Origin of the sequence: Algoriphagus ornithinivorans (genome assembly GCF_900115305.1) — a bacterium.
Classification (GTDB): Bacteria; Bacteroidota; Bacteroidia; order Cytophagales; family Cyclobacteriaceae; genus Algoriphagus; species Algoriphagus ornithinivorans.
Genome location: NZ_FOVW01000005.1, coordinates 1 through 115,343, shown reverse-complemented (window position 1 = coordinate 115,343; position 115,343 = coordinate 1). Strand labels below are relative to the sequence as shown.

At 40.1% G+C, this 115,343-nt stretch carries 111 protein-coding genes (1 of these 111 running past the window's edge); 58 read left to right on the top strand and 53 right to left on the bottom strand.

The window, feature by feature from the left end:
- The 9 genes from BM073_RS08735 to BM073_RS08695 all read left to right on the top strand — a co-directional run.
- A protein-coding gene (locus BM073_RS08735; protein ID WP_091653323.1) for an SLBB domain-containing protein crosses the window boundary here: on the top strand, positions 1-560 show its 3' end. 2,023 nt of this gene lie to the left of the window's left edge; 560 of the gene's 2,583 nt are visible here — the last part of the coding sequence; the start codon falls outside the window, past its left edge; the stop codon is at positions 558-560.
- Between the two features lie 2 nt (positions 561-562).
- Positions 563-1,630, top strand: a complete 1,068-nt coding sequence (locus BM073_RS08730; protein ID WP_091653321.1) for a GumC domain-containing protein — start codon at positions 563-565, stop codon at positions 1,628-1,630.
- A gap of 12 nt (positions 1,631-1,642) precedes the next feature.
- Positions 1,643-2,932, top strand: coding sequence for an oligosaccharide flippase family protein (locus BM073_RS08725; RefSeq protein WP_091653320.1), 1,290 nt, complete (start codon positions 1,643-1,645; stop codon positions 2,930-2,932).
- Positions 2,916-3,887 carry a glycosyltransferase family 2 protein gene (locus BM073_RS08720; RefSeq protein WP_091653318.1) on the top strand — a complete coding sequence of 324 codons (972 nt, stop codon included), beginning with the start codon at positions 2,916-2,918 and terminating at the stop codon, positions 3,885-3,887. The genes BM073_RS08725 and BM073_RS08720 overlap by 17 nt, the downstream gene beginning before the upstream one ends.
- On the top strand, positions 3,878-5,257 hold the full coding sequence (locus BM073_RS08715; RefSeq protein ID WP_091653316.1) for an O-antigen ligase family protein: 1,380 nt from the start codon (positions 3,878-3,880) through the stop codon (positions 5,255-5,257). The genes BM073_RS08720 and BM073_RS08715 overlap by 10 nt, the downstream gene beginning before the upstream one ends.
- Before the next feature lie 21 nt (positions 5,258-5,278).
- Positions 5,279-6,409: a glycosyltransferase family 4 protein gene (locus BM073_RS08710; RefSeq protein ID WP_091653314.1), complete on the top strand. Its 1,131-nt coding sequence runs from the start codon at positions 5,279-5,281 to the stop codon at positions 6,407-6,409.
- A gap of 157 nt (positions 6,410-6,566) precedes the next feature.
- Complete coding sequence (locus tag BM073_RS08705) at positions 6,567-7,709, top strand: glycosyltransferase (protein ID WP_245756392.1); 1,143 nt, start codon at positions 6,567-6,569, stop codon at positions 7,707-7,709.
- On the top strand, positions 7,691-8,815 hold the full coding sequence (locus BM073_RS08700; protein WP_175557879.1) for a DUF1972 domain-containing protein: 1,125 nt from the start codon (positions 7,691-7,693) through the stop codon (positions 8,813-8,815). The genes BM073_RS08705 and BM073_RS08700 overlap by 19 nt, the downstream gene beginning before the upstream one ends.
- Positions 8,816-8,978: 163 nt before the next feature.
- Positions 8,979-9,356 (top strand): GxxExxY protein, encoded by a 378-nt coding sequence (locus BM073_RS08695; RefSeq protein ID WP_091653311.1) that lies wholly within the window; start codon positions 8,979-8,981, stop codon positions 9,354-9,356.
- Positions 9,357-9,953: 597 nt separating this feature from the next.
- Here BM073_RS08695 and mazG read toward each other — a convergent pair.
- Positions 9,954-10,757, bottom strand: coding sequence for a nucleoside triphosphate pyrophosphohydrolase (gene mazG / locus BM073_RS08690; RefSeq protein WP_091653310.1), 804 nt, complete (start codon positions 10,755-10,757; stop codon positions 9,954-9,956).
- A gap of 72 nt (positions 10,758-10,829) precedes the next feature.
- On the opposite strand from mazG, the gene BM073_RS08685 reads away from it, so the two are divergent.
- From BM073_RS08685 to BM073_RS08675, 3 genes are read left to right on the top strand one after another with little or no spacing between them, the layout of a single operon-like run.
- Positions 10,830-11,060, top strand: coding sequence for a hypothetical protein (locus tag BM073_RS08685; protein ID WP_091653308.1), 231 nt, complete (start codon positions 10,830-10,832; stop codon positions 11,058-11,060).
- 57 nt (positions 11,061-11,117) lie between these two features.
- Positions 11,118-12,512, top strand: a complete 1,395-nt coding sequence (gene glmM / locus BM073_RS08680) for a phosphoglucosamine mutase (RefSeq protein WP_091653306.1) — start codon at positions 11,118-11,120, stop codon at positions 12,510-12,512.
- Positions 12,513-12,536: 24 nt separating this feature from the next.
- Positions 12,537-13,679, top strand: a complete 1,143-nt coding sequence (locus tag BM073_RS08675; protein WP_091653305.1) for a cysteine desulfurase family protein — start codon at positions 12,537-12,539, stop codon at positions 13,677-13,679.
- A gap of 382 nt (positions 13,680-14,061) precedes the next feature.
- Here the strand turns inward: BM073_RS08675 and BM073_RS08670 are convergent, their stop codons facing one another.
- Positions 14,062-14,439, bottom strand: coding sequence for a GxxExxY protein (locus BM073_RS08670; RefSeq protein WP_091653303.1), 378 nt, complete (start codon positions 14,437-14,439; stop codon positions 14,062-14,064).
- 138 nt (positions 14,440-14,577) lie between these two features.
- On the bottom strand, positions 14,578-15,324 hold the full coding sequence (locus BM073_RS08665; RefSeq protein ID WP_091653738.1) for a hypothetical protein: 747 nt from the start codon (positions 15,322-15,324) through the stop codon (positions 14,578-14,580).
- Between the two features lie 171 nt (positions 15,325-15,495).
- Between BM073_RS08665 and BM073_RS08660 the strand changes: the two genes are divergently transcribed.
- Entirely contained in the window at positions 15,496-15,825 is a 330-nt protein-coding gene (locus BM073_RS08660; RefSeq protein ID WP_091653301.1) for a Rieske (2Fe-2S) protein, read from the top strand.
- Here BM073_RS08660 and BM073_RS08655 read toward each other — a convergent pair.
- Positions 15,822-18,059, bottom strand: coding sequence for a TonB-dependent receptor family protein (locus BM073_RS08655; protein ID WP_091653299.1), 2,238 nt, complete (start codon positions 18,057-18,059; stop codon positions 15,822-15,824). The genes BM073_RS08660 and BM073_RS08655 overlap by 4 nt on opposite strands.
- A 90-nt stretch (positions 18,060-18,149) precedes the next feature.
- Here BM073_RS08655 and BM073_RS08650 point away from each other — a divergent pair, with 90 nt between their 5' ends.
- From BM073_RS08650 to BM073_RS08635, 4 genes are all read left to right on the top strand, one after another.
- On the top strand, positions 18,150-18,776 hold the full coding sequence (locus BM073_RS08650) for an REP-associated tyrosine transposase (protein WP_245756391.1): 627 nt from the start codon (positions 18,150-18,152) through the stop codon (positions 18,774-18,776).
- A gap of 180 nt (positions 18,777-18,956) precedes the next feature.
- Entirely contained in the window at positions 18,957-20,987 is a 2,031-nt protein-coding gene (locus BM073_RS08645; RefSeq protein WP_091653297.1) for an alpha-L-fucosidase, read from the top strand.
- A gap of 96 nt (positions 20,988-21,083) precedes the next feature.
- Complete coding sequence (locus tag BM073_RS08640) at positions 21,084-21,644, top strand: gluconate 2-dehydrogenase subunit 3 family protein (RefSeq protein ID WP_091653295.1); 561 nt, start codon at positions 21,084-21,086, stop codon at positions 21,642-21,644.
- Positions 21,637-23,346, top strand: coding sequence for a GMC oxidoreductase (locus BM073_RS08635; protein ID WP_091653294.1), 1,710 nt, complete (start codon positions 21,637-21,639; stop codon positions 23,344-23,346). The genes BM073_RS08640 and BM073_RS08635 overlap by 8 nt, the downstream gene beginning before the upstream one ends.
- A 60-nt stretch (positions 23,347-23,406) precedes the next feature.
- On the opposite strand, the gene BM073_RS08630 is transcribed toward BM073_RS08635, so the two are convergent.
- Positions 23,407-24,081 carry a hypothetical protein gene (locus BM073_RS08630; protein ID WP_139217467.1) on the bottom strand — a complete coding sequence of 225 codons (675 nt, stop codon included), beginning with the start codon at positions 24,079-24,081 and terminating at the stop codon, positions 23,407-23,409.
- A 58-nt stretch (positions 24,082-24,139) separates the two neighbouring features.
- The gene (locus BM073_RS08625; RefSeq protein WP_091653289.1) at positions 24,140-24,775 is read right to left on the bottom strand and encodes an outer membrane beta-barrel protein; all 636 of its coding nucleotides are present in this window, start codon (positions 24,773-24,775) and stop codon (positions 24,140-24,142) included.
- A 231-nt stretch (positions 24,776-25,006) separates the two neighbouring features.
- Between BM073_RS08625 and BM073_RS08620 the strand changes: the two genes are divergently transcribed.
- Positions 25,007-25,444, top strand: a complete 438-nt coding sequence (locus BM073_RS08620) for an outer membrane insertion C- signal (protein WP_091653286.1) — start codon at positions 25,007-25,009, stop codon at positions 25,442-25,444.
- Positions 25,445-26,027: 583 nt separating this feature from the next.
- The gene (locus BM073_RS08615) at positions 26,028-27,494 is read left to right on the top strand and encodes a glycine--tRNA ligase (protein ID WP_091653284.1); all 1,467 of its coding nucleotides are present in this window, start codon (positions 26,028-26,030) and stop codon (positions 27,492-27,494) included.
- A 173-nt stretch (positions 27,495-27,667) separates the two neighbouring features.
- On the opposite strand, the gene BM073_RS08610 is transcribed toward BM073_RS08615, so the two are convergent.
- Positions 27,668-28,645, bottom strand: coding sequence for a hypothetical protein (locus tag BM073_RS08610; RefSeq protein WP_139217466.1), 978 nt, complete (start codon positions 28,643-28,645; stop codon positions 27,668-27,670).
- A 431-nt stretch (positions 28,646-29,076) separates the two neighbouring features.
- Here BM073_RS08610 and BM073_RS08605 point away from each other — a divergent pair, with 431 nt between their 5' ends.
- Complete coding sequence (locus BM073_RS08605) at positions 29,077-30,426, top strand: S8 family serine peptidase (RefSeq protein ID WP_245756390.1); 1,350 nt, start codon at positions 29,077-29,079, stop codon at positions 30,424-30,426.
- Positions 30,427-30,538: 112 nt separating this feature from the next.
- On the opposite strand, the gene BM073_RS08600 is transcribed toward BM073_RS08605, so the two are convergent.
- Positions 30,539-31,552, bottom strand: a complete 1,014-nt coding sequence (locus tag BM073_RS08600) for a hypothetical protein (RefSeq protein ID WP_091653279.1) — start codon at positions 31,550-31,552, stop codon at positions 30,539-30,541.
- A 207-nt stretch (positions 31,553-31,759) separates the two neighbouring features.
- Here BM073_RS08600 and crtD point away from each other — a divergent pair, with 207 nt between their 5' ends.
- The 3 genes from crtD to BM073_RS08585 are packed head-to-tail and all read left to right on the top strand — an operon-like array spanning position 31,760 to position 33,847.
- Complete coding sequence (gene crtD / locus BM073_RS08595; RefSeq protein WP_091653276.1) at positions 31,760-33,223, top strand: 1-hydroxycarotenoid 3,4-desaturase CrtD; 1,464 nt, start codon at positions 31,760-31,762, stop codon at positions 33,221-33,223.
- Between the two features lie 31 nt (positions 33,224-33,254).
- The gene (locus tag BM073_RS08590) at positions 33,255-33,497 is read left to right on the top strand and encodes a DUF433 domain-containing protein (protein ID WP_091653274.1); all 243 of its coding nucleotides are present in this window, start codon (positions 33,255-33,257) and stop codon (positions 33,495-33,497) included.
- Positions 33,494-33,847 carry a DUF5615 family PIN-like protein gene (locus tag BM073_RS08585; protein WP_091653271.1) on the top strand — a complete coding sequence of 118 codons (354 nt, stop codon included), beginning with the start codon at positions 33,494-33,496 and terminating at the stop codon, positions 33,845-33,847. Before BM073_RS08590 ends, BM073_RS08585 begins: the two co-directional genes overlap by 4 nt.
- 15 nt (positions 33,848-33,862) lie before the next feature.
- Here the strand turns inward: BM073_RS08585 and BM073_RS08580 are convergent, their stop codons facing one another.
- Positions 33,863-34,363 carry a regulatory protein RecX gene (locus tag BM073_RS08580; protein WP_091653268.1) on the bottom strand — a complete coding sequence of 167 codons (501 nt, stop codon included), beginning with the start codon at positions 34,361-34,363 and terminating at the stop codon, positions 33,863-33,865.
- Between the two features lie 68 nt (positions 34,364-34,431).
- Here BM073_RS08580 and tpiA point away from each other — a divergent pair, with 68 nt between their 5' ends.
- The 5 genes from tpiA (at position 34,432) to BM073_RS08550 (ending at position 40,487) form a co-directional block, all read left to right on the top strand.
- On the top strand, positions 34,432-35,193 hold the full coding sequence (gene tpiA / locus BM073_RS08575) for a triose-phosphate isomerase (RefSeq protein ID WP_091653266.1): 762 nt from the start codon (positions 34,432-34,434) through the stop codon (positions 35,191-35,193).
- 4 nt (positions 35,194-35,197) lie between these two features.
- On the top strand, positions 35,198-36,025 hold the full coding sequence (gene prmA / locus BM073_RS08570; protein ID WP_091653263.1) for a 50S ribosomal protein L11 methyltransferase: 828 nt from the start codon (positions 35,198-35,200) through the stop codon (positions 36,023-36,025).
- A 286-nt stretch (positions 36,026-36,311) separates the two neighbouring features.
- A complete protein-coding gene (gene recJ / locus BM073_RS08560) occupies positions 36,312-38,036 on the top strand; it encodes a single-stranded-DNA-specific exonuclease RecJ (protein ID WP_091653257.1) in 1,725 nt (574 codons plus the stop codon).
- A gap of 181 nt (positions 38,037-38,217) precedes the next feature.
- The gene (gene lptB, locus BM073_RS08555; RefSeq protein WP_091653255.1) at positions 38,218-38,958 is read left to right on the top strand and encodes an LPS export ABC transporter ATP-binding protein; all 741 of its coding nucleotides are present in this window, start codon (positions 38,218-38,220) and stop codon (positions 38,956-38,958) included.
- Positions 38,958-40,487, top strand: coding sequence for a GH3 auxin-responsive promoter family protein (locus BM073_RS08550; RefSeq protein ID WP_091653252.1), 1,530 nt, complete (start codon positions 38,958-38,960; stop codon positions 40,485-40,487). The genes lptB and BM073_RS08550 overlap by 1 nt, the downstream gene beginning before the upstream one ends.
- A gap of 3 nt (positions 40,488-40,490) precedes the next feature.
- Here the strand turns inward: BM073_RS08550 and BM073_RS08545 are convergent, their stop codons facing one another.
- Both BM073_RS08545 and BM073_RS08540 read right to left on the bottom strand, forming a co-directional pair.
- On the bottom strand, positions 40,491-41,996 hold the full coding sequence (locus BM073_RS08545) for a S10 family peptidase (protein ID WP_091653733.1): 1,506 nt from the start codon (positions 41,994-41,996) through the stop codon (positions 40,491-40,493).
- 10 nt (positions 41,997-42,006) lie between these two features.
- Complete coding sequence (locus BM073_RS08540) at positions 42,007-42,345, bottom strand: tRNA-binding protein (RefSeq protein WP_091653249.1); 339 nt, start codon at positions 42,343-42,345, stop codon at positions 42,007-42,009.
- Positions 42,346-42,417: 72 nt separating this feature from the next.
- Here BM073_RS08540 and BM073_RS08535 point away from each other — a divergent pair, with 72 nt between their 5' ends.
- On the top strand, positions 42,418-42,771 hold the full coding sequence (locus BM073_RS08535; protein WP_091653246.1) for a hypothetical protein: 354 nt from the start codon (positions 42,418-42,420) through the stop codon (positions 42,769-42,771).
- 47 nt (positions 42,772-42,818) lie between these two features.
- Here the strand turns inward: BM073_RS08535 and BM073_RS08530 are convergent, their stop codons facing one another.
- From BM073_RS08530 to BM073_RS08505, 6 genes are all read right to left on the bottom strand, one after another.
- Positions 42,819-43,553 carry a 1-(5-phosphoribosyl)-5-[(5-phosphoribosylamino)methylideneamino]imidazole-4-carboxamide isomerase gene (locus BM073_RS08530; RefSeq protein ID WP_091653244.1) on the bottom strand — a complete coding sequence of 245 codons (735 nt, stop codon included), beginning with the start codon at positions 43,551-43,553 and terminating at the stop codon, positions 42,819-42,821.
- 161 nt (positions 43,554-43,714) lie between these two features.
- Positions 43,715-44,758 carry a YCF48-related protein gene (locus tag BM073_RS08525; RefSeq protein ID WP_175557878.1) on the bottom strand — a complete coding sequence of 348 codons (1,044 nt, stop codon included), beginning with the start codon at positions 44,756-44,758 and terminating at the stop codon, positions 43,715-43,717.
- A 6-nt stretch (positions 44,759-44,764) separates the two neighbouring features.
- A complete protein-coding gene (locus BM073_RS08520; protein ID WP_091653241.1) occupies positions 44,765-45,676 on the bottom strand; it encodes a hydroxypyruvate isomerase family protein in 912 nt (303 codons plus the stop codon).
- Positions 45,677-45,856: 180 nt separating this feature from the next.
- Complete coding sequence (locus tag BM073_RS08515; protein ID WP_407639971.1) at positions 45,857-47,140, bottom strand: Gfo/Idh/MocA family protein; 1,284 nt, start codon at positions 47,138-47,140, stop codon at positions 45,857-45,859.
- Positions 47,141-47,189: 49 nt separating this feature from the next.
- Positions 47,190-48,176, bottom strand: coding sequence for a formylglycine-generating enzyme family protein (locus BM073_RS08510; protein WP_091653239.1), 987 nt, complete (start codon positions 48,174-48,176; stop codon positions 47,190-47,192).
- Between the two features lie 60 nt (positions 48,177-48,236).
- Positions 48,237-48,887 (bottom strand): Tll0287-like domain-containing protein, encoded by a 651-nt coding sequence (locus BM073_RS08505; RefSeq protein WP_091653236.1) that lies wholly within the window; start codon positions 48,885-48,887, stop codon positions 48,237-48,239.
- Positions 48,888-49,040: 153 nt separating this feature from the next.
- Between BM073_RS08505 and BM073_RS08500 the strand changes: the two genes are divergently transcribed.
- Positions 49,041-51,857 (top strand): YCF48-related protein, encoded by a 2,817-nt coding sequence (locus BM073_RS08500; protein WP_091653233.1) that lies wholly within the window; start codon positions 49,041-49,043, stop codon positions 51,855-51,857.
- Positions 51,858-52,071: 214 nt separating this feature from the next.
- Positions 52,072-53,289, top strand: coding sequence for a cystathionine gamma-synthase family protein (locus tag BM073_RS08495; protein WP_091653230.1), 1,218 nt, complete (start codon positions 52,072-52,074; stop codon positions 53,287-53,289).
- A 21-nt stretch (positions 53,290-53,310) separates the two neighbouring features.
- On the opposite strand, the gene BM073_RS08490 is transcribed toward BM073_RS08495, so the two are convergent.
- On the bottom strand, positions 53,311-53,835 hold the full coding sequence (locus BM073_RS08490) for a GNAT family N-acetyltransferase (protein WP_091653228.1): 525 nt from the start codon (positions 53,833-53,835) through the stop codon (positions 53,311-53,313).
- Positions 53,836-53,919: 84 nt separating this feature from the next.
- Entirely contained in the window at positions 53,920-54,996 is a 1,077-nt protein-coding gene (prfA, locus tag BM073_RS08485; protein WP_091653225.1) for a peptide chain release factor 1, read from the bottom strand.
- Between the two features lie 124 nt (positions 54,997-55,120).
- Between prfA and BM073_RS08480 the strand changes: the two genes are divergently transcribed.
- A complete protein-coding gene (locus tag BM073_RS08480; protein WP_175557877.1) occupies positions 55,121-55,351 on the top strand; it encodes a Kazal-type serine protease inhibitor family protein in 231 nt (76 codons plus the stop codon).
- 36 nt (positions 55,352-55,387) lie between these two features.
- Here the strand turns inward: BM073_RS08480 and glmS are convergent, their stop codons facing one another.
- From glmS to BM073_RS08465, 3 genes are all read right to left on the bottom strand, one after another.
- Positions 55,388-57,229: a glutamine--fructose-6-phosphate transaminase (isomerizing) gene (glmS, locus tag BM073_RS08475; RefSeq protein WP_091653220.1), complete on the bottom strand. Its 1,842-nt coding sequence runs from the start codon at positions 57,227-57,229 to the stop codon at positions 55,388-55,390.
- 120 nt (positions 57,230-57,349) lie between these two features.
- Positions 57,350-58,699, bottom strand: coding sequence for a DUF4270 family protein (locus BM073_RS08470; protein ID WP_175557876.1), 1,350 nt, complete (start codon positions 58,697-58,699; stop codon positions 57,350-57,352).
- Positions 58,689-59,501 carry a glycogen/starch synthase gene (locus tag BM073_RS08465; protein WP_091653215.1) on the bottom strand — a complete coding sequence of 271 codons (813 nt, stop codon included), beginning with the start codon at positions 59,499-59,501 and terminating at the stop codon, positions 58,689-58,691. The genes BM073_RS08470 and BM073_RS08465 overlap by 11 nt, the downstream gene beginning before the upstream one ends.
- Before the next feature lie 126 nt (positions 59,502-59,627).
- On the opposite strand from BM073_RS08465, the gene panC reads away from it, so the two are divergent.
- From panC to BM073_RS08435, 6 genes are all read left to right on the top strand, one after another.
- Entirely contained in the window at positions 59,628-60,476 is an 849-nt protein-coding gene (gene panC / locus BM073_RS08460; protein ID WP_091653213.1) for a pantoate--beta-alanine ligase, read from the top strand.
- Positions 60,477-60,501: 25 nt separating this feature from the next.
- On the top strand, positions 60,502-60,849 hold the full coding sequence (gene panD / locus BM073_RS08455) for an aspartate 1-decarboxylase (RefSeq protein WP_091653210.1): 348 nt from the start codon (positions 60,502-60,504) through the stop codon (positions 60,847-60,849).
- Positions 60,849-61,853 (top strand): lysylphosphatidylglycerol synthase transmembrane domain-containing protein, encoded by a 1,005-nt coding sequence (locus BM073_RS08450; protein ID WP_091653207.1) that lies wholly within the window; start codon positions 60,849-60,851, stop codon positions 61,851-61,853. The genes panD and BM073_RS08450 overlap by 1 nt, the downstream gene beginning before the upstream one ends.
- Positions 61,854-61,884: 31 nt before the next feature.
- A complete protein-coding gene (locus BM073_RS08445) occupies positions 61,885-62,574 on the top strand; it encodes a zinc metallopeptidase (RefSeq protein ID WP_091653204.1) in 690 nt (229 codons plus the stop codon).
- A gap of 96 nt (positions 62,575-62,670) precedes the next feature.
- Positions 62,671-63,810 carry an acyl-CoA dehydrogenase gene (locus tag BM073_RS08440; protein WP_091653201.1) on the top strand — a complete coding sequence of 380 codons (1,140 nt, stop codon included), beginning with the start codon at positions 62,671-62,673 and terminating at the stop codon, positions 63,808-63,810.
- 139 nt (positions 63,811-63,949) lie between these two features.
- Complete coding sequence (locus tag BM073_RS08435) at positions 63,950-64,876, top strand: helix-turn-helix domain-containing protein (protein WP_091653198.1); 927 nt, start codon at positions 63,950-63,952, stop codon at positions 64,874-64,876.
- Here the strand turns inward: BM073_RS08435 and BM073_RS08430 are convergent.
- The 4 genes from BM073_RS08430 to BM073_RS08415 all read right to left on the bottom strand — a co-directional run bounded on the left by BM073_RS08430 (position 64,862) and on the right by BM073_RS08415 (position 67,009).
- Positions 64,862-65,635, bottom strand: coding sequence for a geranylgeranylglyceryl/heptaprenylglyceryl phosphate synthase (locus tag BM073_RS08430; RefSeq protein WP_245756389.1), 774 nt, complete (start codon positions 65,633-65,635; stop codon positions 64,862-64,864). The genes BM073_RS08435 and BM073_RS08430 overlap by 15 nt on opposite strands.
- Positions 65,607-65,990: a hypothetical protein gene (locus BM073_RS08425; RefSeq protein WP_091653196.1), complete on the bottom strand. Its 384-nt coding sequence runs from the start codon at positions 65,988-65,990 to the stop codon at positions 65,607-65,609. Before BM073_RS08425 ends, BM073_RS08430 begins: the two co-directional genes overlap by 29 nt.
- On the bottom strand, positions 65,983-66,342 hold the full coding sequence (locus BM073_RS08420) for a phage holin family protein (RefSeq protein WP_091653193.1): 360 nt from the start codon (positions 66,340-66,342) through the stop codon (positions 65,983-65,985). Before BM073_RS08420 ends, BM073_RS08425 begins: the two co-directional genes overlap by 8 nt.
- A gap of 67 nt (positions 66,343-66,409) precedes the next feature.
- Positions 66,410-67,009 carry a YkgJ family cysteine cluster protein gene (locus BM073_RS08415; protein WP_091653191.1) on the bottom strand — a complete coding sequence of 200 codons (600 nt, stop codon included), beginning with the start codon at positions 67,007-67,009 and terminating at the stop codon, positions 66,410-66,412.
- 171 nt (positions 67,010-67,180) lie between these two features.
- Here BM073_RS08415 and BM073_RS08410 point away from each other — a divergent pair, with 171 nt between their 5' ends.
- From BM073_RS08410 to guaB, 3 genes are all read left to right on the top strand, one after another.
- Complete coding sequence (locus tag BM073_RS08410) at positions 67,181-67,903, top strand: LOG family protein (RefSeq protein WP_091653188.1); 723 nt, start codon at positions 67,181-67,183, stop codon at positions 67,901-67,903.
- On the top strand, positions 67,903-68,835 hold the full coding sequence (locus BM073_RS08405; RefSeq protein ID WP_091653186.1) for a lytic transglycosylase domain-containing protein: 933 nt from the start codon (positions 67,903-67,905) through the stop codon (positions 68,833-68,835). The genes BM073_RS08410 and BM073_RS08405 overlap by 1 nt, the downstream gene beginning before the upstream one ends.
- Positions 68,836-69,054: 219 nt before the next feature.
- The gene (gene guaB / locus BM073_RS08400) at positions 69,055-70,533 is read left to right on the top strand and encodes an IMP dehydrogenase (protein ID WP_091653184.1); all 1,479 of its coding nucleotides are present in this window, start codon (positions 69,055-69,057) and stop codon (positions 70,531-70,533) included.
- Positions 70,534-70,563: 30 nt separating this feature from the next.
- Here the strand turns inward: guaB and BM073_RS08395 are convergent, their stop codons facing one another.
- The gene (locus BM073_RS08395; RefSeq protein ID WP_091653181.1) at positions 70,564-71,040 is read right to left on the bottom strand and encodes a GNAT family N-acetyltransferase; all 477 of its coding nucleotides are present in this window, start codon (positions 71,038-71,040) and stop codon (positions 70,564-70,566) included.
- Positions 71,041-71,105: 65 nt separating this feature from the next.
- Here BM073_RS08395 and BM073_RS08390 point away from each other — a divergent pair, with 65 nt between their 5' ends.
- Positions 71,106-71,876: a type III pantothenate kinase gene (locus BM073_RS08390; RefSeq protein ID WP_091653179.1), complete on the top strand. Its 771-nt coding sequence runs from the start codon at positions 71,106-71,108 to the stop codon at positions 71,874-71,876.
- Positions 71,877-71,878: 2 nt separating this feature from the next.
- On the opposite strand, the gene BM073_RS08385 is transcribed toward BM073_RS08390, so the two are convergent.
- Positions 71,879-72,541 (bottom strand): peptidoglycan DD-metalloendopeptidase family protein, encoded by a 663-nt coding sequence (locus tag BM073_RS08385; RefSeq protein ID WP_091653176.1) that lies wholly within the window; start codon positions 72,539-72,541, stop codon positions 71,879-71,881.
- A gap of 85 nt (positions 72,542-72,626) precedes the next feature.
- Here BM073_RS08385 and BM073_RS08380 point away from each other — a divergent pair, with 85 nt between their 5' ends.
- Positions 72,627-73,580, top strand: coding sequence for a pyridoxal-phosphate dependent enzyme (locus tag BM073_RS08380; protein ID WP_091653174.1), 954 nt, complete (start codon positions 72,627-72,629; stop codon positions 73,578-73,580).
- 58 nt (positions 73,581-73,638) lie between these two features.
- On the opposite strand, the gene BM073_RS08375 is transcribed toward BM073_RS08380, so the two are convergent.
- The 13 genes from BM073_RS08375 to BM073_RS08305 all read right to left on the bottom strand — a co-directional run bounded on the left by BM073_RS08375 (position 73,639) and on the right by BM073_RS08305 (position 87,215).
- Entirely contained in the window at positions 73,639-74,691 is a 1,053-nt protein-coding gene (locus BM073_RS08375; protein WP_091653171.1) for an oxidoreductase, read from the bottom strand.
- Positions 74,691-75,317, bottom strand: coding sequence for a response regulator (locus BM073_RS08370; protein WP_091653168.1), 627 nt, complete (start codon positions 75,315-75,317; stop codon positions 74,691-74,693). Before BM073_RS08370 ends, BM073_RS08375 begins: the two co-directional genes overlap by 1 nt.
- Before the next feature lie 36 nt (positions 75,318-75,353).
- On the bottom strand, positions 75,354-76,109 hold the full coding sequence (locus tag BM073_RS08365; RefSeq protein ID WP_091653165.1) for a sensor histidine kinase: 756 nt from the start codon (positions 76,107-76,109) through the stop codon (positions 75,354-75,356).
- Between the two features lie 757 nt (positions 76,110-76,866).
- Positions 76,867-77,235 (bottom strand): hypothetical protein, encoded by a 369-nt coding sequence (locus BM073_RS08355; protein ID WP_091653160.1) that lies wholly within the window; start codon positions 77,233-77,235, stop codon positions 76,867-76,869.
- 129 nt (positions 77,236-77,364) lie between these two features.
- Entirely contained in the window at positions 77,365-79,884 is a 2,520-nt protein-coding gene (gene ccsA / locus BM073_RS08350; RefSeq protein WP_091653157.1) for a cytochrome c biogenesis protein CcsA, read from the bottom strand.
- Between the two features lie 27 nt (positions 79,885-79,911).
- Positions 79,912-80,328 (bottom strand): cytochrome c maturation protein CcmE domain-containing protein, encoded by a 417-nt coding sequence (locus tag BM073_RS08345; protein ID WP_091653155.1) that lies wholly within the window; start codon positions 80,326-80,328, stop codon positions 79,912-79,914.
- Positions 80,329-80,336: 8 nt separating this feature from the next.
- Positions 80,337-80,582 (bottom strand): CcmD family protein, encoded by a 246-nt coding sequence (locus BM073_RS08340; RefSeq protein ID WP_175557875.1) that lies wholly within the window; start codon positions 80,580-80,582, stop codon positions 80,337-80,339.
- Positions 80,583-80,585: 3 nt separating this feature from the next.
- Positions 80,586-81,260, bottom strand: coding sequence for a cytochrome c biogenesis protein CcsA (ccsA, locus tag BM073_RS08335; protein WP_091653152.1), 675 nt, complete (start codon positions 81,258-81,260; stop codon positions 80,586-80,588).
- Between the two features lie 126 nt (positions 81,261-81,386).
- On the bottom strand, positions 81,387-82,715 hold the full coding sequence (locus tag BM073_RS08330) for a dicarboxylate/amino acid:cation symporter (RefSeq protein WP_091653150.1): 1,329 nt from the start codon (positions 82,713-82,715) through the stop codon (positions 81,387-81,389).
- A 10-nt stretch (positions 82,716-82,725) separates the two neighbouring features.
- Positions 82,726-83,811, bottom strand: a complete 1,086-nt coding sequence (gene aroC, locus BM073_RS08325) for a chorismate synthase (RefSeq protein WP_091653147.1) — start codon at positions 83,809-83,811, stop codon at positions 82,726-82,728.
- Positions 83,811-85,256 (bottom strand): BatD family protein, encoded by a 1,446-nt coding sequence (locus tag BM073_RS08320; protein ID WP_091653144.1) that lies wholly within the window; start codon positions 85,254-85,256, stop codon positions 83,811-83,813. Before BM073_RS08320 ends, aroC begins: the two co-directional genes overlap by 1 nt.
- Positions 85,257-85,622: 366 nt before the next feature.
- Complete coding sequence (locus BM073_RS08310; RefSeq protein WP_091653140.1) at positions 85,623-86,852, bottom strand: ammonium transporter; 1,230 nt, start codon at positions 86,850-86,852, stop codon at positions 85,623-85,625.
- A gap of 24 nt (positions 86,853-86,876) precedes the next feature.
- A complete protein-coding gene (locus tag BM073_RS08305) occupies positions 86,877-87,215 on the bottom strand; it encodes a P-II family nitrogen regulator (protein WP_091653723.1) in 339 nt (112 codons plus the stop codon).
- 284 nt (positions 87,216-87,499) lie between these two features.
- Here BM073_RS08305 and BM073_RS08300 point away from each other — a divergent pair, with 284 nt between their 5' ends.
- Positions 87,500-88,405, top strand: a complete 906-nt coding sequence (locus BM073_RS08300) for a nucleotidyltransferase family protein (RefSeq protein ID WP_091653137.1) — start codon at positions 87,500-87,502, stop codon at positions 88,403-88,405.
- 101 nt (positions 88,406-88,506) lie between these two features.
- Here the strand turns inward: BM073_RS08300 and BM073_RS08295 are convergent, their stop codons facing one another.
- The 3 genes from BM073_RS08295 to recF form a co-directional block, all read right to left on the bottom strand.
- Positions 88,507-88,872: a PIN domain-containing protein gene (locus tag BM073_RS08295; RefSeq protein ID WP_091653135.1), complete on the bottom strand. Its 366-nt coding sequence runs from the start codon at positions 88,870-88,872 to the stop codon at positions 88,507-88,509.
- Positions 88,862-89,029: a hypothetical protein gene (locus tag BM073_RS18055; RefSeq protein WP_175557874.1), complete on the bottom strand. Its 168-nt coding sequence runs from the start codon at positions 89,027-89,029 to the stop codon at positions 88,862-88,864. Before BM073_RS18055 ends, BM073_RS08295 begins: the two co-directional genes overlap by 11 nt.
- Before the next feature lie 88 nt (positions 89,030-89,117).
- Entirely contained in the window at positions 89,118-90,218 is a 1,101-nt protein-coding gene (recF, locus tag BM073_RS08290; RefSeq protein ID WP_091653132.1) for a DNA replication/repair protein RecF, read from the bottom strand.
- Between the two features lie 91 nt (positions 90,219-90,309).
- Here recF and pdhA point away from each other — a divergent pair, with 91 nt between their 5' ends.
- The 7 genes from pdhA (at position 90,310) to BM073_RS08255 (ending at position 95,461) form a co-directional block, all read left to right on the top strand.
- Positions 90,310-91,329 carry a pyruvate dehydrogenase (acetyl-transferring) E1 component subunit alpha gene (gene pdhA / locus BM073_RS08285; protein WP_091653128.1) on the top strand — a complete coding sequence of 340 codons (1,020 nt, stop codon included), beginning with the start codon at positions 90,310-90,312 and terminating at the stop codon, positions 91,327-91,329.
- A gap of 110 nt (positions 91,330-91,439) precedes the next feature.
- A complete protein-coding gene (locus BM073_RS08280; RefSeq protein ID WP_091653125.1) occupies positions 91,440-92,150 on the top strand; it encodes a tetratricopeptide repeat protein in 711 nt (236 codons plus the stop codon).
- 87 nt (positions 92,151-92,237) lie between these two features.
- On the top strand, positions 92,238-92,714 hold the full coding sequence (gene ribH, locus BM073_RS08275; protein ID WP_091653123.1) for a 6,7-dimethyl-8-ribityllumazine synthase: 477 nt from the start codon (positions 92,238-92,240) through the stop codon (positions 92,712-92,714).
- A gap of 162 nt (positions 92,715-92,876) precedes the next feature.
- Positions 92,877-94,196, top strand: a complete 1,320-nt coding sequence (locus BM073_RS08270) for an aspartate kinase (RefSeq protein ID WP_091653120.1) — start codon at positions 92,877-92,879, stop codon at positions 94,194-94,196.
- 55 nt (positions 94,197-94,251) lie between these two features.
- The gene (locus BM073_RS08265; RefSeq protein ID WP_091653118.1) at positions 94,252-94,581 is read left to right on the top strand and encodes a DUF6787 family protein; all 330 of its coding nucleotides are present in this window, start codon (positions 94,252-94,254) and stop codon (positions 94,579-94,581) included.
- Positions 94,582-94,651: 70 nt separating this feature from the next.
- Entirely contained in the window at positions 94,652-95,062 is a 411-nt protein-coding gene (locus BM073_RS08260; protein WP_091653115.1) for an OsmC family protein, read from the top strand.
- 108 nt (positions 95,063-95,170) lie between these two features.
- On the top strand, positions 95,171-95,461 hold the full coding sequence (locus BM073_RS08255) for a hypothetical protein (RefSeq protein WP_091653111.1): 291 nt from the start codon (positions 95,171-95,173) through the stop codon (positions 95,459-95,461).
- Between the two features lies 1 nt (position 95,462).
- Here BM073_RS08255 and rlmF read toward each other — a convergent pair whose 3' ends face one another.
- The 4 genes from rlmF to BM073_RS08235 form a co-directional block, all read right to left on the bottom strand.
- A complete protein-coding gene (gene rlmF, locus BM073_RS08250) occupies positions 95,463-96,410 on the bottom strand; it encodes a 23S rRNA (adenine(1618)-N(6))-methyltransferase RlmF (protein ID WP_091653109.1) in 948 nt (315 codons plus the stop codon).
- 20 nt (positions 96,411-96,430) lie between these two features.
- Entirely contained in the window at positions 96,431-96,913 is a 483-nt protein-coding gene (locus BM073_RS08245) for a CIA30 family protein (protein ID WP_091653106.1), read from the bottom strand.
- 238 nt (positions 96,914-97,151) lie between these two features.
- Positions 97,152-97,877, bottom strand: coding sequence for an SIMPL domain-containing protein (locus BM073_RS08240; RefSeq protein ID WP_091653103.1), 726 nt, complete (start codon positions 97,875-97,877; stop codon positions 97,152-97,154).
- Positions 97,878-97,968: 91 nt separating this feature from the next.
- Positions 97,969-99,441 carry a M14 family zinc carboxypeptidase gene (locus BM073_RS08235; RefSeq protein ID WP_091653721.1) on the bottom strand — a complete coding sequence of 491 codons (1,473 nt, stop codon included), beginning with the start codon at positions 99,439-99,441 and terminating at the stop codon, positions 97,969-97,971.
- 103 nt (positions 99,442-99,544) lie between these two features.
- Here BM073_RS08235 and BM073_RS08230 point away from each other — a divergent pair, with 103 nt between their 5' ends.
- Positions 99,545-100,555 (top strand): dipeptide epimerase, encoded by a 1,011-nt coding sequence (locus BM073_RS08230; protein WP_091653101.1) that lies wholly within the window; start codon positions 99,545-99,547, stop codon positions 100,553-100,555.
- Positions 100,556-100,600: 45 nt separating this feature from the next.
- Here the strand turns inward: BM073_RS08230 and BM073_RS08225 are convergent, their stop codons facing one another.
- Complete coding sequence (locus BM073_RS08225) at positions 100,601-101,296, bottom strand: response regulator transcription factor (RefSeq protein WP_091653099.1); 696 nt, start codon at positions 101,294-101,296, stop codon at positions 100,601-100,603.
- On the bottom strand, positions 101,293-103,005 hold the full coding sequence (locus tag BM073_RS08220; protein WP_091653097.1) for a sensor histidine kinase: 1,713 nt from the start codon (positions 103,003-103,005) through the stop codon (positions 101,293-101,295). The genes BM073_RS08225 and BM073_RS08220 overlap by 4 nt, the downstream gene beginning before the upstream one ends.
- A 190-nt stretch (positions 103,006-103,195) precedes the next feature.
- Between BM073_RS08220 and lysA the strand changes: the two genes are divergently transcribed.
- From lysA to BM073_RS08195, 5 genes are all read left to right on the top strand, one after another.
- Positions 103,196-104,428, top strand: coding sequence for a diaminopimelate decarboxylase (gene lysA / locus BM073_RS08215; RefSeq protein WP_091653094.1), 1,233 nt, complete (start codon positions 103,196-103,198; stop codon positions 104,426-104,428).
- A gap of 194 nt (positions 104,429-104,622) precedes the next feature.
- Positions 104,623-105,666, top strand: a complete 1,044-nt coding sequence (locus BM073_RS08210) for a PorP/SprF family type IX secretion system membrane protein (RefSeq protein ID WP_317042650.1) — start codon at positions 104,623-104,625, stop codon at positions 105,664-105,666.
- 364 nt (positions 105,667-106,030) lie between these two features.
- Positions 106,031-108,097, top strand: coding sequence for a T9SS type B sorting domain-containing protein (locus tag BM073_RS08205; RefSeq protein WP_091653089.1), 2,067 nt, complete (start codon positions 106,031-106,033; stop codon positions 108,095-108,097).
- A 3-nt stretch (positions 108,098-108,100) separates the two neighbouring features.
- Positions 108,101-109,126, top strand: a complete 1,026-nt coding sequence (locus BM073_RS08200; RefSeq protein ID WP_091653086.1) for a PorP/SprF family type IX secretion system membrane protein — start codon at positions 108,101-108,103, stop codon at positions 109,124-109,126.
- A gap of 50 nt (positions 109,127-109,176) precedes the next feature.
- On the top strand, positions 109,177-110,706 hold the full coding sequence (locus BM073_RS08195) for a cryptochrome/photolyase family protein (protein ID WP_091653084.1): 1,530 nt from the start codon (positions 109,177-109,179) through the stop codon (positions 110,704-110,706).
- On the opposite strand, the gene BM073_RS08190 is transcribed toward BM073_RS08195, so the two are convergent.
- The 3 genes from BM073_RS08190 to BM073_RS08180 form a co-directional block, all read right to left on the bottom strand.
- Positions 110,703-111,764, bottom strand: a complete 1,062-nt coding sequence (locus tag BM073_RS08190; protein ID WP_175557873.1) for a porin — start codon at positions 111,762-111,764, stop codon at positions 110,703-110,705. The two genes, BM073_RS08195 and BM073_RS08190, sit on opposite strands and share 4 nt — an antisense overlap.
- Positions 111,761-112,681 (bottom strand): mechanosensitive ion channel family protein, encoded by a 921-nt coding sequence (locus tag BM073_RS08185; protein ID WP_091653719.1) that lies wholly within the window; start codon positions 112,679-112,681, stop codon positions 111,761-111,763. The genes BM073_RS08190 and BM073_RS08185 overlap by 4 nt, the downstream gene beginning before the upstream one ends.
- A gap of 97 nt (positions 112,682-112,778) precedes the next feature.
- The gene (locus BM073_RS08180; protein ID WP_091653078.1) at positions 112,779-113,888 is read right to left on the bottom strand and encodes a TolB family protein; all 1,110 of its coding nucleotides are present in this window, start codon (positions 113,886-113,888) and stop codon (positions 112,779-112,781) included.
- Between the two features lie 67 nt (positions 113,889-113,955).
- Between BM073_RS08180 and BM073_RS08175 the strand changes: the two genes are divergently transcribed.
- The gene (locus tag BM073_RS08175; protein ID WP_091653075.1) at positions 113,956-115,194 is read left to right on the top strand and encodes a M20/M25/M40 family metallo-hydrolase; all 1,239 of its coding nucleotides are present in this window, start codon (positions 113,956-113,958) and stop codon (positions 115,192-115,194) included.
- Positions 115,195-115,343 lie beyond the last annotated feature (149 nt).

Here is a 115,343-nt window from a genome sequence, read left to right as displayed (position 1 = left end):
TTCAAAGGCTTTTTTCCAATCTTCCAAAAGGGGACAGTGCTGCCCAATCAACTGTTGCCAATACGAAGCGAGAGTCCTTAGATCAAATTGCAGCTGAAACTCCCGGTTTTAATGTGAAAATAAGAGAAACAGAAGCTGTAGCGATAGACTTGGAAACCATCTTAAAAAATCCGGGATCCGAAGATGATTTGATTTTGGAGGAAGGCGATGTACTATCTGTACCAAAACTTCTCCAAACAGTGAGAATGCGTGGAGATGTAGTTTACCCAACTACCCTGCGACATGAAAACGGAAGGAGCTTGAAGCATTATATCAACGGAGCTGGGGGATTTGAAAGGAGAGCCAATAGAAAACAAACCTATGTGGTTTATGCGAATGGTGCCGTGAAAAGAACCAAAGGATTTTTGGGAATAAGGAGTTATCCACCTGTGGAGCCGGGGGCAGAAGTGATTGTTCCAACCAAGGGACCGAAGATACCTTTACGATTGGGTGATGTAGTTGGAGTCACTACCGGTTTGGCTACTTTGGCTCTGGTACTTTCCCAAATCAACTGGAATTAATTATGGCTGAAAACAAGCATTTTTCTGATAACCAGTTCACTTTGAAAGAAGTCATTCAGAACCTGAGAGATTGGTTTCGATATTTTTTATCCCAATGGAAGACATTATTGCTTGCCGGACTAATAGGTATGGTCTTAGGTGCTTTGGTTTCAATTTTTAAGAAACCCGTATTTCATGCTGAAACCTCCTTTGTATTGGAAGAAGGAGATACAGGCAGCCTGAGTCAAATGTCCGGACTCGCTTCTCTCGTAGGTGTTAATTTAGGTTCTTTGGGAAGTACTAGCGGTCTATTCCAAGGGGACAATATCATGGAGTTGTACAAGTCCGATAGGATGCTGGGAGAAACCTTGCTAAGCCCATTTTCTGAGGAAGAGCTATTGATCGATCGCTTTGTTACTTTTGAAGAGCTAGATGAAAAATGGTCTTCAAAAGTAGATATTCCGTCTATGGACTTTTCTATCCCAAGAGAGGAGTTTAGCGTGGCCCAGGACTCCGTGGTAAAAGAAGTTGCCAAATTGATCAGAGAAAAGCAGCTGGCTGTTTCCAAGCCTGATCGAAAGCTGAGCATCATACAGGTTAGTATTTCTTCCAAGGATGAGGCTTTTGCTAAGGTTTTCAATGAGACCTTGGTCAATAAAGTCAACACTTTCTATTACGAAACCAAGACAAAAAAGACAGGGGAGAATTTGGCTATTCTCCAATCTCAGGCTGACTCTGTTCGGGCAATTTTGGATGAGAGCATAGGAGCATATGCCAGTGCGCAGGATAGAGTTCCCAATGCCAACCCTTTACTTTCCACAGCTACCATTGAAAGCCGCAAAAGACAAATTGATGTACAGGCCTCGGGGGCTGTTTATCAAGAGATAGTGAAAAATCTGGAAATAGCCCGGGTTAATCACAGAAACAATTCCCCGCTGATACAGATTATCGACTCCCCAAGGTATCCTTTAAAAAGAACTGAAATCCGCTTGGTTAAAGGGATTGTTTTGGGCGCAGTTATTATAGGTTTGCTGGTGCTTTTTGGCTTGTATTTCAACAGACTGTACCAAAAACATGTGCAGGAAAGCTAAAATAAAGCTGCCATGTTTGAAAAACTCACATTACTTCCGCTCAGCAATTTCATTCGCAATAAGTCCATTCAGAACTTTCTCTTCTTGGGCATTATTCAGTCTTCCAATGTGCTGATTTCCATTATTTCCATGCCCTTGCTGATTCAAAGCATAGGGGTAGACCAATTTGGACTGGTCAATTTGGCGCTTTCAGTAATCATCTTGCTCAATATTCTAGTCGGTTTTGGTTACAACCTAAGCGCACCTAGAGAAGTGGCAGTCAGTCAACAGGATAAGGAATCTTTATCGCATCTGGTTTCCAACGTTTTTTCAGGCAAAATCATTTTGGCAGCCATAGCTACAATTCTGATACTTGTAGGTGCATTTGGATTCAACCTTTTTCAGGAATATCAACTCATTCTGGTTTTCTCCTCCTTGCTTTTATTTTCCGAAGCCACCCTGCCCCTTTGGTTTTTTCAGGGAATGGAAAAGATGAAGTTGGTCTCTATCGCCAACATATTTTCAAAGCTCCTATTTTTAATGGGGATAGTCTTGTTTATCCACAGTCCAGAGCAAAGCCAATGGGTCAATTTTATGTTAGGCTTTTTTGGGCTTTGTATCAATTTGATGCTCTTGTTTTATATCCATGCTTTTATGGGCATCAAATTTTACCAACCCGAATTATCTGCAATAGTCAGAAGCTTGAAGGATAATTTATTATTGTTTTTTTCCAACCTAGCCAGTCATATTTCAATCAACGGAGGGCTAATCATTTTGAGCTTTTTCTCTGTGGCAGAAACATTGGGGATGTATAGTTTGGCCGAGCGTGTTGTAATGGTCCTACGATTATTCCCTGCCTTGATTATTCAGGCTATTTTTCCCAATGCCTCCAAACTATATCAAGCCGACCCTGTTCGATTTTACAAGTTCCTCAAAAATGTATATCTCCGAGTTTTACTGGCTGGAATATTTATATCCGCAGGAACCCATTTTGCTGCGCCTTGGATCATTCAGGTTCTTTCACGAAGTGATTTGCAAGAGTCAGTAATGTATCTGAAAATATTAGCGGTGGTTCCATTTTTAGCCTGCTTAAATGTGGGAAATGTAACGCTTCTGTTGGTTGCAGACTTGAAAGAATTACTCTTCAAGGCTAGCTGGATGATGTGCGTGTATATGATTATTGTATCCGCTATTTTAACCTATTATTTTGGAGGAATAGGTTTATGTTTCGGGATTATTTCCACCGAAATCATCGTGTTTTTGATTTGTCTGGTTTTGCTATACCGCCACGAAAAAAATCTCGTTCATGGTTTTTACTCCTGATCCATCTGTTGCTATTATCCTAGTCAATTGGAATGGGTTAGATTTTACCCGGAATTGTCTGGATTCATTACTGAAATTAGACTTCCCGGATTTTAAAATTATTCTGGTAGACAATGATTCCCAAAAGCCTGAAGGACTAGTCCTGAAAAATGAATTTCCAGATATTTTATTAATTGAAAATGAGGAAAACCTAGGCTTTTCAGGAGGTAACAATGTTGGAATCAGAAAGGCATTGGAAATGGGTTTTTCCCATTTATTATTACTCAATAATGACACGCTGGTAGAGCCTGATTTTTTGGGAAAAATGGTGCTTGAAATCCAGCAAAAAGCTTCATTGGGAGTCGTGCAACCCATGATCTGTTTTTTGGATGATAGAGAAAAAATATGGTCTGCAGGCGGAAAATGGATTGAAGGACTGGGTCGGGCAAAAACGCTAGGAGACAGAAAAAATTTAAAAAAATATAGAGTTACCAGTTCTAATTTAGATTGGGCAACTGGATGTTGCATGCTGATTTCTAGAGAGGCTGTTTTAGCAGCAGGCTTATTGAACGAGCAATATTTCGCCTATTTTGAGGATGTAGAATGGTCTTTGAGAATCAGAAAGGAAGGTTTTGAAATCGGTCTCGTTCCAGATGCAAAAATTTACCACGAAGCTGGGGCTTCTTCTAAAAAGAAACACTCAGAAGGAACCCTCAATGCGCGGGTATTCTATTTCCACGTGCGTAATCAATTTTTCCTGTTGAGAGGATTAGCTCAAGATGAACACTCCAAGGGTTTCAAACCTTTAGAGGCTTATATGAGAAACCTTGGAGGGTTCGCCTATCATATATGTAGGTTTACTTTATGGATGGTCTATTTTCTGCTTAGGGGACGTTTTCGAAAGCTCAGAGCAGTGGCCAAAGGCATTAGAGATGGGTTTTCAACACCACTTAGTCCAGCACCCCAATGGCCTTAATCGTATTTCTACTCATCGCTTTGGCTGTCAGCGCAGGCTTTCTTTGGACTTTGGAAAAAATGATTTTTCAAGGTAAGTGGAGCTATTTTATTTATTTCTTAGCCGCTTTTCTTCCTATTTATATCACTAGTCTTAGCGTAGTTTATTTAGCTACAGAATCTTCGGCTGTTGTGGGATTTTTTCAAATCTTGAAGGAGCTCATTATTCTTATAGCCTTAGCAGTATTTCTTCTGTATAATAAGAAAATTGGCTCATATCCCTTTCGATTGGTTGCCACAGATTGGTTTTTTCTGGCCTTTTTGGCTTTGGCTTTTATCTACCTTTTGTTACCCATAGGAGAAGCTTCCTTTTTAAACAAGGCTTTGTATTTTAAAAGTATGTTGATTCCTGGATTGATTTATTTTCTGGGAAGAAACAGCTCTTTACAGGATTGGGAAATAGGGCGCATTTTCAAAATTATCTTTTTCGTGGCTATTGGGGCCTTCTTGGTCAATTTAGTAGAGTATTTTTTATTGAATGCCCATCTACAGCAGTTCACCGGTTATGCCCTTTTTAATTTATACATCAACGACATTGAGCCAACAGGGAATTACGGGTTGACTTGGACTTTTGAAACCACCAATGCCATGAAGCGCCTGGCGAGCTTTTTCTCTGATCCTTTGGAAATGGCGAGCTCTGTTTTGATGGGGTTTGCTGCAGGACTGATTTGGTTTCTGACCAGCAGAAGAGAATACAACTGGCTTTACTTATTGGTCATGGCCTGTTCTCTGGGAAGCTTGGTGTTCTCTGCCTCCAGAGCTGCATTTGCCGCCTTTTTTGTAATGATTTTTTTCATTGCCTTGGTATTTAAGCTTTACAAATTAATTGGAGCTGGATTTTTGGCTCTAGTTGCATTTGCAATTTACGTGGTCTTTTTCGCCTCAGAAGACTTTTACTTCTTTGTACTGGACACTCTGACTTTTGAAAATACATCCAGCATAGGACACGTGGTTGAATGGCTTCTGGCCTTGGATTCGATGATAGCCAACCCATTGGGAATAGGTTTAGCGATGAGTGGGAATGCGGGAAGCGTCAGTGAAGATTTGAGGGTTGGCGGAGAAAATCAATTTCTGATATATGGAGTTCAGTTCGGCTGGCTGGGAATGTTACTTTATATTTTAATTCTTGCGAGCGGAATTGTGATTAGCCTGAGAGTTTTTTACCAAACAGAGCAAACCTCGACAGCAAGAATCGCATTTGTTGGGGCTGCAACCAAAGTTGGATTGTTATTACCTCTTTTCACAGCAAATGCAGAAATGTATACCTATGTCGCTTGGCTCAGCTGGTGGATGATTGGATATTCCGTGAGGGAGTATGGAAGAATCCATTAACTTTGAGAAAAACGCATTAGTTTGAAAGTTTTACTTGACCTTCAATATCTCAACGTAGCCACCACAGGTATTAAAACATACATGATGGAATTGGCAAAAGCGGCCCGAAAATATCCCCATAAGGAGATAGAATGGATCTTTACCCATGAGCCGGATGAACAGGTGAAGGATCAAAGTTTCAAGGGTCCGCAAACCAAAATTCAAAGACTCAACTATCACCTGGATTACCTGAGATGGAAGGAGTTTCAGCTCCCTGATTTGGTCAAAAAGCACCAGCCGGATGTTCTGATTTGCGCGGATTTTGTCTCGCCGGCAGCATCTCTTCCCTGTAGAAGGCTAACAGTCATCCATGATGCGTTTTTTTGGCAAATGCCACAGAATTACCCGAGATGGTGGAGAAAGTACTTTTTGAGCTTGATAAAAAAAGGACTGAGAGAAAAAACCGAAATCATCACAACTACTGAATATTCCAGAACCTCTATTGAAAAGCATTTAGGTAAAAACTGGCCGATATCAGTGATCTATCAAAGCCCCAAGAGTCTGAAGGCGGCTAGTGACCAATCAATTATTAAAAAATTACTGCTGACGAAAAGCTCCTATTTTTTACATATTGGCACTTTTGATAAACGAAAGCAACTGCCTCTGTTAGTGAAAGCTTTTGCGGATTTTGTACGAATTACCGGTTCGGACAAAAAGATGGTTTTGGTTGGAGGCCCGGGACAGAGTGCCCAAATGAATGATTTACCATTAGTGGAGCGCTTGATTGAAGAATTGGGAATGAAGGAAAAAATTCTTCTTCCGGGATACCTGACAGATGGGGAAATTAAGGCATTGTATGAAAATGCCTTTGCTTATGTTTTTCCATCAGAAAATGAAGGTTTTGGTATTCCAATCCCTGAAGCCATGGGCTTTGGCCTACCGGTGATTCACTCGGATCAGGAAGCCTTATTGGAAGTGGCAGGAGGGGCGGGCCTTTCTTTTCAAACCGGAAATCAGGAGGACTTGCTGGAAAAAATGATTCATCTGGATCAGGAAAAGGAGCTTTGTGAAAATATGAAGGCTAAAGGGAAAATCAGATCTCAGGAATTCTCTGCTCAAAAATTCATAGAGGCCTTCCAAAAGAAAATTCTAGAAAGGAGTTTGGTTGAGTAGAAAGACTCCTTTTCTACTTAATCATCCAAATTGTTTGCACAGGTTCAAAATAAATCAGTTTTATCGTACTTTTAGACCCAATTCTTCTTTGGTTTAATCGTCACACCATTGTTTTGAAGAATTATTTTCTCCTCAAAGTTCAGGAATCAGCAAGGTTTTGAATATCCTTTTTCTAACAAGTTCAGCGGATTTATACGGTTCTTCCAGAATTTTTCTAGAGGCCATCAAGGCACTTCAAAAAACCAGTATTAACCCTGTTGTCGTTCTACCTCATAAAGGACCACTTGAAAGCTATTTGAGCGAATTGGGGATTCCTGTTTATATTTTCAATCTCGGAATTCTGAGAAGAAAATATGTCAGCCCATTAGGCTTAATTAATAGAGCCAATAAAAATCTTAAGGCTTATCGCTTCCTTTCAAGTCTCCATGAGAAATTTCAATTTGAATTGGTTTATTCCAATACCTTGGCGGTAATTATAGGCTCAATTTTTTCCCGAAGGAAAAACATTCCACACACCTGGCACATCCACGAGATTATACCAGGCCCCAAGCCATTGGTCAAATTGCTGAGCAGCCTTCTGGACAAAGGCACTCCTCGGCCAATAGCTGTTTCAGAAGCAGTTGCCGCCCATTGGCAAAAATTACTTCGAATATCAAAAGTGCAGGTAATTCATAACGGCATTCCTTATCAGGCATTTTTGGAAAAAGTGGATCAGGCTAAAAAGAGAATAGGGGTATCAGAAAAGAAAATCTGCATAGGAATGGTGGGTCGCATTAATCCTGGCAAAGGGCAATTGTTTTTTCTAGAAATGGCGAAGCAGCTTTCTCAGCAATATCCAGAAACCCATTTTTTGTTAGTTGGAGATCCTTATCCCGGTTATGAACCAATATTGGAAGAAATTCACGAAGAGATAAGAAGTAATCATTTGGAGTCTAAAGTGAGCTATCTGGGCTTTCGGAAGGATATTCCGGAGCTAATGGCAGCTATGGATATTTTTGTTTTACCTTCCATTTTACCAGATTCTTTTCCTACGGTGATTTTAGAAGCGATGGCAGCAGGAAAGCCTGTTGTAGCAACTCTGTCAGGTGGAGCCTCAGAGATGTTAGAAGATGGGAAGAGTGGATATTTGATCCCTGTAGGAAATGTAAAAAAAGGAGTTGAAGCTATCAGTCAGTTGATAGAAAGTGAGGATTTAAGGCTTGAAATGGGCAAAGCAGGCCGAGTTCGGGTTTTAGAAGAGTTCAGCTTGGAATCATTCGAAGAGAAAATTAAAAAGCACATATGGCAGCATCTGAACTGAAATTGAAAGTTGCCATTATGGGTGCCAAAGGATATCCCTACGTCTACGGGGGCTATGATACTATGATCAAGGAACTTGGGGAGCGCTTGGTAAAAAAAGGAGTACATGTGCGGGTATATAATCACCGTGCACTATTTTCAAAAAGGCCCCGATTTGTGAATGGTATAGAATGTATTTACACTCCTGCCATTGAGTCCAAAAGTCTTACTCAGTTGACTCATACTTTTTTTTCCATGCTCCATGCCTGTTTTTCGGATGTGGATGTGATCTTGGTAGTAAACTCAGGGAACGGTCCTTTTGGAATAATTTCCAAGGTATTCAGAAAACCCACTGCTATTAATGTGGATGGATTGGAATGGTTAAGACCCAAATGGAAAGGCTTTGGCTCCAAGTATTTTTATTGGGCTTCAAAAATGGCTACCCGATTTTATGATCAAATCATTAATGACTCAGATGAAATGAGAAGGGTGTACCTGGAGCTTTTTAATAAAGACTCCAAAGTCATTGCTTATGGAGCCAATCCAAAAGAAAGTGTTTCTGAAAGCTATTTGGAAAAATGGAAACTGGTATCAAGGACTTATTTCTTGATTGTAGGGAGGTTGGTTCCTGACAATAACGCTGATTTGATTATCGAAGGTTTTTTGAAATCCGATTCCTCCAAAAAATTGGTGATTGTAGGGGATGTGCCCTTTTCTGATGCATGGGCCTCTCAACTGAAAAACATTCAGGATCCTCGCTTGCTGTTTACAGGCTATGTCACCGACCCCAATGAATTAGCGGCTTTGTACTCTCATTGCTTTGGATACTTTCATGGGCATGAGTTTGGAGGCACTAATCCGGCCATGCTAAAAGCTTTGGGATATGGTTGTGCAATTTTGGCTCTCAATACTCCTTTCAATCAGGAAATGCTTCAGAATGGCAAGCATGGATGGTATTTTGAAAAGGATGCTGAATCGGTTAAACAAATAGTAGCCAAGGCAGAGTCAGAACCAGAAAAAATGGAATCCCTTCGAAAAACAGCAAAAGATGGCCTTATTCAAAAATATAATTGGGATTATGTGACGGAGCAGTACTTGGAGGTTTTTCGGGAGTTGGCGCGGAAGTAATTATAAGATCTGAGATTTTTCAATTTTGATTTTCGAGGGATGTAGAGGCTTTTTAGGCGATTTGATCGTTTTTCATTTAAAATGCAAAGAAGACCGCTAAATTATTTGAGTTTAGTTGACTTTATAATTTAATTATAGTTTATTGATTAAAATTTTTTAGAATATGACTGAGAATGAAATTTCCTCCAAAATAATTGGCGCTGCAATCAATGTCCACAAACAACTGGGACCTGGACTTTTAGAAAGCAGTTATGAAGCTTGCCTGGCATACGAATTGGAATTTCAGGGCTTATATTTTAGACAGCAGGTGTTATTGCCTGTTGTATACAAGGAGAAAAAACTTGATGCAGGATATAGAATCGATCTTCTCGTTGAAGAAAGGGTGGTAGTTGAAATAAAATCTATTGAAGATTTCAATCCTATCCACCTTGCCCAAATATTGACTTATCTAAGGCTTTCAAATTTAAAATTAGGTTTACTTTTAAATTTTAATGTTTCTAGATTAACTGATGGAATTAAGCGGGTTGTCAATCAATTATAATTTTTCTCTGCGTCTTTTGCGCCTCTGCGGTGAAAATTTTAAAAAATACCACTTAGGAGAAACAAATTGAGACTTTTAACTTATTTGTTACGTGGGATATATGGGCTTTTTTTGCTAAGTAATTCTTTTTACCGCAAAGACACAGAGAGCGCAGAAAAAATCGCAGAGACAAGTCAGGTTTAATTCTTAATTAATTTCTACCTGCGATTAGCCTTTCTAAAATTATAAGGACCATCATATTTTATTTTGAGAGGTATGAATTTTGCATCGCCGCGCCTCAGCGAGCTATTTTTTTAACCACATAGGGTTCACAATAGCACAGATAGTTTTGGGAGAAAGCTTGGTTGGAAAATAACTCAATAACCAATAACTCTTAACTACTCTGGTTCTAGAAAATTTTCACACCAAAGAGGAAACATAGTTTTTAAAAACACTTTTCCACTTCTCTTCTTTGCGGGAGATCAGATCGCCGCGCCGCTGCGTCTTGGCGAGAGATTATAAGACTGCTGCGCTCGCAGTGACGACCAAACTTTTTATTTTTCTTTTACGAGAGATCAAACCTTGCCCTTTTCAGCTTTCTGATTTTAGCTTTCTAACTTACCCTTTCCCCTTAGCTTCATTCCAATACACATCCATTTCTGCCAAGGTCATTTCAGAAAGGTTTTTACCAGATTCTTTAGCCGCATTTTCCAAATACTGAAAGCGCTTGATAAATTTCAGATTGGTGCGTTCCAAGGCCTCTTCAGGATTGATGTCAATGAAGCGTGCATAATTGATTAATGAAAACAGCAGATCTCCAAACTCTCCTGTCGCTTTTTCCTTGTCTATTTCTTCTTCAGCCGCTGCATTGAATTCTTCCTTAAATTCCTGCATTTCCTCTTCTACCTTTTCCCAAACCTGATGTTTTTCCTCCCAGTCAAATCCAACGCCTCTTGCTTTTTCCTGGATCCTCATAGCTTTGATCAGTGCAGGTAATGATTTGGGAACTCCCCCTAGGACAGATTTATTTCCTTTTTCCTGAAGCTTGATTTTTTCCCAGTTTTGACTGACTGTATCTGCATCATTTGCTTGGGTATCCCCATAGATGTGAGGGTGTCTCCTAATCAATTTTTCGCAAAGAGAATGAGTCAAAGAAGAGATATCGAAGTTCCCTTCCTCAGAGCCGATCTTGGCATAAAAAACAATATGTAACAGTAAGTCACCTAATTCTTTTTTGATTTCTTCAGAATTACCTTCTAATATCGCATCAGAAAGCTCGAAAGTCTCCTCAATAGTCAAATGCCTCAGGCTTTCTGTAGTCTGTTTTTTATCCCATGGACACTGAGCTCTAAGCTCATCCATGATGGTTAATAGTCGGTCGAAGGCTGCAAGTTGCTCAGCCCGAGTACTCAAATTCGACATGATTTGGGAAACTAAGTTTGATTTGTGGTCGTTTTCGAAGTAAAGCTTTAAATTTGCGCAAATTTATCCGTTATGACAACTGTATTAATAACACTGGGCTTCGTGGCATTATTCTTCGTTTTGATGTCTGTAAGGCTCATTTTCCTGAAAAACGGAGAATTTAAAGGCACTTGTGCCTCTCAAAACCCCTATCTGAACAAGGATGGAGAAACCTGTTCTTATTGCGGAAAAACCGTAGACGCCAACAGCAGCTGCGGTAATCCTGACAATGAAGTGGATAAAGTTCTCGCTAAATTCAAATAAATTATTGCCCCTGCCAACGCAGGGCTTTTTTAAGTTGTACTAAACCAATTTCTGTACGTGTCATTAATTAAATCAATCTCTGGTATCAGAGGTACTATCGGAGGAAAAGCAGGAGAGGGTCTTACTCCCATTGATGTGGTCAAGTTTACTTCAGCCTATGGTGCTTGGGTTTTGGAAAAAACCGGAAATGCCAAGGTAGTAATTGGCCGAGATGCAAGACTTTCTGGAGATATGATTTCCAGATTGGTATCTGCAACCTTACAAGGATTGGGAATCCATGTCATAGATCTGGGCTTGAGCACAACTCCCACAGTAGAGTTTGCTGTTCCTTTGGAAAAAGCAGGTGGAGGTATTATCCTGACAGCAAGTCATAATCCAATTCAATGGAATGCTCTTAAACTGTTGAATTCAAAAGGAGAATTTATCTCAGATGCAGAAGGGAAAGATATCCTTGAAAAAGCAGAAAATGAGGATTTTTCATTTGCTGAAGTCAAGAAGTTAGGAGCTTACACCCAAATCGACGATTACATCGATCGACATATCCAGCATGTTTTGGACTTGGAATTAGTGGATGTGGAGGCAATTAAAGCCAGAAATTTCAAAATTGTGGTGGATGCAGTTAATTCCACTGGAGGTATAGCTGTGCCTAAGTTGCTTAGAGCACTGGGAGTTGAGACAATAGAAGAAATGTTTTGTAATCCAGACGGCCATTTCCCACATAATCCAGAACCTTTGCCGGAAAACCTTCGGGATATTTCTCAAAAATTGGAAAAGGGAAGTTTTGATTTGGGAATTGTAGTTGATCCAGATGTGGACAGACTTGCTTTCATCAATGAGGATGGATCGCCATTTGGAGAAGAATATACCTTAGTGGCAATAGCTGATTACGTGCTTTCCAAAACCCCTGGGAATACCGTTTCTAATCTTTCTTCTACCCGTGCGTTGCGAGATGTGACTGAAAAAAGAGGAGGAAGTTATACTGCTGCTGCCGTAGGAGAAGTCAATGTGGTAAATCAGATGAAAGAGTCTGAAGCAGTCATTGGTGGAGAGGGAAATGGAGGAATTATTTATCCAACCTCTCACTATGGAAGAGATGCTTTAGTAGGTATAGGTTTGTTCCTAACTCACTTGGCCAATTTCGGAAAAACAATTTCCAGATTAAGAGCATCTTACCCGAATTATTATATTTCGAAAAATAAGATTGAGCTGACTCCTGAGATCGATGTGGATAGAATCCTAGTGGAGATTAAGGATAAGTACAAAAAGCAGCCGATCAATGATATAGATGGAGTAAAAATCGAGTTTGATAAAGAATGGGTTCACTTGAGAAAATCCAATACGGAGCCTATCATTAGAATCTACTCTGAATCGGACTCTGAGGCTACTGCTGAGCATTTAGCCAAGAAAATTATGCAAGATATTAAAGAGGTAGTAAGTGCTTCTTTGATTTGATAATACCCACCCAACCCTGAAGAGATGAAGGTTTATTTCGACAATGCCGCCACCACAGCAATGGACGATCGTGTGATCGAAGCCATGCTTCCTTTTATGAAAAACCATTACGGAAACCCCTCCTCGGTTCATAGCCATGGAAGGGAAGTTCGTTCCGCAATTGAGAAATCAAGAAAGAAGGTAGCGGAATTGCTAAATACTTCACCAGCAGAAATATTCTTTACTTCAGGGGGTACCGAGGCGGACAATACGGCTTTGGTTTGTGGCATCGAAACTCATGGGATCAAGCATGCGATCACCTCTCCTGTAGAGCATCATGCGGTACTTCATACTTTGGAAGTTTGTGAGCAAAAAGGACATATTCAACTCAGCAAATTGGATGTCAATGAGCGAGGTGAGGTTGATTTGGATCAGTTGGAAGCCTTGCTCAAAGCCAATCCAAATAGTCTAATTTCATTGATGCATGCCAATAATGAAATTGGTAATTTGAATGATTTGAATAAAATTGGCTCTTTGGCGAGAGAGTACGGTGCCTTTTTCCATTCTGATACTGTACAGACTATGGGTCATTATGTACATGATTTGAAGAGTCTGCCAATCGATGCCTTAGTAGCTGGCGGGCATAAATTTCATGGACCTAAAGGCTCTGGATTTTTATATGTAAGAAAGGATAAGAAAATTCATCCTTTTATTCATGGAGGAGCTCAGGAGCGGAACATGAGAGGGGGAACTGAAAATGTCATTGGAATCATTGGGATCGCAAAGGCGCTTGAAATTGCTTATGAGGATATGGCAGGGCACGAGGCTCATATCAAAGCGCTGAAGAAGCATTTTATAGAAAAACTAAACGCAGAAATTCCGGGAGTAGAATTCAATGGAATGTCTGCTGATTTGGAAAATTCCTTGTATACAGTTTTGAATGTAAGTCTTCCTCCTTCAGAGGCAAATGCGGGGATGTTGTTGTTCAATTTGGATCTGGAAGGAATCTCTGCTTCGGGAGGTTCTGCTTGCAGTTCTGGAGCAACTGTTGGATCCCACGTGCTAAGAGCTTTGAATCATAATCCGGAAAGAGATTCTGTGAGATTTTCTTTCAGCAGATTTAATACGATAGAAGAGGTTGATTATACAATCGGGAAGCTAAAAGAGCTATACGCTGTGGAAGTATAAAAGAAAAGGAGCTGAAAGGCTCCTTTTTTATGCTTTACATTTCCCGCAGATCTACGCTGATTGTTTTCGCAGATTTTCGCAGATCCAAAGGCTTCGAATAACCCTTAATTCTATTTTAAATCAGCGTTAATCTGCGAATTTTTCTGTGTGAATCTGCGGGAGAGATGAAATTGAAAACTTTTTACACTCTTTAGATTTTTGATATCGGGTTAATTGGAAATGGAAGGAGGGTATCAAAGGATAAATTAGATTAAAGTTTTATTTCCCGCAGATCTACGCTGATTGTTTTCGCAGATCCAAAGGCTTCGAATGATCCTTAATTCTTCTTTAAATCAGCGTTAATCTGCGAATTTTTCTGTGTGAATCTGCGGGAAAAAAAGAATTAAAAATTATTTACTTTTCTGTGAATCTCTTTATCGATTTGAAGTGTATTGAAATTAACCAATAAGCCCACTTTTATACCTGAGAGTCTCAAGTAAGTAAGGATTTGTTTATGGTGAACCTCATGAAGGTTTTCCAGGGATTTTATTTCTACAATTACTTTTTTTTCGACTAGTAAATCAATACGGTATCCAACTTCCAGCTTGAGTTCTTCATATACCATCGGAAGCCCCACTTGATGCTCCACGTTTAATCCAGACTTCACCAACTCATATCCCAAAGCAGCCTCATAGCTGGATTCAAGTAGACCCGGTCCCAGAGTATTGTAAACCTTAAAAATCGCACCCCTGACGATAAAAGTTATCTCATTTTCATGCATAAGATTAAAAATTAGCTAATTAAAAAACTAATTCCTTTTGGCTTGCCTTGGAATAGAACCCAAAGCTGTTTAACCTGAAAAAAAGGTATTTATTTCATGTTGATAGATTTTCAGCTTTCAGAATTAATATTTCAGGCTTTACATCTTCGGTCCCGGATATCCGATCGCATAGGGAGTCCAAATTTCATAGATTGGATTGCCGGTGGAGCTAAGTCCGCTGTGATGCCACTCTCCGTCGATCACTTCATAATCGAAACTTAAGCTTGCTCCAACTCTGGAGTCATCTCTTGAAAAAAACGTAATATTTTCAATGTATTTCCCGTCTTTGGCTGTATATGTACCGCCTCCAGAACCAGAGAATTCCTTTGTTTCTGAATTAAATGCGACCCACTGAAATCTGCCGCCAGAGAGTATTTTGATGGTTCTTCTCGCTCCAGGAGTATTTCTGGAGATTTCTTCTCCTCTTTTTCTTCCTGTAATTACCCAGTTTCCGGTGAGATCATCTTCTGCATCAGACACTCTTTCCCAGATTTCAACCAGCATATTGCCGTTGATTTCTGAACTGATCACAATTTTACCGTCTACCCAGTCCAGTTTATACTTATTGACTGTTCCCACTTGAAATGGATCTAGCGTAAAGAAATCCAAAACTTCTATATAACTACCTCCATTCAATTCGAAAGGACCTCCTCCTGCTCCAATGAAATGATTATCTGAAATCTTTTTTGCACCAAAGGCGAAGTAATCGTCCTGATAAATTTTAATGTATTCCACATCTTCAACAGGCTGACCATTTTGATGGGTCATTTTCCAAGCTCCTTCAATTGATTGAGCATAGCCCGTTCCGAAAAGCATAAGCAGAGGTAATAGGAGAAACTTTTTCATAGGGTTTATAATTTTAGCCAAACTGTTTAGAGCTGTATTCAAACTTAAAAACATACGTTGTGCTTCTAAATTTGATTAGTTCTTTCACTGAAATTCCAAAACAATTCAATAAAAACCAATCTTTACTTTTTGATTGGTAAAATGGAGTCGTTTTATGCATAAACATTTTCTATGAAGGAATTTACAGTTGGGAACTCTCAAGATCAGGTGATTTCACTTTTTCCGGAGCGAGTCATTAAAAGGGTTGCTTTGGGAGAAAAAATTCTTGGTGTTATGCGCGTAGGAATGGAGTTTTATGCATTTGAAAACTCTTGTCCTCATAGAGGAGCCTCCCTGCTTCAGGCGAATATTAATGGTCAGGGTGAGATTATCTGCCCCTTACACCAGTACAGATTCGATTTGAAAACTGGGCAGGTAAAAGCAGGATACTGCCGAGATTTGGAAGTGTTCCCTGCAATATTGACTGAAGATGGCTTGAAAATTACAGTTCCAGACTCCTAATAACGGAAAGAGGCTTTAAGTCCACCGTAATAATTTCTTGTGGGAGCGGGCTGGTAGAATCTTCCCCCAAATGGATTGAGGTCATTTCCCAAAGAGTAACTTTCATTCAAAAGATTATCTACCCCGGCATACAATTCAATCACGGTTCTTTTTCCCAAATTTTGAATAATTCCCAACCTTGTATTGACCAAGTTGTAGGCATCTTGGTAAACGGTATTAGCGTCATTGAGTGGAATTTCGTCAGTAAACTGATGGGTAAAATTCAAGTAAAAACCTCCTGCAAACCGAAAATCCAATTTACTAACCAGGTTATTTGGTGCAACTCCAGTCAGGTCATTTCCTGAAAAGTCATTTCCTCTTTGCTCATAATCTTTGAATTGAAAATAATGTCCTGTGAAGGCTGTTCCTGCTTTAAAGTTTCTAAAAAAGCCCACTGCTTGCTGAATAAATACATAATCGATAGCAGCTTCAATTCCTTTTTGGTCAGTCGAGCCGGAATTTCTGAAGAGAACTACTCCCTGTGCATTTGTGAATGTGGTGATAGTTTCATTCAGGTTGAAATAAAAGGCTGTCACATCTACATTCAGGCGACTTTTCCCCAATCTGTAACCCAACTCATAATTGACTCCTCTTTCAGCCTCCAAATCTAAATTCAAGCTGCCTTCATTAGTCCTTACCTCGTCTATAGTTGGAGGAGAAAATCCACTACTGATACTACCAAAAATTGAGGAATAGGGATTGATGGAATAGTTAGCTGCTAATCTGGGAATCAAAATAGGATCAAAAGTCCGGGTTTGTAGGCCCGTTGGTCCGCCAGAAGCATTGATTTGTCTGTCTATTTCAAAAGAGGAAAAATTTTGGCTAAGACCAAGAGTCAGCAAGATTTTTTCTGTAGGCTCCCACTCGGCTTGCTGGAACAGAAAGCCTTGGGTGGCTTTCAGTTTGTCTGCAAAGCGCACTGTATCAGCTAGGCCATTTCTGTTTCCAAAATTCTGGGCATCTGTCAAAGCTGTTTGATATTCTCCACCAGCTATTATTCTGAATGGCTTTCCAGCCAAGTTCCAGTCAAAGGTAAATCTCGTTCTACCTCCGTATCCGAAGCCTAATTCCTTTTTATAATCCAGAATAAAAGGATTTTCAAAATCGTTAGTAGTGAGATAAAGTGTAGTATTATTCTGGGCCTTTTCAGAAAATCTATATAAATGTCCCAATGAGGCAAATACTGACTTCTGAGCAATAGAGCTATTTTGGTTGACAGACCCAGGTCTTGCTTGTCTAGGGTCCTCGGCTAGTTGCTGTGCATTTAATGCCCCGGGGATTTGATAATCCAAATCAGAAACCAATAATTGAGTTCTTAGCTCCTGCTTTTGGGAAACAGGCATAAATCCTCCCAGCTGAAAGACGGTTCGGTCCATAGCAGAGTGCTCTCTATACCCATCTAGTTTTTGCTTCACCAAGGAAGCTTCAAAGCCTCCCTTTCCCACTTGTTGGGAAATCGCAATCCTGCTTCTATTTAATCCAAAAGATCCTCCGCCATATTCTGCTGAAACCAATCCTCCTTTGGGATCAGCTGCACTTTTAAGGTTGATTACGCCACCGTTTCCCGCACCGTAAATACTACCAGAAGGACCTTTGATCACTTCTGCAGTTCGGATATTACTGAGGTCTAACAAATTCAAAGCAGTAGTTCCATCAGGTGCCGTGAAAGGAACTTCATTCCAGTAAATTTTAACATTCCGAACACCAAAAGGAGCTCTGAGAGAACTTCCCCGAATCGACACCCTGTATGAAGCAGGCGCACGTTCTTCAATTCGGATTCCCGGTTTGGTATTAAAGGAATTGACAATGGAGGTCTCATTAAATCGGCTAAAGTCCTGTTCCCCTATCAAACTGATTGCTGCTGACTGTTTCAAAAGAGGTCTTTCTGTTTCAAAAGCCGTAACAGTAAAATCCGATAAAGAATAGGAAAGGGATTTGAGACGCAGGGTATAAGATCCAGGCTGAAAATTCCCCTGAATAGTTTCATAGCCTTCTAAAAAAAACAGAGCAGTAATTGGTTCAGAGCCGGGAATATCGACTTTTCCGTCTTTATCAGAAAAAAAGCTCTTATCGTTTACTCTAATGAGTACGTTTTCTAAGGGTTTCTGAGTATCTGCATCCTGAACAGTAAATTGAGTTTGGGCTATTGAGAAACTGGCGCTAAGAGCGATAAGTAGGGTGAAAAGAATTTTCATATTCGAAAATACAAGTATTAAGACAGATTGGTTCAGGGTTTTGTATAAACTCCACTGAGAATAAGCCAAGTAATCAGATTTTGTTTTTCAATGCTCTCAAAAATCTTCGGCTTTTTCGGTTCTTCGGAATTTGCAATTCCGAAGTCCTATCGTAGGATTTTCAATCCGAAAGATTTAATTTTTGTCATGGCTTTTTCATATCAAATTCTGGATCAGGGTGCAGTTCATTTTGTAACTTTTACTGTGCATCAATGGGTTGATGTTTTTACCCGTGATATCTATAGAGAAAAAATCACAGAGAGTTTAAGGTATTGTCAAATTCATAAAGGATTAGAAGTTTTTAGCTGGGTTTTGATGACAAATCATTGCCACCTTATTTTAAGAGCCAAAGAAGAAAATCTAAGTGATATCATAAGGGATTTTAAAAAGTTTACTGCCAAAAGTCTTTTTTCTCTAATCAAAGAAAATCCCCTTGAAAGCAGGCGGGAATGGCTCAGCAAAATGCTTAGTATAGAGAATAGAATTTGGTTTTGGGAGGAAGGATATCATGGAGAGGAAATTTATTCTAGAGAATTTTTTGCTCAAAAATCAAATTATATCCATTTAAACCCTGTAAGAGCTGGGTTTGTAGAAAAAGAGGAGGAATACCTTTGGAGTAGTGCCGCTGATTTTTATGGTATTAGAAAAGGTAAGCTAGAATTAGAGGTGTTTGGATAGAAAAAAAGCGGATTACAAATCCTACAAAACTGCCTCGGAATTGCAAATTCCGAGGAACATGGTGAAGTCCTATCGTAGGATTTTTAATTCCAAAGGCTGAAATTTTCAAAATTTAGGGAATACTCTAGTTCCTTTCCTTTTCTTTAAAAAATATGTAGTATTCCATATTAAATAGCCTTTATGAGAAATCTACTTCCTATTGCTTTCTTGCTGATTTTTAGCTTTTGCCAGCAAAAAGTAACTCCTCCCAAACCAGTCTATCCTATCCCCCATGAACGGCAAATCGTCTGGCAAGAAATGGGGTATTATGGATTTATTCATTTTAATATGAATACTTTTTCGGACAGGGAATGGGGATTTGGGGATGAGTCTCCTGAGCAGTTTAATCCTACAGACTTAGACGCCCGACAATGGGCAAGAATAGCAAAAAAGGCAGGGATGAAGGGCCTTATTATTACGGCTAAACATCACGATGGATTTTGCCTTTGGCCATCCGCTTACACAGAGCATTCAGTAAAAAATAGCCCTTGGCGAGAAGGGAAAGGAGATTTGATTCAGGAATTTGTGGATGCCTGCCGGGAATATGGTTTGGAAGTAGGGATTTATTATTCCCCTTGGGATAGAAATCACCCAGATTATGGAAAACCCGAGTACATCACCTATATGCGCAATCAACTCACCGAATTATTGAGCAATTATGGGGATATTTTTGAGGTTTGGTTTGATGGTGCTAATGGTGGGGATGGTTGGTATGGAGGCGCCAATGAAACCCGGAAGGTAGATAAATTGACCTATTATGACTGGGATAATACTCATGAATTGGTTAGAAAACTACAACCCAATGCGGTGCTTTTTAGTGATGCCGGTCCTGATATTCGATGGGTTGGAAATGAGCATGGCTTTGCTTACGAAACTACTTGGTCAAATCTCTACCGTGATTCGGTATATGCAGGGATGCCGGAATATTCCGAAAAATGGGCAGCTGGACAAGAAAATGGAACGCACTGGGTTCCTGCAGAATCAGATGTCAGCATTCGTCCGGGTTGGTACTATCATGCCTATGAGGATCATAAGGTCAAAACCTTGCCGGAACTGATGGAGATTTATTACAAAAGTATTGGCCGGAATTCCTCCCTATTAATCAATTTTCCGGTAGATAGAAGGGGTTTAATACACGAAAATGACGAGGAGGCAATTTTACGATTTGCTGAAAAAATCAGGGAAGATTTTAAACGAAACTTGGCATTGGGGGCAAGCGTCACTGGAAGTGCAGAGAGAGGGGATGGCTTCGAAGCTAGTTTGGCTGCTGATGGAGATTACAGCACCTATTGGACTGTTCCGGACGGGCAGATTCAGGCGACCTTAGAGTTGGAGTTTAGTGATGCAACTACCTTCAATCGTCTCCTGATTCAGGAATTTACGCCCTTGGGACAGCGCGTAAAATCTTTTGTTTTGGAAAAGGAAGTGAATGGAGTTTGGGAAATTATAGCAGATGGAACTACAGTGGGCTATAAGCGCATACTTCGTTTTGAAGATCAAACAGCTGAGAAAATCCGAGTGCGATTTACTGATGGAAAAGATATCCCGGTGATATCCGAAGTTAAGATTTACCACGCCCCTAAATTGCTGGAAGCTCCCAAAATCCAAAGGGAAAAGTCAGGAATGGTCACCCTGATTTCACCAGATCAAGGACTCGAGATATTGTATTCTGTAGATGGCTCGGAACCGAATACTATCTATAACCAACCTTTTCTGGTAGAAAATGCAAGTACTCTAAAAGTTCGATCTTATGATCCGGCAACAGAAGAATCAAGCGAGGTGTTGACAGAAAATCTAGGGCCCTCGAAAGCTTTGTGGCAGGCGGAGCAATTAGAGGGAATTGATGAAAATGCTTCAACATTTGTGACCTTGGATCAAAATGTATTCAGCGTAGATTTGGGAGAGGTGAAAGCAATTAAAGGCTTCAGTTATTTGCCAATGCAGGCCAGATATCCCAGCGGACATATCACCAACTTTTCTTTTTCAATCAGTGCCGATGGGAAAAATTGGAAAGAAGTCAGCTCGGGAGAATTTTCCAATGTCGTCAATAGTCCGGTTGAACAGCTCAAAAGATTCAATCCAGTGAACGCCAGGTATATTCAACTTAAAGCCTTGAAAACGGCAGATGGTAAGACTGCGACTCTTGCAGAGTTGGGCATTTTAACCCGCTGATCAAAAAGGAATTCCAGAACCTAATCTTATCTGGGATATTGGATGAAAATTCCCTACTTTCTGCTTCGATTTGCATAAAACCCAAAATTTAAACCTATGAATAGACGTCATGCTTTGCGGCATATTGCACTGATTTCAGGCGGGCTGGCTTTGATCCCATCCTGTGATTTCAGTAGTGACGATATCTTGGCCGCCTATCAAAAATTAAAAGTGAAGAGTTCTGAGAAAGAACTTCTAGGTGCCATTTCCAATACCATAATTCCGGCAGGTGAAATCAAAGGAGCGCTTGAATTGGCTGTTCCGGATTTCATTTTAGTCATGGTCAATGATTGTATGGAGGAAGAGTCTCAGTCCAGATTTATGAAAGGATTAAGAGCGTTTCCTGAATTTGCAGGAAAGGGTTTTGATCAACTTTCTCCCAAAGAAAAAGAAGCCAAGGTCAAAGAAGGCTTGATGCTAGAGGGCGACGACACCGAGGAAGGAAAAGTGAAACAGGATATTCAGTATTTTCTCAATACAACCAAGCGCCTGACCATACAAGGGTACATGGCATCCGAATACATTCAAACAGAAATCATCCCTTATTCTCTGATTCCTGGAGAGTATAACGGAGCCGTGCTAATTTCTGATCTTCAAAAACCAAGAATTAATGGCTAATCTGAATATAAAAAGCAAGCAAGAAAGAACCTATCAAGCCATTGTAATTGGATCGGGTATCAGTGGAGGCTGGGCTGCCAAGGAACTATGTGATTTGGGCGTAAAGACTTTGATGCTGGAGCGTGGTAGAAATGTGGAGCATATCAAGGATTACCCCACTACCAACATGCTTCCATATGAATTTGAGCATAGAGGGCAGGTTCCTGAGGATATCAAAAAAGAAAATCCCGTAGTCAGCAGATGTTATGCTTTCCGGGAAGACGCCATGCATTTTTTCGTGAAGGACACGGAGCACCCTTATGTACAGGAAAAGCCTTTTGATTGGATTCGTGGCTATCAGGTCGGAGGGAAATCATTGCTTTGGGCTAGGCAAGTGCAGCGTTGGTCAGATTTTGATTTTGAAGGTCCGGCAAGAGATGGATTCGCTGTGGACTGGCCAATTCGCTACAAGGATATTGCACCATGGTATAGCCATGTGGAAAAGTTTGCCGGAGTCTCTGGAAATAAAGATGGCTTGGATGTGTTGCCGGACGGGGAGTTTTTGCCTGGCTATGAGTTGAATGTGATGGAGAAATACTTTCAAGAGCAACTCAAAAAGAATTATGGAGGCGATAGGCATATGATTTCAGCCCGTTGTGCGCATATTCATGGAAATGCAGATTTTTTTGCCCAACAGGGAAGAGCTCTGTGTCAAAACAGGAATCTCTGTCAACGAGGCTGCCCATTTGGAGGCTATTTCAGCTCCAATTCATCCACGATTCCTTGGGCTTTGAAAACAGGAAATTTGACACTGAGACCTGACGCAGTGGTTCATTCTATCATTTATGATGAAGAAAAAGGAAAGGCAAGCGGGGTTCGAATTATTGATCGACTGACCAAAGAAATGGAAGAGTTTTATGCTGATGTGATTTTCTTGAATGCCGCAGCACTGAATTCCAATTTGATCCTGATGAATTCCACTTCCAGCCGATTCCCAAATGGTTTGGGCAATGACAATGGACTCTTGGGCAAATATGTCGCTTTCCACAACTATAGAGCAGGAGTGTCTGGGGAATTCGAAGGCTTGGAGGAGTATACTACCTCGGGAGGAAGACCTACTAGTGGTTATTTCCCACGGTTTAGGAATGTTTATAAGCAAGAAACGGACTTTTTGCGGGGATATGCAGCGGGTTTTTCTTCAGGACGTGGAGTACGCCCCAATACGGAAGGACTTGGAATGGATTTGAAAAACAGTCTTCTCAATCCAGACCAATATGGCCCATGGTATGTAGGATCACACATGATGGGTGAGACCATTCCTAAAGAAAGCAACTACGTGGCTTTGGACCCGAACTTAAAGGATGAGTGGGGCATGCCTCAGTTGAAGATATCGGTAGATTATGATGACAATGATGAGAAAATGGTTAAGGATTACCTGGAGCAGATGACTGAGATGTTTGAAAAAGCAGGGGTAACTAATATCCGCACTCGGGATGACCATAGGGCTCCGGGCTTGGACATCCATGAAATGGGTGGGGTTAGAATGGGCAAAGACCCTAAAACCTCCCTTCTCAATGCCAATCATCAGCTGCATGCAGTTCCCAATGTCTATGTAACCGATGGAGCCTCTATGACTTCAACATCCACACAGAATCCATCTCTGACTTATATGGCCTTTGCGGCGAGAGCGGCGCATCACGCAGTGGCAGAAAGTAAGAAATAAGTCAGAAGGCTGAAGTGAGAAATCTAAAAATCCCAAGTCAAGAGGCTTGGGATTTTTGTTTCAAAATAGAAGGTTGAACCCAAGCCTTATGTTATCTGCGAAAGCAAAATTCCATGATTTGGACTTGGGGTCCATCCCATAATTATAGCCATTGAGAACACTGGAATAGGATAATATTGGAATATTAAGCTCTACTCCTAGCTTAGGAATTATTTGATAGTTAAGTCCAAGGCTAGTCTGAGCAGTATAAGTATGGGGTAAAATGTTAGCTTCTTGCGAACTACTATTATTCATTTTTTGCCTGGTAGAACCCCAATTATGTTTTGCACTTAATTCGGCAAACAAGGAAAATTTATCAGTCCAAACCCAGTATTTTCTCATGAAGACTCCGAGACTAGCTGTATTTGTTTTCCCAACTGATTCGTCGACTATTGAAGAGGGAGGGTATTTGATCAATCCATTGCCAAAACCTATTCCTCCAGAAAGTCCAATGGCCCAAAGATCTGACACAAAATACCCTAGCGTTGGATTTAGCTCAAATGAAGTTTCTCTTACGAAAATTGGATAAATTATTGTCGAGCTAGAAGCTGCAATCTGATTGTTATCATACCTCAATGTTTCATTTGTAAAATCAAGAGATCCAATTACCAAAAATTTACCTTTATCAAACTGAGCAAAGCTTAAAGTCTGACAGGTAAATAAGCTAATAATGAAAAGAAAAAGAACTTTTTTCATAATGAGTTGATTGGTACCCAAGATTGATTTAGAGCTGGATTAAAGCCTTAATTCTTCTTTATTTTTTATTTAAAAAAAAGTTAATTCCCAAGAAAATAGAACTCGTATTTAAATCGAAGCTAAAGATATTAGAGCTTGTAGAGGAATTATTCTGTACGCTCTCTTCTATTAGATAGGCATAGGATAAGGGTTGAGCAGATAATTCAATTCCCAACCATTTTTTTGGAAAATAAGTAAGGCCAACATCGATATGAGTAAAGAAATTTGTGCCTTTAGAAAATAACTCTAAGACACCTGCTGTATTTTGATCTCTCTTTGACCTTGAGTTTCCATAAGCTGCATTCAGCCCTCCGAAGAATGCCAATTTTTCTTCAATTGGAAAATATCTTCTGACAAATGGTCCAATCAGAACTTGATTAGATTGGGTTTGTATTTCTCTGCTTGAGTTAAAAGAATCCTTGATCCTGGAGGAACTTAGGTTGGTTTGAACTCCTAGTAGCCAGTTATCGGAAATAAATAGACCTGTAGATGGTCTAAAAGAGAAATTATTTGATTTTGATGTAGTATTGTTATTTTCTATTGAATGACTAGAGATATTGAGTTGCCCGCTTAAAAAAACAGAACCTTTTTCTGTTTGGGCAATTGCCATGAAGTAGCCGAAAAATAAGGAAAAGAATAGAAATAAATTTTTCATGATAGTATAGAGTTAAATTATTAGGTGAAAAAACGTGTTATGAAAAACTTTGGTTGTATTTCAACTAAAAAACTCCTGTGGACCTAGGTAACCATATGAAAATCAGCTAAAAAATTGAATATTTCAATTTGATGCGTTCAGTTGTAAATTGAAATTTTTACGGCAAGCTTCAAACTTTGTAATTGGCTTGGAGTTTGCCATAGGTTCAGTATATACCAACATTTATTTACTATGAAAAAAATATCAGTACTATGCCTATTCTTTTTTGGCATGATATCCATGGCTAAAGCACAGGTGAGCGTCGGAATTAATATCCAAAACTCACGAAATTTTATCACAGTTGGCACGGATACAGACAAGGAGTTATTTGGGGAAGCTCGCCTCGGTTTGGGGAGAAGAACCGGTTTGGAATTGATGGGAGGGTATAATTTTGTCAGAAAATCAGATGTCAATGTGTACGTTGGCGCCGCTTTGGGGCTTTTTGACCACTACCACCCCAGAAGAGACAGATATTATGATGATACCTATTTGGCTATTCCATTTGGGGTGTTTTTGAAACCATTCAATGACAAAAAGTTTGGTTTCGTAATCGAAGCCGCCCCTGTTTTCTACGGAGAGTACGGAAGCTACCTTCGTGGTGGAGTAGGGTTTAAGTATACCATCAGGTAGAATTTGAAAAAGAAAATTAGGCTATAATCTAAGAGGTTATAGCCTTTTTTGTTTTAAGGTTATCCAAAATCATACCTTAAGCCATATATTGGTTCTTGATAGATTTAGGATTTGATATCTTAGGCCCGAAAGGAAAGAGAAGCTTGCTTTAATAAAGCATTGTTTTGCCGTGATTTAGTAAAAATAGCTCTTTAATTTTCTTTGTTCTTTTGGCTTGATCCAAAAGAACCAAAAAATCAAGACGCAGCAAAGCTCCAACCCTGCCGTTGGCAGGCAGGCGCACTCAGCAGGACGCTGGCCCGCAGCTGCGTCAGCCTATCGCGCCGTTCCCAAAAGAGTTTTATGGCAAAATGAAAGTTGAATAGGAGTAGAAGACTCATAATTCCTTATAACTTTTCTAGAGACCAAATCTTCAAAATCAAGATTCTAATCTTCGGTTTCCTGCCTTCAGCTCTATTAATTTTTTCATATTTGCTTAGCACCTCCTTTTAATTCCCAAGAGAAATAGGTTCTTCATGCTGAAAGAGATTCATATTGTGCATTTAATAGCTGAAATTAATTTGTTTCCTTAATTTTGCGCCCTATGGCAAAGACAGCGACACCGGCGGAAAACGCCCAATTGAAAGATATTATTTCCCATGCCAAAGAGTATGGTTTTGTATACCCTAGTTCGGAAATCTACGATGGCTTGCAAGCTGTCTATGATTACGGGGCTTACGGAGTGGAATTGAAAAATAATCTCAAGCGTCTCTGGTGGGAAACTATGACGCGAGTGCATGAGAATATAGTGGGAATTGATGCGGCCATTTTTATGCATCCTACCACTTGGAAAGCCTCTGGTCACGTGGATTCCTTCAACGATCCCATGATTGATAATAAGGACAGCAAAAAAAGATACCGAGCGGATGTCTTGGTGGAGGAGCATGCCGCCAAATTGGAGAATGAAGGGAAAGCTGAGGAAGCAAAGCAACTCACAGCTGCTTTAGCTCGCTTGCTGGAAGCTGAGGACTTGGCCGGTGTGCGTGACTTGATCGTGAATACGGGTATAACTTGTCCAATTAGCGGAACGACCAATTGGACGGATGTTCGACAGTTCAACTTAATGTTCTCTACGCAAGTGGGTTCCGTGGCTGAAGATGCTTCGACCATTTACTTGCGTCCTGAAACAGCTCAAGGGATTTTTGTGAATTTCTTGAATGTTCAGAAGACCGCAAGGATGAAAGTTCCTTTCGGGATTGCACAGATAGGAAAGGCTTTCCGAAATGAGATTGTAGCCCGTCAGTTTATTTTCCGTATGCGTGAGTTTGAGCAAATGGAAATGCAGTTTTTTGTACGCCCTGGTACCGAATTGGATTGGTATAAGCAGTGGTCAGAAACTCGAATGAACTGGCACCTGGCCTTGGGTACTCCTGCGGAAAAGCTCAGAAAGCATGACCATGAGAAATTGGCGCATTATGCTAATGCGGCCATGGATATAGAATATGAATTCCCTTTTGGGTTCAAAGAAGTGGAAGGGATACATTCCAGAACTGATTTTGATTTGAAATCCCATCAAGAATTCTCCAAGAAGAAGCAGCAATATTTTGATCCTGAAGTCAATCAAAATTACATTCCTTATGTCATAGAAACTTCGATTGGGGCAGATCGCTTATTCTTGTTGACTTTGTGCAATGCGTATACAGAAGAGAAGGCTGAGGAGAAAAGCAGAACCTATTTGAAGTTCCATCCTGCCATTGCTCCTGTGAAAGCAGCGATTTTACCTTTGACCAAAAAGGATGGCTTGCCTGAAAAAGCACAGGAGATCGTGGATTTATTGAAATACGATTTCAATATTATCTATGAAGACGCTGCTTCCATCGGGAAACGTTATGCAAGACAGGACTTAATTGGTACTCCTTTCTGTATTGCCGTGGATCATCAGACTTTAGAGGATAATACAGTTACTATCCGTCATCGTGATACCACTGAACAGGAGAGAGTTTCCATCTCTGAGTTGCATGGTAGAATCACTGAGGCAACGAGCTTTAGGAGGATATTTGAGAAGATATAATGTTGGGTGCTTGATGCCCGATGATTGATGAAAAAAGCCTTGAGATTAAATTTCTCAAGGTTTTTTTGGTGCTACTAATACAATTTGATTTCCATCTCATAAAAATGAAAAATTCATAAAAAAACCCTTCAGTATACCGAAGGGTTTTAATTTCTTGGTGTTTTAACCTATTATCAAGAGCAAGTGAGTCCTGCTACTGGTGGTGCAAGGTCCTCACCAACTTCGTCTTTAACGGTCCACCCACCGGTAATTGTACCACCAGAATTAGAGGAGTTCCAAACAATTTTTACCTCAACTTCTTCACAAGAACCAAGGCCTCCCTCAACTCTTATATTTCGGTTAGATGAACCACCTGGATTTCTTTGCCCAACGGTGAATCCTCCTACTGTTCCAGTAGCCCATCCATCAACTGAAGTTGTATTGAAGTCAACAAGATCACCGTTAATATAAACCGATGCATTGCCGCCTGTGAAGTTGGTTAATCCACCTTGCATTTTAAAGTAGTCTACGCCATCTTCGGAACCAAAGGTATAAACTGCTTCACGACCATCCTGTGCACAGGAAATGGCAATACCGGAAAATTCATTGTTGTCAATATCACATCCGCCACATTCGCCAATCAAGTTATAATTGGTTGATACTGGTCCAGAGACTAAAACATTAAACTCGTCTAAAATTTCTGCAGATATGTTAACTATTCCACATGAACCCCATGACGCATCAAAAGAAAATGTATTTGTACCATTTCCAGAAGTTTGAACCAATGGAGTAGTATAAGTTTTAGGCGTAGCAAACCCGGCACCAGATAATGAAATTTTGAGCTTTCTTCCTGCATTGTTGCTGGCTGAATAATTCCATGCCAACACAAACCCTGAAAGTGTGTTGTAAACTGAGTAACTAAATACGCGTGTTTGAGGACCGCTGTTGTTTGATATGGTAGAAGTTTGTACAGAATATTCAGGATTAGTTGGATCTATGCAGAAGTTTATGCAATCCGTAGATGCGTAAGCCCTTGCATTTTCATATCCATTACTCCCAAAAGGACTCAATTTGAATCCCGCCTTGTCTGCGCTGGTTTGCTCCAGCATCAGATCTTCATTTTCATAAGTAGCCAATTGGCTACAAGAAGCTAAAAGCAAGCCTGAGATCACTAATCCCAGAAAGCTTGATGTAAAAGTTTTTTTCATAGTTTTTTAATTTATGATATAAATATAAGTGTAATTCAAATACAAAAAAACGCCATTCATAAAATTTGTTACAAAATAAATAGTTCCTTTATAGTTTTCGGTTAATGTCAAATATCCAGCATTAGCACGATTTCATAATCACTTAATTGCTTTTGAAAAATAAAATTTTGTAAAATAAATAAATACATAATAAAATTTGGATATCTAGTATATTCTATATTATATTTCTACCCTGATTTAAAAATTAATGAAAGAAAATAGGGTAACAAAAAAATGTTCAGGCTTCAAGTCCGCTGCAAAGCCTTCTCGTTGGAGAAGGCTTTTTTCTTGCCTCAAATTCAAAATTCATTTAAGTGTATAACAGCAATAAAAAATTGACCATCAATCAAATAGCTATGAAAAAATCACTTCAAACCAAATTGATTCTCACCCTGGCTTTATCTGCTATAGTGTGGAGCTGTCAGGAAGTAGAAAGTCCAAATATGGAACTCTCTACTCAGGACCTCGTGAATTATAGTTCCAAAATAATCGAAGGGGAATATATTGTTCGATTACAGCCCACCTCCCTCAACTTCAGAAAAGGGAATGATTATCAAGCCAATCAAGCCGCAATGAGAAAATATTCCCAAGGTTTATTGGCACAATATAAAATCGCCGCCTCCAATGTAAGACTAACTTATAGTGCTGCAATCGATGGTTTCTCTGTTCACCTTGAACCCTCACAGTATGAGGCTATCAAAAATGATCCCCGAATACTGTCTATAGAACCCGATGAAATCATTGCTTTGGGCAAACCGGATAGTCCCGGAAAAGGCGGAGGGGGTGGTGGAAACACCAACAAAGGACCAAAAAATAAAGATCCAGAGCCGACTCCAGAGCCTACACCTGACCCTACACCAGACCCAACTCCGGATCCTGAACCAGATCCTAATCCAGGTACTGATTATGAACCCGAGATATCTGATCCTAATCAAGAAGTTCCATGGGGAATTAATAGAGTAGGCGGTTTTTCTACTTATAGAGGCACCAATGTAGCTTTTGTGATTGATACTGGGATAGATTTGGACCATCCTGATTTGAATGTGAATGCTAGCTTAGGCTTTAAGGCAGTTCCGGATGAGGTAAGTACCACATTAGATGACGAACATAGCCATGGAACGCATGTGGCAGGAACTATCGCTGCCATCAACAATACCTTTGGACTAGTTGGTGTTGCGGCTGGTGCACAGGTTGTTCCTATCAAAGTTTTGGGTCCAACAGGTTCCGGTCAAAAATCCTGGGTAATTGCAGGAATTGATTATGTAGCAGCCGTCGGTAAGCCAGGAGACGTTGCTAATTTGAGCTTGGGTGGATCAGCTAGCTCTACTCAGGATCAAGCCGTACTCAACGCAGCTGCGAAAGGGATTTATTTTGCAATCGCAGCTGGAAATAGTGCTGCAGATGCCAATAATTACTCGCCCGCAAGAGTTAATGGTACCAATATCTTCACCATTTCTTCCATGGATTCCAATGGAGCATTGTCTTCATTCTCAAACTTTGGAAACCCACCGATTGATTACGCCGCCCCTGGAAGAGGAATTAAATCAACAATTCCAGGAGGAGGATATGGCTTCAAGAGCGGTACTTCTATGGCGACCCCACACGTAGCAGGTATACTTCTTTTGAATGGTCTGAGGGCTGATGGTTTTGTCACAAGTGACAAAGATTCAACCCCTGATCCAATAGCATTTAGAGCTGATAGATAAAAAATTAAGAGACTGTCTCGGAGCTATGTCAGCCTGAGCGTCCCGTACAATTTTCGGGATACTCAATGTGACAAAATCACTTTTAAGGCAGTCTCTTTTTACTTTCCTGAATTTATTCTTCTTCAGGACACTCTATAGGTACTAATAGGTCTAAATGGATAGCGTAATATCTTGAGCCATCACCTTCAATGGATAATTCTTCTCCCTTATAGGTAGTGAATAATCCTGCAGCAGGTCGTTTGGTAGGTAGAATATCATAACCCTGAACTTTGACAGGCTCATTTACATCCTGCAAAAGCATGGATCCTAAATCAATAATCAGATTCACTCCATCCCACTCCACAGTGCCATCGATATTTTTATTGCCTGCAAAGATTGGTTGAATAGCATCTCCCTCAGTGTCGAAATAGTACCACCAGGCATTGCCAGCACCTGAATTAGTACCTGCCCAGCCAGTTTCTTCTTTATAGCATTCATCGTCTATTTCTTCAATCTCATCTTCTTCGCATTCCTGAATAGTAAATGGACCGGAATAAGTTGCCCAACTTCCTTTGTTCACAAATCTAGGGCCACATCCCCAAGCACTTTCGCTTTGTAAAACCTCTCCAGTTTCCTCATTTAATCTCAATACAACTGCGTGAAATGCCCAATAGAAGGTATTTGGCACATCCTCAATTTCAAATTGATAGGTAACAACTTGAAGTGCCGGATCATAACTTTCCTTGTATGGAAATTTTCCTGGCGCTGGATTCTTTCCAGTACCCAAACCCTGAGCTGTCTCAGAGAATTTCAAATGGCTTTCGAAAAAATACCAGTCTGTTCCTTCAGTAGAAGCTGTGATATAGACATAATCTTCATCATTATAAACTTCTACATTACCCACTTCTATCGTTTTTCCTGCCAATAAACAGGTTTGAGAAGATTCCCCGCAAACCTCAGCTTCGCTGATAATTACTCTGGAATTAATATCTCCATATGGAGAACCTTTGATAAAATCAACCCTTTCAGGAATCTCTAATTGATCCAAAAAATCAGGATCATCCATTTGGCTACAGCCAAAGGCAAAAAGGACAAATACCAAGCTCCATAACCCGATGGAGAAATTGGCGATTTTAAAGCTTTTCATGACAGTTAGAATTATTAATAAAAATACATAATAAATGAATTGATTGTATTTTAAATCATTAAAAAAGTTTCTGATTATCAGTTATTTGTAGTTTGTATTTTTCTGAAATCAAACTCAATTTTTTTTCATGAAAGTGCTTTTTTGAAAGAGTTTTTGAAAAGATTATAACTCCAAGTTGATTTTTGTAGTTTGCTTTTGATTAAGGTTATGTCTAAAAAAGCAATCATCATAGGTTCTGGAATAGCGGGACTGGCTTCATCTGTGCGTTTGGCAGCGAAAGGCTTCGAAGTGGAAGTCTTTGAGGCAAACTCATACCCTGGAGGCAAACTTTCAGAAATTCAATTAGGCGCTTACCGTTTTGATGCTGGGCCATCTCTTTTTACCCTTCCTGAGCAAGTTGAAGAACTGTTTAGGCTTGCGGGAAAGAACCCCAAGGACCACTTTGAATACCAAAAGCTGGATATAGCCTGCCACTATTTCTGGGAAGATGGCAAGCAGATCAAAGCATTCGCAGATATCAATCAATTTGCTGAGGAAGTGGAGACGAAATTAGGAGAACCTGCTTCTCATGTGAGAAAGGCTTTAAAAAACTCAGCATTCATCTATGAGAATTTGTCGCCTCTTTTTATGCATAGGTCTTTGCATCAATTCAGTACCTGGACCAATGCTCAGGCGCTCAAATCTTATTTAAAAATGGGTAAGCTGGGTATTTTTTCAACTATGAATCAGGCCAATGAGGCCTTATTCGAAAACCCAAAAATGGTTCAGCTTTTCAATCGATACGCTACTTATAATGGTTCAGACCCTTATCAGACTCCTGCCACCTTAAATATTATTCCACACTTAGAATTCAATCGGGGAGCATATTTCCCAAAAAAAGGGATGCACGACATCACCCAGAGTATTTACAAACTCGCGAAGTCTATGGGTGTACAATTTCACTTCAATTCAAAAGTGGAAGAGATTTTGATTGATAAAGGCAAGGCAGTGGGAATAATCGTTTCTGGGGAGGAAAAAAAGGCTGATCTAGTAATCAATAATATGGACATGGTCAATGCCTATAAGAGCCTTTTGAAAAAGCAAAAGCAACCCAAAAGGCTATTGAATCAGCCCAAGTCCAGTTCTGCCTTGATTTTTTATTGGGGGATCAAGAAGGAGTTTAAGCAGCTAGGTCTACATAATATCTTATTTTCTGAAAACTATAAAGCTGAGTTCGAGCATATTTTTGAAAAGGGCAGTATATACCAGGATCCGACTGTCTATATCAACATTACCTCAGTCTGTAAACCCGATGATGCCCCCGAAGGCAGTATGAACTGGTTTACCATGATCAATGTGCCGAATAATCAAGGGCAAGATTGGGATCAATTGATTCAAGAGGCCAAGAAAAATATCATTTCAAAAGTGAATAGGGTGCTTCAAACTGATATAGAATCATTGATTGAGGTAGAAGAGATTTTGGATCCCAGAACCATTGAATCCAAAACTTCCAGTGCCCAAGGAGCACTTTATGGAAACAGCTCCAATAATAAGTTTGCTGCTTTTCTCCGGCATGCAAATTATTCATCCTCTATCAAAAACCTTTTTTTCTGTGGAGGCTCTGTTCATCCTGGAGGAGGAATTCCTCTATCCCTTCTTTCTGCGAAGATTATGATTGGTTTTATAAAATAGCCAATAATTTAAATTTATCGTAAATTGAAGTATGAACTGGAGAGAACACATCACATTAGATAATCGTGTTTTGTTAGGAAAACCTACCATCAAAGGAACCAGGATTTCTATTGAGCATATTTTAGATCTTTTGGCTTCTGGATGGTCAGAGAAGGACTTATTGGAGAATTACCCAAGATTAACTCCCAATTCAATTCGTGCAGTTTTTGCCTACATTCAGGAAATGATGAAGGATGGGTTTCTTTTCTCAGAAGCTGCTGAAAGTGGTAAATGAAGTTTTTAGCTAATGAAAATATTCCTCAAGCCAGTGTGAAATACCTTCTAAGTAAGGGCTGGGATATAATTTCAGTTGGCTTGGATTTTTCAGGGATAAGTGATGAAGAAGTAATAAAAATCTCAAATGAACAATACCGGACAATTCTTACCCATGATAGTGATTATGGAGAATTGATCTTTAAATATGGCTTTAGGCCTAAGGCTGGTGTGATCTATATACGTCAGAAACCAGAAAACCCTGAATTTACTGGAAGGCTATTGGAAAAAGTGGTGAACTCTAAAAATATTTCATTTGAAGCTGCTTTGACTGTGATTGATCAAAATTCAATTAGGCAGAAAAGATTTTGAACTGATTGAGATTTCTCACTTCAGACTTTCCAAGGCTTCTTGAATCAGATCCTGCTCAAATCCTTTTTGCATCAAATAGCCTATGACCTTGTACCGCTTTTTATATGGATCTGACTCATTCGTTTTGGTCCATTTTTTTTCTGTTTCTGTCAGTAAAGTATCGTAATATTCTTCCGGGTCAATTTCCAAAAGACCTTTTCTAATTAATTCTTCAGGAATCTGACGCATTTTCAATTCCATTTTGATCCTGTTCTTTCCCCATCGCTTCAATCTGAACTTCCCTCTGCAAAAGGCTCTGGCAAAGCGCTCCTCGTCCAAAAAATTTTCCTTGATCAAATAGCTGATAAGCTCTTCTGCCTTTTCGTCTGTAATTCCTTTCTCAAACAATTTCCTTCGAACTTCCCAAGAACAGCGCTCCTGATATGCACAGTAGGTGGAAAGCTTTTCCTGGGCTTCAGTAAAAGTCCAGGACTTTTTTCCAGACTGATTCAGGTTATTTTTTCCCCAACCGGACATTTTCCTTAATTTTATTCGAGATTATGACGATTTGAATATCCCAAACCTAATAAAATTTTAATTCTATCATGCGCAAAAAGATAATAGCCGGTAACTGGAAAATGAATATGACTTTTGATGAAGGCCAAAAATTGACCTCTGAGATCGTAAACATGTTCAAGGACGAAAATATCCAGGATGTACACATAGTGCTGAATCCACCCTTTCCCCACCTTTTTCCAGTAAAAAAACTGATTGGTGATACCCCGGGAGTTTATTTGGGAGCACAAAACTGTTCGGACAAAGAATCAGGTGCATTTACCGGTGAAGTTTCTGCAAAAATTTTGGCTTCCTTCGGTGCGCAGTATGTCATTATAGGACATTCAGAGCGAAGAGAATATTTTAAGGAAAATAACGAGCTGCTCTCTGTAAAAGTAAAACAGGCTTTAGAGCATGGACTGACTCCAATTTTCTGCTGTGGCGAATCTTTAGAAATCAGAGAAGCTGGTACTCACGAGCCTAATGTGAAGTTTCAGCTGACTGACTCTCTTTTTGATTTGAGTGCAGATGAGATCAAAAAGGTAGTAATTGCTTACGAGCCAATTTGGGCGATCGGAACAGGTAAAACCGCAACCTCTGACCAAGCTCAGGAAATGCATTTTGCTTTGAGAAGACATTTAGGTTCAAAATATGGCAAAGATGTAGCTGCAGAAATCTCAATCCTTTATGGAGGAAGTATGAATGCGGGAAATGCCGCTGATTTACTTTCCAAGCCAGATGTGGATGGAGGTTTGATTGGCGGGGCTTCATTGAAGTCAAGAGACTTTATCGAAATCGTAAAATCTTATTGATTCTATGGATTACCTGGAGTTTAAAATCAGTTGCCGGGAAGAATTCCGGGAAATCCTTATAGCTGAATTATCCGAAATAGGTTTTGATTCCTTCCTCGAGACAGAGGAAGGAATTGATGTATATGCCCCATCGGATTCTTTTGACAGGGAAAGTTTTGAAGGCATATTGTCCCAATACCAAGATGCGGCGAGCATTTCGGTGAAAGAAGGGAAAGTTGCAAAAGTCAACTGGAACGAAGAATGGGAAAAAAACTATGATCCCATATCGGTAGGAGACCTAGTTTATGTCAGGGCCTCTTTTCACCCATCCCAAGCAGGATTTCAACATGAGATAGTAATCAATCCCAAAATGTCTTTTGGTACAGGTCATCATGCCACTACTTACCAAATGCTGAAACTTCAGGGCGAAGTAGATCATCAGGGGAAAAGAGTCTTGGACGTGGGTTCCGGAACTGGCATATTAGCCATCATGGCGCATTTGTTGGGAGCAAAGGAAGTTCAGGCATTTGATATCGATGATTGGTGTGTAGACAATGGCAATGAGAATTTCGCCCTAAACGGGATGGATATTCAAATGGGTTTGGGAACTATCAGAGATGTAAATCCTTCAGGTCCATTTGATATCGTATTGGCCAATATCAATAAGAACGTGTTGCTGGATGAGATTCCTATTTATGCCGGCTTATTGAAGCCCGATGGCTTTTTGTTTTTGAGTGGATTTTACACTCCGGATGTGGATGACCTGATGGAGATAGCAAGTTCCTTGGGGTTAAAACTGGAAAAGCAGTCCGAGCGAAATCAATGGGCAGCTTTAGTATTGAGGAAAGGTTGATATGCAAGAATTACTCATTTATGCGTTGATTTTTTTGGCACTGATTGGTCATTGTCTGCTTGCAGGAAAAATGTACCGAACAGTGCATTCAGATAAAAGTCTGACGATTACTGAGAAGAACGACTGGAAACTGAAATCCCTGATCTTTCCCGCGTATTTTTGGTTTGAGTACAAAAAACTAAAAAAAGCTCAGGACTGAACTATTTCTGTTTTCAAGGGCTTGAAATGCTACGATCTGTTCAATTTGAAGAGATTTTCATCTTAAATACTTTTGTAATTTAGCCACATGGAGTACGTCTGGAAACAAAAACCCAAAGCCTCACAAAGCACAATTGAAAAACTGGGGAAAGAGATTAATGTCAATCCCATTTTATCAAATATGCTGATCAATAGAGGGGTGGAGTCTTTTGATCAGGCAAAAGATTATTTCCGCCCCAGCTTGAGCCAGCTGCATGATCCATTTTTGATGCAGGATATGCATCAGGCAGTTACCCGAATTGAAAAAGCGATTGCCAATCAGGAAAAGATTCTGGTGTATGGGGATTACGATGTGGACGGGACTACGGCAGTGGCTTTGGTTTACAGCTTTTTGAAAGGCTTTTATCCTTTGGTGGATTTTTACATTCCGGATAGATACAAAGAGGGCTATGGTATCAGTGAAAGAGGAGTCCGCTATGCCGCCGAGAATGACTTTGCTTTGGTAATTGCCTTGGATTGCGGGATCAAGGCCATAGACAAGGTCAATTTAGCTTCACAGCTTGATGTGGACTTTATCATTTGCGATCATCATACTCCGGGCGAGGAGCTACCTAAAGCTATTGCTGTTCTTGATGCAAAAAGAGAAGATTGCAATTATCCATATAAAGAGCTCAGTGGCTGCGGCGTTGGCTTTAAACTGATTCAAGCCATTGCAAAAAGCAGGGGAATGGATGAGTCTAATCTGTATGCTTACTTGGATCTTTTGGTAGTAAGTATAGCCGCTGACATTGTGCCGATTACCGGAGAAAATAGAATTCTTGCCTATTACGGCCTAGATAGAATTAATAACACCCCAAGGGCTGGACTGAAAGCTTTGATTTTGCGAAGCAAAATCGAAAAGGAAATAGGGATCTCGGATATAGTCTTTAAAATCGGACCAAGAATCAATGCTTCCGGAAGATTAGAACATGCCAAAGCTTCAGTAGAATTGCTAATCTCTACCGATTTGGAGGAGGCAATTGAGCGAGCTAAAGTAGTGGATGAGGTCAATGCGACTAGAAGAAATTTTGATGAAAATATCACTCGGGAAGCCTTTGAAATGATCGCCGAAAGAGAGGAACAGGCGGAATGGAATTCAACAGTTCTTTTCAAGGAAGATTGGCACAAAGGGGTTATCGGGATTGTGGCGAGTCGTTGCATTGAAAAATATTATCGACCAACCATTATCTTAACTGAATCCAATGCCAAAGCTACGGGAAGCGCACGTTCGGTAGTGGATTTTGATATTTATGAAGCTATCGCTGAATGCTCGGATTTATTAGATCAATTTGGTGGTCATAAATATGCGGCGGGATTGACCCTTTCTGTGGATAATGTACCAGCTTTTCAGGCGAAGTTCGAGCAGGTGGTCAAGAGCCGGATTGAAGAGGTTCATCGCAAGCCCGTAATTGAAGTAGACGATGAGCTTTTACTCGATCAGATCAATTATAAATTTCATAATATTCTAAAGCAAATGGCTCCATTTGGCCCCGGAAACACAGAGCCAGTATTTAGAATATCCAATGTATATGCAGAGGATGTGGCGGTTTTAAAAGACAAACATCTTCGCTTTAAAATTGTCCAGGATGGCCAACTCACAACTCCCGTTTGTTTGGGTTTTGGAATGGCTGACCGAGCAAAAGATCCGGATTTAACCACAGTAAATATGCTTAGGGGAAGAATGCGGTTTGATATAGTTGCCGAGTTGAGAGAGAATTTTTTCAGGGATAAGAGTAGCTTGCAGCTTTATGTGAAGGATATCAAATTTGATTGAGAAATCAGCTAACTTAAATTTGATACAATATCCTAAATAAAAAGAGCAGTGTAAATTAAGAGATTCCCCAAAAAATAAATTGTAATCATATAAAACCGAGCATGATCAAAACCTCAAAAATTAGAGTGATAAGTACATCATGTGAAGGTTCCATTTGATCAAAAAAGACAATTATTAAGAGATGAAACTAAGGGCTGAACATTTGGTGAAAATCTACAAGGGAAGAAGAGTCGTGAATGACATTTCCGTAGAAGTAGAACAGGGAGAAATTGTTGGGCTTTTAGGTCCAAACGGAGCTGGAAAGACGACCTCTTTTTACATGATTGTTGGTTTGATTCAGCCTAATGAGGGAAAGATATTTTTAGAAAATGACAATATCACCAGCCTTCCCATGTATAAGCGAGCCCAATTGGGGATTGGTTATCTGGCTCAGGAGGCTTCAGTTTTCAGAAAACTATCTGTAGAGGAAAATATCATGGCGGTTTTGGAAATGACCAAAATGCCCAAGCAGCAGCAAAAGGAAAAAGTTGAAAGCCTATTGGAGGAATTTAGCTTGACGCATGTCAGAAAAAACCTGGGAATGGTCCTCTCAGGAGGTGAGCGAAGAAGAACTGAAATAGCCAGAGCTCTGGCAGTGGATCCGAAGTTTGTTTTGTTGGATGAGCCCTTCGCCGGAGTGGATCCTATTGCAGTTGAAGAAATTCAAACCATAGTAGCTAAGCTGAAAACCAAAAATATTGGTATTTTGATCACAGATCACAATGTTAATGAAACGCTATCTATCACGGATCGAGCATATTTGATGTTTGAAGGAAGGCTTTTGAAAGCCGGAACAGCTGAGGAATTGGCTGCCGATGAGCAGGTTAGAAAGGTATATTTGGGAAGTCAATTTGAATTAAAACGGAAAATTTTTAACCAATAATGGAAGTACTGAATAGCTTCATGACCTGGATTTTCAAAAATCGATTAGGTCAAATTGAAAATTTTAAAGAAAATCCACTTGAAGTTCAGCACGAGATTTTTTTAGATCTGATAGAAGCAGGTAAGCGAACCAAATTCGGGAAAGAGTTTAATTTTTCAAGCATCCGTACTTACCAGGATTTTGCGAAAAATGTACCTGTACTCGATTACGATGGGATCAAACCCTATATCGATAAAATCATGAAGGGAGAGCAGTTTGTGCTCTGGAATTCAGAAATAGAATGGTTTTCCAAATCCTCCGGCACAACCTCCAGCAGAAGCAAATATATCCCTGTTTCGGAAGAGAGCTTAGAGGAATGTCATTATAAGGGGGGAAAAGACATGGTTTCTATCTATGTCAACAATTTTCCTGACTCCAAACTCTTTTCAGGTAAAAGTTTATCTATTGGAGGAACGCTCGAGAAAAACCCACTGAATCCTAATGGAACCGCTAAAGCTGGAGATATTTCGGCTGTCATAATGCAAAACCTTCCTATTTGGGCTCAGTTTGTCAGGACTCCATCCCTTGAAACAGCACTCATGAGCGAGTGGGAGGAAAAAATCGAGAAAATGGCAAGAGAAACCATGGATGAAAATGTGGTTTCTATTGCTGGAGTTCCCACTTGGACTATTGTTCTTCTGAAGCGGATTATGGAGCTAAAGAAGGCTAAAAATATTTTAGAAGTTTGGCCAAACTTAGAAGTCTTTTTCCACGGAGCGGTGGCATTTGGCCCATATCGATCTCTTTTTAAAGAATTGATTCCTTCTGAGAAAATGAGGTACATGGAAACCTATAATGCTTCAGAAGGATTCTTTGGATTACAGGATCAGCCTGATTCAGACGAGCTATTGTTGCTTTTGGATTATGGGATTTTCTATGAGTTTATTCCCATGGAAGAATGGAATAGCGAAAATCCAACCTTAATTCCATTAGGAGATGTGGAGGTTGGGAAAAACTACGCAGTGGTCATCACAACCAATGGTGGCTTATGGAGATATAAAATCGGTGATACCATACGATTTACCTCTACCTATCCTTATAGATTCAAAATCTCTGGCCGAACCAAGCATTTTATCAATGCTTTTGGGGAAGAAGTGATTGTTGAAAATGCAGAAAATGCCATAGCCTTCGCAGCAGAAAAAACCCAGGCAACAATATTAAATTTCACCGCAGCACCAGTTTATTTTGAAAGTAGTGGGTCTAAAGGTGCACATGAGTGGATCATTGAATTTAAAACGCCGCCCAAAGACGGGGAGGAGTTTAAAAAGCTTTTAGATCAACATTTGAGAGAGATTAATTCTGATTATGATGCCAAAAGGTATAAAGATTTGGCATTAACCCAGCCATTGATCCATTTTGCCCAAGAAGGCCTTTTTGAAAGCTGGCTTGGAAAAAAAGGAAAACTGGGAGGCCAAAACAAAGTCCCTAGATTAGCAAATAATCGAGAATATCTAGAGGAGCTCCTTCCCTTGTTGAAGGAGCAAGAGTAAAGGTTAAGGAATCAGCTTTTCCAAAAAAGCTCTGATATCCCTTGCCAGGGCATCAAAGTCTTCTTGACGATTATACATCATGTGTCCGGCCTCGTAATACTTCATTTCAATTCTCTCCTGGGGGAAATCATGTCTAGCAAAAGTATATTCTGCATCAAAGAATGGAGTAATTAAATCATAATATCCATTTGCGACCATCACCTTGAGAGCAGTATTTCTGTGCATAACCTCGCTCAGTGATCTGGCAGTACTTACATAACTCGGCTCCCAGTAAGCTCCGTCAGGTACTGGCCTCCATCTCCATGATGAGCCTATTGCACTATTTGAACTCAGATAAGGCTGATCTAGCTTCACTTGCAAATCGTCTAATAGATACTGGTTGAAAACTGCAGAATAGGCTGCTTCGGTCATGTAATCGCTGGGATCGCCTAACACTGGTCCTTCCGCAACTTGATCAGTCTCCACTGCCGCAAATCTTCCGTCTAAGGTTCCGATGGCTTTTCCCTCCTGTCTCAGTAATTCTTTTTTGAATCGGTGCATCAAGATTTGATTATCCGATCGAAGGATATAATCTTTTTCCAGACCAGTGAAATAGGATAGCTTCTCTGCTATTTCCTCCTTTTCCGATGCAGATTGAAGCTCACCTTTAAATAAGGAGGGTAAATACTGCTCATAAGCAAAAGTTCTGGCTTCCTGTGCAAACTCTTCTATAGATTTTCCTTCCCCTGCTTTTCCATGATATCGAGCAGTAAGCGCCATGGAAGGCAGGTATGTAAAATTTGAAATCAAGTTATCTTGCCAAGAGGAGGAGCCTTGATAATCTAAGGCCTGAGAAATCAGAATAATGCCATTAAGGGCTACATGTTGACCGCCTTCTTCCAGCACCTCCGCTACTTTAGCAGCTCGGGTTGTCCCAAAGCTTTCACCAGCCAGGAACTTGGGGGCTTGCCATCTTTTATGATCTTTAAGCCACAGTCTGATAAATTGGGATATTGATTCGGCGTCTTCTACTAAGCCCCAATATTCTTCATTTTTTCCCTTTCCAATCACCTTACTGAATCCTGTACCTATAGGATCTATAAATACCAAGTCTGTGATATCAAGCAACGCTTGTTTATTGTCGACAAATTCAAAAGGAGCAGCTCCATCATCTTGTTTTGCCTCTGAGTCCACCTTGACTACTTTGGGGCCAAAAAATCCAATATGTAACCAAATAGAGGCAGACCCAGGGCCGCCATTGAAAATAAAGGTGACAGGTCTTTTTTTATGATCCGAGTTCTCTTTTAAATAAGAGGTGCTCCACATCGATGCGGTGATCTCCCCTTTTTTGTTGGTTAAAAATGTTTCTTTAACCAAGGCTTTGTAAGAAATCTGCCTCCCGTTAAAAGTACCGCTGTGAATTGTTTCAAAAGCCTGAGGGCTTCGATTCACAGAAAGACTGTCTTGGGCAAACCCAGTAATTAAAGTGCTTTGAAGCAAAAGAATAATTAGGAGGTGTTTTTTGATCATAGCTGGTTTATTAATGAAGTTTTGAGCCATTAGGAACAGGTCTTTCCACCGAAGTTAAGACAATCGCATTATCTGAATTTGAAAAGCCGGTGATCAAGACTTCTGACATGAAGTCTGCAATTTGGCGAGGTTTGAAATTTACTACACAAACTACTTGTCTTCCCATCAAATCTTCATGAGAATACAGGTGAGTTACCTGAGCAGATGACTTTTTTATTCCAATATCTTCTCCAAAGTCAATCCAAATTTTATAAGAAGGATTGCGGGCTTTTTCGAAATTTTCGACTTGGATAATTGTCCCAACACGAAAATCAATTTTTTCGAAATCTTTATAATCAATCGTTTGCATAAAAAAATTTTTACTATTTTTAGAAACCTTTTGCAAACCTAAGAGTTAAACACTGGTAATCCAATTCTACAAATGTTCAATTATTCATCATTTCCTTTCAAAAAAATCGGATTCTTCACGGGGGCTGTTTTGGGAATGTGCCTGATGGCAGAAGAATCTTTCGCTCAGAGCGATCGTGATAAAATTGAACCAGAATCAGCTAAAATCTTAGAAAAACCACTTTTCGATGAACAAAATGTTCAAGAAGTGATAATTCCAAAAGTGCTTAGTCCATCTAAGTCCAATTCCAATCCTCTTCCAATTCCTTCAACTCCAATCAGAAGAGAAGTTGTCTTGAATCCAGAGGGTAAAAAAGTTGAGCCACTACCTTCAACATTATCGTTCAATATTTTTCTTTATGTAGTGGACAAATTCAAAGCAGATTAATTTGTGTTTTCTTAATAGCAAAGAAAGAGGCTTTTTGGCCTCTTTTTTTATGCTTCTTGGATAAAGTTTTCTAGATCTTTTAAGGTGATTTTTCCTTCATAGTAAGCTCTTCCAAATACTGCGGACTTTACTCCGATATCTCTCATTCTTTTAAAATCATCGATTCCTCTGATCCCACCGCTAGCAGCTAGGTGGATGGTAGGGAATCTTTCGATTATTTTTTGATAGAGTTCCAAATTTGGACCTTCCATCACTCCATCTCTGGATACGTCAGAGCATTTGAGATACTTCAAACCTCGATCGTAGAAAAACTCAATATGATCAAATAAATCAATACTGGTTTTTTTCAACCAACCCCGAATTTTGATTTTATTATCAGCAGGATTGGTATCCGCTGCAAGGTTGATTTTTTCTCTTCCATAGGAAAGAATAAATTGTGCGAAGCGTTCCGGATAATTGGCTGCCGCTGAAGAAATAGTAACTGATTTTGCTCCAAATTCGAAGGATTTGATCACATCTCCATCAGTGGTAATTCCTCCTGTAAAATCAACTTTCAGGTCTGTGTAGCCTGTGATTGCTTCCAGAATGTGATAGTTTTTGGGCTCGCCTCTTCTGGCTCCATCCAAGTCTACCAGGTGAAGTCTCTTTAGGCCAATAGACTCAAACTCCTGGGCAATAGCCAGAGGATTATTAGAAATTACCTCTTCAGTAGCGAAATCGCCTCTTTCAAGTCGTACGCATTTGCCATTGATAAGCCATATTGAAGGAATAATTTCAAACATATTAATTCTATTTACTGGGATTAGTTGGATAAGATAAAAATTTTCAATCAAAGATAATACAGAGTCTGTCTTTACTCATAAATATCCTTTAATTCTTTACTAATATTTAATAGGATACGTGCATTTTCTCCAAATAGGTTAATAAATTCACCTATTTGTTTTCAAAATGTCAATTTTCCTACTTTTCCTTGTGCCCCAGATGCCCAAAGTGTGCCTTCTGACTGACTCATTTTCACAGCATGAAAGCCCTCATTTTCTGAGCTAATTTTCTCCCAATTTAAACCTCCATCTTTGGAAAAATCAGTGCCATTAGGCCCTACAGCTACTACCCACTGAAATCTCGGAAAAAAAGTAATTCCCGATCTATATCCAAAAACACTAGTTTCCGAATTGATCCATTTTTTATCTCCTGGTAGAAAAATCCCTAAGTTGCCTTCACTTTGATTTTCATGAAGATAATCACCACCTGTGACAATAATTTCCCCTTTACCTGTTGAGGTCAAGGCAAAAATACCTTGAGAAGATTCACCTTGTTGTAGTGGGCTTTTAAATTTTTCCCATGAATTTCCGCGATCTTTTGAGACGTAAAGGTTGGCTTCTTTTCCGCCACTGCCCAAGTAGAGGTGATCGCCTTCGGCGATAAAAGAAGATGCACTGGCGGCAAAGCCTGCCTCTCCCTCAGCCGCTTGGGGTAGGGAATCTATCAATCTCCAGCTTTCCCCTTGATCTACGGTTTCCAAAATTGTCCATCGCCCGTCTTCTGGATCTCCGAAGACATAGCCCCGATCCTCTGTTGCAAATGATATTCCGTCTAAAAAGGCCTTCTCAGAGGCTTGATGCTTCAACACCCAAGTTTTTCCTCCATCCAGGGTTTTATAAATGACAGCAGGCTGACCCGCTGATACTGCTACTGCTTTTTCTGCATCGAAACCATAGATGGATCTAAAATCAACGGTATCTAATCCGGCTATGGTACCTGAATCCCAGGTTTTGCCACCATCTAATGTGCGCATCCAAGTTCCCCGGCTTCCACTAACCCATACAATATCGCCTGTAACGGGTGAAAGACCTCTCAATGAGCTCTCCTTGGGCGTGGAATAGATCTCCCAGCCTTGAGGTTTTTCTGGTACTACTTCGTGACTTACTTTTTGACAGGAAAAAAGCGCTAGCCCTAAGGCAAGCGCCAACAATTTTTTTTGAATCATTTTTATTTATTGAACATCTACTTTTCGATAGGCATCTATCAATGCCAACTCTCCTTCCTTTCCTGGAATGGCATTGCCGTGCTCCATTCCTAGAATTCCGTCGAATCCTTTTTCATGAATGAATTTAAAAACATTACCATAATGTATTTCGCCTGTTCCTGGTTCCTTTCTGCCTGGATTATCTCCGATTTGAATATAGGCAATCTCATCCCAGGTGTTTTGCATGGTGGCAATAAGGTTTCCCTCGTTTCGCTGCATGTGGTAGATATCATAAAGTATCTTACAAGCAGGACTGCCCACCGCTTTACATATCATATAAGTTTGATCTGCATTTCTTAAGAAAAGCTCTGGCGTGTCACTTAAGGGCTCCAAAACCATAGTCAAACCATGGGGTTCGAATATTTCCGCTCCTCGCTTTAAAGCTTCTATTACATTGGCTGTTTGGATTCCGATTGGCATTCGTCTTTCATAAAAGCCTGGCACAACAGTCATCCACTTGGCATTGACTCTTTTTGCAACCTCAACGGATTTTTTGCAAGTATTCAGAAAGTTGTCCAGAAACTCTTGCTTACCAGTCGTCAGGGATGTTTTCCAATTATCTCCACCATCCACAACAAATACTCCCATTCTCATATTTAATTGCTCCATGGTCTTGGCAATTAGGTTCTGATCATCAATGGATCGACCTAGCATCCCGTTGTCTTCCAAGGAGCGAAATCCCTGATCCGCCATAAACTTCAGTTCATCGGCTAAACCTCCAGGGGCTGAATTCTTAAACATCCCAAAATGCGGGGCAAAATCCATTTTGAAAGGCTCTTCTTCAAGTCTCTTGGAGTAAGCTGGAAAGGTTAATGCCCCCGAAACACTCATGACTGTTCCTCCTAAACCCAGCTTTTTTATAAATCCTCGTCTTTTCATCTGTTTATAATTTGTTTTTTAGAGGTCATCCCGATAACTATCGGGAGGAATGCCCAGGATAATCATCCCCCTGTGTGAGATTTTTCCTTATGGGCATTTCATGTGTAGATCAATTTTTTATGTCAAGTATGAAAATGTTTCCCCAATCAAGGGTTTTTATTACCTGATAATTTTTTTGAATTAAATCACCTGGGTTTTTCCTGGAATAGCATGAGGATAGTAGCCATCTTCATTTGGCAATACTTTAGGCGATGCATCCCAAGCTAATTTTTCAGGGAAAAGGTCCACTTTGCCATTTAAGGCTTCTTCCCAAGTCAATACTTTTCCTGAATATGTAGCGTACCTACCCATAATAGAGGTCATGGTACTTTTGGCAGCATTCTCGGCATCGGCAAATTTGTATTCACCTTTGAAAAGTGCATCCCAAAGTTCATTATGTTCTTGCTGATAGGGATTGACATTGTTTTCCCTATTATGAGAATAGATAGCATTTCCTTTCCAATCGGATAGGTTACCATGATTTCCAGCGCTTAAATAGGCTTTTCCTTTAGTTCCCTGAAAAGATTCATCTACTCTGTTCGCGGCGCCGGGGAAATGCCTGCATTCACTGTGAATTACCGAACCATCAGCATAAGTAAAAGTGACTACATGATGATCGAAAATTTCCCCATGCTCTTTTCCTGTTCTGACAAGCCTGCCTCCTGTACCTTCAGCCTTCACGGGATACCCTTGTTTTACCCAATTTGCCACGTCGATATTATGGACGTGCTGTTCAGTAATGTGGTCCCCGCAGAGCCAGTTGAAATAATACCAGTTCCTCATTTGATATTCCATTTCAGTCTGTCCTGGCTGCCGCTCTCTTACCCAGACTCCTCCATCATTCCAGTAAACCTGACCTCCGGTAATATCCCCTATCGCACCGTCGTGAATTCGTTGAATGGTTTCTCTATAATTACTTTGATAGTGTCTTTGAAGTCCAACTACCACATTTAATTTCTTAGCCTTTGCTATTTCAGCCGCAGCCAAAACTCTTCTGATTCCCGCAGCATCTGTTGCTACCGGCTTTTCCATGAAAATCTGCTTTCCTTGATTTACTGCTTCTTCAAAGTGCGATGGCCTAAAACCTGGAGGTGTTGCTAAAATCACTACATCTGCTTCAGCAATGGCTTGTTTATATGCATCGAAGCCCACAAACTTCCTTTCCTCCGGGACATCTACTTTTTCTGCTCCATATTTATCCAAAATTGGTTTCAAGCTTCCATCTAGCCTATCCCGAAAGGCATCAGCCATAGCAACCAGTTTGATTGGATGGCCGGTTTCAAATGCCTGAAATACAGCCCCGGTGCCTCTACCGCCGCAGCCAATCAGGGCTAGCTTGAGGTGATTGTCAGGCGCAGCATAGGCTTTGGGCAAAACGAAGGGGGATGTTAATATTCCTCCTGTAATGATTGCCGAAGTTTTCATAAAATTCCGGCGTGAATGTTCAGGTTTCATAAGCAGGTTATTTTTAGGTTTAATAATCATCTATTGGAGCCTTGGTATAATAGGCTTTGATTTCTTCTGGACTTGGAGGATTGAGAGGTCTGACAAGTCTCATTCCCAGGAATGGTGCTTCAGGGAACCACCATTGACTTTTTGGTATTTGCGGATCCAATTGCTTCCACTTTGGTTCACTTTGGAATCGTCTGGCGCTACTGATTTCTTCCGCCTTGTGCTTATAGCTTCCGCCCCTGACTACTCTGGGATAGAGTTTTATCGAGGGGTTTTGTGGATTCTTTTCCGGCGACCTCTCATAAAAGTCTGCTTCATATTGGTCGGAGGTCCATTCCATGACATTTCCATAGATATCAAAAAGCCCCCAAGGGTTTGCTTTTTTTGAGCCAACTTTTTGAGTGCTTTCATTGGAATTTTCTCCTATCCAGGCGTATTCGGAGAGCTTATCAGCATCCTCTCCAAAAAAATAGGTTGACTCAGTTCCTGCTTTTGCAGCGTATTCCCACTCTGCTTCTGTCGGGAGCCGGTAAAAAATGCCTGTTTTCAAATATAGCCAATGACAATATTGAATGGCTCCGTATTGAGTCATTCCAATCGCCGGCTTTCCTTCTTTTCCCATTCCGAATGTCATATCCAGATAAGGAAGGCTTGGACGGCTAAGGCCGTCTACAACTTGCCCAATTGGACCCTCTGAAATGGCTGTTTCATAATTTTTATCTAAAAAAAGCTCAAAAGCATCCCAGGTGACCTCATGTGTGCCCATCCAAAAAGGTTCTATCTCGACCCGATGAGCGGGAGTTTCATCCGAATATTTTTTATTAGCCGAACCCATCAAAAAGCTTCCCCCCGGAATCGGAACCATGGTAAACTTTACCTGAGTTCCGGGAATGACTTGAGTATAAGCTTCAAACAGTACACGATTTTTCAGGATCCATGCTGTAAAAAGGGCCACAATAAAAAGCAAAAGAATTCGATATCGGAAAAGCATAAATTTTGACTGAATCATGAATGAGTCAATCAAATTAGGGGAAAGTCCCCAAATAAAAAATAAAATTTCTTGGATTGATTACATCCTTTTAACAACCTCCTTTTTGGGGATTTTAATGGACCACATTCCTCTCAGGTCACCGATCTGATGACCTTTTGCCTGATCTTGTGGATAAAGCTCATTTAGCTTCTTTAATGTTTCATCGTTTATGTCCTTACCGGGTTCGCCATGGCAATTGAGACAAAGTCCTCCTGGTATGATGATAGATTTACTGTAGAGATAGACCTCCCCATTTTCAATTTTTTGAATATTGGGAGATGGTTCAATTTTATTCTCCATACCATACTCATAGGTTTCTAAAATCCTTTTTTCCATCTCATCCGGTTGATCTTTGGGGTTACGGTACTGATTGGATACTCGCTTTATTTTAACATCGTATTTATCCGCCACCTCTTGTAAAATTGGGAGGGCATTTACATTGCAAAACTCGATAGCACCTGCCACCCCTTTTTCAGAGATTGCGTTTTGGAGATTTGAAATAAGTTGGTTTTGAGCCTCTTGGCTAATTGAGTCTCCCCAAATCATGGCTGCTTCAATAATTTCAGCTTCATTCAGCTTTTTCACCTCCATGGCTTGGTTTACTTCTTCAAAAACTTCTTTAGAAACTCTTTCACCTGATCCACATGCTACCAGTACTGGGAAAAGAGAGAATATGACTTGCTTTTTCATCTTATGCGAATTTGTATTATTAAAAATACCCAACCTTGATCAAACACAGGCCAGTAAAATTGGTTTTTTTTGGTTTGGATTTAAGGCTTTCTACTAAACTGCTTTGACATGAGCGTAAATGACTTATTTTTGTTTTAGTACATTTTCAGCTTCATGAAAAAAATCTCTTTCTTACTCCTTACTTTTTTCTTTTCGTACCACTGTGCACAGGCCCAGACCTGGACTAGATTGCAAAGTTGGGGTTTGGACTTGGAAGCTATTTTTTGGGTGAATGATAGCGTAGCCTATGCTGGAGGGGAAAGGTTATTGATCAAAACAAGCAATGCAGGCCAAACTTGGGAAGAATTACCCTATCAATTCGATGGCAGAGTTGTAGATCTGGTTTTTAAAAATTCAAATTTGGGTATTGCAATAGGTAATTCCGGCTTGATTTTAAAAACTGTAGATGGAGGTAATTCTTGGTCCAAAATAAACATTGGGCAATCCTCAGATTTCCATGATATCAGCTATAATGGGGAGAACAATTGGATTATATCAGGCTCATCAGGAAAAATATTTGAGTCTACGAATGATGGTTCTTCTTGGCAAGAAAAGCCCTCCGGCCAAACGAAAGATATTTTTGGAGTGGATTTTATTAATAGAGACACTGTTTATGCTGTTGGACAGGAGGGCTTGATACTAAGGAGTTTTAATAAAGGAGGTTCTTGGACAAGCCTAAATTCCGGCGTAACGGAATCTCTGTATGCTGTCAGGTTCTCCTCTCCATTAATTGGATATGCAGCTGGAGACAATGGAAGAATGATCAAAACAATTGATGGGGGTAATACTTGGCAACTATTGAATACCGGTACAACGGTCAAATTGAATGATTTGAAAATTGCTCCAAGGGATGTCAGAATTATTGTTGCTGTCGGTGAAAATGCTACTTCGGTCAGATCTGCGAATTCGGGGTCGAGTTTTGCGCGAGCTAATTTGGGTGTAACCAACACCAGAAATATTTTAGGATTATCATTTATCCCTGGTTCCAATACGGTTTTTGCGTCCGGTCAAGATGGGTACTTGATTTCTTCCGCCAATGCCGGAAGCACATATACCCAAAGGTTGGCAGGATATAGAAATAACTTCACCTCCGTAGATTTCAAAACTGACAGGGTTGGATTTGTGGCTGGTGAAAGAGGAGAGTTTTTGGTTAGCTCTACTTCAGGCAGAACCTTTGTTTCAAGACCGATACCAGAACAATTTACCATCAGTGCAATTGATTTTTGGAATACCGCTTTTGGCTATATATCAGGTCCTGGGGGTAAGATTTATCGAACTAGTAACTCAGGCTCAGCGTGGGGAGAATTTAGTATTAACACTACCCAACGAGTAGATGGCTTTTATCTTTTTGCACCTTCAGTTCTTTATTTGGCAGGGACTAATGGCTTTATTACTAGGTCATTTGATTCTGGTAACAATTGGGAATTATCTGCAATCCAGACAAATACAAATGTGAATTTAAAAGATGTGATGTTCTTTGATTTCATAACTGGTTTTGCAATTGGAGAAGGTGGAAATATCTTTTATTCGGAGGGTGGAAATAGCTGGCAGAAACTTGATAATCTTACTAATAACAACCTTAACGGTTTAGCTAAGTTGAGCGAATTTGAAGCGGTAATCGTCGGAGATGAAGGGCTAATATTAAAAACTGATGATAAATCCAAAACTTGGAGGATTATTGAAAGTGTAACAAAGGAAGATTTACTTTCAGTTGATTTTATTGATAACCGATTTGGTTTTATTTCCGGCAAGAATGGATTGGCGCTAGTAACCAAGGATGGAGGAGAATCCTGGACAAAAATCGAGACAGGAACTAGTAGAAATCTGAATGCCATCAGTGCAGGAACTCCTTTGATAGCTTATGCAGCCGGGGATGATGGGAGTATCCTTACTTACAATTGCGTTCCTCCTACCGGAGCATTGAGTAATATATCGGGTGCTTCGCAGACCTGCCTAGAAAGCCAGACTTATCGAATTACAGACAGCCAAATAGCCGGAACTCAATTGGTATGGAGAGTTGATGGAGGGCAAATCATCAACGGGCAAGGAACCAATACGGTTGAAGTCGAATGGACAGACCCGGGAAGAAAAGCCATCTTCGTAAGTAGAAGCAATTTTTGCGGAGCAGGAGAAACCTCTTTTCTGGAGGTCAATGTATCTCAATTACCTCCAGCTAACCTGAAAATTGATGGAAATGGGACTGTTTGTGAGACGAACGAGGAGTCTTATCAGCTTCCAAATCTGCAAGGTATCAGCTACACTTGGGAAGCCAATGGCGGAGAAATACTCAGCGGGCAGGGTACCTCGACGGTTCTAGTTAAATGGATAAACCCTGGACTTGGAAGTTTGAAAGCTACCCCAGAAAATGCTTGCGGTCAAAGGGAAACAATCACTCTTCCCATTCAAATCAATGCATTACCTACTGCTCCGGACCAAATTTCAGGAGAGAACCTAGTGCCTCCAGGAGAACAAACCTATTCAGTAGCGGTCAATGAGGGTCATAATTATCAATGGTCATTAAGTGCAGGTGGAAGAATCCTTGAGGGTCAAGGAACTGGGACAATTCGAGTTAGATGGGAAAGTGAAGGTAATTTTGAAATTCAGGTAAGAGCACAGAATTCCTGTAATTTTAGCGAGACAATTAAATTGGGCGTTCAGGTAAGTTTGATCACAGCCTTGGAACCAAACAGCGGAGACAGTACTTTAAAAATCTATCCCAATCCAAGTGAAGGGGACGTATTTATAGAATCTGATTTCTTGGATACATGGAACTGGGTGGAAGTTTCCAATCAGCGAGGTCAGGTAGTTTTTTCCACACCTGTTTCCCCGGGTTTAAAAAGTATAAGATTAACAGACTTGCCAAAAGGCTTATTGATTTTTAGACTTTCGAATAAGGATAGATTGATCAGTAAGAAAATCTGGATTCGTTAAATTTATCCAATTCCTAATTAGTTAAAGGAGAAGCGCTTCATTGATTAAGAATTCCAAATAATATTCTGCCAATAAAGAATAATATCTAATTTATTTCAAAAAATTCAGAATATAGGACTGAATGAACTTTTGACACAAAATAAAATAAGGAATTAGGAATTGAAAAAGTAAAAACTTTTATGGTGATTTGGGTAAAATATAAACCCAAATACCCATGCACCCAGAAAGTTTAATGATGTCCTATGGATACAAGCCGGAATGGTCTGAGGGAGCAGTCAAATGCCCAATTTTTCAGACGTCCACCTTCGTATTCAAAAGCGCCCAAGAGGGAAAAGAGTTTTTTGAGCTTGCTTATGGCAAGCGGGAAAGAAACGTAGGCGAGCAACCTGGTTTGATTTACTCTCGCCTTAATAATCCGGATTTACAGATTTTGGAAGAAAGGCTATCTCTTTGGGATCAAGCAGAGGAGTGTTGCGTTTTTGAGAGCGGCATGTCTGCTATATCTACTGTTTTTCTTGAATTCCTGAGGCCGGGAGATGCCCTGCTTTACAGTATGCCTGTTTATGGCGGAACAGATCACTTTATCAACAAAGTTTTACCAGAATATGGGATCAAAGGAATCGGATTTACGGAGAATGAGACAGAAGATGAACTTTTGGCGAAAGCAAAAGGGCATCAAGTCAAAATGGTATATGTAGAATCTCCCGCCAATCCTACCAACTCTCTATTTGACTTGGAGCTCTGCAGCAAAGTAGCAAAGCAATTAGGAGACAAAGAATCCCTCGCCCAGCTTGTAGTGGATAATACTTATATGGGACCATTATGGCAACACCCACTACAGCACGGAGCGGATTTGGTTGTTTATTCCGCTACCAAATATATCGGTGGGCACTCTGATCTGATAGCCGGAGCGGTATTGGGAAATGCCAAGTTGATGAAAAGAGTCAGAACCCTTCGGACATTTTTGGGAAATATGGCCGGACCTTGGACAGGTTGGTTATTGATGAGAAGTTTGGAAACTCTAAAGGTTCGGATGACTCAGCAGGCTGAAAATGCCCGGAATGTTGCAGATTTTTTGAAAGCTCATCCAAAAGTGGAAAAAGTATATTTTCTTGGGCATTTACAAGAAGGAGACCCACAATACGAGATCTTTAAAAAACAGCTTAGCTGTGCTGGTGCGATGGTTTCATTTGATATTAAGGGTGGAGAAAGAGAAGCTTTTGGTTTTCTGGATAATCTCAAGTTATTCAAATTGGCAGTTTCCTTAGGGAGCACGGAGTCATTAGCACAGCATCCGGCTACTATGACTCATTCGGATGTAAGTGATGCAGACCGAAAAATGTTGGGAATATCAGAAAAGTTGGTTCGCCTTTCCATAGGAGTGGAGCATTATGAAGACTTGATCGCCGACGTCAGCCAGGCTCTAGAATAGGTTTAAGAAAAAAGGCGAGGATTATTCCTCGCCTCTTATTTTTACATATTGGAATAAGTCTCCGATTACTCCACGTTTAATAAATGCTTTTTTCAAAATAGCCTCAGGAATGTAGCCTGCTTTTTCCAATACGTTCATAGATTCCCCGTTGAAATCATACACCTGTGCGTAAACACGCTGAATGTCGAATTTGTCAAACAGATGCTTGGTAAATAAACGCACTGCCTCAGTAGCAATTCCTTTTCGCCAATATGGTTCACCAACCCAGAAACCTAATTCCATATTGGTTCTCAATTCATCCTTCCCCCTTTCACAGCCAATTGCTCCTGCTAGTTTTCCTTGAAACTCTATGGCAAAATTCTGAGGTGGATTAAACTTTTGATTGTGTTCGATCCAATGCCGGGCATCGTGAATGGTATAAGGCTGAGGAAAACTATCCCTCAGATTCATGGCTATTTTTGGGTTGTTGGCAAGAGGATATAGCTGATGGAAATGGGCCTCATTCCATGTCACTAGGTTGATCTCTCTTTCTCCGGCAATGATCATAAGAACTTTTCAGTTAATTCTTCAAGATACTAGTCAAAAATCACATTCTGCAATATTCAATCAACAATTATGCAAAAGGAAAGATTATTCCTCTAAACCCGAGCTTTGCATCTTCTCCAAGTTTTCTGCAAAGCGTAAAGCGGAGATAAACTCCTCAATGTGACCGTCCATTACCTCGGGTAGGTTGTATACGGTTTTGTTGATTCTATGATCAGTTACCCTTGATTGGGGATAATTATAAGTTCTGATTTTATCCGATCTATCTCCGCTGCCAACCATGGATTTTCTTTGAGCTCCGACAGATTCATTATGTTTTGCGAGCTCAATTTCATACAATCTTGAGCGAAGTACCTTCAAGGCTTTTTCAAAGTTCTTGATTTGAGACTTCTCGTCCTGACATGTTACAACCAATCCTGTAGGGTTGTGGGTCAGTCTTACGGCAGAATAAGTGGTGTTGACAGACTGACCTCCAGGCCCGGATGAGCAATAGGTATCTTTTCTGATATCATTCATGTCCAAGTGTACCTCCACTTCATCCATTTCTGGGAGAACCGCCACTGAAGCCGCTGAAGTATGGACTCTTCCTTGAGATTCGGTAGCTGGAACTCGCTGAACTCTATGAACTCCGGATTCATATTTCATCATTCCATACACATCTGCACCGGAAATGGTAGCGATGATTTCCTTGTATCCACCTGCCGAACCAAAAGTTAAATCCAGAACAGTAAGCTTCCAATTCTGCATTTCGCAGAAACGCTCATACATTCTAAATAGGTCACCAGCAAAAATTGCGGCTTCATCCCCACCGGTTCCTCCTCGAATTTCGAGAATACAGTCTTTAGAATCATTGGGATCCTTGGGGATGAGTAATTGTTTCAACTCATTTTCAAGCTCTTCTTTTCTTTCCTTTAATTCATCCAGTTCAGCCTTGGCCATTTCGCGGAAGTCAGGATCTTTTTCTTTATCCAGAATTTCCTTGGAGCTTGAAATATTTTGCAGGACTAGAATATACTCATCATATACAGCTACAATTTTTTCAAGGTCTTTATATTCCTTGGTTAGCTTGGCATACTTACTCATGTCCGCCATGGATTCAGGCAACACGATCAGTTGACCCACTTCTTCAAACCGTTCTTTTATTGATTGTAATTTGTCCAGCATACTATTTAATTCGCAAGGCAAAATTAAGGATTTATCTTTAGTTGCTGATTCCTTTCCTTATAATTGTACTTGTATCATTTCGATTTGATTTTTCGTCTCCTATATTGACATTATTATTGAAATTATGAAACGATTATCCTTTCTATCATCGATTTGTGTTCTCCTCTTTTCTGCATTTCAATGCGATGAAGAACTTCCACCTGATTGTTATGACTCCAGGTTGGTCAAGGATAATGCAGCTTGCTACCAAATCTATGCACCAGTATGTGGGTGTAATGGGATTACCTATGGCAATGATTGCGAGGCTAGGTCCAGAGGTATTACTTCCTTTACCCAGGGTACTTGTGGGGATTAAAAAAGAAAAGGCCTTCAGAAATGAAGGCCTTTGATATTATTCAACTGTCACTGATTTTGCGAGGTTTCTAGGTTGGTCTACATTACAACCTCTCATCACAGCAATGTGATAGGATAGCAATTGAAGAGGAATTACTGAAACCAATGGAGCAAAAGCTTCGTGAGTTTCTGGTATCTCAATGACATGATCAGCCATACTTTTCACTTGAGTATCTCCTTCAGTTACTACAGCAATTACTTTTCCTTTTCTTGCTTTCACTTCCTGAATGTTACTTACCACTTTTTCATAAGAACTATCCTGAGTAGCGATAAAGATTACTGGCATCTCCTCATCAATCAAGGCAATAGGACCATGCTTCATTTCTGCTGCAGGATAACCTTCCGCATGGATATAAGAGATTTCTTTCAGTTTCAAAGCACCTTCCAAGGCTACAGGGAAATTGTAGCCTCTTCCTAGATAAAGGGCATTTCTCACGTCCTTATATTCGGAAGCGATATATTCGATTTGCTTATTAGTCTGCAAAGCTTTCTCCACTTTGGATGGAATAGCTGCAAGTTCATGCAGCAACTGGATGTAACGACTTTCCGGAAGCGTTCCTCTTTGGTAACCTAACTTCAAAGCCATCATAGCCAAAACTGAGATTTGGGCCGTAAATGCTTTTGTTGAAGCTACGCCGATTTCTGGTCCCGCGTGAGTATAGGATCCAGCGTGGGTTGTTCTTGGGATAGAAGAACCAACCACATTACAAACACCAAATATGGTTGCCCCTTTTGACTTTGCCAGTTCAATAGCAGCCAAAGTATCTGCAGTTTCTCCTGATTGAGAAATTGCGATTACAAAGTCTTTATCATTGATAACTGGATTTCTGTATCTGAATTCGGAAGCATATTCTACTTCTACAGGAACTCTGGCAAATTCTTCGAACAAATACTCAGCCACTAAGCCGGCATGCCAAGATGTACCGCAAGCCGTGATGATAATCCGCTCAGCATTTTGGAATTTGTTCATGTAGTCTCGTAGACCGCCTAGAACTAATCTTCCTGATTTTGCATCCAATCTTCCTCTAAGGCAGTCAGCGATGGACTTGGGCTGCTCATAGATCTCCTTCAACATGAAATGATCATAACCACCCTTTTCAATCGCTTCCAATTCCATCTCCAATTGATTGATGTATGGATTGGTTTCTACGTTTTCTATGGTTTTTACCTGAAGCCTATTATTACGGATTACAGCTATTTCGTAATCATCCAAATAAACCACCTTGTTGGTATACTCAATAATAGGGGTTGCGTCCGATGCCAAGAAATATTCATCTTCTCCAACACCAATAACCAAAGGAGAACCTTTTCTAGCTGCAATCAGGGTGTCAGGTTCCTCTTTGTTGATCAAAACAATAGCATAAGCACCTACCACCTTGTGCAGTGCCAGACGCAAAGCTTCTTCCAAGGAGCATTTATTATGAAGCTGAATGTCCTCAATAAATTTGATGAATACCTCAGTATCAGTTTCTGAATGAAACTTATATCCTTTCTGAATCAAGTCTTTCTTTAGGACCTCATAATTCTCAATAATCCCATTATGGATCATTGCCAGTTTTTCAGAAGAAGAATAATGAGGGTGAGCATTTACATCATTAGGTTCACCGTGAGTAGCCCATCTTGTATGACCAATTCCAATATTGGATTTGATATCACCATTGGACTCCAAGTGTTTTTCCAACTCAGAGACCTTTCCTTTCTTTTTATAAATACTAAGGCCATTATGATCCAGCAAAGCTACGCCTGCACTATCGTAACCTCTATACTCTAATCTTCTTAGACCTTTGATAATAATGGGAAGAGCTTCTTGCTGCCCCACATATGCTACAATTCCACACATATTGAAAAATTCTTTTTGTTTTCTAGAACTTGCACAAAGAAACAGCTTTCATGCCAAAAAAAAGAATCCACTTTCCTAAAATTTGAAAGTGGACTCTTTTAGCTTCTTAAAAAGCAGTTTTTATTTGATTTTTGAATAGATGGCTTTGACCTTGATTCGGTCTTTCCTTACCACCATTTGCCTTAATGATTTTTTGAAATTATCATCCTCGGAACCTACAGAAACTATTCCTCCGTAAAATAGCCAATCCTTATTAGTTAATGTTCCTCGGAAAAGCGCATTAATATGGGAAGTTATATCCGCACTATAAGTTTTGGAGGTTTGATTAAATAAAACCTGAGCGGGAGCTCTTACCATTGGAATTTGGTTTCCATTCTCATCGGTTTCTACCTGAGGTTGATTTGTTGATTGAACCGTGATAGGATTTCTATCGATGCTCCTTCGAATGAAATTATTGGTATCGTCTGTTAAATATAAATATCCAGAAAATAAAGGATTTTGAGTTTCAGGGAATGATTCAATTTCTCCCATTTCAAACGAAACTTCATTGAAGACAATCCCAGAAATTGAGTCTAAAAATTCATCAATTGGATGAGTGTTTATTTTAATAACCATCCCAAGATTAGCTTTTGCACCTACTTTATTCCCGACGTCATAAGCTGTTCTATATTCTTGAACACTAGCAGTTGGAGTACCACTTCTATCGCTTTCAACATTTACAAAGCCTCTTGAGGTACTAGTAGTTATTCTGAAAGATGAGGCAACTGTATCAGCAAGGTTGTGGTAATAAAATATAAACCCAGTGTTCTCACCTTGCTGAAGTCCAATTGTAGTGTTGTCTCCTTCTTTAGCTTTAATTGCAATACCTGGTAAGTATTGTCTGAAATTAAATATGTTGCTAAACTCTCTACTTCCTTTGTATAGCTCAAAAACTTCCGAAGCAAATTGTTGGTCTACTTGGAGTCTAACAGTGGTGTCTTTGGTTTCATTAAATGTTATTTCACTGGAAGCCAACGCAGATTCCTGAAATGGAATTTTATCGGTGTTGAAATAAACCGTATCCAGAATCTGCTCATTTAATTTATGGACCGAATATGATTTTGGCTGATCTAAGTCAGTTCCATTGACACTTATTACTCTAAGAGTAAAGAACACACTATCAAGAATTGCATCAGCTTCAGGCCTTTTTTGACTAGAAGAGAATGAAAGTCTAGAATAGGAAGTTGCTTGGGTTACTCCAAAAAAGTCATCTTGTTCGTGCCCTACTGCCAAAATCCCTCTCCGAGCTGCATTGGTAGTCGTTTCAAAAGAGTCCAATAACACAACTTCCGCAGGTAGATCGAACTCAGCGAAGAAAACACCTACTTGGTTGTTTCCCGGAGCTAATTCGAGTCCTACGGAAGCTGGATCGGAACAAGAACTAATTAGAATTGTAAATAGTAATCCCAAGCAAGCTAGTTTAGCCTGCAAGATTTGTGTATATGCCGTAAAGCTCTTCGTGAGCTTGTTCTTCTTCGTCAATGCTGATTTCAAACTTCTTATCTTTTGAGAAATCTTCTATTAATTGAGTTAATTCGTCAGAAACTTCTCCGCCCTTCACTACTAAATCGGCATATTCCATACCCATACGAATAAAGCCTTCGAAGTCTTTGCTTTCCAAAGGTGCTAAAATAGTGTCATCTATGTCCACCATCTTAACCTTGTTTAACAAATCATCGCCAAAGGTATGAGAAAATCCGTTGTTGTAGATAGCAAAAACTGATTTAGTGTCTTTGAATAATGGCTCATTCTTGTAAGTCGTCTTCAAATACATAGGAATCAAGGAGGTCATCCAGTCATTGCAATGCACAATATCCGGTGCCCATCCCAATTTCTTGACAGTTTCGATTACTCCCTTACAGAAGAAAATGGCTCTCTCGTCATTGTCTTCGTAGAATTTTTGCTGCTTGTCATGGAATACGCTCTTTCGCTGGAAGTAGTCCTCATTGTCGATGAAGTAAACCTGAAGTTTAGCATTCGGAATGGAGGCTACCTTGATCACCAACGGCTTTTCTTCTTCACCAACAGCAATGTTAATTCCAGAAAGTCTTACAACTTCATGAAGTCTGTTTTTTCGCTCATTGATCAATCCAAACCGAGGTACCAAAATACGGATTTCCATGCCGCGCTCTTGCATGGCTTGAGGAAGTGTTCGTAGGAAATTGGCTACTTCTGAAGTCTGGAGAAAAGGGTTGATTTCACTGGCAACGTAGAGGATACGTAATTTAGACATGCTATATATTTTTTATGTAAAGTGATAAACAACGGCACAAATATAATAAAAAAAGCCTGAAATGCCTTGTTTTTCTGGATATTAATCTAGTTTTGCCTCTATTTACCCAAAAGTATCCCCTATCCCGTGCAGGTATTCCGTACAGGGGCCGATTGGAACAAAATCAGGCTCCAATTCATTCAATCAAATAAATCCATAGGTCTCGTGCCGACAATGGGTGCTCTGCACCAAGGGCATTTGGATTTAGTAAAAAAATGTGTAGCTCAGGCAGATTGTACAGTAGTTTCCATTTTCGTCAATCCTACTCAATTCAATAATCAGGAAGACTTCAAAAAATACCCTTCTAGTGTAAAGGAGGACCTCGATCTATTGGAATCAGCAGGAGTCGATTATGTGTTTTTACCAGAAGTTGACACGATGTACCCCAGTTCTCCGGTGCTCAAATTAAATTTTGGCCACCTTGAAACGATTTTAGAGGGAGCTTTCCGACCAGGACATTTCAATGGGGTGGGGGTGATTGTGTCAAAGCTATTTCACATCATTCGACCCGATTTTGCCTTTTTTGGTCAGAAAGATTTACAGCAAGTAGCAATCATTCAAACCTTGGTGAGAGATCTTTCTTTTCCTATTGAAATAATTGTAGTGCCTACCAGAAGAGAAGAGGATGGACTTGCCATGTCTTCAAGAAATAGGCGATTATCTGATCTGGAGAGAAAAACAGCCTTAATCATTTTTAATAGTTTGTCGGTAGCGGCGAAGGAACTGAAAGAAGGCAAGGAGTGGTTAGTTGTACAAGAACAAATCATCCGACAGTTTCAAGAACAAGAATCTGTGAAACTCGAGTATTTCGAATTGGTAGAAAGAGAGGCTTTTGAAATAAAGAAGCAGTTTGACCCACATCAAAAAATGGCAATTTGTGCTGCCGCTTATGTGGGAGAAATTCGATTGATCGATAACCTCATAATTAATTCTTAATTTTGCGGCCGGAAAAACTAAGCCAATGCAAATTCAAATCATGAAGTCAAAAATCCACCGGGTGAAAATCACTCAGGCGGAATTGCACTATGTGGGTTCAATTACCATCGACGAAGACTTGATGGATGCGGCCAATCTCATTGAAAACGAAAAAGTCCAAATCGTCAATGTTAATAATGGAGAAAGGCTGGAAACTTATGTGATTAAAGGGGAAAGAGGAAGTGGCCAGATCTGTCTTAATGGTCCAGCAGCAAGAAAAGCGGCTGTTGGAGATATAGTCATCATTATCAGCTATGCAGGAATGGACTTTGAAGAAGCGAAGAAATTTAAACCAGTGGTGATTTTTCCAGATGATCAAAACCGATTGATCTGATGCTACACCCTAGAATCAAACAAACAATCCAGATTCTGATCTCCTTGGCGATCGCAGTCTGGATTTTTTGGTTTTTGTACAAGGATATTGAGTTCAATAGCCTGGTAGAGCAGATTTTTTCCAGTAATTGGGCTTGGATTGGTTTATCATTAGCCATTGCTTTGGGAGGTTATGCTTTGAGAGGCTGGAGGTGGACACTGCTCATTCAGGAAAATGAAGGAAAAAAAGTAACTCTTTCCGACGCCTATCATGCCGTAATGGTCGGCTATCTGGCCAATATGATTGTTCCAAGAGCCGGAGAAGTTGCGCGATGCGGAGTACTTTCCCGGACAAATGGTATTTCCATTGGCCATCTCTTGGGTACGGTTATACTAGAGAGATCAATTGACTTGTTATTTTTGATTGCTACTATTCTATTGGCTTTTTTGGTGGAAAATGAGCTTTTCTTGAATCTGGCTGGTCAATTGGTAGACTTGGATAACTTAGGAACTAAACTACTTCAAAACCTTCCTTTGGTGATGGGGGGAATTTTGGTTTTCTGTTTAGTCATTTATTTCATTTTAAGACGTTTTCGAGACAATGGATTTATACAAAAGGTCCAGCACTTTCTTCGAGAATTGTATTCAGGTATCAAGGGAATCTCGACTCTAAAAAATCCTATGGGTTTTTGGTTGAGCTCTGTAGTCATTTGGTTGATTTATTTTTTAACCATGTGTACAGTTGCATTAGGGATTCAAAGTACTGCCAATTTGTCCAGCGGCGAAGTGCTCTTGGTCATGGTAATGGGAAGTATTGGCATGGTTGCACCGGTTCAAGGGGGGATAGGAACCTTTCATGCATTGGTGGCCTTTATTTTGATACAGTTAGGAATATCAGAAGTAGACGGAAAAATCTTTGCAGCCATTATTCATGGTACACAGGTGATTTTGGTTCTTGTGGCAGGCTTAATTAGCTGGGTCATCATGATTCAAAAACCAGCTTGGATAAAACCTGACAAAAGCTAACTTCGTATTCATTTCTGCAAACAAAAAAATTATGTTACTGATATTAATTGTAGTCGTATTTGCAATCGCAGGTTTTGTTGTAAGCAACAAACTCAAAAGCAAGTTTAAAAAGTATTCTCAGACTGCTTTGGAAGCCAATCTTTCCGGAGCAGAAATTGCCAAACTGATGTTGGCGGACAATAATATTCATGATGTTCAGGTGGTCTCTGTGGAAGGACAATTAACGGATCATTACAACCCCATGAATAAGACGGTTAATCTAAGCCCGGACGTTTACTATGGACGAAATGCAGCAGCAGCAGCAGTAGCGGCTCACGAATGTGGTCACGCAGTGCAGCATGCTACCTCTTACACTTGGCTCACTCTTAGATCCAAGCTTGTTCCTTTGCAGAATATTTCCGGAAAGATTCTTAACGTAGTCTTAATCGCCTCTTTGTTCGGTGGATTTGCCTTAGGCTTACCATATGAATATATAGGGGTAATTGTCGTCGGGGCATACGGGATTATGACCTTATTCACCTTGGTTACCCTTCCTGTTGAATTTGACGCCTCTAACCGGGCTTTGGCATGGGTTCAAAACAGAAACATTGTCACACGTTCTGAATATGCTATGTCTAAAGACGCATTGAAATGGGCTGCCATGACTTATGTAGTTGCTGCTCTTGCATCATTAGCTACTTTAGCTTACTACATATTTATTTTCTTTGGCAATCGGGATTGATTCAAATCAAAATAAAATTCGGAAAGGGGCAACATTTTGCCCCTTTTCTTTTTTTACTATAAATTCCGCAAACGAAAATAAACCCGATAATTAAACATGAATTTTCAACTGACAGAAGAGCACCTAGCAGTGCAGGAGGCGGCAAGAGAATTTGCAAATACTGAACTTTTGCCTGGGGTAATAGAAAGAGATACTGAAGCTAAATTTCCGACTGAGCAAATCAAAAAAATGAGTGAGCTTGGATTCATGGGAATGATGGTGGACCCAAAATATAATGGAGGGGGAATGGATACCATTTCTTATGTCCTGGCTATGGAAGAGTTGTCAAAAATTGATGCCTCTGCTTCAGTCTCAATGTCAGTGAACAATTCTTTGGTATGCTGGGGATTGGAAAAATACGGGACAGAAGAGCAAAAGGAAAAATACCTGAAGAAACTGGCCACCGGTGAAGTTTTAGGTGCATTCTGCCTTTCTGAACCTGAAGCAGGTTCTGATGCTACTTCTCAAAGAACCGAAGCTACTAAAGAGGGTGATTATTATATTCTCAACGGAACCAAAAACTGGATTACAAACGGTTCTTCTGCAAGTGTTTATTTGGTTATTGCTCAAACAGACGCCAGCAAAGGACATAAAGGGATCTCTGTCTTTATCGTGGAAAAAGGTTGGGACGGTTTTGTGATTGGAAAAAAAGAGGACAAACTGGGAATCAGAGGAAGTGATACCCACTCTTTGATGTTCACGGATGTGAAAGTTCCGGCTTCCAATAGAATTGGAGAGGAAGGATTTGGGTTCACATTTGCAATGGAAACTTTAAATGGTGGTAGAATAGGAATCGCAGCTCAAGCATTAGGAATCGCTGCAGGAGCTTATGAGATGTCCCTAGCATATTCCAAAGAAAGAAAAGCTTTCGGGAAGCCAATTAGCCAGCACCAAGCAATCCAATTCAAACTTGCTGACATGGCTACTCAGATTGAAGCTGCCCGCATGTTAGTATATAAAGCCGCTTGGTTAAAAGATCAGGGCGAAGATTATGCTCATGCATCCGCAATGGCCAAGCTCTATGCGTCTGAGGTCGCTATGAATGTAACAGTGGAAGCGGTACAAGTTCATGGAGGATACGGATATGTAAAAGAATATCATGTAGAAAGGCTGATGAGAGATGCTAAAATCACTCAGATCTATGAGGGTACCTCAGAAATTCAAAAAATAGTCATATCTCGAGGACTGCTTAAATAGTCTTCTTTTTACTTTTTGAAGGGCGCAATTGAATATAATTGCGCCTTTTTTAATTTATTTTAACTGATCCTGTAAAAATATTCGTTTTTCTAAATGGAAAAATTATATTTTTGTATCTCAATTTTTCTGCAAAAAAATCATGGAATATTACAACAAGGTCATCGAATCGGTAAATGTTAGGTTTTTAAGGGGAAACAATTTTCAGATTGAAAAGCCCATTTCAATAGCCGATCATAAAGAATTTGACAATATGCTCATCTTGCTTCATCATGGAAGCTTGAAGTTTGGAGAGGATCAGGAAATACTCAATGAAGGAGAAGTCCTTTTTCTTCCAGGAGAAAAAAAGACCTCGCTGACTTTTGGTGGTGGATCCAAAAAGACTGAGGTATCAATGGACAATTTTCTGGAGAACAAAAAGAAGTATCTCCAGAGTATCAGTTTTAAGGATATTCGCAATGTTCAGGAAGACTGTGTATCGATTGTAAGCTTTGAATCCAAGGTTTTCGATGTTGTTAACTTTTTTAATTCCTTAGATATTCCTGCTTTTATTATTCGATTCAATGATAGAATAGGAATGTTGATCGAAGACATCATGAAAGAACTGGAGCAAAGTAGCGTCGGTAAAGAACGTACTTTGAGAGCCTTGACGGAAGTTCTTGTCATAGAATTACTAAGACATATTCTGAAAAATCGTTTGTTCTTAGAAGAGCTATCTACCAATGTGACATATTTTAAGGATCCTAGATTGATTGAACTTTTCAAGTTTATCAAAACCAATTTGGGAGGTGATTTATCCAATAAAGTTTTAGCGAAGGTTGCCAACGTATCGGAAGATTATGTAGGTCAATACTTCAAAATGCTGACTGGAATTAATCCTCAGGATTATATTGAATATCAAAGAATGGAGGCGGCCGTTGACTTATTGAGAACAACCAAAAAATCCATTCGGGACATTGGAAAGGAAGTTGGGTACAAAGATACTGCTTACTTCTGTAGACGATTTAAGATGATGTATGGAGTACCTGCGGGAAAAATGAGAAGAAGAGAATCTTTAATTAACGTGTAAACTCTGATTATACCAATCTTTAAAAGAAAGGACCTCTGTTAGAAAATGGGGGTCCTTTTCTATTTGGTTTCCGATTACAATGACATCCGCCCCAGCTTCAAAGCCCAAATGGATTTTCTGAAGGTTATCAATTCCACCACCAACAATGAGAGGCCCATCCAAATATTTTTTGACTTCCTGAATAACTTCCGTAGCTACAGAGGAGGTAGCACCACTTCCAGCATCCAAAAAGCACAGATCCATTCCCAAAAACTTGCCTGCTAAGGCAGTCTTCACCACTTCCTTGATGGATTTATTTAAAATTGGAAGGGTATTAGATTCCCTGTGCACACTTTTGAGTTCTCCATCATTGACTAAGAGATAAGCTGTTGGGACTACCTCTAGCTCGGAATGATAAATTGATTCTGCTGCAGCAATTTGTTGGGAAATTAGAAATTCCGGATTTCTTCCGGATAATAGACTTAAAAATAAAATTCCATCAGCATGATTGGAGACCTGCATTTTGGAACCCGGAAAAATCAAGACAGGAATATAACCTGCTGCATTTTTTATTTCAAAGACAATTTCATCGAAGTTTTTGTCCCGGTATTTACTTCCTCCAATAAAAATAAAATCAAGCTTAGAGTCTCTGATTGATTTTATATTTGGGATAAGATTTTTGTCAAATTTTGCAGGGTCAATCAGCCAGGCAATTCCTTTCTGTTTCTTTTCAAAAAGTCTGTGGAAACTCTTAGAAAGTGCCTTCTTCTTCCTTCCCATCAGCCTTTTCCTTTGTAAATAAGTCTTTGAAATATTTTTCCTTAGCCAAGGCCAGACCTAGTATCAACAATCTTTGGCTCATGCTAGGCCAAAAGCTGGACTTTTTTGGTTTGGTCAATTTTTCCTCCAAATCCTTATCCAAAAGACCCTCTCTTTCCAAAACTTCAAGTGCTCTTTGGGTCTTTTTATTCTTTTTCTTTCTGGTGGCTTTCACAATAGCGTAAGCGAGTAGGCCCCCAGCCAGCACGGCCCCTCCTACTTTCAACCAATCCTCGGAATCTCTTTTGAGAAGGTCTAGCTGTTTTTGAAGCGTCTGCTCCAATTCTTCAGCTTGTTTTTCCAATTCATTACTCATCTTTCTTCTTGAGTTTGATTTTGCTAAAAATAAAATTCCTTAAACCTCCCTGTACTTTGGACTGTATTCCAATAGAGTATCGGCCCAAGTACAAAAGAACCAATAGAATAAGGTAAAACAGCCCTACCAATAAGAAGCCAATAAAAGGAGATTCGAACTTAGTACTCAGGAAAAACGCCAGAGACAAGCTGAAAAACAAAAGTACTAATAGAGTCAGGCCACCAAGTACCACCAAAAGAATGGTTCGGGATATGATTCCAAGAAATTCTTCCTGAACTTCCTGCTTCACCATATTGACCCTGGTTTCGATCAAACTTTTGACAGTTTGTACTATTTCAGATACTTTGAGCATGCCTATTATTAAAAATGTAACTTTTATTAAGAACACTAATATAATTTAATTGCGACGAGCAAAAAAATCATACTTCCTCAGCTCTCTCCCCTTCTTCGTAAAATTTAAATCTCAACACAAGTTCTAAGGCTCTGCGAATCGCCTCATTGACAGGATAATGGTCACAAAGAGATTCGTCAATATCCCGTAGCTGAGTGTAGTAGGCTGTCGCCATGGGAATATGCAGATCCTCGTTGATCAATAAATTTACTTCCTGAAATCGATCAGCTTGGGATTCTTTGATGGGTTTACATATAATCAATTCCTTTTGTCCTGTTTTAGTTCTTCTCGCAGAGCTGGCAAATACTCTACAAATCATGCCTCTGTTCTGATAATTGCCACAAAAACCCTTGCTTCCATCCTCGTTTTGTGGACGGTATAAAATGCAGTTTCCGCCATTTTCCTGAGTTTCCAGAAGGCGAAGGCTTGCTTCAGCAACGCCCTTTTCATGAAGGTCTAAGGCTAGGGGTAAAAATTCTAAAATGGAGGCTGGAATCTTAGGGTTTGCACAGCAAAACCCACAACCCGAAATACAAGAAAGGCCACTTTCTGTGGCAAATTGTTTAGACTCTGTCTCAAGCTCAGCAAATAATTGCTGTACCAAGAGGGATTTTTCTGCTAAATTCAAGCGTTATTTAATTTCACGCAAAAGTAAGCGTAAACAAGCCGGTATGATTCCCGTCAGGTAATATTTTTTATTACTGAAAATCAATTGCTTAGGGTTTCCGCTTCTTTTTTGCGGAGGTTTTGGCCGACTATTTCGGTATGTCATCGTTTTCTTACTAAAAGTAAATATGTTATGAGCAATCTAGAGGATAAGCAGCAAGAAGATAAAATTAGGAAAGCCTTTAAAGAACGCGATTGGAGCGAGATCAAAAGCGCGGATTCTTGGGCAATTTTTAAAGTAATGTCTGAATTTGTGGAGGGCTTTGAAAAGCTTGCCAAAATAGGACCTTGCGTTTCAATTTTTGGTTCGGCAAGGACTCCAAGGGATCATAGCCACTACAAAATGGCAGAAGATATTGCTGCTAAATTGGTACGCCATGGATACGGGGTGATCACAGGAGGTGGCCCGGGTATCATGGAAGCGGGTAATAAAGGAGCCCATTCTGAAGGAGGTAAATCTGTGGGTTTGAACATTGTTTTGCCTTTCGAACAGTTTAACAACATTTATATTGACCGGGATAAGCTGATCACCTTTGACTACTTTTTTGTGAGAAAAGTAATGTTTATTCGGTATTCACAGGGATTTGTGGTTCTACCAGGAGGATTTGGAACCATGGATGAGCTTTTCGAAGCCCTTACCTTAATTCAAACAAATAAAATTGGACGCTTCCCTATAGTCCTTGTCGGAAAAGATTATTGGGAAGGCCTAGTAGATTGGATCAAAAAAACTCTTTTGAGTCATAAGTACATCAATGAAGAGGATCTGGACCTTTTTTCAGTAGTGGAAGATGCTACGGAAGCAGTCCGCGTAATTGATGATTTCTACAGCAAGTATTTATTGAGCCCCAACTTTTAATGAAAAGCTACCACCTTTTTATCATCTATGGGTTATTGTTTACCTGTCTTATTGGGTTGGCAGTTATCTGGAAAAGTTCAGATGGCTCGGTTCTACAAGAAACAGAAGAAACATTGATTCCGATGAGTCTGCCTACTTTACCGGCAGACTCTGTGCGGATCTTTGAAATACCCAAAGAATTGAGCTTTGCAGGCGAGAAAGTTCCTTTAGAAATCCAGGATGTGTATGAAAGGCTAGAGAGGGAAATCTATGTCAACGCCTATTGGCAATCTAATATGGTACTGCTAATGAAGAGATCCGGTAAATACCTGAATGAAATCAGCCAAATTTTGCAAGAAAATGGGATTCCTGATGATTTCAAATATCTGGCAATAGCCGAATCAGCTTTGATGAATGCCACCTCTTCTGCAGGAGCCAAAGGGTTCTGGCAATTCATGGAAGATACAGCTAAAGAATATGACTTAGAGATAAGCAGAGACGTGGATGAGCGCTATCATTGGCAAAAGTCAACTGTAGCAGCAGCAAAGTATTTGAATAAAGCTCATCAAAAATTCGGGAACTGGACTGCTGTAGCAGCAAGCTATAACATGGGACAAAGTGGTCTTTCCCGGCGTCAAACAGAGCAATTACAGGAAGATTATTACGACCTATTGCTCAATGATGAAACGAGTAGATACATTTTCAGAATTCTTGCCTTCAAAGTCATCTTTGAAAATCCCAAGAAATATGGATTTGGGTTGAGGAAGGAAGATTACTATACCAATCCTGTTCTGAAGTCAATCACTGTATCTGATGATATTAAAAATCTCGCAGAGTGGGCCAAACAACGTGGCTCTTCCTACAAAGAGTTAAAGCTTTACAATCCATGGCTTAGAGATCGAGACCTAAATGTGAAGAGAGGAAGGTCTTATGAAATCTTACTGCCGGAATAAATTTCCTTATCTGTGATTTAAACTAATAATATTTGGGAAGCTCTGATATGGAAGAAGACTTTCCAAAATTCCTGTTGAAGCCTGTTTTCTTCAAGAAAATTCTAAAAAAGACTTAAGAAACCTGAGATTTCAAAAGATTTTTTTCTCAAGGTTATCCAGACAAAAGTTTTGTTTGTATCTTTGACGGGCAAATAGGGTTACCTACAATCGATATTTGCTATGAATCGAAACTCCGATAAATTTCTCTTCGAAGCACTCACTTACGATGACGTGCTCTTAGTTCCAGGGTATTCAGAAGTTCTTCCTCGTGAGACCAATACTTCTACCCAACTCACCAAAAAAATCAGATTAAACATTCCTCTTGTCTCTGCCGCTATGGATACAGTGACTGAGGCTGAGCTCGCCATTGCTATCGCTTTGGAAGGAGGCTTAGGCTTCATTCATAAAAACATGTCTATAGAGAAGCAAGCCGCTCAAGTGAGAAAGGTGAAGCGCTCTCAGGCAGGTATGATCTTAGATCCTATCACGCTTCATATCGATGCAAAAGTGAGGGACGCTGAAAATATCATGCGTGAATTTCACATTGGAGGTATTCCTGTAGTTGATGAAGATCGTGTATTGAAAGGTATCATTACCAATCGCGATTTAAGATTTATCAAAGATCCGAACAGACCGATCCGGGAAATCATGACCATTGATAATCTGATCACAGCCAAAGCAGGCGTCTCTTTGGAGCAGGCAGAGGAAATCCTTCAAGAATATAAAATCGAAAAGCTTCCAATCGTAGATGAGGAAGACAAACTTACCGGCCTTATTACTTACAAGGATATTCTGAAAAGAAAGGATAAGCCAAATGCTTGTAAAGACGAGTATGGACGCTTGAGAGTAGGTGCTGCTGTAGGTGTCACCGCAGACATTGTTGAAAGAGTAGAGGCATTGAAAGCTGCTGGTGTAGACGTAGTATCCATTGATACTGCTCACGGACATTCCAAGGGTGTGATTGAAACCTGCAAAAAGATTAAAACAGCATTCCCTGATTTAGAGGTGATTGTTGGAAATATTGCAACTCCTGAGGCGGCTCTTGCACTTGCAGATGCTGGTGCAGATGCCGTGAAAGTTGGGGTTGGTCCAGGTTCGATTTGTACCACCCGGGTGATTGCAGGAGTTGGAGTTCCACAACTTTCGGCCGTTTACGAATGTGCGCAAGCTTTGAAAGACAAGGGTGTTCCTGTAATTGCCGATGGTGGTATCAGATATTCCGGGGATTTGGTTAAAGCGGTTGCCGCTGGAGGTAGCTCTATCATGATCGGTTCATTATTGGCCGGGACAGAAGAGGCACCAGGCGAAATGATCATTTTTGAAGGAAGAAAGTTCAAGTCTTATCGCGGAATGGGTTCATTGGAAGCTATGGAGTCAGGCTCCAAGGACAGATATTTCCAAGATGCAGAAGATAATATTAAAAAGCTGGTTCCAGAAGGAATAGTAGGTCGCGTACCTTACAAAGGCTTAGTTTCTGAAGTACTATATCAATTGGTAGGAGGCTTACAGGCAGGAATGGGATATTGTGGTACAAAAACCATTGAAGACCTTCAGCGAGACGGTAAGTTTGTGAAGATCACCGCAGCTGGAGTAAAAGAGTCCCACCCGCATGATGTAAGTGTGACTAGAGAAGCTCCTAATTATAGCTTTAAATCATAAAAAAATGGCCGGGTTTGATCCCGGCCTTTTTTATGGCAATAACTTTTCGATTTCGTAATCCTGTAAATGAGCATTGAGCCAACCAGCTTCCAAGTAAGCACCGTATTTTTTATAAAAATTAATTGCCGGTTCATTCCAATCTAATACCTGCCACATCATTCCGGTACAATTTGCCTCCAGGCATTTTTTCATCACCCGATCAAAAAGCAATTTTCCAGCTCCATTTCCTCTTTCAGACTCAGTTACCACAATATCTTCCAAGTAAAGACGCTTCCCTTTCCAAGTGCTGTAGCGATAATAATAAATGGCAATTCCTATAATTTCACCAGACTCTTTTTTTTCACAGACAAAAAGGCCATAAACCGGATTGGGTCCAAAGCCATCTTTTTCCATCATTTCCAAAGTGTTGGTGACCTGTTCCGGAGCTTTTTCATAAAGCGCCAATTCTTTAATGAGTTCTAAAACTCTTGGAAGATCGGCTACTTTTCCTTCTCTTAGTGAGTACATAATTGTGTTCTGTTTTTGGATTTTCCTCAATTGAAAGCCTAAATTAGTCAAAACCTGAATAAAGCATGTTTCTAGCCATTGATGCCGGCAATTCCAATGTGGTTTTTGCGCTTTTTGATAAAAAAACGGGAAAATGGACCAATCATTTTAGGTTGGAAACCAAGACTTCCAAATTAATTTCCCAATTGGGGAAAAAAGTTCCTGTCTATTTTTTGGAGCACAACTTGACTCCTGACACAATTAAGCAAATAGGAATGAGCTCTGTAGTTCCGGAAATCAATCAAATTCTCATTGATTTTTGTAAAAATTACTTTGGTCTAGAGCCTTATCTGATCTCTCCAAACAGCTATTCCAAGCTACCGATTAAGACCAAAAGACCTCAGGAAATGGGTACTGACTTGATGTGCAATGGACTTGCCGCTTGGTATAAATTTAAAAATGCCTGCATCGTAGTGGACTTTGGTACGGCTCTAACTTTTACAATTTTGGATGATTCTGGAGAAATAATGGGGGTAAATATTGTTCCAGGACTACGTACAGCCATCAAGGCTTTATTTATGAATACCTCCAAATTACCCGATGTAGACTTGAAGCTTCCCGAATCAGCTATTGGAAAAAACACAGTTCATGCAATTCAGGCTGGAATCCTTTACGGATACACAGGTTTAGTCAAAGGAATGCTAGAAACCATTCGAAAAGAGGCTCAATTGGATTTCAAGGTAGTTGCAACCGGAGGTCTATCAGAAATTCTGACCTCACTGGAACAAGAGTTTGATACGATTGACAAAAATCTGACTTTGGAGGGTCTCAGATTAATGACTTTGTCAAATCTTTGAACTTACTCAAACCGTAATATGAAATTCGGATCGGGACAAATCTTTTGATAGTGTTCTAAATCTTTTTTCGAAGCTACCCCGGGAAAGTCACCCTGATTTCCCATCATATCCCACATCAGTTGAAAGTGTAAATGTGGAGGCCAATCCCCATTTTCAGGATAGGGACCCACGTGACAGAATGCCTCTCCTTTTTGTATTTCTTGACCTATTTGGAGGCCTTTTAAATCTATCATTGCTAAATGGCCATACAAACTGAAAAGCTGGGTGCCATCCAAGTCATGCTCTAAAATGATGGTAGGGCCATAATTCCCAAAACCTTCATTATCCTGGAAGCTGTGGATTTTTCCTGAATAGGGCGCGTAAATAGGCGCTCCTGCCTCAGTCCATATATCAATTCCCAAGTGGATATTTCTGAAATCAGCTTCATCCGTGGCAAATACCTCTGATCTGCGATAAATGGCCCGCTGTTCCATATATCCGCCTATTCCAAACTGCTTTCCTTTTGTTTTGAGTTGTTCAAACACAAATTGATCAAACTCAGAAGTGTCGCTTAGGTTCACATTTTCCAGAAGGGTATTAGCTGGACTAAAGTCCAGAGGAAGTGTATTATCTCTGTTTAGGGCTGTTCCCATTACAGGGAAAAAATCATATGCTTTCCAATTCATATCCGAAGAAAGCAGATTTTGGATTCACCTAAAAATAATCCTCTCAAAATCCTGATTTTTGGTTGAAGGTTCCTAATTTTCAATTATGAAAGAGCAAGAGTTTCCTACCCTCAATGATATCCGCCATGCCTTGGTCAAGATCAAAAATTTTGTCCATCGCACGCCTATATTAACATCCACTGCCATCAATGAAATTGCAGGATGTGAGATTTATTTCAAATGTGAAAATTTCCAGAAAGTAGGGGCTTTCAAAGCAAGAGGAGCTGCCAATGCTGTATTGAAATTAAAACCAGAGCAAAAATCCAAGGGAGTTGCTACTCACAGTAGCGGAAATCATGCAGCAGCTTTGGCCCGTGCAGCAAAAGTGGCGGGTATTCCAGCCTATATAGTCATGCCATCCAATGCTCCCGAAATCAAAAAAAAGGCGGTCAAAGGCTATGGAGGTGAGATAATTGAGTGCGAGCCAAATCTTCAAGCAAGAGAAACAACTCTGGAGAAGGTGGTTCAAGAGACAGGAGCCACTTTCATTCCACCTTATGATTTTATGGATGTTATTGAAGGACAGGCGACCTGTGCTTTGGAGTTTTTAGAGGACCAACCGGATTTGGAAATAATAATGGCTCCAGTTGGTGGAGGCGGCTTGTTGGGAGGTACAGCACTTTTAACCCATTATTGGGATGAGGAAATTATTATTTATGGAGCTGAGCCCAGTGGAGCAGATGATGCTTACAGATCTTTAAAAGCAGGACATATTATCCCTCAAACCAAACCGAATACCATTGCCGATGGCCTTTTGACCTCAGTAGGGGTATTGAATTTTGAGTTGATCAAGAAATATGTAAAGGATATTTTCCTAGCCACTGATCCACAGATTATCGAAGCAATGAGAATGATATATGAGCGCATGAAAATCGTAATAGAACCTTCATGCGCAGTACCTCTCGCTGCATTATTGGCCAATAAGGAAAAATTTGCAGGCAAAAAAGTAGGTATTATTCTTTCCGGTGGGAATGTGGATTTGGGGAAATTACCTTTTTGATCTTCAGCTTGACAAAAAAAGAAAGGGTAATTTACTATTGAAAAAAGTGTAAGTGATATTACCAGAGTCCTTCTTCTCTAAGAATAGGTCTGTTTTCTTTTGAACTTTTAAACGAAGCTTCGATCAGCTTTAGGACGCTGATGGTTTGAGGCACTTGAACTAATAGCTCTTTTTCTTTCAAAATCGCGTCAGCCACATTTTGATAAAAAATTCTATAGTCCCCTTTCAGAGTTGGATAGACTCTACTCTCATTTTCGAGATACAGGTTCCCCCAGCGTTCTTCTGGTTCCACCCCCCAGTCATTTCCTTCAGGGCGAATGTTTGCCTTGAATGCAGCTTCTTGAACATCCAATCCGAATTTTTGATAAGAGCCTTTTTCCCCAAGAAGGAGAAATTTGGGAGTGGGGGCATTGACTAAGACTCCTGCGGTCACCCGGGCTTTTTTATCTCCATAGTCTAGTGTGATATCAAAATAGTCATCTGCAACAGCGTGAGTTCTTTGTTTTCTGATATCTGCAAAAATACTTTTTGGCGCTCCAAAAGCTAGGACCACTTGGTCAATTAAATGCGAGCCTAAATCGTAGGTGATTCCATTTCCAGGAACTTCTTTTTCCCTCCAGTTTTCAGAAACTTGAGGTCTGAACCGATCAAAATGAGACTCTAAATACACGATTCTACCCAACAAATCTTGCTTCAATATTTCTTGAAGCGTTAGGAAATCTCCATCAAACCTACGGTTATGAAACACTGAGCAGATTAGGTTTTTATCTTTTGCAAGTTGCTGAAGTTCTTCCGCCTCATGAGAATAGATGGTAACAGGCTTATCGACCACTACATGTTTTCCGGCATTTAAGGCCATTTTGGCCATGGGAAAGTGAAATTCATTGGGAGTGGTAATGACAATTAGGTCTGCCCCATCCTGTTCTAGCAATGATTCCAAGCTCCTGTAAGTTTGAACCTTAGGATATTTTTGCTCACAGCGGTTGGAATTTCTTTCCACTACAGCTGCTAAATCTAAATCCGGGCATACATCGATTAGCGGGGCATGCATTTTTTCAGCAACGGAGCCGAATCCTACAATTGCAGTACGTATTGGGGAGAATAATTTCATCACAGGTTCATTTCGTGGGCTTTATTGACCAGTTCTACTCTCGAGCTTACCCCGAGTTTATTGTGGATGTTTTTTCTGTGTGTCTCTACCGTGCTTTGGCTTAGGCCTAATTCTTCAGCAATATCCTTATTGGTCAGACCTTCTTTGATTAATTTAATTATTTCAATTTCCCTTCTGGACAAGCGGTATTTATCTCTAAAGGAGTCAAAAAATGCATTGGGGCGCGCCTGCTCGATTACTCGATCAAAATTTAATACATGCCGCCCTTCATGGACTTCTCGGATGGTAAAGACCAGTTCATCTGGGTCAGCATCTTTCAGAACAAATCCGTCAGCCCCTTTATCTATGGATTCTTTATAGATTTTCTCCTCATCGTACATGGAAAGTACAATTACCTTGGTTTGAGAATTACCTTCCTTTACTGATGATAACACCCCAAAACCATTCAAAATGGGCATGTTGAGATCGGTAAGTACTACGTCGACTTTGCTAGTTTCCAAAAAGTCCACCAGTTCTTTTCCATTGCTAAAAAGTCCAAGTACTTCTAGGTCTTCGTGTTCCTCAAGAAGGCCTTCAATTCCTTTGGCAAATAAGGTATGGTCGTCTGCAATAGCTATACGAATCATGGTAGTCAGGGTGAAATCGAAGTTAAACCTAAAATATTAAACTGGCAAAAGGAGTTTTATTTCGGTGCCTTTTCCTGGGATAGACTGAAGATGGAATTTTCCTCCTATAGTTTCCATTCGCTTTTTTAGATTGGTCATTCCACTGCCGGTGGAAGCGATACTGGAATCAAAGCCTTTCCCATCATCTTTGATCTGGATGAATTTTTCGGTTCCTGAAGAGTCAAGAGTTATGGTAATAGTTTCAGGTGAAGCGTGTTTAATAGCATTGTTGAGGCATTCCTGAATCACACGGATCAAGATCATTTTTTGCTCTTTGCTAGGTTCCCAGTGGAGATGATTTGCAACAAATTCAGTCTTGCAATATCCCGATGCCTCAATTTTATCTAATTGCTCTTGAATAAACTCCTCCAAATTTAAATTTTCCACCCAGTCCAAATTCAAAGATTTAGAAAGGCTTCTGACCTCAGTGATAGTTTTTGAAATCAATTCTTTCCCCTCAGCCTGTCTTTCGGGTTTGGATGAGCCCAAATAAAGCTTAGAAAGTGAAAGCAATTGACCGATATTGTCATGTAATTCCCTTCCGATATGGTTAAGCGTTTCCTGTTGAATTTCGTTTTCAATATTCAACATAGTTTTTTCAAATTCGACCTTGAGCTGTTCTACCTTTTGCTTATTCTGAACTTGCCGCTGCCTGTGTAAAATTACCATCGCAACAACAAAAGTGGCCATCACAGCAGCCAGAAATACTCCTGAGAATAATATAAATAAGATTTGACTGTCTTCTCCGCCCATCAGATTTCCGAGTTTTTTAGAAAATTGTTTCTACCTAAATAAAAGAGGGTATTAAAGACTATCGATAGTAAAAAGTACAAAATCATAGATGTGTAATTAAACAGAAAATAAATATCTACCCGATTAAAAGCTAAATATTCAAATGCCACGTCTGCCAATAATGTTAAAGCTGATTGAAATAAGATCAAAGAGATGTACCAAAAAGGAAGGAACTGTACTGGATTAAGAGACAAAAAATAGTCTTCTGATATTAAATCCATGAAAAAGAATCCGCTGGCTATTATGAGAGTAATGTTGCTGATAAAATAAAAGATCGGTTGAGGTTCGTGAATTTTTTCGATTCCTGAAATTGTTAAAACAATACCTCCCAGGATTAGGATTCCAATTAAGAAGTGCACTATTTTTCTTCTGGTTGGATTTTTAAGGTTTACCCGGATTAGTAGTAAAAATAAAATTTTTGAAAGCAGGTAATTGAAAATATTGAATACCCAAGAGTTCCACCCCTTATACGGATCAGATGTCAATAGATAGTGAATCCTTTCATTTAAAGGCTTATTGACTATCATATTGACAGCTAAGATTTCATAAAAAACCACTAAAACTAAAATAAGAAATGGCAGATAGAATTGTGGTTTCGCTTTTTTCTGTCTTGGAAGAAAGATAAAAAGGATGACTCCGGTCAGTCCAAGAATGACGGTAGATACCAGATAGTAATTGGAGAGAATTCTTTCCCAAAGTGCCTGTATCACATCCAGAATTATTCACAAGTGGGAGGGCAACTAGCCCCCTTATTATAGTATTCCTCCTCCACGCCAGCATGAGTCAGCATTGTGCCCTCAGCGTTTGCAGGAGAGATGACAAGGTTTAGCCTCCCGATATAATCATCCGGATTGTCGGGATAAAGTTGTTGGGCTGTTTCCTCAGTGTATTCTGTAAAATAAATTCTGATACCGCCTTTGTCAGGATCTGTTTTTTGTAAGAGCTCTTCAATCGTCTTTCTGTCAAAAAAAATCCAATTGGTTTGATTATCTACATTTCTACTTGGACCCTGACCTTTTCCGCCCTTTCGGATTTCATCGTCATACTTTTTCTTCATCTGGTCAAAGTCCTTTTTGCTGATTTTCATAGATGGCTTCCGTTAGCTAATAGGTTTTTATAAAAGATTAATTGAGAAGATGAATATAGCTTATTTTAGGCCTCTGATAAAATAAAAAAGGAGCTGCTAAGCTCCTTTTTGTATGTGTGGTAATGGCTTTTATTCCATTCCCTTATCTCGCATTTTTTTGAACTCGTCGAATCGTCTAAATATGGCGACGGTGAATCCGATCAGCATGATAATGGAGCCAATCCAAAGTACATTGATGTAAGGCTTTACAATTGCCTTCATGACCACATAGTCTTTTTGATATTGATTGACCTTGAAAACAAATTTATTTTGTTCTGGAAGAATATTATCCAAAGTCACTTTGATACCTAATTCATTGTCCACCACCGGTAGTTTACCAACTTGATTGTTTCGGATGATAAAAGTTGGTTCCAGTATTTTCTCCACATCATAATCCAAAACCCGAAGCTTGGCTTTCACGGCTACATCACCTTCTTGAAGCGCGTATCCCTCGATTTGATTTAACACCTCTGCTCCGTCGAAATAGGTCACATAATCCGCAATGTGGAACTGTTCACCTGGAGAAACCTCATGAAACTGATCATCTTTCCACTCCGGATCTTCGTAGTCATTCATTGCAGCCACGTAGGTATACAAGTCACGATCAAAGTAAATTTTAGAGTCTGGAGAAGAAATCAAACCTCCCATGTTTTGATTGAATTGGGACATGGGGCTTAAGGAGAATTTTAAAACTTCATTTTGATAGTAGTCTATCTTGAAGTAGTCATTTTCTTCCAAAACCAGATTTACTTTATCGCCTTTCTTGATGAAATCTTTATAATCTTCCAGGGCAATAGCTTCATTCACATTCCCGGTTGATTCCAGAATCTTTGCAGGCACATATTCAGGAATACCCACCACTTTTTTCTGACGTCCCCGGTAGATTACTGTGTAGTCTTTCATCTGGGTTGGTTTGTTGATCCAAAGCAACACGTGCTCTTTATTCAACTCATCCTCCCAGCTATTGCTATAGGTAAGCCCAGACATATTGATGGAGATGGTATCTGAGTAACCTGAGCTGAACATGATACCAATCAAGATCATACCCAAGCCAATGTGTGCCAGAGATCCACCAGCCAATTTGAAGGTTGATTTTTTCAAAATTTTGGATAAAATCACCGCATTGGCTACAACGGTAAATGTTCCAGCCACTACAATTATCATATATTTCCAATCATAGACTTTAGCCAGTACGATTACCAATGCAGCTATGACTACCGAAATTATATAGGGTGTCAAAAGAGCGTCTTTCAACGCTTTTTTATCCATTTTTTGCCACCAGAAAAACTGGCCAACTGCCGTGAGCAATGCGATGGCCACTCCAAACCAAAGCTGGAATTTAGTATAGAACTCTACCTGGTCGGCAGGGGGCGCCATATTTGAAATCCCTCCAAAGCTTTCCACCAAGGCATTCCATGCAGGAATGGATGTAGGAAGGATTACTTGGAAGCCCATCAAGCCTAAGGTAGTGGCTCCAATAAAAACCCAAAATTCACGGGAGTATATGGATGCTTCCTTTTCAGAGGTAGGAATATGCTTCCATGCACGAATGGCTAGGAATACTGAAATGAATAAGAAGAAAAGCAGATAGATCAATAGTTGACCAGAAAGTCCCAAGTCAGTAAAGGAGTGAACAGACGCATCTCCTAAGACGCCTGACCTTACAAGGAAGGTGGCATACAGAACCAAAATAAAGGAAAGAATGACCAAGACTATGGAAGTCTTCAAAGCGGTCGCACTTTTCTTAAAAGTGATCATTGTGTGTATAGAGGCCACCAAGATCAACCATGGTACATATACTGCATTTTCAACAGGATCCCAATTCCAATATCCGCCAAAATTCAAGGTCACATATGCCCAATAGGCTCCCATGATGATTCCCATTCCCAAGACCATGGCAGAGAAAATTGCCCAAGGAAGAGCTGGACGAATCCATTCAGAATATCTTTTGGTTACCAATCCTCCAATCAGAAATGCAAATGGAACTAAAGTGGAAGCATAACCCAAGAAAAGTGTCGGAGGGTGAATGACCATCCAAATATTTTGCAATAAAGGATTAAGTCCTGTACCATCTTCCGGTATAAAGTCCGGATTCATCTCAAATATGGGTGCCTGCGTAGCGTCTCTTAGCAATATAAAAGGAGAGCTTCCCAATTTTAAATCTCCGATTACAACTCCCAAAATCATGGATACTAAGAAGGCCTGAACCAGAGAGAAGACAATCATTACCGGAGCTTCCCATTTCTTGTTGGTATGAATCAAGAATAGCCCAAGGACCACATTCCAGAAAATCCAAAGGATAAAAGCACCTTCTTGACCTTCCCAAAAACTGGAAATCATGTAGTGAACTGGAAGCGCTTTGCTGGAGTGTGAATATGCGTAGAAATATTCGAATCTATGATTGTAAATTATTTCAAAAAGTGAAAATGCAACCAAGACACTGGCTACAGCATGTACATAAAAGCTGATTCGACTGAATTTTTGCCAACTAGCTTTTTCAATCTCATTCGCTGAAAAATACTTGTAATAGGCAAATGCCGTAACCAATGAACTAACAAAGGCCACGATAGTCATCAAATGGCCTAAGTTGCCGATAAAGGTGTTAATCATGAATTTTTGGATCTATTGCTTTCTGCCTCACATTCCCGCCGCCTGCACTTCTGTTTCCTGATATTTGGAAGGACACTTCATCAGGATTTTGTCTGCGATAAATATCTCGTCATTCTTGTAAGAGCCAATCACTACTACCGATTCTGATCTTGTAAAATCAGCAGGCACTGGCTCGTTGTAGAACACTTCCTGTTCTGTTCCATCATTATCCACCAAAATAAAGGTAAAGGATGTTTTGTCATCTCTCACTTGAAGTCCCTCTACCTCACCAGATGGGTTCTTTTTCAATTGGCCAACTACGTGGATGGCTTTATCATTTCCATCCTGCTTCATTTCCAAAGCAGTATTGAAAGTTTCGTAGCTGCTCGCATCTCCTATTGAAGTCATGATAATCACAATGGCTATAGCGATGATGCCGATTCCGATGATATGTCCTTTTTTCATAATTTGACTTATTTGGTGGAAATGCTTTTTTCCAGTTTACTGATCTTTCTTTCCGTACTGATTAGATAAACAGTAATTCCTGCGAAAATGATCCCAATTATCCCAACCAGCACGTAGATTTTTCCATCAGCTCTAAGCTGATCAGCCATTTCCACGGAATTATTGGAATAATCCGATTCTGTCACAGGGATTTTTTCCTGTGCCATGACGGATAGGCTCAAAACCAAGAAGAATATTGTTAGTAATTTTTTCATCTATCAGGAATTAATCATTTTATCTTCCAAAGTTCTTTCCACTCTACGCATTCTCACGCGGACTGTTGCTATCCAAGCACCCAAAAGCGTCCAACCGATAATGGCCGGATAGAAAACCATCCTCAATTTAGAGTCAAGGTCATAGGCATTAAAGCCAGGATTTCCACCGTTTCCAGGATGCAGGCTATCGGTTAATCTTGGCAGTACAAAGATGAGGGGAATAAATGCTGCAAAAGCAAAGATGTTGTAAATGGCACCTATTCTTGCTCTTTGCTGCATATCAGTCAGAGAGTTTCTCAGAATTAAATAGGCAAAATACATCAAAAGGCCTATTGCAGATGCGTTTTGCTTGGGATCACCGCTCCAGTAATCTCCCCATGTAAATTTTGCCCAAAGCATACCCGTAACAATTCCAAGTACTCCGAAAAGAATCGCTGCATTGGTGAATTCAATCGCCATGTCATCGTGATTCAAATCATTGCTCCGTAGGTATTTGATACTGTAATACACAGATACCATCAACATAAGAATCATCCCAAACCACATCGTGACATGAAAATGCAATGCACGGATAGTTTCATTCAGAATTGGAAGTCTTGGAACGTCCATCAGTAAACCTGCCGTTAAGGTATAAATGAGCAGGGCAATGGCCAGGATTTTCCACCAGGATTGGCGCATAGGGTAATTTTTGCTTTTTCAAGCGCAAAAATAAGGCATAAGTTCCTGAAAACGTCGGATTTTCTCAGAAAAGACAAAAGGCCAAAGCTTATCTGCTCTGGCCTTTCGTTTATACTCTTAAAACCTTTATTCGTTAGGAGTCAAAGGATTACTTTTTCTTATCAATCCATCTGGCAATTCACCTTCGGTACTTGCCACAATGGTACAGACGGTAGCATCTCCCGTAACATTGACCACGGTTCGGAACATGTCCAAAATTCTATCCGGTGCTATGATCAAGGCGATACCTGCAGCCGGAACACCGATAGATTCCAAAACGATGATCAACATAATCAAACCAGCGCCAGGTACACCTGCCGAACCAATGGAAGCTAAGGTTGCTGTCAATACAATCATCAGCTGTTGAGTCAAAGATAAATCCATCCCTAAAGCCTGGGCGATAAATACTGCCGCAACCCCTTGGTAAAGGCTGGTTCCATCCATATTAACCGTAGCACCCAGAGGTAGAACAAAGCTGGATACTTCCTCAGAAACTCCGATTTCTTCCTCAACCTGCTTCATAGTCACCGGAAGGGTAGCAGAACTGGAGCTTGTAGAAAAAGCCAATAATTGAGCAGGTCTGATAGCTTTGAAGAAGTCCAAATATTTGACCTTAGTAAAGGCCATCAAGATCAAGGGATAAATCACCATGATCATCATGAGCAAACCTCCGACGACCACTAGACTATATTTCAATAAAGCCAAAAGTAATTCTATTGCAGAATCCGGATTATCTCCGGCGATTTCTACAATTAGAGATGCCATCAATGCAAAAACACCATAAGGTGCAATCATCATGATATAGTTCACGATTTGGATAATGACATCATTAAAGCCGTCGAAGAAGGCGATGACAGGATTTCCCTTTTCCTTAGGAATTTGAAGCAAGGCTATCCCTACAATAATTGCGAAAAAAACTACCTGAAGCATAGCTCCATTGTCGGTAGTTGCTAGGAAAAAGTTTTGTGGTACAATATCAACCAAAGGCTGCAAAGGACTTTGTTGCTGTAATTCTGCCGCAACTCCCACTTTGGAGCCTGCGTCTCCTTCGTAAAGCTGCATCAAACTTTCTCTAGTCTCTACTGGAAGACTTTTTCCTGGTTTGAAAATGTTTACCAAAATCAAACCAATACTGATAGCGATCACGGTTGTGACCAAGTATGTTCCTATGGTTTTTCCACCAATTCTGCTGAGTTTGGAGATGTCACCTAAGTTGGAAACGCCTACAATCAAAGAGGCCAAAACAAGAGGCACCGCGATCATTTTGAGCGCATTGATGAAAATAGTACCTATTGGTTTGATATAATCAATGGTGAAAGAATTAGGCAGGTTAGTTTTGATCACCACTAGACCGAAAACCAAGCCTAAAACCAAACCAATAATAATTTTTGTATGTAAAGGTATTTTCTTCCTCATGAGGCTGGGTTTAAAGATCTCGAAGTTTATTGGTTTTTGACAATAAAAGGTAATCAGCTATGACCAAAGCGGCCATTGCTTCCACGATTGGTACGGCTCTAGGCACTACACAAGGATCATGGCGTCCTTTTCCTGAAACGGTTACCTTTTCACCAGCCTCATTGATGGAGTCCTGATCTTGCATAATAGTGGCCACGGGTTTGAAGGCTACTTTAAAATAGATGTCCTCTCCGTTTGAAATTCCGCCTTGAATTCCGCCTGAGTGGTTGGTTAAGGTTTTGATTTGATCGCCTTCTTTTACAATTGCATCATTGTGCTGGGAGCCTCTCATTTTTACCCCTTCGAAACCGGAGCCAAACTCAAATCCTTTCACAGCATTGATACTAAGCATAGCTTTTCCGAGCTCTGCATGTAAGCGATCAAATACTGGTTCTCCCAATCCAGCCGGAGTATTTTTGATTACACAGCTGACAATACCGCCAATAGTATCACGGTCCTTCCTAACTGAATCGATCAATTCGATCATTTGATCAGCAGTTTCAGGGTCTGGACATCTCACAATATTTTCCTCAGCTTTGTGAAGATCCAATTCTTGATAAGGTTTCTTCAAAGCAAGATCTCCAACCTGAGATACAAAGGCTTGAACAGAAATTCCTTTTGTTGCTAATAGCTGTTTTGCTATGGCCCCGGCCGCTACTCGAGCTGCGGTTTCTCTAGCCGAACTACGGCCTCCACCCCGGTAATCCCGAAGCCCGTATTTTTCAAAATAGGTATAATCTGCGTGGGAAGGGCGAAATTTATCTGAGATATGAGAATAGTCCTTACTCTTTTGGTCGGCATTACGAATGACAATTCCAATCGGAGTTCCGGTAGTTTGTCCTTCAAAAATTCCGGAAAGGATTTCTATCTCGTCTTCTTCTTTTCTTTGTGTGGTAATTTTTGATTGGCCCGGTTTTCTTCGTTGCATTTCAGCCCGAATGAAATCTTCATCGATTTTTAAGCCTGCAGGACAACCTTCTATCGTTACTCCTAAAGCTACTCCATGGGATTCACCGAATGTGGTGATTTTGAAGAGCTTTCCAAATGAATTCCCCATTACTTCTTTCGAATAATTATAACCGCCAAAAAGACCACTGAAGCCAATAAAAGCAGGTTGATTGCGGTCGTAAAATAGTATTTATATCGCTCGTTTAAAAATTGGTTGTCTTCACTCCCAATTCTATCATAAATTCCTCCCAGTCTTTGACTGGAGATGGCTTGGTTTACTTTGCTCTCTCCCACTACTTTAATCTTTGCTGAAGGTCTGAGCGTATCATAAACTGCTCTTGCAGGATCAAAATAGATCCATTCAAAATGCTTGGCTAGATCTACCTCAGAAGCTTCATTGATGGTGATGTAATAGTTAAACTCTTTGATACCCGAAACTCTTCCATATCCCCGGTTGATTTGTTGTCTCACATTCGGGTCGTAGGTATTGAGATTACCTCCTGAGATTCTTCGAGGCTCTGAAATAGCGTTAATGTTTCCTACGCCGCTGATTCCAAAATTGTAATTGAAGCCTTCTCCGGTTTCTACTTCCAACTCAGTGATGTTTTCCCGTAATTGATATTGACCAACTGCCACCTCATTTCTCAAAGGATGTGGAGGCAAAGGTTTCACTGTGATAGTTTTTGGAGCAGAATAAAAGGTCTTAAAGTCTTCCTGTCTATTTGCTCCAAAAAAAGTAGGGTTCTTTGCGACTCTATATTTGATCATTTCCCAAGGGATACTCGGTATTTGAATTTTTCCTTCGGAGAAAGGGAAGAAAGTTGCCTCATAAACCTTGTACCTCACCCAGCGCTTATTGTTGATAGTGATTTGCTCTGGTTCGATATTGGAAATGTTGTAGTTTTCCTCCCAAGCATTGGATGGTTTGATTTTTTTCAAAACTCCATCCAATTGCTCTCCTGGCTTATAAAAATTAAATGGAGCTTGATTATTTTCAGACATGTAAAAAGCAAGCGTAAGAGAAAATCCCTCTCCCGCATATATTTCTTCCTTATCTACAGTTACAGAGAAAAAAGCCTCGTCGTCTAGCTCTATATATTCAGGTTCTTCGGCATTTCTTCCAAAAAACTCTGCAAAGGGGTCGTAATTGTTGCCTCCTAGGTTTTGGGCACTTACAGGATCCGTTACGGAGATAGTTTTGCCCGCGAAATCAAACTCTTTCCCGTTGATGGTAATGGAGAAAGAGGGAAGAGTAAACTCACCTTTTCTGGAGGGCTTATAATACTGAATAATACTATTGGAACTAGTCACCTGTCCGTTGATCACATTCATGGAGGATGATTGCGAAATTCCTTGTTTTTGGAAGCCCGGAATTTCAGGGAATTGATCGTAGGACTTGATTTTTTCGTTGGCTACGTTTATTTTAATGGTGAAAGTTTCATTCAGTCCTATCTGGTTTGGGCCTAATTCCACCTCTACTTCCTGCGCAAGGAGGTTTTGAGAGAAAAAGGTACAGCAAAATACCAAAAAGGAAATGATGAGCGTTTTAGACATAGTTGCGAAATTAAGGATAATTCCATTTTTGGAACCCTAATTTTACGTAACAATGAAGGAAAAGCCTTCGTATGGATACTTAAAATCAGTTAATAAACCCTAAACTCTTTAAACTATGATAGAATATGTGAAGACCATTTTGCAAAAAGTCAGCTTCTCAACCTATTTGTTTGAAAGGGAACTGCGAAAGGGCCTTCGACTTATTTTACCAACTGAAGTCGAGGAATTTAAGAACTGGTGCTATGAGATGTTTGGTAAAGTTCACCAATCAATTCTAAATCGGTATTTTCAACCTGCGATCTAAAAACAACAAGCCCCGATCAATTTGACCGGGGCTCTTTTTTGGTTGGTGGTTAAAAAATGAAATTAATCTTTGCTGGCAAAATCGGGATAGGCTCTCATGCCATGCTCATTGATATCCAGTCCTTCTACTTCTTCTTTTTCATCTACCCGAATACCAATAGTTTTTTTCATGGAATAGAAAATAATTCCTGCGAAAAGCACACAGAAAAATCCTACAGCTCCTACTCCTATTAGTTGGGATACAAACTGACTCCAGCCTGCCAAATCTCCAAAGATTCCGACAGCCAATGTTCCCCAAATACCTCCGACTAAGTGCACGGAAATAGCTCCCACTGGATCGTCCACTTTGATTTTATCAAACAGGACTACGCCAAAGACTACCAATCCACCACCTATAAAACCGATGATGACTGATTCATTCAAACTCATTTGATCTGCCCCGGCGGTGATTCCCACTAGTCCAGCCAAGATACCGTTGAGTACCATGGTGATATCATAGGATTTGAATTTGATGTAGGAAACAAGCAAAGCTCCAAAAGCTCCTGCAGCAGCAGCCATAGAAGTAGTCACAAATACTTTGGAAACGGCTCCCGGGTCTGCGCTCAAAACGGATCCCCCGTTGAAGCCAAACCAGCCAAACCAAAGTAAGAAGACACCAAAGGTTGCAAGTGGCAAATTATGACCTGGAATAGCACTCATTCCTCTTTCGGTGTATTTGCCGATTCTAGGACCTAATAAGAAGGCTCCTATGAGGGCACCCCAGCCACCCACTGAGTGAACAATCGTAGATCCTGCAAAATCATAAAATGGAGTATCCAAAGTATTCAAAAATCCTCCTCCCCATTTCCACATTCCTACAATTGGATAGCAAATGGCCACGTAGAGAATAGAAAAGAAAATAAATGGTCCTAGCTTGATGCGCTCAGCAACAGCTCCGGACACTATCGTAGCAGCTGTGGCTGCAAACATTGCCTGAAAGATAAAATCTGTAAAGAAAGTATAGCCTTCATTATAATTAGAAGTATCCCAACCTTCAGGAAGGTCGAGACCAAAACCGGCGAAGCCAAAAACAGCTCCTTCGAATCCTGCTCCCGGATACATCAAGTTAAACCCAACCAGTGCATAGGTTAAAAGCCCTATTGCAGGGATAATGGTGTTTTTAAATAGGATGTTGACGGTATTTTTTGCTCTTGTCAGTCCGGCCTCCAGACTAGCAAAGCCCAAGTGCATAATGAAGACCAAAATGGTGGCCATCATCATCCACAGGTTGTTGACGGTAAATAATTCTTGCATAGGTTTGAATAGGTTCGGTGATTATTAAAGCGCTTTTTCGCCTTGATCGTTATTTCTTATTCTGTAAGCTTCCAATACATCGAAAACAAAGATTTTTCCGTCTCCGATTTCTCCTGTTTTACCTTCTTTCAGAATGCATTGAATGACTGATTCTACCAGATCATCTGTAGTGACGATTTCCAATTTCGTTCTTGGAATGTATGCGGGTTCATAGGCGACTCCGCGGTACATTTCCTGCCGGGCGTGTTCGAAGCCCATTCCCTTGATTTCATAGAAGGAGAGAAATTTCACTCCCAAACCGGAAATACAGGCATGAATTTGCTCAAAGCGTGAAGTCCGGATAATCGCTTCTATTTTTTTCATTTTTTCAATGAGTTTAAAGGTTTGTTGAGAATTCGGCATGAAAGTACTTTAAATTTTACATGAAAATCAAAAATGGGTTAAAAAAATATCTTGATTTTGAAAAATTCGCCTCTCAATTTGATAATTATGGGTGTTGAATGGCCCTTATTTGAAAAAATATATGTTTAAAAATAAAATTCTGGATGATTTTTAAACCTGTCAAGATCCAATTTAGAATTTCATTTACTTGTTGCAGTGGGCAATTCAATTAATTTTGCACACGTTTTTAACAGATACACAGAGGAATGACTCAAAAACCAACTTTAGTAGTATTAGCTGCTGGTATGGGCAGTAGATATGGAGGGAATAAGCAGATTGACGGTTTCGGCCCTAATGGAGAAACCATTTTAGAATATTCCATTTTTGATGCCATCCGGGCAGGATTCGGAAAAGTCGTATTTATCGTGAGGCAAGAGATTTTGGATGTTGCCAAAGAAAAGTTTCTTCCGAAGCTTCAAGGTAAAATTGAAGTCGATTGGGTTATACAGTCTTTGGATAGCTTTGTGCCTGCGGAATTGAAACAAGCGGATAGGGTAAAGCCATTTGGAACGGCGCATGCAGTATTATGTGCAAAGGATGCAGTTAAGGAGCCCTTTGCTGTGATCAATGCAGATGATTTTTACGGAAAGGAAGCTTTCGAAGAGATCGGAAAGTTTTTGTCAAAAGATGCTCGTCCTGATTTACATGCCATGGTAGGCTATGCCATTCAAAATGTGCTTTCAGAAAATGGAACTGTAAGCCGGGGAGTTTGCGAAACGAATGAGAAAGGGCAATTGATAGGAATGACCGAACGAACTTCAATCGCTCGTGAAGGAGGAAAAATTCTCAGCAAAGGAGAAGGTGAGGTGCTAGAAATTGCTGAAAATACTCCTGTCAGCATGAACTTCTGGGGATTTCATCCGGATGTTTTTGCAGATGTAGAGCAAATGTGGAAGGATTTTCTTCCTGCAAATAAGGAAAATCTCAAGTCGGAATTCTATATTCCTACAGTAGCTAATAATCTGATCCAGTCCGGTAAGGCTGCTTTTGAAATTTTACCTGGAGGTAAAACTTGGTTTGGAGTGACCTACACAGAAGATAAACCCGTAGTCATTGAGGCCTTAAAATCATTACATGATTCTGGAGAATATCCAGCTGAATTGTGGAAATAAATGAAAAGAGGCTTAGGCCTCTTTTTTATTTCTTTCTGGGGATTTTGGTATTTAATTACTTTCTAAAAAGGTGCATTGACCTGCATTGCAGGTATTAAAAATTAAACCTCTAGGAGTATAAGATCTAATTCCTTTATCTTAGAAAATCCTTGGTCTGCGGTGATTAACGGTATTCCCATTGATAAGGATGAAGCGGCAATTATAGAGTCTGGAAGCCGCAGGTTATACTTTTTCCTAAGGTCAATGGTCCATTCCTTAATTTTTAAATTCCATTCTGTAAGAAAACAATCATTGATAAGTGCCTTTATCTTTAATTCTTCCGGCTTGGATATTCCTTTAAATCCAAGTAATTCAACTTCAGTGACAAACGAGATTGCAAAATCGAATTCCAAGAAGGGTTTGGCAATATTGTTTCCTTCGAGTAGATAAATTAAAAAATTGGTGTCAGCAAAAAAATCAATCTTCATTCTCTCTTATTTCCATTTGATAATCAAGACCATCCAATTTTCTTTTTAGCTTTCCAAAGTGCTTTTGGAGCTTACCGGACTGAGCCTTTTGATCCTTTTTCTCTTTAAGAATCTTCTTTAAATCATCCTTGTTTTTTTTGTTTATAGTAATTGTCATTTCTTTCATTTTTATGTATCAATATTAAAAAATAAGACTCTTTATAAAGGTAATTATTATATCGAAAATCTCCCATTTTAAGTTCGTTTCAATGACTGACTTGGCCATTTTCAACCCCAAAGAAAAACACCTCCGAATCCAGCTCGGTCAAAATTGCCTGTGAGCGTTCGGGTCTTGCATCTGTCAGAAAAATCTGCCCAAAGGTATGTTTGGAAATCAATTGCATCATTTGGGCAATTCGGGTATCGTCCAGTTTGTCAAAAATATCATCCAATAAGAGTAGAGGCTTCTCCCCCTTAGCGCTTTCAAAAATTTGAAACTGGGCTAATTTCAGAGCAATAATAAAGGATTTCTGTTGCCCTTGGCTTCCGATTTTTCGGATAGGATGCTCTCCGATCAGGAAATTGTAATCATCCTTGTGAATTCCTGCATTGGAATTCTTGGTTATAAAATCCTTTTTCCGAATGCCTTGAAAGTAGCTTGCAAAATCCTCTCGAAGCGCCTCTGTCTCATAGATAATGGTAACCTTCTCCTGTCCTTGTGAAATTTCAGCGTAATGTGCCTGAAGCCTAGGAGCCACCTCGTCCATCAATTCTGCTCTGCGCTTAGCCAAAACCTGACTTAACCGAATCATCTCCTCATCATAACTTCCCAAAAGAGTCAAATCTCTTCTTCCTGTTTCAGCAAATTTTTTCAAAAGGGCATTCCGCTGTTTTAAAAAATGATGATACCGGATCAGTTGATTCAAATAGTTTCTATCCAATTGCGATAACAAGCCATCAAAGAATTTTCTTCTTCCCTCACTTCCACCTTTGATCAATTCTGTATCATCTGGTGCAATCAGCACCAATGGGATTAACCCTACATGCTCAGAAGTTTTGTCTAATGCCTTTGCGTTTTGCCAAATCTGTTTCTTTTTTCCTAATTCAAAAGTACATCTGACCTCCAGCGGTTTTTGATCCAGTTCAAATTGACCCTTGATCGCAAAAAAATCTTTGTCATGCTGCACATTCAAGGTATCACTGGATTGCACTGCGCTTTTGGTGAGCGATAGGTAGTGGATTCCGTCCAGAATGTTGGTTTTTCCACTTCCATTTAGCCCAGTAAAGCAGTTAATCTGCGTGCTAAAGTCCATTCGGGTCTTCTCATGATTTTTGAATTGTAAGAGTTCCAGGGACTTTAGATACATCTGTTTGGGTAATTATTTTAGCGGCAGCCTGATTTTTAGGAGAGGTTGGTTATATTTGGGGCCTAAAATAGCATATTTTGATCATTACGATATGGCAAAGAAAACTGCAGCGACCAAGTCAAAGGTAAAATATTCGAAAGAAACTTATACGTTCTGGTACGAGAGCATGCTCTTGATGAGACGATTTGAGGAGAAAGCCGGACAACTTTATGGTCAACAAAAAATACGCGGGTTCTGTCACCTTTACATAGGTCAGGAGGCTTGCGCCGCCGGAGCTATCACAGCTTTGGAGAAAGATGATAAGTGGATCACAGCTTACAGAGATCACGCACACCCACTAGGTTTGGGTACTGATCCAGGCGCTGTGATGGCAGAATTATATGGAAAAGCAACAGGAACAACCAAAGGTAAAGGAGGTTCTATGCACATTTTCGATAAGGAAAGAAATTTCATGGGAGGTCATGGGATCGTAGGTGCTCAAGTACCTATGGGTCTGGGAATCGGCTTCGCTGAAAAATATAAAGGCACCAAAAACCTATGTATTTGTCATATGGGTGATGGAGCGGTTCGTCAGGGTGCTGTGCATGAAGCCTTCAACTTGGCCATGCTTTATAAGACTCCGGTGATCTTTGTGATCGAAAACAACGGATATGCAATGGGTACTTCAGTTGCCCGTACTTCCAATGTTACCGAACTATATCAAATCGGAGAGTCTTATGATATGCCTGCATTCCCGGTTGATGGAATGAATGTAGAAGCTATCCATGAAGCGGTGGCTGAGGCAGCCGAAAGAGCCAGAAAAGGTGATGGACCAACTTTGTTGGAATTCAGAACTTATAGATACAAAGGTCACTCCATGTCCGATCCTCAGAAATACAGAACCAAAGAAGAGGTAGAGGACTACAAGAAAAAAGATCCTATCGAGCAAGTATTGAAGACGATTAAGGACAACAATATCCTAAGCGACGAAGAGATCGAAAAAATCAATGCAAAAGTGAAAAAGCAAGTGACTGAAGCTGTGAAATTTGCAGAAGAGTCACCATGGCCTGATGGTCAGGATGCTTTCAAAGATGTCTACGTACAGGAGGACTATCCTTTTGTAATGGAATAATTCATATCCAAAGCTCAGAAAGCCATGAAAACTAGGTGGATTCATGGCTTTTTTATTGGGCTTTGTGTAATTCATAAAAAACGTATATTTGCGCCTGAAAAATCAGTAACATGGCAAAGAAATTATCCAAAAAAGCACAGGAAGAGCAAAACGAATTGCTAGAAAACCCAGAAGTTTTAGCAGAAACGCTTGGTCGAGGTGAAGCTTTTTTGAAGAAAAATAGCAAAATATTAGGTGGCGTTTTGATCGCTGCCATCATTTTGATCGGAGGAATTCTTTTCTTCCAGATCAATAATGCAAACCAAAATGAGAAAGCTCAGGAAGAAATGTTCCAAGCGGTATATTTCTATGAACAAGATAGTATTGAGTTTGCCTTGAATGGAGACGGGATTAATCCTGGATTCCTCCAGATTGTAGAAGAGTATCCTCGTACTGATGCAGCCAATTTGGCTAATTTCTATATCGGGTCTATTTACCTTTCTGAAAGAAACTTCACTGACGCAATCAATTATCTGGAAGATTTCTCTGCGGATGATTTCTTGGTTCAATCTAAAGCTTATGCTCTTTTAGGAGACGCATACTTGGAAACAGGTAACCTAGATAAGGCTATTTCCAATTACAAGAAAGCTGCAAGCAGCGAAGAAAATAAATACTTTACTCCTAAGTATTTATTCAAATTGGCTGTAGCCTATGAAGAAGCAGGAAAGACTCAAGAAGCTATTGCAACTTATGGAGAGATCGAAGAGAAATATTTCGAGTCTTATGAGTATGCTGCTGCACGAAAACACAAAGCTCGCTTAGAAGGCCTTGCCGCTAAGTAATGCTGAATACTAGCACCAATTAGAAGAGTAAGGTCCTTGGGATCTTACTCTTTTTTTGTTTACCACATTTCAAAAAATTAACCTCAGATGGCAACATCATTAAAAAGTTTAAGTGAGCATAGCTCCAAGAATATCCAGGATATCAGCAGCAAAAAATTTGCAATCATTGTTTCGGAGTGGAATGAAGATGTGACGGAAGCATTGTATTCCGGCGCTTATCAAACATTGCTACAGCATGGAGCAAAGAAAGAGCATATCATTCGCAAAAATGTGCCAGGCTCTTTTGAACTGACATTAGGAGCTCAATGGTGTGCTCAGGATGAAAGTATAGATGCAGTAATTTGCTTGGGTTGTGTGATCCAAGGAGAGACCAAGCATTTTGACTTTATCTGTGATGCTGTTGCCCATGGAATTACCAATGTTGGCTTGAAATATAACAAGCCGGTAATTTTTGGGGTTTTAACTCCAAACAATCAACAGCAGGCCATGGATCGGGCAGGTGGAAAGCATGGAAACAAAGGAGATGAAGCGGCAATCACCGCGATCAAAATGCTTGGTTTTTAAAGAGAACTAGCAGTAAAAGAATAGACTCTCGAGTCCTATTTTCAAGCTTTACCTATTATAACAAACCTATTATTCATCCTTGAATCTATTGTGGAAATTGCTTGATTATAAACAAGCGAAAAGCAGCAGACTTCAGGGTAATCTAAAAGACAAACTCTACCAATGAAAGTAATGAAATTCGGGGGAACCTCTGTAGGAAAGCCCGAGCGTATGCATCAGGTGAAAGACCTGGTAACCCGTGGAGATGAACCCACAATCGTTGTATTATCAGCTTTGTCTGGAACTACCAATGCCCTTGTAGGGATAGGAGAGGCTTTGGCTGATGCTGATAGAATATTGGCAAAGGAGAGAATCGATGCTCTTCATGCTCACTATATGGATTTTTATCCTCAGCTTTTAAAAACTGAAAAAGGCAGAGCAAAGGCTGAAGATATCATCAAAGAACATTTTGAGTTTTTGAATATTATTTTGAAAATCTCCTTTAACGAGGCGATTAATAGAGATATTCTGGCTCAGGGAGAATTGCTATCCACAAAGTTGTTTTATACACTTTTGGAAGAACTCGAAATTCCTGCGGTATTTTTAATTGCCTTGGATTTCATGAGTATTGATGAAAATTCCGAGCCTGAACTGGGAAAAATCTCAGAGAAACTTAAAGCAATTTTAGCTCAGCATCCAGAACAAAAATTATTTGTTACCCAGGGTTATATCTGTAAAAACCACAGAAATGAAGTAGACAATTTGAAGCGTGGAGGTTCTGATTACACGGCTTCACTCGTGGCTGCAGCGATCAATGCCTCAGTTTGTGAGATTTGGACAGATATTGACGGGATGCATAATAATGATCCCCGTATTGTGAACAGAACTAGGCCTATCGCTGAGCTATCTTTCGATGAAGCGGCAGAGTTGGCCTATTTCGGTGCTAAAATCCTCCATCCTGCTTCTATTTGGCCGGCTCAGCAATACAATGTGCCTGTCAGACTCTTGAATACCATGGATCCTGAAGCCCATGGCACTTTGATCAAAGCCGGAGTTGAAGCAAAGGGCGTCAAAGCGATTGCTGCCAAAGATGGAATTACTGCCATCAAAATCAAATCCAGCAGGATGCTTTTAGCATACGGGTTCTTGAGGAGAGTATTTGAGATTTTCGAAAAATATAAGACCCCTATCGATATGATCACCACTTCCGAAGTGGCAGTGTCAGTGACTATTGATGACCTTACTCACCTGAAACAAATCTTAAAGGAGTTGGAGGTGTTGGGTTCTGTGGAAGTGGACGAAAATCAATCCATCATATGTATTGTAGGTAATATGGTTTCTGAAACCAGAGGTGCAGTAAAATCAGTGATGGATAGCTTGGTTGATTTTCCTATCCGTATGGTTTCTTATGGAGGTAGCCGACACAATGTCTCCTTATTGATTGACTCGAAGTTTAAAAAAGATGCCCTTCAAAACTTAAATGAGGGCGTGTTTACCTGGTAATAATTGAAAGGCGAGGAAATTTTTCTCGCCTTTTTCCAAATTACTATAGCTTTTCATGAAAAATAAAGAACAAAAACCCGGCTTTCTTCAGCGATTACAGACTAAATGGAAACTTGATAGCCTACTTCAGGTAGTTTTGGTTTTGGTAGTTTTCGCCTGTACGGGCTTTACAATTTTATTTATCAAAAACCCCATTTTGGATTTCTTCGGAGTTGAACAAGGTGGCTTTGTCAACACAGTTCTGTATCTCTTGTTGGTTTTACCACTCTATCAAATAATCTTGTTGATTTATGGCTTTATCTTCGGCCAGTTCCGATTTTTCTGGGAAAAGGAAAAGCAAATTTTTCGAAGGATAGCAAAGCTATTTTCAAAGAAATCAGACTAATCCAAGAACTATTCTGCTTCGTATTTGATTACATGGATAAGATAGATTTTTAACCAAAACACTTTAATCCATGATTAGAAAAGCAACTGCCGTATGGCAAGGAAGCGGAAAAGACGGTAATGGTCATTTGACTACTCCTAGCACAGTTTTAGATAAAACTCAATATTCTTTTAAATCCAGATTTGAGGATGGCGTTGGAACCAATCCGGAAGAATTGATTGCTGCCGCTCATGCTGGATGCTTTGCAATGAAGCTTAGCTTTAATTTAAGCGGAGCTGATTTTCCTCCTCAGGAATTAGATGTTACTTGTAATATAACATTCGAGGATGGTTCCTTGAAGAAATCCCACCTTGTGCTAAAAGCTAAGGTAGATGGAATTACAGAGGAAAAATTTGCAGAATTGGTGAAAGATGCGGAGGAAAATTGTCCTATCTCCAAAGTCTTAAACACAGAAATATCAGTAGAATATACGCTGAATTAAGTATTAGGAAATTTTAAGAAAAAACAGGTCTTCAAAAACCTGTTTTTTCTTGAACGGTACTGGAATTGATCCGTATAACAAAGTCTTGATTACTAAACCACTACCACCATGGAAATGACGGCTCATCCATTTCAGAACTCCGGTTCTAACAGAATTACATTCATTAAACACGCAGGAATAACCTTGGGTGTTTTACTGATCATCATGGCATTTCAAGGAAGTTTTTCTTCCACTTGGATTTTGCCTTTAATCTTCACTCCAATCGCTGCAGGTATAGGAGGAATTATTTTCAAAAACACGGAAGAATTAAGATACTCTTCGGGTCTGAAGCAGGCTTTCGGTTGGGTAATCGGAATAGCGGGCTATCTGCTATTAATTCCCATGGCTTTAGCTTTATAAGCTATTTCCATCGGAATTTACTCCAATTCTCTTGTTGTTTTGAGTTCAGATAAGTCCAGGCTAAAAACCTGGATTTTTTATTGCCCTGAGCCATTTCAATAATCTCATATTCGCTTACAGCAACTTGCCTTAGTCTATTTGTAAGTGGCTTGAGGTTAGCTTCTTTGGAAATAAGGGAAGTAAACCAAAAACACTGATTCTTAAAATGAGCGCTTTCTTGAATCAATTGTCCGACAAATTCCAACTCTCCCCCTTTGCACCAAAGTTCATGACTTTGCCCGCCAAAATTGAGCTCATTGCTTTTTAAGTTTAGATTCTTGGCTTTTCGTTGACTTCCTTGTCTAGCCTCCTGTGCAGAACTGTGAAAGGGAGGGTTACAAAGGGTCAAATCGAAGTATTCATCATGTTGAATAATTCCTTTGAATATCCGGCTTTCATTTTCTTGTTTCCGGAGATTGATTTTTTTGTTTAATGTGGGGTTTTGAGCCAGGATTTCTTGAGCATTTTTCAATGCCGGCTCTTCTATTTCCGCAGCGACGAAGGACCAAGAATATACTGAACTACCAATCAAGGGGTAAATCAAATTAGCGCCAGTTCCTATATCCAGGGCCTGAACCTTAGTTCCTTTAGGAACCTTTCCCTGATTTTTGGATGCTAAAAGATCTGCTAAATAATGGATATAATCTGCTCTGCCAGGAATCGGAGGAATTAGAAATCCTTCTGGGATATCCCAAAAATCCACTTGGTAAAAATGTATCAACAGGGCCTTATTAAGCGCCTTTACCGCATTTGGATCAGAAAAGTCAATGGTTTGATTGCCAAAAGAGTTGGTAAGTATATGTTCGGCAAGTCCGGGAAAGCTTTTGGCAAGCGCCTCCAAGTCGTAAGATCCGTGATGGAGATTTCTGGGATGTAATATGGGTTTTTCCTGAGGATTAGCTTTTGCCATGGTGCAAAATAAGCCTTCCTTTAGAATAATTTGATGTAGTCGATCTCGAGCTTGAAGCTTTCAGCCTTTTTATTCCCAATCAAAAATGCGATTTCTTCTACTTGATCTCCCGGGAAATTTTCCATGTTGAGGTCTCTGCCTCGGAAGGCAGGTTTGAATTGGTTTAAGGGGATGGTTATTTCCTCCCACTCTCCGCTCGTTTGGAAACTCGCCACGTAGGAATGATAGTCTGATCTCGTTCTTTTAAATCGGAATTGATAGGTCTTTCCATCACCTCGAAGCCGAATTTTTACTTGAGAAGCTCCATCTATGATGGTTTTACCAGGTTGATATCTGACCGATGAAAAGCCACCATTATTTTCTAGGGAAACTTTCCCCTCAAATACACCATGCCCATCTGAATTTATAGAGAATGAGCCATCAGATCTTCCACCCATGACCACATCATCGATAATTCTCCAGTCTGATTTCTTACTATCGGATTGGAAGTCGTAAAGAGTCATGCTCGTAAATAATTGAATGAAAATAGCCAATAGTACCACTTAGATAGAATCCACTGGCTGAGAAATTGTTTGGAAAAATAAATTTGTATGGTTGTCTGCAAGTCTGCCAGTTACTATATTTTCTTTGCTTGACCGATTGAAGAGTGAAGACCGAAGACCGAAGCTTCCCGAATTCTGATCCTTTTGCCTATTACTAAGCAATATTATCTATTTAGTGGTGAAAAAGCGGATATAGACATTAATTTGATTCAAAAACCAATTTCATGGTGATGGATGCAGTTTTGTTTTTTGAACTGGTGTTAAAGGCTCCTCCCCAGGAATAATCTTCTCCTGAGTTTTGTCCGGTGATTTGAAAAACTCCCATATTGGCAGAAATCAAATCGCCTAGTTTTGCCTCTGAATTTTCAGCGATGCGCTCAGCGCGAATTCTGGCATCTTCAGTTGCCTTTGCTATCATTTCCAGCTTGAGCGACTCTAGTTCGGTATAGTAGTATCGGGGCTGTTGGGAGTAAAAAGCAATTCCTTGATTTAATAATTCCGTGATTTCCCGGCTGATTTTTTCCACCTTTTCTACTTCCTTAGATTCAATTTGTAAGGATTGACTCAATTGATATCCAGTAAAGGTTTGTCCCATGTATCTTCCGTCGTTGGAGTAGTTTTGCTGATATTGGGGGTTTGTGATGACCGCGTTGAAAACCAATTGTTCCTTCGGAATTCCTTTGGAAACTAAATAGGTTGTGACCGATTCGCGATCTTTTTCCAGATTGGAATAGGCAGTTTGAAGGTCTTTGCTTTCCCTACTGAAATTTCCCTCCCATACGATCAGGTCAGAAGTAAAATTACTTTCTCCCAAGCCCGTCACATTAATGGTGCCTTGCGGCCTGTTTCGGTTGATTACTGCATGACCCAGTACGATAGAAGAAAGAACTATAGCCAAAGAAAAAATAATGGAAGATGCTTTCATAGTGGTTTGTTAATGGATTAATATAAAAATTTTATACGAAAAAAAGCCCGGAAAGAATCCAGGCTTTTGGTCAATTCATAAATTTTAACGCTTAGAAAACCCGCTGCTTTAGAACCTGTTCTTCAGGGTTTTCAAGGTCAATGAGATATCCATTTACGATTGCGTATTTCAGTAAATCGCCTTCTGCTAAAAAGAAGTTTGGCGAAGAGCCTGTCTTCCAGCCGAAATTGAAATCTTTTTTACTCTGTAAAACCAGAATGGGTAATTGATGAAGTTCTCCAGGCTTTCCATTTTTTATCTTAACTCCCAAATAGCCTTGTCTCAACAGCTCCATCGCTTCTTCTGAACTGATAGCTGCCAAGTTTTCAAATTCTTGCTCGAATACTTTGCCTTCCTTAAAACTTAAACCTGTTGCATCTATTTCTTCAAAGCCAAAATAGACCTGCATATCTCCTAAATCTTCCACGTTTCCAGTAACATAAAACGTACTGTCTGCATTGCTTTCTCTTCTCCGAATCGCAATATCGACCGGGAATTTTTTCCCCTCAACTTCTACCTGCATCTCTTTGATGATCAGGTCGACCAATTGCAGATCGTTGTCAGGAATTGCAAAGTATTCATCAATGCTATGCTGTTCGTAGGATTGGGTGGAAATTTGATGTAGAGCATTCAGGATTATCAGGAAGTTTAATTTACGGATATACTGCTTTTCTGGGTCACCGACATAGCCTCCAGATTCAATCAGGATCGTACTGGTTCCCCATTTTTGGATATTATCTCCAAAAGCTCGTGGCTCAAATGCATCGTCATACTTTCCTACCTGTCCGGGAATAAGCTCTTGTAAAAGCCTGTTCATTCCCACTATGGTTTTCATGGCTCTTCCTCTTACCTCATTGATTTCTGTTTCATAATTATAGGCAGGAGCTAGAACAGAAATAGTTGCCTGCTTCGCTGTATTAACCACATTATAATAAACCTGTTGGTCATGTAGGTTAAACCCGAATTCGGGCTCAAAGCTGTCTCTGGCATTTTTTAGAATCACGGCTTCCGGAGAAATCTGAGAAATTGCATCCCTATTTAAATCTATGTCCAAAGCATTTCTCCTTTGAAATACTTCCGCTCCGTCAGGGTTGATCATGGGAATAAACTTGAGGCTGAGGGAAGTTTTCAGAAGACTTCTCAAGCTATCAAATTCGTCTCCGGATGCTTCCAAGAAATTGAAAAGATCAAATAAAGCCATGGTAGCGGTGCTTTCATTTCCATGCATCTGAGACCAAAGCATGACCTTGGTTGAACCCTTACCCCAATCCAAAGATGTTATGGATCTTCCTTCTACTGATTTCCCCAACTCTGTTATTTGAAAAGAATTTTGATGCTTTTGAATCAATGGTTGTAAATCAGCTTGCTTGAATCTTCTATGAGTAATAGCGGGCTCCTTAAATCTTTCAAAGGCACTTTCCAAAAAAGGAGTATCCAGGCTTTCAAACTTTTCTTCATTTGCCGTTTTGCATCCAATAATAAAAACTAAAAACAGCAAAAACAGGCTAAATTGATTTCTCTTCATTATTTTCATGTTTTCAAACAGATAGGATAGGAATAGAAGTAAATCTAGGAATCTTCTGTTGAAAAATCGGCCTATTACTTACAATTCAGACTCTTTTCTTCGCATGAAATTATCTTATCAAGTATTTGATTTACCACTCAGACATACCTTCACGATTGCCCATCAAAGCAGGGATATTCAGGATACACTCATCGTGACATTGGAGGATGCAGGTTTTTTCGGTATAGGCGAGTCCACTACCAACCCCTTCTACGGCGTCACAATTGATACTATGACGGAAGCCTTGGAAGCATTTAGACCTGTTTTGGAAGATGCTAAAACGGTTAATCCAGAAACGCTCTGGGCCATGGGTAATGATTATTTCAAAGGCAACCCCTTTGCTCAATGTGCACTGGATATGGCCGCTTGGGATCTATTCACAAAAAGGAAGGGGCAAAAGCTATATCAATATCTTCAGTTAAATCCTGAAAACATCCCCACCACCAACTTCACCATAGGAATTGCCAGCATTGAAAAGATGGTTCAGAAAATGAAGGAGGTGGATTGGCCTATTTATAAAATCAAATTAGGAACTCACGATGATCTGGCAATTGTGAAGGAACTGAGGAAGCATACCGATGCTGTTTTCAGAATAGATGCAAATTGCGCTTGGACGGCTGAGGAGGCCATCCGAAACTCTGAAGAATTGGTCAAATTAGGAGTGGAATTTATGGAGCAGCCTTTAGGCAAGGATGACTTGGAAGGAATGCGGGAGGTGTACTTGCATTCCAAGTTGCCTGTAATGGCAGATGAGAGTTGTATTGTAGAAGAAGATGTGAAAAAATGCCACGGTCTTTTTCACGCGATTAATGTCAAGTTGGTGAAGGCAGGCGGGATTACTCCGGGTTTGAGAATGATTCAAGAAGCGAAAAGATTGGGAATGAAAACCATGGTGGGTTGTATGACTGAATCCTCGGTGGGAATTTCTGCGATCGCTCATATCGCTCCACTTTTGGATTATGTAGATATGGATGGGGCGATGTTGTTGGCAAAAGATCCGGCAGATGGAGTTAAAATTAGCCCCGAAAAAGTGACCTTCCCTGAAAGGAATGGCATTGGAGTGGTTTTAGTATAAAAAAAACCGTGAGCGAACTCACGGTTGGATTTGGGTTATTTTGAATTAAGATTCCCCAACAATCAGTTTAAAGCCTTCTCCATGTACCGTTATGATCTGAACTTTGGGGTCGTCTTTTAATATCTTTCGAATTTTACTCAAATAAACGTCCATACTTCTGGCGTTGAAGTAGCTGTCATCTCCCCAGATTTGCTTGAGTGCGTGAGATCGATTGACCAATCTATTCATCTCCGAAGCTAGGAGTCTCAGCAATTCATTTTCTTTAGAAGTGAGTTTATGCTTGCCTTTCGGGCCATCAAGGACTTGCTCATCGTAATGCAATTCAAAATCTCCAAAATTGTAAACTTTCAAGGCTTCTACTTCAGTCGATTTTTGAGTTCTTCTCAAAATTGCATTGACCCTCAACAACAATTCCTCCATGCTGAAAGGCTTGGTGAGATAATCATCTGCTCCGATTTTTAATCCTTCGATGATATCGTCTTTTTGGTTTTTCGCAGTCAAAAACAGAATAGGGAGATCATCCTGTACTTTTTTGATTTCCTTTGCTAAGGTAAAGCCATCCTTTTTGGGCATCATGATGTCCAAAAGGCAAAGGTCGTATTTATCTTTTTTGAATTTATTCCATCCTTCTTCCCCATCCCGGCAAAGTGTGGGCTCATAGCCTTTCATTTCGAGATATTCCTTTAAGATATCACCCAAATTTGGGTCATCTTCCACCACTAGTAGTTTTGCTTTGCTCATTGTTTTTTGGGTAGATTAATTGTGAATGTACTTCCTTTTCCCAACTCACTCTGTACTTGAATTTCTCCTTTATGGGCTTCTAGCATGGTTTTTACATAAGAAAGGCCCAATCCAAATCCTTTTACATCGTGGAGGTTTCCAGTTGGTACGCGATAAAATTTATCAAATATTTTCTTCTGGGCATCTTTATTCATTCCTATTCCTTGGTCCGAAATACTTACCCAAACTTGTTCTTCATTTTCCCAAGCCTTGATATGAATAGTGGGCTTTTCCCTACTATACTTATTGGCATTGTCGAGGAGATTATTGAATATATGAGTAACATGAAACAAATCTCCTTCTATCAGTCCATCGCTCAGTTCATTTTCAAACTCAATATTCCCTTCCCTTTTTTCTATCTGCAATGAAAAATGATCCACTGCATTCTCTAGGAGTTCGGAAAGGTCGATGTCTTCCACCTTAAGTTTAAAATCCTTCTTATCTAACGCAGCTGCCTGCAATACGTTTTCTACTTGGGCAACAAGCCTCTTATTTTCATCTTTAATAATGCCTAAATACCGGGTTCTAAATTTATCCTGAGATGAAAGTTCAGGGTCCTGTAGTGCTTCCACCGCCAAGCTCACCGTCGCTAATGGAGTTTTAAACTCATGAGTCATGTTATTGATGAAATCATTTTTTGTATCCGAAAGCGCTTTTTGCTTGAAAATGACACGGATAGCATAGATGAAACACCAGATTATTACCCCGATAAATAAGATGGAGGAAGATACGGGTAGCCATACCTGACGAAGGACGTGGTTGTTTTTTTCCGGAAAGAAAATGTAGAGGTAATTCTCCTTTCCAAAAATGTCATTGGGGAAAAGCTTGGCTTGTATCCCATATTGAACTAGTCGAAATGGTTCAGAAACAGGTCCGATAGGCATCAATAGACCATCGTCTTTTAACAGACCCAATTCGAAATCTTCATAAATTCCTCTTTCCAATAGGTGATTTTTAACCAGTTTTCTTACCTGAGAAGTATCAAGGCGGTTTAAAATGGCTTTTTGCCCAGCTGCCATTTCTTCCCAAGTTTGGTTAATCAGGTCAATTTTGAGATTGGTCTTTTTGATTTTTTCCAAGGCATCCTCGGAGACATTTACCTCTTTTTCGAAGTTTGGATCTAAGTAGCTCCCTGTTGGCCCCAAGCTGTATACTTCCACCTGGCTGAGGTATTGTAGCTGCCTCTCCTTTTCCTCCAAAAGGATCGCCATTTCATCCGGTGTAAAAATAGTAGAGGCTACCTCAGGTGTCATAAGTGTAAAAAATCTTTCCATTTCCTGTAAAACGGATAAGTCAATCCCTCTGGATTCCAGCATCCTTCTGAAAGTAGCACTGACCTGAGGAACGGGAGTAATTTTTAAGGTATCGATGATAGACGGCCCTCTTCTAAAACCTGATTTGGGACGAATTTCAAAATCAATAGGTTCAATTTTCTCAAAAAGAGATTTTTGAAGAATGGGATCTTTCATTAATTGGCTTAGCAAAACGTCACTAGCCTCACTCTTTTCGAGTTGATCGGTGGTCCCTGCCAAAGCTTGATAGACATCCTGATCAAACCTTTCCTGATTGATTCGGATAGCATTTCTCACCCAATAATATTGAAATCCCACCAAGCCTAGGCTGGCTACGGACATTAATACAATTATTAGAGTGATCTTATTTTTGGACATGTTACAAATTTAAAGGCTTATCGGGGGAGAAAGGTAGGGTTAACAATATTTAACGGCTTGAATGAAAGACCATTGAAGGCAAGTTTAAACGGGAATTTGTATCAAGAAAGCCCCGTTGAGATGCTAATTGAGGGCTATTTATTCTTCATTCTAGGGCTATTTAACTATCTTTGTGGCCAAATTTGAGAACATGCCACAAGCTATTAAACCTACTCATATTCAAGGAATTTCCTTGGAATCTATTGCTGAAAAATATGGAACGCCTCTTTACGTGTATGACGGTGAGAAAATCACCAATCAAGTGCATGCTATTCAAAAGGCTTTTCAGGGAGTACCTTTAAAAATAAAGTACGCGACCAAGGCTTTATCCAATATCAGTATACTCAAACTGATCAAAAATGCGGGTGCTGGAGTGGATGCAGTCTCCTTGGAGGAGGTGAGATTGGGATTGATGGCAGGTTTTCAGCCTTCAGAAATCATGTATACTCCGAGCGGAGTAGGCTTTGATGAGATTCAGGAGGCTGTAGACTTGGGGGTAATGATCAATTTGGACAGTCTTCCTTTGATGCGAAAATTTGGTGAGGTCTATGGAAACAAAGTGGGCGCTTGTATCCGGATCAATCCTCACATCATGGCTGGAGGGAATATCAAAATTTCCGTAGGTCATAAGGCAAGTAAATTCGGGATTTCCATAGAGCAACTTCCTGAAATTCTGGAAATTGTCAAAGAAAAAAACCTCAGGATCCTTGGGCTTCATGTGCATACCGGATCTGATATTTTAGATGCAGAAATATTCTTAAGAGGAGCCAATGTTTTATTCGAAACGGCGTTTAAGTTTCCAGACCTGGAGTTTATCGATTGTGGAGGAGGGTTTAAGGTTGCCTATAAGGAAGGAGATCCGAGAACGGATATTCAGGAAGTTGGAGAAAAGGTTAGCAAGGCTTTTCAGCAATTTTGTGAAAAATATGGGAAGCAATTGGAGCTGTGGCTAGAACCAGGTAAGTTTTTGGTCAGTGAGTCGGGGTACTTGCTGGTGAAAACCAATGTAGTAAAGAAGACACCTACCATCACTTTTGCAGGTGTTGATTCCGGCCTGAATCATTTGTTGAGGCCCATGCTATATGATGCTTATCATGATGTCTATAATTTGAGCAATCCCGATGGAAACACTCATACGTATAATATCGTCGGATATATCTGTGAAACTGATACCATTGCTTCAGACAGGGAGCTTTCTGAAGTAAGAGAAGGTGACATTTTGGTAATCAAAAATGCCGGGGCTTACGGGTTTAGCATGGCTTCTAATTATAACTCCCGATTAAGGCCTGCCGAAGTTTTAGTATGGGAAGGGAAACCCCATTTAATCAGGACTAGAGAGACGATAGAGGATTTGACTAGAAATCAAGTGGTTATCGATATTTAGTCGAATGTTTCCAAAGGCAAGAAGTCTTTGGTATAGTTATTGAATATCGAGGGTGATTATAGATCTATAGTTTAGTTAAAAAAGGTCAGAAACAAATAATTGATTGATCACCCCAATCATAAGCCCTAGTAGTTTCATAACCTTTTAACATTCAAAATTCTTTTGCCAATTGGCTAATAGCTAATTTGCAGGAGGTGGGATTACGTATGGTGAGGAAATTAATAGGATTGGTACTTTTACTGGGGCTAGGGATAAACTCCTTAGCTCAGGATGTACAGTATTCTCAATTCTATGCCGCTCCTCTTTATCTGAATCCAGCATTGACAGGCGCTTCCGAGCTCACCAGAATTGGCGTCAATTACCGAAATCAATGGCCTGGTCTGGACCAAAATTTCAATTCCTATTCATTTTACATTGACCATTATATTTTTGACTACAATAGTGGTATTGGTCTTATTTTCAATGGCAATAGAGAAAGTATGGCTAATCTAGCCACCAATGAGGTAGGACTTTCCTATGCTTATAAATTGCAGTTGGGACAGGAAACCTTTTTTAGACTTGGTGGGCAAGCAAGTTATATGCAGCGGGATGCTTTTTTCTCTGACTTGGTTTTCGGAACTCAAATTGATATCATCAATGGAACAATCGGCGGCATTACAGACGAGCTGGATGGGATTCCGATTGACAGTAGATACAACTTTTTTGATTTTGCTCTAGGGGGGATGTTTTACAGTAAAAACTTCTGGTTAGGTGCTTCTGCGCATCATCTCAGTGAGCCTAATGTTTCTTTTGTGGAAGGTCAAATGTCCAAACTCCCGATGAAGCTTTCAGCTCAAGGGGGATTCAAGTTTGATTTCACGGGAGGAAGAAGGGATTATTTTACCCATGCCTACCAAGAACGGGCGATTTCATTTGCATTTAATTACAAACAACAAGATCCTTTTAATCAATTGGATATTGGCACGCAGTTGTACCTGGATCCATTGGTATTGGGACTTTGGTATAGAGGTTTACCTACCAAAAACTCCTTACCCAACAATGAGTCAATTATCGGCTTAGTAGGAGTATCACTTCCGACCGGTCTGGACATAGGATACTCCTATGATTTTACTGTCTCCAAATTAGGCTTGAGGAACTCTGGGGGAGCACATGAAGTCTCAGTTACTTATAGATTTTTATGGGGAGATGCCAAAAACAGAAACCTTAGGGCGCGCACTATCCCTTGCTTCAGATACTGATTTTCAGATGGAAAGCTGAATCGAACGAAAAAAAATCAAAAATATTTTAAAAAAATTTTGAGGCCTGTTTTTCAGGCCTTTTTCATTTCGTCACCTAAAAAAAGCTTCATCACCGCTATTTTTTGGAAATGGTAGAATTTCTAGAAAAATAAGATTTTTTAAAGCTGCATTTCATATTTGCTTCGTATATCCATACTCTTGGAAATTAGAATGAAACTATTATTATTAGGTGTAAATAGTGATTTTATAGAATATCATTTTGTTGTATATGATTTACAAAAAATAATATTCTAAAAAATGAAATACACAAAATACGTTTTATAAGGCAAATTTTACCCATCGAAATCCATAGTCAGTAAACGAAATGCAATTAGGGCTAAAAATATATGGAAAATCACTTCTTCTGCTCCTCCTGAGCATTGGATTGTATTTTCCTGTTTTTGCCCAATTTTCTTTTGAAGTTCCCAAATCAGCCAATGAGAGAATACTGACTTACAACTCAATTCAAGTGGAGGTGAGCGGTAAACTTGCTCTGTGCTCCCATTCTGAGAAAGGGCATATTAATTTGGATATCAAAGGGGGAACTCCTCCTTATACTTTTAGATGGAATACCAATGAAACCACTCAAAACAGAACCAATCTTTTTGCGGGTACTTACACAGTAGAAATTACAGATGCTACTGGATACAAGCATGTAGAAAAGATCATTGTTCAACCGCCTTTCCCTTTGATTTTAAATCCTGTTGAAAAGAAAGATGCAAGTTGCGGTTCCGGTAATGATGGCTCAGCAAAAATTTCTGTTAAAATCGGAAGAGGAGAGCCTTATAAAGTAAAGTGGAGCAATGGCCTGACCAATGTTTGGGAGGCAAACAATCTTAAGCCAGGAACATACACTGTAACCGTCATCGACAAATACAATTGTGATGTCACCACCAGCTTTGAAATAGGGTCTGCATCTGCAGGAATGAGCGTATCGGAGTCTATCACCAACAGTTCTTGCCAAGGAAAAAATGACGGGACAATTTCTCTTTCTGTAAGTGGAGGTGTTGGACCATATACTTATAAGTGGAACACCGGTGCTAGCACTAAGGATATTTCAGACCTTAAATCCGGGATTTATGAGGTATTGATTAAAGATACTAAGGGTTGTGCTTTTCAGGGGATTTACAAAGTGGATGAGCCAAAAGGAATGGAGCTTAAGTCCAATGTTCTTGCTCCAAGCTGTTCTTCATCAGAAAATGGCCAAATCACTTTGGATATTAACGGAGGAACAGCGCCATATACCTACTCTTGGAGCAATGGGAAGACTGGACCTGAAATCAAAAACCTTCCAGCAGGTACTTACCAAGTAAAGGTTACTGATGCCTCAGGTTGCTTCATCCAACAAGAATTTAAGATTGAAAATCAATCAGCATTAACTCTTCAACTGGTTCAATCCAAAAACTTGAGCTGCTCAGGTGAAAATGATGGAGAAATTGAAATCAAAATAACTGGAGCAAAAGGAACTGTTGATATCACTTGGTCAGATGGAGTGAAAGGCAGTCTTTCCAGGAAAAATCTAGCTGCTGGCACATATGAAGTAAAAGTGACAGATGAAAGTGGTTGCTCATCCACTAAAGCTGTTCAGGTTGGTCAAAATGAATCAATCACAGCCAGAATCGAGTCAGCCCTTGAGGTGAACTGTGATCAAGGAACAGTAAAAGGAAATGCTTGGGTTTCTTTCCAAGGAGGTAAAGCACCATTTAAAATTAAGTGGAGCACAGGTGAGGTTGACAAGAAAGAAATCACTTTCAATCAATCGGGAACGCTAAAGGTGACTATCACCGATGCCTTGGGTTGTAAAGTAGAAGCAGAAGCTAAAGTTGATTTTCCTAAGGCGGCCACTCAGGGAGGAAGACTTGATTTCAATTATAGAAAACTGGTCATCAATGCTGAGCCGGAAGTGCTTACTCAGGAAGAAATACTTTTTGAAAGTGAGATTGCTCCTGAATTTATTGCCTGGGAGTGGAATTTTGGAGACGGAACAGTTTCCTCAGAAAAAGACCCAATCCATGTTTTTGAAAAAGCAGGGATTTATGAAGTGAAATTGACGGGCTTTGATATTTATGGTTGCTCTTCTTTTGAAACGAACAGAATTCAGGTGGCAACAGCCACTGAAATGGTAGTCATCCCGAATGCATTTACGCCAAACGGAGATGGATTAAATGACACTTTCTTACCAAAAATGAAGGCAATCACTGCCTTTCATATGGAAGTCTTCAATACTTGGGGAGAAAGGCTATTTGTTGAATCAGGTTTGGAAGCTCGTGGATGGGATGGATCCTACCGCGGACAAATCTTACCTGCAGGAAACTATCTATATAAAATCACCTATACCAACCGCGAAGGTATCCAAACTACCAAGAGCGGAGGAATCACCCTAATCAGATAGGTTATGAAAAGAGTGTTTACGTTTATCATCCTAAGTATTGCATGCCTGAGCCTTCGTGCTCAGGATGTGCAATATTCCCAGTTTTATGCCGCTCCATTGTACTTAAACCCGGCCATGGCAGGTGCTTCAGAGATGACCCGAATCGGAGTGAATTATAGAAATCAATGGCCTGGCTTGGATCAGTCTTTCACCTCATATTCAGCCTATTTGGATCATTATATTTTTGGAGCCAATAGTGGAATCGGAATAGTTTTCAACAGATCTGAGCAAAGCATGGCTAATTTGAGCGTTTCCGAAATTGGGGCAAGCTATTCTTATAGAGCTAGATTAGGGTTTAAGTCATTTTTGAGAGTGGGTGGTCAGGTGTCTTATATGGATAGAGATGCATACTTTGGCAATTTGTTATTTGGAAGCCAAATCGATGATCAAACTGGAGCAGTGGGTGATTTCTCCGGTGAAAATTTGGGTTCTGATTTCCGTCATCAGTTCGTGGACTACAGCTTTGGAATGTTATTTCACAATGATAATTTCTGGTTTGGAGCATCTGCTCATCACGTGACTCAGCCTAATATTTCTTTCATAGAAGGAGAAATCAGTGAATTGCCTATCAAAGTTTCCGCACATGGAGGGATCAAATTGGATCTTTCAGGTGGTTCTTCTACCCAATTCTACAATCAAAGAACAGGCACTAAAGAGTTGACTTTTGCTTTCAATTATAAAAATCAAGGACCTTTTACTCAGTTGGATTTAGGAACGCAAATCAATATTCAACCTTTGGTTTTGGGTGTATGGTACAGAGGCATCCCAGTTTCTGAAAAATCCCAGCCTAACCATGAGTCTGTTATTGCCTTGGTAGGAATTTCATTGGGCGGCGGATTGGATATTGGATACAGCCATGATTTCACACTTTCTTCTTTAGGTAATGCAAATACAGGAGGAGCCCACGAAATCTCCATCCGATACAGCTTCTTGGCTGGCTCCGCAAAAGGAAGAGGCAGAACTTCCTCCATGCCTTGCTTCAAATATTAAATTCAAAACAAACCTCAATCAAAAAGGCTTTTATTAAAAAGCCTTTTTTTATGTCAAAGACCTTACGCCTAATTCTCGGAGATCAACTTAACTCAAAACACTCATGGTTTGATAAAGCCGACAAGAACAATCATTATCTGATTGCAGAAATGAGACAGGAGACAGATTATGCTCCTCACCATATTCAAAAAGTGCTTGCGTTTTTTGCCTCCATGCGAAACTTTGCAAAAAGTCTAGAGGAAGCAGGCCATCAGGTTATTTACTTTCATCTCGACGATAAAAATAATCCTCAAAAGCTGGATGAATTAATAGAGCAAGTTGTCAAAGAAGGTGAATTTGAAAAGTTTGAATATCAGCTACCTGATGAGTATCGTTTGGATGAGCAGCTGAAAAATATTAGTGAATCTTTGGAAATTGAGTCTAAGGCTTATGATACAGAGCATTTTTTGACAGAAAGAGAATTCCTCAAGGATTTTTTCAAGGGCAAGAAGACTTATTTGATGGAGTCATTTTACAGGGAGATGAGGAAGAAGTTTGACATTTTAATGGATGGAAAGGAGCCTGTGGATGGAAAATGGAATTTTGATCAGGAAAACAGAAAGGCCCTGAAAGACAAGCGTCTTTTGCGTAAGCCAAAATTACATCCCAAAGATCTCAGTGATATTCATAAAATGATTGAAAAAGCGGAGGTCAAAACAATTGGAGAAGTAGATCCTAAAAACTTCCCTTGGCCTACCTCCAGAGAGGAATCACTGGATGTGCTGGATCATTTTTGCAAAAATTTATTGGTTCATTTTGGAGACTACCAGGACGCTTTAACTACTTGGGATCCTTATTTATTTCATTCCCGACTTAGTTTTGCCATGAATTCAAAAATGCTTTCGCCTCTGGAAGTGGTGGAGGAAGTAGAAAAATACTGGGAAGGGCATCGGGATGAAATCGACATATCCCAAGTAGAAGGTTTTATTAGGCAAATCATAGGCTGGAGAGAATATATGCGTGGAGTTTATTGGGCTAAGATGCCGGACTTTGCGGAGATGAACTTTTTTGGGCATGATCGCAAGTTGCCTGACTGGTTTTGGACTGGTCAAACCAAAATGAAATGCCTTTCCCACTCCATTACCCAGTCTTTGGAGAAATCCTATGCACATCACATCCAAAGATTGATGGTCACGGGCAACTTTGCTTTATTAGCAGGGATAGATCCCGATGAATTGGATCAGTGGTATTTGGGTATATACATAGATGCGATCGAATGGGTAGAAATCACCAATACGCGCGGGATGAGCCAGTTTGCAGATGGAGGAATCGTAGGGACCAAACCTTACGTTTCTTCAGCCAATTACATCAAAAAAATGGGCAACTATTGTGAACACTGTGCTTACAATCATAAGGAAAAAATTGGTGATAAAGCCTGTCCTTTCAACAGCCTATATTGGCAATTTTATGAAAGAAACCGGGAGAAATTGGAAAAAAACCCAAGAATAGGAATGGCTTACAGAACTTTGGACAAATTGAAAAATAAGCAGGAAATCCTCGATCAGGCTGAAAGTTATTTGGATAAACTTAATGAGCTTTAATCCAAAATGAATGCGATAGAGCCCAGCAGAAAGAAATCAGTCGAATTGCGATTATCCCGACCCAAAGATGGCCCAGTCAGATAACGGCCTTCCAATCTGAGGATGGCAACCTTTCCTATAGTCCAATCGGTATTCAAAGATATTCCCCCTGTTTCTATGCCCCAATTATTCAAGCTTGTAGCAATTGCCTGGAAGGGATCATGATAATATTCATAGCGAATTGCAGTGGCGAATTTTTCAGAAAATTGCCGCTGTAAAATCAAAGAAGTTCCCCACCAAGTTGGGTTAAAATCCCCTTCTACAGTTCGATTTCCTACATCCAGCCCTATGATTAAGTTCCACTTTTGATCAAGGCGAAACTTCCCAAACAGATTGCTGAAATAAAGATAAGTACCACTTTCTGCAGGTTGATCAGTGCCCAAAAACGTACTCCAATTCAAAGTAGTGTTTTCATTAGGAGTGTAGGTTGCCCGTGTTCCAAAAGACGGAGCAGCCTTGCCGGGGATAAACCTAATTCTTTGCCATCCATTGAGCACCAAAAAAGCAAAATCCCAGCGTTGATTCATTTTCCATTTTAACCTTGCGCCTGTTTCAAAATAAGGGCTGTTTTCGGCGATAAGAGAACGCGACAATGTCAGATTTTTGGTAGAAATCGCATTTTCGAAGCCTATATGAGAAGGCAAAACGCCTACATCCAGCCAGAGCGATTGATTCTGGTCCAGAGCTATACCTACATTGGCTTGGTGAATCCATCGCAAGGCCTTGGGCTCCTCACTCAAATTGTCCTGTGCATATGTGCCCTGCTGAAGGCCTAGATTGGCCCTAAAATATTTGGACTTCAGTTGAACTGTCACTAGGGCTAGGTTAATACTCAACCTGTTTTTTCTATTGTGGTTGTAGAGAAAAGGCAGTCTTTCTCCAGCTGTGGGATCTCTGAAGTCTTGTCCATAATAAAGATCCAAAAATCCTGAAACATCCCACTTAATTGGTTTTTCTTCATCTTGACCAAAGGCCGAGAAAGAGCAAAGTATGAGACATAATATGATAATGTTTTTCAAGCCTTCTCTGATTTTTCAAGTACAACCCGTGTTCGTGGCAGAGCTTCCGGATAGTTTTTCTGAAGGAATTCTATCATTTTTTCCCTTACCAATACCCTCAAATCCCAAGCAGTAGGAGAATTTCGTGCCGATACCAAAATCCTGCTTTCCACAGTCCTTTCGGAAGCATTGGTGACCTGAAGAACTTTGACTTTTTTATCCCATAGATTGGTCTTTTCCAGGATTCTGTCCAATTCTTCTCTCAATGCTTCAAATGGAACCGTGTAATCGGTATATAGAAAAACAGAGCCAATAATATCAGCAGAGCTTCTGGTCCAGTTTTGAAAAGGCTTTTCCAAAAAGTAGGTTGTTGGTAAAACCAGACGTCTTTGATCCCAAATCCTGACTACTACATAGGTTAGGTTAATTTCTTCTATCCAGCCCCATTCACCTTCGACCACCACCGCATCATCCAGCCGAAAAGGCTGTGCAAAGGCAATTTGGATTCCTGCAATCAATGCCCCTATAGCTTTTTGTGCTGAGAAACCGATTATTATACCCGCTACACCTGCTGAGGCGAAGACTCCAACTCCGATTTTCCGAATAGGCTCGAAAGAAATTAAGATCAGCCCAATTCCCAGGACTATGATGACAAAGTTTGTGATCTTTTGAAGGATGTTGAGTTGGGTGTATACCTTTCTTGCCCGGAGATTATCTTCCTTGCTGATATCGTATTGTTTCAAAAAAATCCGCTTGAGAATTCCTGTAAAAACCAATAGACACCAGGTAAACCCCGAAATGATCAGAATTGTATTGAGGTGAGGAAGGTAACTCCAAAAGCCTTCCCAAGATTCAGATTCTCCTTTGTAGTAGATTTTGGCTATGACCAGAAGAAGGGTGACCAAAAAAGGAATGATTAATCTTCGATAAATCTTCATTTCAAAAATAGGTTGAGAAGGCAGAAGATAAAAAAGGATTTGCAAGCATGCAAAAAAGAAAAACCGCAAGAGTTTTTAGCTCCTGCGGTTCCAAGTTTTAATCACCTATCCACTCTGCGACAAATAAGTTGGTGTCCCGAGTTCCGCCATTATTTCTATTGGAGGAAAAGACCAGATATTTACCGTCATTGGAAAAGACAGGAAATGCATCGAAGGTGTCATTTTCAGTGATTCTGACTAATCCGGAACCGTCCAGATTGATCATATACAGATTGAATGGGAAGCCACGCTCGGTATGGTGATTAGAAGCGAAAATTAGCTTATTACCTGATGGATGGAAAAAAGGAGCCCAGTTCGCCTGACCCAAATCCGTTACTTTTTGAATATTGCTCCCATCTGCATCGGCTACATATAATTCCATTTCAGTTGGCTTCACTAATCCTTCAGCCAATAACTCTTGATATTCTTTGATCTCCTCTTCAGTCTTAGGGCGGGAGGCTCTCCATACTAATTTGCTTCCATCAGGCGAAAAGAATGCACCGCCGTCATAGCCTAAATCTGAGGTTATTTGCTTCACATCACTTCCATCAATATTCATCGTAAACAATTCCAAATCCCCAGTGCGCATGGATGTAAATACAATTTTATCTCCTTTAGGGGATACAGTAGCTTCCCCATCGTAGCCGGGTTCATTGGTCAATTGGGACAGAAGATTACCGCTCAAGTCCGCAGTGAAAATATCATAAGTATCATAAATAGGCCAAACGTATTTTCCGTCAGTTCTTCTTTCAGGAACGGGAGGGCAGGAATCTCCGCCCAGATGAGTGGAGGCATAGACGATGGTTTCATTGCCTGGAAGAAAATATGAACAGGTAGTTCTTCCCAATCCTGTTGAGATGCGCTGAGGAGCGTTATTTTTCAAATCATCCTTTCTCCAGTCGGTATAGAAAATCTGATCACAGGATGCTCCCCATGCGGTATAGTCAGATTGGAAAACCAATAAGGAATCATCAAATGACCAGTAAGCTTCTGCATTGTTTCCCCCGAAAGTCAATTGTTTGATATTTCTGAGGTACTTCATTTCATTTTCAGAAAGAAGTAATGAGTCAGTGGCAGTGTGGAGTGGAGTTTCAAGCTCTTCGGTGGTTGAGTTTTTGGGAGAGCAGGAAATGATCAAAGCGATCAAAGCGAATAGTAAAAGACGCATTTTGTATTCATTTTATTTTGCTGCGCGAAGATACCAATTATTATCTTTGGGCTAAACTCTTGCTTTTATGAAATTCAATACTCTCATTATTACCTCTTTGATAGCAACTGTGATGCTGTCTTGTCAGTCGGCTCCCAGCGATGATAAGCTATTGTCAAATCTGAAAAAAGATGTCAGTTTCTTGGCTGCAGACCAATTGGAGGGCCGTGCTATTGGCACAGATGGAGAAGAGCAAGCTGCCCAATATTTGGCAGATCGTTTCAAGCAATTAGGAGTAGAGCCCAAAGGAATCTCCGGTTTCTTCCAGGAATTCACCGTTTCCAAACCATCCAATCCTCATGAAGAAGCTGTGATTGGCACAGATGGAGAAGGAATCACCGGTAGAAATGTTGTAGGCTTTATTAATAATAAGGCTGAAAAAACAATCGTGATAGGGGCTCACTTTGACCATTTGGGATTTGGCGGAGTGGGTTCTTTGCATAGGGGAGATTCGGCCATCCATAATGGAGCAGATGATAATGCCTCTGGCACAGCTGCGTTGTTAGCTTTGGCAGAAATATTAAAGCATCAAAAGCATCAGTCCAACTTTTTGTTTATCGCATTTTCAGGAGAGGAAAATGGTCTTTGGGGGTCTAATTATTTTGTAAAAAATCCAACCATAGATTTAGAAACTGTCAACTTCATGATCAACATGGATATGGTTGGTCGGCTTAACGAAGAAAAAACCCTAGCCATTAATGGAGTGGGCACCAGTCCAAGTTTTGTATCTGCTTTGGATATGGTGAATGCAGACAGTTTGAAATTAGTGACCTCCGAATCAGGAGTTGGCCCTTCTGATCATACCTCATTTTACTTGCAGGATTTACCTGTTTTGCATTTTTTCACTGGTCAGCACGAAGACTATCACAAACCTTCAGACGATTCAGAAAAGATCAATTACGAGGGCTTGTTGAAGGTGGTGAGATACATAGAGCGATTGGTTGGGAAGCTGGATGAGGAATCCAAATTGGCCTTTACCAAAACTAAGGACAGTTCAGGTGATTCGCCCCGATTCACGGTTTCTTTGGGCGTAGTTCCGGATTATTTATTTGACGGTGAGGGTATGAGAATCGATGGAGTTTCTGAAGATAAGCCCGCTCAAGCTGCAGGTTTGCAAAAAGGAGATGTCATTGTACAATTGGGAGATTCTACCATAGTGGATATGATGAGCTATATGCGAGCTTTAAGTGCTTTCCAAAAAGGAGATGAAGCGAAAGTTTGGTATGAACGCGAGGGGCAGAAGCTGGAAGCACAGGTGAAGTTTTGAGGCCCGGCTGTAAAAATGCTCGCGGTGGCGCAGCGGCGCAGGGGAAGGATTATTGGTTATTGAGTTATTGGTTATTAAGATTTTACCCCTATTCCAAACAGAGGATAATTTTTCAAACTAAAGGAAATAAATTTTGTGACCTCCTTTGC

Excerpts from the sequence above, each read along its gene's own strand:
- mazG (WP_091653310.1), bottom strand. The coding sequence starts at position 10,757 with ATGTCGAATTTGAGTACTCGGGCTGAGCAACTTGCAGCCTTCGACCGA.
- BM073_RS08340 (WP_175557875.1), bottom strand. The coding sequence starts at position 80,582 with ATGAAAAAATTACTAACAATATTCTTCTTGGTTTTGAGCCTATCCGTC.
- BM073_RS08730 (WP_091653321.1), top strand. The coding sequence starts at position 563 with ATGGCTGAAAACAAGCATTTTTCTGATAACCAGTTCACTTTGAAAGAA.
- BM073_RS08375 (WP_091653171.1), bottom strand. The coding sequence starts at position 74,691 with ATGAAATTATTCTCCCCAATACGTACTGCAATTGTAGGATTCGGCTCC.
- BM073_RS08205 (WP_091653089.1), top strand. The coding sequence starts at position 106,031 with ATGCAATTAGGGCTAAAAATATATGGAAAATCACTTCTTCTGCTCCTC.
- BM073_RS08495 (WP_091653230.1), top strand. The coding sequence starts at position 52,072 with ATGCACCCAGAAAGTTTAATGATGTCCTATGGATACAAGCCGGAATGG.
- ccsA (WP_091653157.1), bottom strand. The coding sequence starts at position 79,884 with ATGATTAACACCTTTATCGGCAACTTAGGCCATTTGATGACTATCGTG.
- BM073_RS08220 (WP_091653097.1), bottom strand. The coding sequence starts at position 103,005 with ATGTCCAAAAATAAGATCACTCTAATAATTGTATTAATGTCCGTAGCC.
- BM073_RS18055 (WP_175557874.1), bottom strand. The coding sequence starts at position 89,029 with ATGACAATTACTATAAACAAAAAAAACAAGGATGATTTAAAGAAGATT.
- BM073_RS08440 (WP_091653201.1), top strand. The coding sequence starts at position 62,671 with ATGAATTTTCAACTGACAGAAGAGCACCTAGCAGTGCAGGAGGCGGCA.
- BM073_RS08715 (WP_091653316.1), top strand. The coding sequence starts at position 3,878 with ATGGCCTTAATCGTATTTCTACTCATCGCTTTGGCTGTCAGCGCAGGC.
- BM073_RS08515 (WP_407639971.1), bottom strand. The coding sequence starts at position 47,140 with ATGAAAACTTCGGCAATCATTACAGGAGGAATATTAACATCCCCCTTC.
- BM073_RS08505 (WP_091653236.1), bottom strand. The coding sequence starts at position 48,887 with ATGAAAAAGCAAGTCATATTCTCTCTTTTCCCAGTACTGGTAGCATGT.
- BM073_RS08425 (WP_091653196.1), bottom strand. The coding sequence starts at position 65,990 with ATGAGTAATGAATTGGAAAAACAAGCTGAAGAATTGGAGCAGACGCTT.
- BM073_RS08420 (WP_091653193.1), bottom strand. The coding sequence starts at position 66,342 with ATGCTCAAAGTATCTGAAATAGTACAAACTGTCAAAAGTTTGATCGAA.
- BM073_RS08700 (WP_175557879.1), top strand. The coding sequence starts at position 7,691 with ATGGCAGCATCTGAACTGAAATTGAAAGTTGCCATTATGGGTGCCAAA.
- BM073_RS08370 (WP_091653168.1), bottom strand. The coding sequence starts at position 75,317 with ATGATTCGTATAGCTATTGCAGACGACCATACCTTATTTGCCAAAGGA.
- BM073_RS08630 (WP_139217467.1), bottom strand. The coding sequence starts at position 24,081 with ATGAAAAAAGTTCTTTTTCTTTTCATTATTAGCTTATTTACCTGTCAG.
- BM073_RS08410 (WP_091653188.1), top strand. The coding sequence starts at position 67,181 with ATGAGCAATCTAGAGGATAAGCAGCAAGAAGATAAAATTAGGAAAGCC.
- recF (WP_091653132.1), bottom strand. The coding sequence starts at position 90,218 with ATGTATCTAAAGTCCCTGGAACTCTTACAATTCAAAAATCATGAGAAG.
- BM073_RS08640 (WP_091653295.1), top strand. The coding sequence starts at position 21,084 with ATGAATAGACGTCATGCTTTGCGGCATATTGCACTGATTTCAGGCGGG.
- BM073_RS08535 (WP_091653246.1), top strand. The coding sequence starts at position 42,418 with ATGTTCAATTATTCATCATTTCCTTTCAAAAAAATCGGATTCTTCACG.
- BM073_RS08235 (WP_091653721.1), bottom strand. The coding sequence starts at position 99,441 with ATGAAGAGAAATCAATTTAGCCTGTTTTTGCTGTTTTTAGTTTTTATT.
- BM073_RS08685 (WP_091653308.1), top strand. The coding sequence starts at position 10,830 with ATGACAACTGTATTAATAACACTGGGCTTCGTGGCATTATTCTTCGTT.
- BM073_RS08530 (WP_091653244.1), bottom strand. The coding sequence starts at position 43,553 with ATGTTTGAAATTATTCCTTCAATATGGCTTATCAATGGCAAATGCGTA.
- BM073_RS08490 (WP_091653228.1), bottom strand. The coding sequence starts at position 53,835 with ATGATCATTGCCGGAGAAAGAGAGATCAACCTAGTGACATGGAATGAG.
- rlmF (WP_091653109.1), bottom strand. The coding sequence starts at position 96,410 with ATGGCAAAAGCTAATCCTCAGGAAAAACCCATATTACATCCCAGAAAT.
- ribH (WP_091653123.1), top strand. The coding sequence starts at position 92,238 with ATGGCAACATCATTAAAAAGTTTAAGTGAGCATAGCTCCAAGAATATC.
- BM073_RS08465 (WP_091653215.1), bottom strand. The coding sequence starts at position 59,501 with ATGTCTAAATTACGTATCCTCTACGTTGCCAGTGAAATCAACCCTTTT.
- BM073_RS08245 (WP_091653106.1), bottom strand. The coding sequence starts at position 96,913 with ATGACTCTTTACGACTTCCAATCCGATAGTAAGAAATCAGACTGGAGA.
- guaB (WP_091653184.1), top strand. The coding sequence starts at position 69,055 with ATGAATCGAAACTCCGATAAATTTCTCTTCGAAGCACTCACTTACGAT.
- BM073_RS08585 (WP_091653271.1), top strand. The coding sequence starts at position 33,494 with ATGAAGTTTTTAGCTAATGAAAATATTCCTCAAGCCAGTGTGAAATAC.
- BM073_RS08620 (WP_091653286.1), top strand. The coding sequence starts at position 25,007 with ATGAAAAAAATATCAGTACTATGCCTATTCTTTTTTGGCATGATATCC.
- prfA (WP_091653225.1), bottom strand. The coding sequence starts at position 54,996 with ATGCTGGACAAATTACAATCAATAAAAGAACGGTTTGAAGAAGTGGGT.
- BM073_RS08450 (WP_091653207.1), top strand. The coding sequence starts at position 60,849 with ATGCTACACCCTAGAATCAAACAAACAATCCAGATTCTGATCTCCTTG.
- BM073_RS08540 (WP_091653249.1), bottom strand. The coding sequence starts at position 42,345 with ATGCAAACGATTGATTATAAAGATTTCGAAAAAATTGATTTTCGTGTT.
- BM073_RS08520 (WP_091653241.1), bottom strand. The coding sequence starts at position 45,676 with ATGAAAAGACGAGGATTTATAAAAAAGCTGGGTTTAGGAGGAACAGTC.
- BM073_RS08295 (WP_091653135.1), bottom strand. The coding sequence starts at position 88,872 with ATGAAGATTGATTTTTTTGCTGACACCAATTTTTTAATTTATCTACTC.
- BM073_RS08305 (WP_091653723.1), bottom strand. The coding sequence starts at position 87,215 with ATGAAAAAAATAGAAGCGATTATCCGGACTTCACGCTTTGAGCAAATT.
- BM073_RS08405 (WP_091653186.1), top strand. The coding sequence starts at position 67,903 with ATGAAAAGCTACCACCTTTTTATCATCTATGGGTTATTGTTTACCTGT.
- pdhA (WP_091653128.1), top strand. The coding sequence starts at position 90,310 with ATGGCAAAGAAAACTGCAGCGACCAAGTCAAAGGTAAAATATTCGAAA.
- BM073_RS08675 (WP_091653305.1), top strand. The coding sequence starts at position 12,537 with ATGAAGGTTTATTTCGACAATGCCGCCACCACAGCAATGGACGATCGT.
- BM073_RS08500 (WP_091653233.1), top strand. The coding sequence starts at position 49,041 with ATGAAAAAAATCTCTTTCTTACTCCTTACTTTTTTCTTTTCGTACCAC.
- BM073_RS08240 (WP_091653103.1), bottom strand. The coding sequence starts at position 97,877 with ATGAAAGCATCTTCCATTATTTTTTCTTTGGCTATAGTTCTTTCTTCT.
- BM073_RS08625 (WP_091653289.1), bottom strand. The coding sequence starts at position 24,775 with ATGAAAAATTTATTTCTATTCTTTTCCTTATTTTTCGGCTACTTCATG.
- BM073_RS08345 (WP_091653155.1), bottom strand. The coding sequence starts at position 80,328 with ATGAAAAAAGGACATATCATCGGAATCGGCATCATCGCTATAGCCATT.
- BM073_RS08260 (WP_091653115.1), top strand. The coding sequence starts at position 94,652 with ATGATTAGAAAAGCAACTGCCGTATGGCAAGGAAGCGGAAAAGACGGT.
- panD (WP_091653210.1), top strand. The coding sequence starts at position 60,502 with ATGCAAATTCAAATCATGAAGTCAAAAATCCACCGGGTGAAAATCACT.
- BM073_RS08510 (WP_091653239.1), bottom strand. The coding sequence starts at position 48,176 with ATGATTCAGTCAAAATTTATGCTTTTCCGATATCGAATTCTTTTGCTT.
- BM073_RS08550 (WP_091653252.1), top strand. The coding sequence starts at position 38,958 with ATGGAAGTACTGAATAGCTTCATGACCTGGATTTTCAAAAATCGATTA.
- BM073_RS08230 (WP_091653101.1), top strand. The coding sequence starts at position 99,545 with ATGAAATTATCTTATCAAGTATTTGATTTACCACTCAGACATACCTTC.
- BM073_RS08355 (WP_091653160.1), bottom strand. The coding sequence starts at position 77,235 with ATGAAAATCAGCAAAAAGGACTTTGACCAGATGAAGAAAAAGTATGAC.
- prmA (WP_091653263.1), top strand. The coding sequence starts at position 35,198 with ATGGATTACCTGGAGTTTAAAATCAGTTGCCGGGAAGAATTCCGGGAA.
- BM073_RS08670 (WP_091653303.1), bottom strand. The coding sequence starts at position 14,439 with ATGCATGAAAATGAGATAACTTTTATCGTCAGGGGTGCGATTTTTAAG.
- BM073_RS08390 (WP_091653179.1), top strand. The coding sequence starts at position 71,106 with ATGTTTCTAGCCATTGATGCCGGCAATTCCAATGTGGTTTTTGCGCTT.
- BM073_RS08445 (WP_091653204.1), top strand. The coding sequence starts at position 61,885 with ATGTTACTGATATTAATTGTAGTCGTATTTGCAATCGCAGGTTTTGTT.
- BM073_RS08665 (WP_091653738.1), bottom strand. The coding sequence starts at position 15,324 with ATGAAAAAGTTTCTCCTATTACCTCTGCTTATGCTTTTCGGAACGGGC.
- BM073_RS08200 (WP_091653086.1), top strand. The coding sequence starts at position 108,101 with ATGAAAAGAGTGTTTACGTTTATCATCCTAAGTATTGCATGCCTGAGC.
- BM073_RS08320 (WP_091653144.1), bottom strand. The coding sequence starts at position 85,256 with ATGTCTAAAACGCTCATCATTTCCTTTTTGGTATTTTGCTGTACCTTT.
- BM073_RS08480 (WP_175557877.1), top strand. The coding sequence starts at position 55,121 with ATGAAACGATTATCCTTTCTATCATCGATTTGTGTTCTCCTCTTTTCT.
- BM073_RS08310 (WP_091653140.1), bottom strand. The coding sequence starts at position 86,852 with ATGCAAGAATTATTTACCGTCAACAACCTGTGGATGATGATGGCCACC.
- crtD (WP_091653276.1), top strand. The coding sequence starts at position 31,760 with ATGTCTAAAAAAGCAATCATCATAGGTTCTGGAATAGCGGGACTGGCT.
- BM073_RS08385 (WP_091653176.1), bottom strand. The coding sequence starts at position 72,541 with ATGAATTGGAAAGCATATGATTTTTTCCCTGTAATGGGAACAGCCCTA.
- BM073_RS08225 (WP_091653099.1), bottom strand. The coding sequence starts at position 101,296 with ATGAGCAAAGCAAAACTACTAGTGGTGGAAGATGACCCAAATTTGGGT.
- BM073_RS08660 (WP_091653301.1), top strand. The coding sequence starts at position 15,496 with ATGAAGGAATTTACAGTTGGGAACTCTCAAGATCAGGTGATTTCACTT.
- BM073_RS08365 (WP_091653165.1), bottom strand. The coding sequence starts at position 76,109 with ATGGGCGGAGAAGACAGTCAAATCTTATTTATATTATTCTCAGGAGTA.
- glmS (WP_091653220.1), bottom strand. The coding sequence starts at position 57,229 with ATGTGTGGAATTGTAGCATATGTGGGGCAGCAAGAAGCTCTTCCCATT.
- BM073_RS08180 (WP_091653078.1), bottom strand. The coding sequence starts at position 113,888 with ATGCGTCTTTTACTATTCGCTTTGATCGCTTTGATCATTTCCTGCTCT.
- BM073_RS08525 (WP_175557878.1), bottom strand. The coding sequence starts at position 44,758 with ATGATTCAAAAAAAATTGTTGGCGCTTGCCTTAGGGCTAGCGCTTTTT.
- BM073_RS08380 (WP_091653174.1), top strand. The coding sequence starts at position 72,627 with ATGAAAGAGCAAGAGTTTCCTACCCTCAATGATATCCGCCATGCCTTG.
- BM073_RS08175 (WP_091653075.1), top strand. The coding sequence starts at position 113,956 with ATGAAATTCAATACTCTCATTATTACCTCTTTGATAGCAACTGTGATG.
- BM073_RS08265 (WP_091653118.1), top strand. The coding sequence starts at position 94,252 with ATGAAAAATAAAGAACAAAAACCCGGCTTTCTTCAGCGATTACAGACT.
- recJ (WP_091653257.1), top strand. The coding sequence starts at position 36,312 with ATGGAGTACGTCTGGAAACAAAAACCCAAAGCCTCACAAAGCACAATT.
- BM073_RS08650 (WP_245756391.1), top strand. The coding sequence starts at position 18,150 with ATGCTCTCAAAAATCTTCGGCTTTTTCGGTTCTTCGGAATTTGCAATT.
- BM073_RS08300 (WP_091653137.1), top strand. The coding sequence starts at position 87,500 with ATGACTCAAAAACCAACTTTAGTAGTATTAGCTGCTGGTATGGGCAGT.
- BM073_RS08615 (WP_091653284.1), top strand. The coding sequence starts at position 26,028 with ATGGCAAAGACAGCGACACCGGCGGAAAACGCCCAATTGAAAGATATT.
- lptB (WP_091653255.1), top strand. The coding sequence starts at position 38,218 with ATGAAACTAAGGGCTGAACATTTGGTGAAAATCTACAAGGGAAGAAGA.
- BM073_RS08600 (WP_091653279.1), bottom strand. The coding sequence starts at position 31,552 with ATGAAAAGCTTTAAAATCGCCAATTTCTCCATCGGGTTATGGAGCTTG.
- BM073_RS08185 (WP_091653719.1), bottom strand. The coding sequence starts at position 112,681 with ATGAAGATTTATCGAAGATTAATCATTCCTTTTTTGGTCACCCTTCTT.
- BM073_RS08635 (WP_091653294.1), top strand. The coding sequence starts at position 21,637 with ATGGCTAATCTGAATATAAAAAGCAAGCAAGAAAGAACCTATCAAGCC.
- BM073_RS08590 (WP_091653274.1), top strand. The coding sequence starts at position 33,255 with ATGAACTGGAGAGAACACATCACATTAGATAATCGTGTTTTGTTAGGA.
- BM073_RS08430 (WP_245756389.1), bottom strand. The coding sequence starts at position 65,635 with ATGGGAAGGAAGAAGAAGGCACTTTCTAAGAGTTTCCACAGACTTTTT.
- aroC (WP_091653147.1), bottom strand. The coding sequence starts at position 83,811 with ATGGGGAATTCATTTGGAAAGCTCTTCAAAATCACCACATTCGGTGAA.
- BM073_RS08270 (WP_091653120.1), top strand. The coding sequence starts at position 92,877 with ATGAAAGTAATGAAATTCGGGGGAACCTCTGTAGGAAAGCCCGAGCGT.
- BM073_RS08255 (WP_091653111.1), top strand. The coding sequence starts at position 95,171 with ATGGAAATGACGGCTCATCCATTTCAGAACTCCGGTTCTAACAGAATT.
- BM073_RS08580 (WP_091653268.1), bottom strand. The coding sequence starts at position 34,363 with ATGTCCGGTTGGGGAAAAAATAACCTGAATCAGTCTGGAAAAAAGTCC.
- lysA (WP_091653094.1), top strand. The coding sequence starts at position 103,196 with ATGCCACAAGCTATTAAACCTACTCATATTCAAGGAATTTCCTTGGAA.
- BM073_RS08330 (WP_091653150.1), bottom strand. The coding sequence starts at position 82,715 with ATGAGGAAGAAAATACCTTTACATACAAAAATTATTATTGGTTTGGTT.
- tpiA (WP_091653266.1), top strand. The coding sequence starts at position 34,432 with ATGCGCAAAAAGATAATAGCCGGTAACTGGAAAATGAATATGACTTTT.
- BM073_RS08605 (WP_245756390.1), top strand. The coding sequence starts at position 29,077 with ATGAAAAAATCACTTCAAACCAAATTGATTCTCACCCTGGCTTTATCT.
- ccsA (WP_091653152.1), bottom strand. The coding sequence starts at position 81,260 with ATGCGCCAATCCTGGTGGAAAATCCTGGCCATTGCCCTGCTCATTTAT.
- BM073_RS08435 (WP_091653198.1), top strand. The coding sequence starts at position 63,950 with ATGGAATATTACAACAAGGTCATCGAATCGGTAAATGTTAGGTTTTTA.
- BM073_RS08195 (WP_091653084.1), top strand. The coding sequence starts at position 109,177 with ATGTCAAAGACCTTACGCCTAATTCTCGGAGATCAACTTAACTCAAAA.
- BM073_RS08655 (WP_091653299.1), bottom strand. The coding sequence starts at position 18,059 with ATGAAAATTCTTTTCACCCTACTTATCGCTCTTAGCGCCAGTTTCTCA.
- BM073_RS08545 (WP_091653733.1), bottom strand. The coding sequence starts at position 41,996 with ATGATCAAAAAACACCTCCTAATTATTCTTTTGCTTCAAAGCACTTTA.
- BM073_RS08395 (WP_091653181.1), bottom strand. The coding sequence starts at position 71,040 with ATGTACTCACTAAGAGAAGGAAAAGTAGCCGATCTTCCAAGAGTTTTA.
- BM073_RS08280 (WP_091653125.1), top strand. The coding sequence starts at position 91,440 with ATGGCAAAGAAATTATCCAAAAAAGCACAGGAAGAGCAAAACGAATTG.
- BM073_RS08645 (WP_091653297.1), top strand. The coding sequence starts at position 18,957 with ATGAGAAATCTACTTCCTATTGCTTTCTTGCTGATTTTTAGCTTTTGC.
- BM073_RS08725 (WP_091653320.1), top strand. The coding sequence starts at position 1,643 with ATGTTTGAAAAACTCACATTACTTCCGCTCAGCAATTTCATTCGCAAT.
- BM073_RS08720 (WP_091653318.1), top strand. The coding sequence starts at position 2,916 with ATGGTTTTTACTCCTGATCCATCTGTTGCTATTATCCTAGTCAATTGG.
- BM073_RS08695 (WP_091653311.1), top strand. The coding sequence starts at position 8,979 with ATGACTGAGAATGAAATTTCCTCCAAAATAATTGGCGCTGCAATCAAT.